This window comes from Synechococcus sp. CC9902 (assembly GCF_000012505.1).
GTDB lineage: Bacteria > Cyanobacteriota > Cyanobacteriia > PCC-6307 > Cyanobiaceae > Parasynechococcus.
Genome location: NC_007513.1, coordinates 1,658,423 through 1,767,537 on the forward strand (window position 1 = coordinate 1,658,423; position 109,115 = coordinate 1,767,537).

Below are 109,115 nucleotides of genomic sequence, written 5' to 3' on the forward strand. Positions count from 1 at the left end.
AGCGGCCAAGCGGATTTGGCGCACCAACGGGGTGACCACGGTTGGGCCTGTGGCCAAAACAATCGCACTGAACACAGCCGCCACCGACCAACTCAGACCCGCTAGCCAATGGGCCGCCAGCAAGCCGCCACCAAGCGAGATCAGCAACCGCAAAACAGCAATGCGCTGAACGGTTGCCTTAATCGTGTCGCCCGGAAGACGGAGGTTCATTCCCCCGTCGAACAGCACAAGGCTGACCAGTAATCCCACGATCGTCCCAAGGCCTGGGCCGAGATCGAGGGGTTCGACAAGCCCCAGTCCAGACCGCCCAATCAAGAGGCCTGAAAGCAACAGCAAAACCACCCCAGGCAATCCGGAAAAGGCCGCCACCAAACGCGCCGCGGCCCCGGAGAACACGGTGATTCCCCACAGCAGACCTAGCCGCTCAGGCGTCATCGACTGCCGAAAACTGTGGTTCTACCTGAACACCAATCACCGCCTGCGGACGTACAACGAGGTATTCCCCATCCAGGTCGGTCATCGGGACATTCACAAAGCCCCCCTGAGTCTCCGCGTTAACAACCCCCTGATGCCACTCCTGAAAAGTTTCTAATTTTGGGAAGAACACTCGTTCGGTCTGCCCTCCCACGAGGTGGAGATGCACGGCATAGCGACGGGGGGTGCGAGGCATCAGCGCAGACGTCAATCCGTAGTAATTGATTCAGGATGGCGGATTGCTCTGGTCTCTGCCCAATGAAAGGGGCTCAGGGTCGATTGCCTTGGGGCATAGAGCGGATGCCGAGGTTCACCCGTTTGCGTCAACGCCAAGCTGAGGGGGCCTTTGGCGTTTGGGCAGTGCACTTGGCGTTGCCGTCTCAACGGTTGAAGCGTATGAAGAACATCGCGGGCACGGGGGCCGCGGCCACCGCTCATGCCCCAGCCACACCACAAATCCATCTGGGGATCACGGGCCCAACGCTCAAAACAGACCTGAAGAACCTTGTCATTTTCGACTCCTACCGGATCACTGGCGCGCTGCAGGGCAGATGGATGGGGAGAAATTCGCGCAAACAAATTGACCACCAGTAACTCTTGATATCCCCACGACTTCGCGAATGCCTGAAGTCTCCTCAGGGTGGGGTCGTCCCGCTCTCCGTCAGCTCGGGAAGGATTCAATCCAATAAACAACAGAAGTCCCAAGCCAAACGTCCACTGACGATGCAACCACCAGCGGTACTGACGGTTGTCACTGAAGCTGGCGTTAGACGCCGAGATGACGTCTGCAGAGGTCGAGGATGCGCGCACTTGCCTGCCCATCTCCAAAAGGGTTGACCGCTCGGGACATCGATTCATAGGCCTCCGAATCCCCCAAAAGACGGGAGGCTTCCTCCAAGATGTCAGCCGGATCCGTACCCACTAACCGTGCCGTACCGGCATCCACCGCTTCTGGGCGCTCGGTGGTTCGACGCAGCACCAGCACTGGTTTACCGAGGGCCGGCGCTTCTTCTTGAAGTCCACCGGAGTCGGTGAGTAAGAGCGTGCACCCCTTCATGGCCGCCACGAGGCGGTCGTAATCAAGCGGCTCGGTTAAGACAACCCTCGGATGATCCCCCAACAAGGCTTTCAAGGGGTCTCGCACCGTGGGATTGCGATGCAATGGGAGCAGGAGAGCGGTGTCAGGGAAACGATCCAAGACCAGTCGAATACCCGATGCGATGTCTCCCAAACGATCTCCCCAATTTTCACGTCGGTGAACCGTGGCCAAAATCACGCGCTGGGATGTCCAATCGAGCCCCTCAAAATGCACCTCAGGAGCTTTTTCCGCCATCAACAGCAGCGCATCAATCACGGTGTTTCCTGTCACCGAAAGGTCTCCGACAACCCCTGAGGCACGGAGATTCTGCTCAGCCTTGAGGGTCGGAGCAAAATGCAATGTGGCGATCTGAGATAACAAGCGTCGATTGGCTTCCTCGGGGAACGGATCCAAGAGGTTGTCGGTGCGCAAACCCGCCTCCACATGACCCACCGGAATTTGCTCATAAAACGCCGCCAAACCGGCCGCAAACGCCGTAGTCGTGTCCCCTTGAACCAGAACAATCTGTGGGGGGAAATCATGAAAATCATCCCGCAAACCTTGCAACGCAGCGCAGGTGACGTGAGTCAATGTTTGGCGTGGTGCCATCAAGTTGAGATCCCTGTCGGCTTGCAATCCGAAAAGATCCATCACCTGGGTGACCATTTCACGGTGCTGACCCGTCAACACAACTCGGGTCGTTATGGCCTCACACGCTTGAAACGTGCGGATCACGGGAGCGAGTTTGATCGCCTCAGGACGCGTCCCTAAAACGATGGTGACGCGGGGCTGATCGGCCATGAAGTCCGCACGTATAGACGGATCCTACGGGCGTTCAGGAATCGAAGACCTCCATCAATCACTTGCCAGCAGACACATCGGAACGATCCTGGAATTACATCGTCTCGATGATCGTTGGATCAGCCGGTCTTTCCCCCCAGCTTTCCGCCGCGCACAGCCGGCACCTCAGCCAGTACCCCATCTCCAACAACGCCCTCACCGGAGGTGCGGGGGGGAACAGGCTCCCTATCCCTGGAAGCCATCCTGCGCACCGCCCATGACGCAGGACATTCGGATGTCCATCTTGGTGTGGGGGAGCGTCCACGCTTTCGCGCGCGTGGCGAGATTCAAACCACCGATTGGCCCGCCACCGATGACAGGGTGTTTCAAGGATGGCTCCGTGAAATTCTCTCTCCGCAGCAAATCGATTCGTTTTATCGCGACAAAGAACTCGACAGCGCCTTTGCCTTTCCCTTCGTGCGCGTGCGGATCAATTTGCTCGACTCATTGCGTGGCCCAGCGATGGTGCTGAGGCTCATCCCTCAAACCATCCTCAGCTTGGAGCAGCTCAACCTTCCAGAGGTTCTCAAGGATCTGGCAGCCCGCCCCAAAGGACTCGTTCTAATTACAGGGCCGACTGGGTCTGGGAAAAGCACAACCTTGGCCGCGATGATCGATTGGATCAACCGCAATAAAACCTGCCACATCCTCACCATCGAAGATCCGGTGGAATTTGTGCATGAAAGTCAAAAGTCCCTGATTCGTCACCGCGAAGTGGGTTTAAACACCCTGAAGTTCCATCACGCCTTACGAGCAGCCCTGCGGGAAGATCCAGATGTGATCTTGGTGGGAGAAATCCGAGACCAGGAGACCCTCTCAACAGCGCTTGAAGCAGCTCAAACCGGTCACCTGGTATTCGGAACGTTGCACACCAATTCGGCGGTCAAAACCGTCGAACGGGTGCTCGGAATGTATGCACCTGACGAACAACCCAGCGTCCGCCGATCACTCTCTGAATCCTTATTAGGTGTCATTTCTCAGGGGTTGATTCGCACCAACGACGAGAAGCGCGCTGCTTATCAAAAATCCTCGTCAACACAGATGCCTGCCGGGATTACATCCAGCGAGGCTCCCTGGACGAGGTCGAGGAAATCATGGCGCGTAGCAGCTTCGATGGAATGGTCACATCGAATCAATCGCTTCAAGCGCTTGTCGAAACGGGACGGGTCGAATCAGAACAGGCAATTGCCGTGAGCTTGAGGCCCAGTGAGCTGGCCCAAGCCCTACGCGGCAGAGATTAATCAGCCGGCGTTGAACACTCTCGAGACCAGCACCACGGCCAGTCCTGCCGACAAACCGATCATGGCGAGACGACCATTCCAAATCTCCGCCTGAGGGGTGAAGCCACGCTTCCACTCGTTGAGTTCAGCCGATCCCACGGGTTCAGGGGTCTGAATTGCTGTTTTTTGCCCGGACTGGTCTGCCATGCCTCCCCTTTTTTGTGTGCCACCTTACGGGCATTTTTCAAAAGGCAGGTGAAGCGTCGTAAAGCGCATCAGCCCGTTCCAACGGCCAACGAGCTGCAACTCCTGTTTCATCGCTTGACGACAGCACCCCTCGGCTCAAACGGTTGAGCGCTGCCGCTCCAATCATGGCGGCGTTATCGGTGCAATAAGCAAGAGGAGCAATCGATATGGCAACACCATGCTGCTTGCCCTGTTTCGCCATCAGCAGTCGTAGGCGCTGATTCGCAGCGACACCACCCACCATCACAAGCTGCGTGAGGTTGTGATCAAGGGCACAACGGATGGCGCGTTCCACCAAAACATCTGCCACCACCTGCTCAAAACTGGCCGCAAGATCAGCCAGAGGCAGATCACCCCCAGAGCTTTGGCATGACTCAACAGTGCGCAGCATGGCTGTCTTCAAGCCACTGAACGAAAAGTCATACGGATGAAACCCGCCGCCGCGCAGTGAGATCCGTCCTTTCGGGAGTGAAAAACGCTTGGCATTCCCCGAAACAGCGATGGCCTGGATTGCGGGACCACCCGGATAGCCAAGACCCAGCAATCGAGCCACCTTGTCAAATGCTTCACCAGCGGCGTCGTCATGGCTTCGGCCGAGTCGTTCCATTTCCCCATTCAGACCAACACGAATCAGCTCGGTGTGGCCACCACTCACCAACAGAACCAAATAAGGAGGAGCGGGTGCTTGCTCACCCAGCGCGGCTGATGCCAAATGCCCCTCGAGGTGATGAATTCCCAGAAAAGGCACCTGATGCAAGGCCGCAAGGGTGCGACCTGTCACCGAGGCCACCATCAAGGCGCCTGCAAGGCCAGGCGCAACGGTCGCTGCGACCGCATTCAATTCAGAAATCGAAAGCGCAGATTCCCGCAAAACCTCCTGCACTAATGCGGGCAAGGCCTCTACATGCCGACGCGAGGCAATCTCTGGAACAACCCCACCCCAGAGGGCATGTTCCTCCACTTGTGACGCAATTCGAGACGCCAAAACCTCAACGCTGCCATCGGCTTTGTGTCGCACAACGGCAGCGGCTGACTCGTCACAACTTGTTTCGAGGGCGAGCACTGTTTGCATTGTGGTCAAGGCCCTCCCGTAATGTCCGCAAGAGACATCCTGCCTTTCACCGGGCAGTTAAAAACAGGAATCGTCCGATGCGTCGTCTTTTAGCCGTTGTGCTTTCGACCCTCCTGGTGTTCGGCTTCGCCCCCGTCGCAAAGGCGGATGTGGCCGGCTTAACCCCGTGCGCTGAAAGCGCACGCTTCCAGCAACGCGCTTCTGCTGCCTCAACACCCCAGGCGATAGCCCGGTTTGAGATGTACAGCCAAGCGGTTTGCGGAGAAGATGGTTTGCCCCATCTCATCGTTGATGGCCGCTGGAGCCACGCCGGTGACTTCGTCCTTCCCGGGATCATGTTCCTCTACATCAATGGATGTATCGGCTGGGCTGGTCGCGAATATCTCAAAGCTACCCGCGGTAAGAACGCAGCTATGAATGAGATCCAAATCGATCTCAGCATCGCGTTTAAAAGCCTTTTGGCAGCCGCTAGCTGGCCCCTGGCAGCCTTCGGCGAATTGACCAGCGGAAAACTGACGGAAGACGACGCCAAAGTGACCGTCTCCCCGCGCTGATCCACTGCCCACTCACCATCGTCGGTACCCATGAAAAAATTTCTCACCACCGCACCAGTTGTTGCAGCGATTTGGTTCACAGCCACAGCTGGAATCCTGATCGAATGGAACCGCTTTTTCCCTGATCTTCTCTTCCACCCGATGTAATGCGTTCTGAACGCATCACAACCGCCTAAATGCCCCCTCTTCAGAAGGGGGCTTTTTTTGTGGCTGAGGCCTCGAAACGTTGATTAAGGAGCCTGCAGTTGCATGTGCGTCTCGAGCTGTTTCAACGCCTGATCAAGATCGTCGTTGACCACTACCGCATCAAATTCGTTCTGGGCATTGAGCTCCTCACGGGCTCGGGCAAGTCGACGCTGAATCGCATCCTCCGTGTCGGTCCCCCGACCTCGAATCCGCCGCTCTAATTCCGCAAAGCTGGGGGGAGCAAGAAATACTTGAAACGCATCAGGAAAGCTGGTGCGCACCTGTCGGGCACCCTCCAACTCAATTTCTAAAAGCACAGGCCGACCAGCCGCGAGATGCTCCTCCACAGGATCGCGAGGTGTGCCATAGCAATTGCTGGCGAACTCAGCCCATTCGAGCAATCCTCCCGCCGCTACAAGCGCATCAAAGGTGTCGCGAGGGTGAAAGAAATAACTCACCCCCTCTTCTTCCCCCGCGCGCGGCTGCCGGGTTGTTGCTGAAACAGAGAGCCAAATTTCAGGATGTTGATCCAGCAATCGCTTCACCAACGTTCCCTTGCCCACGCCGCTCGGTCCTGTAAGCACGGTGAGCCTGCCGTTGTGTGCCATCCGGAGAACTACGTGAGCAAGCAGAGTAGGAAGCATCCCACTGCCACTTGGTGATAGCGACGGCCAGCCTTCAACCGATGGATCTCACAACCCTGCGGGCGGTGCTGTGGGATCTGCGCGGCCGTGTTCTTCCCAGTCGTTTCGAGAAAGCACAACAACCCAGCCCAGGCACCATTCAGTTGGGCTTTCGCAGCCTTGAAGGCATGGTGTGGCTTGAACTGAGTTGGCAAGCAGACTCACCCCGCCTCACAGAAGTCAATCCCCCACCTAGAGAAGGTTCGGGCAGCACCTTGGCGCAACAACTCCAACACAGCTTGCGCCAGTTAGCCCTTGTGAAGCTCCACCAAGAAGGGTTCGAGCGCGTGGTGGAATTTCAGTTCGCACCCCGACCGGGAGAGCCCATTCAACGGGTGCTGGTTTTGGAACTCATGGGTCGCCACAGCAATTTGCTGTTGCTGGATGAGCAAAGACGCGTTGTCGCTCCCGGACGACAGGTGCGCGACCATCAATCCAGGGTTCGTCCGATCAGCACAGGCGACGCTTACTGCCCACCGCCGCCGCTTCAGGGACATCGACCGGACAAAACGGAGCGATTCGAGCGTTGGAAAGAGCGACTGAGCTTGATTCCGATCCCGCTCAAGAAAGCTCTTCAACAGACTTATCAAGGGATTAGTCCCGCATTGGCCACTCAACTGGCCGGAAGTTGGCTGGCAACCTCTGTGGATCAGCTGGAGGATGAACAATGGCAAACCCTTCATCGCCGCTGGTGTCGATGGCTGGAGCAGCTGGAGAGCGAAACGTTTGATCTCCAAACCAATCCCAATGGGAGCTATCGCGTATGGGGAGAGGGTCCAGCAGCGTCAACGCATGATTCGCTAGCCCTTGGCCTAGGCAAGCTTTATCAAGAACGGCTCGGGCAACGCGTCTTAGCCAAAGCCCAAGAGGAACTACGTCAAAAAATCGAGCGCTGGCGCTCAAAAGAAGAATCTGAGTTGAACGATCAACAGCAGCGACTCAAGGCCACCGAAAACCATGCCGAGATTCAGCAACAAGCTGATGCCCTTCTCTGTCTGCAGCACCCCAACCGAGATCAGATCAGCGAGGCACAAAAGCTCTACAAACGCGCCCGCAAATTGCGACGATCCGTCGCAATCCTGAATGAACGAATCGATCACCACCAACAACGCCTCGCTCTCATTCACGGCAGCGAAGGCTTCATCGAGGAACAACTCGAAGCGATGTGGCAAGACGACCTGGCTCGAAAAATCGGTTTACAGGAACTTCAACGGGAACTCGACGACCTCCTCTCGCCAGGGGAGCATCCCCAATCGAAACGTCGACAAAAACAGAACCAGCCCCAACCCCTGGAGCTCACAAGCCCCAGTGGCATTTTGGTTCAAGTGGGACGCAATCATCGACAGAACGACTGGATCAGCTTGCGTCAGGCTCGCAGCGGCGACCTTTGGTTCCATGCCCAGGAATGTCCGGGAAGTCATGTCGTACTTAAAAGCTCCAACGCTCTGGCGGATGAGGACGACCTTCAACTCGCGACGGATCTGGCGGCCTACTTCAGTCGAGCACGGGGGAACTCCATCGCTTCGGTGGTGATGGTTCCAACCGATCAGCTGCAGAGGATTGCTGGTGCCGGACCCGGCACCGTTCGCCATGGATCCGGCGAAATTCGCTGGGGACATCCGCAACGCATAAAGCAACGCCTCTTTCCCCCTAGCTTGGTTTGAAAGACGGGCTGACTTGAACCTTCGCCCCTCCCGCGTCCGTGCCTGAACGCCTCGACGGTCCCCCAGCCCTTCAACCCCCTCCGCCGATCCGCATTGGTCGAGGGCCAGACGATGCCGACCTACCCCATGAGGTGGAAATGCCTCTCATGGAGCATTTGGAAGAACTGCGCGGACGGGTTCTCAAGAGTTTGCTGGCCGTGGTCATCGGAGCAGCGCTTTGTCTAGTCGGTGTGAAACCCCTGGTTCGCCTGCTGGAAGCACCAGCAAAGGGAATTCACTTCCTGCAACTCGCGCCTGGGGAGTTCCTGTTCGTCTCGTTGAAAGTGGCTGGCTATGCCGGCCTCACCCTGGCCTTGCCCTACGTGCTGTTCCAGTTATTGGCATTTGTGCTGCCAGGTCTCACTGTGCGGGAACGGCGCTTAATCGCTCCGGCCGTTGCTGGCTCAGCCGTGTTGTTTTTAGTTGGTCTCACCTTTGCCTGGTGGGCCCTGGTTCCAGCGGCACTGAACTTCTTGGTGAGCTACGGGGCTGACGTGGTGGAACCGCTTTGGTCGATTGAGCGTTACCTGGATTTCGTTTTACTGCTGATGTTGGCCACAGGACTGGCCTTTCAACTGCCAGTGCTGCAGCTCCTTCTTGGCGTTCTTGGACTCGTCCGCTGGCGTTCGATGCTCGGGGCTTGGCGCTGGGTCGTACTGGGTTCAGCACTGGCGGGAGCGGTGCTCACCCCATCCACCGACCCGATCACCATGTTGCTGTTGGCCAGTGCAATCACGGGACTTTTTGTTGTGGGAGTCGGGCTTGTCGCCTTGACCGAACAACTCAAACCAGAAACTCCTTGAGCAAACTCTCCGCCTCAGGCCCTTCGACCTGCAATTGAAGGCTTAAAGCTTTGCCAAGACGTGGTTTATCGCGCGTTGTTAGGAGCCAATTGCGCACTTCACCCGCCAAACCAAGACGATTCACAACATCCAGTACTTCTGCCAAGTGGTCTCGATAGCTGTTTTCGTCCATTGGGAAGGACTGTTGCTCCAAATACGCCCACATCACGTGCAGGTAGAGACGGCCACGGCGAACCACTAGCTGAAGGTCGTAAGTCGCCCGCCAGCGCTGGCGAAGACAGCCAATCACCTCCTCCACTCCGAGGGGTTCAGCAGCGGAAGAAGGGCGCAGATCAAGCACAAAAGCCTTGCCGGAGAACGGTAGGGGAGGCCAGTCGTTGCAAAGCGTGACAAGCCATTCTGCGTCCATAATGATCGCCAACCCGTGCTGGATGAACGTCCGCCATGACCCAAATTCCCTCGAGCGATGTGCCCGGAATGGGTCGTCGTCAGTTCATGAATCTCCTGACGTTCGGATCCGTGACTGGTGTCGCCCTGGGAGCTCTCTACCCAGTGGCTCGATACTTTATTCCGCCTAAAGCCGCTGGTAGCGGTGGCGGCACAACAGCCAAAGACGAGCTGGGCAATGTCGTAACAGCTACTGGCTGGCTCTCCACCCATCCAGAAGGCGATCGCAGCCTGGTTCAAGGCCTCAAAGGTGATCCCACCTACCTGATCGTTGAAGGTGCTGACGCCATCGGCAGCTACGGCATCAATGCCATCTGCACCCACCTGGGTTGTGTGGTGCCTTGGAACAGTGGCGCCAACAAGTTCATGTGTCCTTGCCATGGCAGTCAGTACGACGCCACCGGCAAGGTTGTTCGCGGCCCTGCCCCGCTCTCCCTCGCACTGGCCAATGTCAGCGTTGAAGACGACAACGTCTTCGTCAGTGAGTGGTCTGAGACCGACTTCCGCACCGGCGACAAGCCCTGGTGGGCCTGATCTCCTCCCTCCACCGCCTGCACTCTCCCCTCCCCGTTCCATGCGTCGCCATCTCTCCCTTGTTCTCGGTTCGCTGGTTATCGGCCTAGCCCTGCTAATTGCCCCAGGCGCAAGCTGGGCTTATCCGTTCTGGGCCCAGCAGAACTACGACAGTCCCAGAGAAGCCACTGGCAAAATTGTTTGCGCGAACTGCCACATCGCCAAAAAGCTCACCCAAGCTGAAGTACCTCAGTCGGTGCTCCCGGACAGCGTTTTTACCGCAAGCGTGAAAGTTCCCTACGAAGAGGGAATCAAGGAAATTGGTGCGGATGGCAGCGAAGTCCAACTTCAAGTTGGTGCCGTCGTGATGCTTCCCGATGGCTTCACCTTGGCCCCTCAAGACCGCTGGACGGATGAAATTAAGGAGGAAACCGAAGGGGTTTATTTCACTCAGTACAGCGACGAACAGCCCAACATCCTTCTGGTGGGTCCCATCCCTGGCGATCAAAACCAAGAAATCGTTTTCCCTGTTCTCTCGCCTGATCCCGCCACCGACAGCAACATCCACTTTGGTAAATACCAAATCCATGTGGGTGGAAACCGTGGCCGCGGCCAGGTTTATCCAACCGGTGAAAAGAGCAACAACACCGTCTTCACAGCTCCTGCCGAAGGCAAAGTTGCGTCAATCGATGCCGGTGACAACGGCGCCAGTGTCGTCACCATCCAGGCTGCTGATGGCACCAGTACAAGCGAAACCATCCCAGTTGGTCCCCAGCTGCTGGTGAATGTGGGCGACAGCGTGGCAGCTGGTGATGCCATCACCAACGATCCAAACGTGGGTGGATTCGGCCAGGTGGACGCTGAGATTGTTCTCCAGAATCCTGTTCGCATCTACGGCTTACTCGCCTTCTTCGCCGCGGTTGCCATCGCACAAATCATGCTGGTGCTGAAGAAGCGGCAAATTGAAAAAGTGCAAGCCGCTGAAGGCAACTTCTAAGCCAAATGTTTGCTTCTCCTGGGCCCGAGCTGTTTCAGTTCGGGCCTTTTGTTTTGCGTTGGTATGGGCTGCTGATTGCAGCAGCTGTCTTGATTGGGCTCAACCTCTCAAGCTCACTCGCACAACAGCGCAAGCTTGAAAACGGGCTAATCAGCGATCTACTCCCATTACTTGTTCTGTTCTCCGTGATTGGAGCACGGATCTATTACGTTGCCTTTGAGTGGCATAACTATGCAGCCACGCCCCTAAAGGCGCTCGCAATTTGGGAAGGTGGCATCGCAATTCACGGCGCCTTAATTGCTGGAACTCTCACGCTGATTCTGTTCTGCCGATGGCGTCAACAATCCTTTTGGGATGTGCTTGATGTTCTTGTTCCCTCCGTGGCCCTCGGACAATCCATTGGGCGCTGGGGCAACTTTTTCAACTCAGAGGCCTTCGGAATCCCAACAGACCTACCGTGGAAACTCTTCATTCCAGAACAAAATAGACCAATAATTTATGTCAATCAAGAATTTTTTCACCCAACCTTCTTATACGAATCGCTCTGGAATCTTGCCCTATTTATTATCTTAATCCTTCTTTTTCGCTGGGGATCTAAGCATCTCAACAAGCTTCCTGCCGGTGCAATGAGCTGTATTTACTTGATGGGGTACAGCCTGGGACGGGTTTGGATTGAAGGCCTACGCATCGACTCGCTTTGCATTGGAGCTCTTCCACCAGCTTGTGAAGGCGGTCTCCGCATCGCTCAACTCATGAGTGGAGTCATGGCTCTTGCAGGAAGCCTTGGCCTTTGGTGGCTCTATGGCCGGAAGAAACCCTTACCAGATCCAGGCTTTCGACCCAACTGAAGCCAAGCTCATAGCTTGCATCCATCATCCCCATGCATCCCGTCAGTTTCGTTGGAGCCGGCCCAGGAGCTTCGGATCTTTTGACCCTGCGGGCAGCAGATCGCTTGCGGTCTGCTGATGTTTTGATCTGGACGGATTCGCTCGTTTGCCCTGGGATCCCCAAACTTGCCCCGGACGGATGCGAAAAGATCCGAACCAGCACGATGACCTTGGAGGACGTAATCCCGCTTCTCGTTGAAAGACACAAGAGCGGGAAACGGGTCGTCCGACTTCATGACGGCGATACAGCCCTCTACAGCGCAATCAATGAACAGATTTGCGCCCTGACAGACCACAACATCCCGGTGGAGGTGGTGCCTGGCATCAGCGCTTATCAAGCAGCAGCCGCAGGCCTAGCGAGCGAACTCACGATTCCAGGAATCGTGCAAACCATCGTTCTGGGGAGAGCCGGTGGGCGCACCGGTGTTCCAGACAGCGAAGAGTTGGATCGACTTGCCGCCCTAAAGGCCAGCCTTTGCCTTTATCTCAGCGCTCGCCACGTGGACGAGGTACAAACCACGCTGCTGAAACACTATCCAGCAGACACCCCTGTGGCGGTGGGGCATCGCGTGAGCTGGCCTGATGAATTGCTGTCTGTCATCTCCCTTGAGGAGATGGCAGCATTCACTCAAGAACATGCGTTGATACGTACAACGCTGTACTTGGTGAGCCCGGCACTGGCTCGAGGCCCCCAACGTTCACGCCTCTATTCACCCGACCACGATCATCTGTTTAGGCCGAGTTCCTAACTACGCAGTGGTTTAAGATTCGATCGTGCGGGCGATTAGCACAGTGGTAGCGCACTTCCTTCACACGGAAGGGGTCACTGGTTCGAATCCAGTATCGCCCATATTTCATGGACGCTTCTTTCTGTGTCTAACTAAAAAACGCGTGTCATTTTAGAAAAAATTAGTAAAATAATTTTATTGATTGATGCAATTACTGCATGGACGTTTCGACGCCCAATAACAATCAAGAGTCAAACTCAGGTTTACTCTTTGTTGGACAACAGCTTTCTGAACGTCGTCTTGCCAAAGGGCTGAGTCAAGAGCAACTAGCTGATCGAATGCACTTGGGCATCGAACAACTAGCCGCGCTGGAATCTGGTGATCGGGACAAACTTCCTGAGCTTGTCTTTATCAAAGCCATGGTGAGGCGGCTCAGTACTCATTTAGAGCTTGATGCTGATGCCCTCGTCGCCTCACTCGGATCTCTTTCGGACAGCGGCGGGGCAAAGGAGCGAGTGTCGCCCGCAAAAAGACCGAATTCTCTTCCCCCTCAACCACCCTCTCGACCTGAGAGCGAGGTCATTTGGACTTGGCTTGTCCTGGTTGGGGCCGCAGCGCTCGGGGCTTTGGCATGGGTCCAACGGCCGGCGCTACTTGAGCTCATCCAGCAACCCCAATCCAATTCAGTCATCGCCCCCGCCAAGACAGCGACCAGCCCGGAACAGAGCCTCACCACACTCACAACTGCGCCCAAAGACGCTCCTGTTCCTTCAAGTATCAGCGAAGAAGAACTCCCCAACTCAGGTCCGATCACGCTCAGCAGCAAAGAGCCCAGCTGGATCGCACTACGCCGTCAGGGAACAATCGAGTTTGAGGGAATCTTGGAAGGCGAACGAATGATCGAAGGTCCTGACGAGGTTGAGATCTATGCAGGACGTCCTGACTTAGTGATGGTGTCGGTTGCCAATGGTGACTCAAGGGTTCTGGGAACCATCAGCGAGATCCAGTGGATGCCCCTTAACCCTGAACGCTCACGCTGAGATCAACACCCGAGGCTTCCTGCACTGTTTCAGCACAACTTTCCAAACTCCACTGTTCCAAACTCAAATCTCGATTGGAGCGATCAGGAACGAGCTCGATCCGAAGCTGATGTTGAGATGCCTCCACACTTAGGGACATCACGACTGGTTCGGGACGACGATCAATCGCCGATGCAAGTCTCAACAACAACGACATCTCACCAACACATTTTCGATTTTCTCGGGTTATCAAGGCCTGCCATGACTCATGGCGTTTTTTAGGCAAGCTGCGCCGGTGGTAGCGCGCAATGGCGGCCACCATCAAATGTTCGGCTTCGGAATAACCCAGTAGCTCTCCGTGGCGAATGAGGTACCAAGAATGCTTGTGATAGGCGCTGAGATTGATGTGCTGACCACAGGTATGCAGCATCGACGCTGCCCACAACAGCTCCCGACCTTGGCCATCATCTTGATGGATCACGCCTTTCGTCTTGTCATAAAGGGTGAGGGCATGGGAGGCGACCTTCTCAGCCCGTTCTTGATTGACAGCAAACCGCTGCACCTGATGAATCACCGTCCGTTGACGGATGCTGCTCTGGAAACTGAACCGGTCTTCCAGCAGACCCTGGCGCAACATCCAATCCACAATCAGACCCTCGCGCAGGGCCCTCTCGCTGAGCACAAGGCCGTCGACGGCCAACATCTTCATCGTGGTTTGCAAAATCAATGCACCCGGAACAATGATTTCGGCGCGGCGATCATTAATGGCAGAGATCTCCCGCCGCTGCGCCGGAGTCATGACGACCAACCGTTCGACAACCCGGTCCAGACGAGAGCGAGACACCTTGTAACCGTGGAATTTGAGCGGCGGACGGTCGTCCTCACCAGCAGCGAGGGCACCAATCGCCATCGCCGTCCCGCTGGTGGCCACCAAAACAGGTTTTTCGCCAGATTTGATGCGACGAAGAACCTTGTCGACGGCAGGTTCTAGGGAACCCTGAATGAACGCTTGCAGAAAGGAGCGTCGCTGCGGAGACAACGGCTCCTCCTTGATGAAATCCCGTTGGAGGCGCACCGCACCCACCCGGGTACTGGTCAACGCACGGGCATCTCGGCTATCCGCCAAGATCAGTTCCGTAGAGCCACCGCCGATGTCCAGGAGTAGGTGCGGCCTGTCTCCGAACGACATCCCCGAGAGCACGCCGAGATAGATCAATCGAGCTTCCTCGGGCCCACTGACCAGATCCACTTCTATTCCCAACTCATCCTTGATGCTCTGAAGGAAATCGCGCCCATTAGGGGCTTCCCTTACAGCACTTGTGGCGGCCGTGACTACCTGTTCAACTTGATGACTGTTGGCTAAATCAAGGAAGCGACGCAGCGTTTTAAAGCCACGTTCCATCGCAGCCGCCGACAATTCTCCCGTCTCTGGGTCGCGCTCTCCTAGACGAGTCGTGGACTTTTCCGCCTGAATGATGCTGAAGGTGCCAAGGGCTGGATCAACGGAGGCCACCAACAAATGCGTCGAATTGGTGCCGATATCAATCGCACCAACCCGCCTCAGTCCTCCAGACTTGAGCCCACGGGACAACGTCAATCCCTGAACGTCTCCAGATGTCAGATCAGCGGTCTCAGCTTCCGACATCAACGACGCTGGCCTGACATGGCTCCACTTTGGCACTGGTTCCAAAGGCCATCAGTCCATGACTCGCGTTTTTAAATCTCTTTCACTGTGAATAGCAGCATCCCCAGCCTCCGCCCCTGGATCGAATTACTCCGCTGGAACAAACCATCGGGGCGACTCATTTTGTTGATCCCTGCTGGGTGGTCTCTCTGGCTCACGCCGTCTGCTCCCCCCAGTGCCTCATTGGTTGGAGTGATTTTGGTGGGAGGGCTTGCGGTGAGTGGAGCAGGCTGCATCGCCAACGATCTTTGGGACCAAGGGTTCGATCGTCAGGTGGAACGAACCCAAGGTCGACCGCTTGCACGTGGAGCCCTGCAACGACCCCAGGCGTTATGTCTTTTACTTGTGCTGCTTCTCGTCAGCCTGGGGGTGGTCCTGAGCCTGTCCGATGAGAGTCGGGGCCTGTGCTTGGGCTTGGCGGTCGCCGCCTTACCGCCCATTCTTTTGTACCCGTCTGCCAAACGCTGGTTTGCCTTCCCCCAGGCCGTTCTTGCCCTGTGCTGGGGATTTGCAGTGCTGATCCCATGGGCTGCTGCAGAAGGGCAACTGAGCTGGAATCCAGCGCTGATCAGTTGCTGGATCGCAACCCTGCTATGGACCTTTGGATTCGACACGGTTTATGCCATGGCGGATCGAAGAGATGATGCCCAAATCGGCCTACGCAGCAGCGCCCTGAGCCTTGGGGAGTCCGCGACGTCAGTCGTTCGGATTTGTTATGCGCTCACCTGTTTTTCCATGGCCATCGCAGCCACAACGGCCCAAGTCGCCGCTCCGTTTTGGCCCTTTTGGCTCATGGCCACGGTCTTGATGCAAGTCAGTTGCTCACCCCTAACGCGAGAAAAAGCATCGATGGTGCTATTTGCCCGTCATTTCAGTCGGCAGGTCCAAGTGGGAAGTTTGTTATTGATCGGGCTGTGCCTGGCAAGGGCTTGGACCTGATGGCCAATCTCCAGCCGGCATCACCGTTGAGACCTGGCGATGCTGTGTCTTGCGTGGCGGCCAGTTCTGCCTTGAGCGGCGATGGGCGGTTGAACGAGGGGATCCAAATCCTCGAAAGCTGGGGCCTAAGCGTGCATCCACAAGCTTTAAGCGAACGCCGCTGGGGTTACCTCGCAGGAAATGATCAAGAGCGACGGGCCGATTTAGAACCGAAAGCGCAGACGGCCTTGTTGGCCTGTGCCCGCGGTGGATGGGGGGCGGCACGGTTGCTCGAAGAGAAGATTGCATGGAAACCGGGATGGCTGCTGGGCTTCTCGGACGTCACGGCACTACTCCTAGCGAGGTTGGCCGCTGGCTTCGCAGGAGGCGTCCACGGTCCACTACTCACCACGCTTGCGGCGGAACCGAAATGGAGTCAAGAACGCTTACGGAGACTTCTATTCGGCGAAGCCATCCCTGATCTTCATGGCCGGGCCACAGGGGGCGCACAAGCGTCAGGGCCCTTAATTGTGGCGAATCTCACGGTGGCGACGCACCTTTTAGGCAGCACACATTTCCCAAACCTTCACAACGCCATTCTGATTTTTGAAGACGTTGGCGAAGCGCCATATCGCATCGATCGCATGTTGACCCAATGGCGGTTATGCGGGGCCTTGGATGAAATTGCAGGACTGGGCTTTGGACATTTTGAAGGCTGCGACGACGACGCAACCAACGATCCAGACGACCAAGCACCGCCTCGGCGTTTCAGCCTGAATCAAGTGCTGGACGAACGCACAGCCGACCTCGGCATTCCAAGGGTTTTTGATCTCCCCGTGGGCCACCGATGCGGCAATGCAGCTCTTCCCTTAGGTGCTGAAGCTCACCTGGATGGCGAGGCAGGGCGACTCAGGGTGTCGTCCTTGAACTGAGAACTGCTTCAGCCACCGTGAGATCAAAGGGGGTGGTCACCTTGATGTTCGAAGGGCCAGCATCCAGCACCTGCACCGACCAGCCCAAACGCTCAAAGAGCGATGCATCGTCCGTCACGCTCCACCCCTCCGCTTGAGCTCTCACATGACCCTGACGAAGCTGCTCCACCTCAAACCCTTGCGGAGTTTGTGCAGCCCAAAGCTCAGCACGATCAGGCGTGTCACGGATCATGCCGTGTTCATCCACCCGCTTAATGGTGTCGGTCACTGGGGTTGCAGCAATCAATGCCGCCCCAGCCTCCACAGCCACGGCACACCGATCAAAAAGGTCTGGTTGAACCAAACACCTGGCACCGTCATGAATCAGCACATGGCGTGCCCCCTCTGGCAGTCCGGCCAGACCCCGCAGCACGGATTCCTGGCGGGTCGCCCCCCCTTGAATCCAAACCAAAGGTTTCTTCACTGAGCCAAGAGCATCCAGGATCTCGGCTCGATCGATGTCCTGGCCAACGATTCCAATCCAACTAATTTCAGTGGCCGTCAACGCTGCATCCACTGTCCAAGCGATCAAAGGCCGCCCCAAAAGAGGCAACAGCAGCTTGTTTCGATCCGCACCCATGCGGCGACCACTCCCCGCCGCAGCAATTAACAGATGCACAAGCGACTCCTGCCGCAAGCAGGCGGAAACGTTCTCCATACAATCAGCTCGCACCCTGGATCGCGGCGCATCGATGCGAGTTCTTGCTCTCAGCCCTGGCTCGTCCCAAGACCAACTGGATCGTCTACCCGCCCTCGAGAGCCTCTGCCAGCAACTCGGCGCGTCCCTATTTGTGGCCTGTGACCCGGGAGTCAGCGCCGCCTGGCAGCTGCTGCCCTGCGTCGAAAAGGTATTCCCCTTCAGCTTCGAAGCCGGCCCCAGCCTCGCTGACTGGGCCAATTTGCTCGGCAATGTGCGAGAGCCAGATTTTCAAGTCTGCGTCAATTTCGCCGAGGGACAGCAGGTCAACCTGATGCTGTCGATGAGCCACATCCCGAGTCGAATCGGGACATCAGGATTTGCATGCACTGAGCAAGTTCAAGCCGGGGATGGCTTTGCAGCCCAACGGCTTTCGACCTACCTCTCTCCGCTCGGCTGCAGCCTCGACGCCGATGCATTTCGCCTAGCCCTGCCAAGCCAAGAGCTCGAGGAAGCTCGCTCGAGCCAGCCCCCAGGGGATGGGCCGATGCTGATTCTTGCTCCATCCTCAGAGGATCAGGACTGGCCCCCAGAACGGTGGTTAGCACTTCCGAAGAGCATCTCCACCCGTCTTGCGACCCTGCGATCAAGCACCTTGGATCCGGGCCTACCGATGCGTCGACGGGCCGCTGCCGTGGCCTGCGCTGATGTGATTCTCAGCAGCTGTGCCATGACACAGCGCTTAGCTGTCTACTGCGGAATCCCCCTCGTGGCGTTGGGAGCAACCCCAACCGACTTCCCACCGCGCGGCGACATTCGCTGTTTAGGGGTGAGATCCGATCTGGCTTCACTTACTGAGCAGGAGGTGTTGGATGCCCTCGGCTTTTAAACGAGCACCGGCATGAGCCGCAGAAGCCGAGCCAGGGCACAACTGAAATTATTAACCGCCCCCTGGAGAGGACCGTTCACTGCTCTTGCCACGCTGATTCTTGCTGGAGCAAGCGGCTACCGCCTCACGGAGGGCTGGGATTGGGGGGATTGCCTCTGGATGGTGTTGATCACCGTCAGCACCATTGGATACGGAGAAGTCGAAACGCTGTCCCCGCAGGGACGCTTGGTCACTGTCCTGATCGTGGTAGGCGGACTTGTTGTCGTTCAGCTGGCCATTCAACGCGTCCTGGGCCTCAAGGAATCTGGCTACTTCCGACGGGTGAAAGAATTTCGTTTCCATCGCATGCTGGAGCGCATGCATGATCACGTCATCCTCTGCGGCTACGGACGCATCGGCCAAGAGATCGCAGCCCAACTGTTGCGAGACAACATTCCCCTGGTGGTGATTGAAACGGATTCCTTTCGACGTGACGTCGCCGAATCAAAGGGACTCAAGGTGCTTCAAGCGGATGCAACCCTCGACGAAACACTGCTCGATGCCGGCTTAGACCGCTGCCAAAGCCTCGTAGCAGCCCTGCCAGGGGACGCGTCCAACCTGTACGTCATTCTCAGCGCCAGGGATCTTCGACCGGACTGCCGGCTCATTGCTCGGGCCAGCAGTGATGAAGCCACGGCGAAGCTCCGACTTGCTGGAGCTTCCGTCGTTGTGAGTCCCTATGTCGCAGGAGGGCGCGTGATGGCTGCATCAGCACTTCGCCCCCTTGCCCTTGATTTCATGGAGCTTTTAGCGGGCTCCAATTTTGAAATTGAAGAATTTCAGCTCAGCAACAACCCTCAATATCTCTCTGCAATCCAAGGCCGCAGCCTTGCTGAATTGGAACTTGGACGCCGTAGCGGAGCTTTAGTACTCGCCATCCGTGATCAGGGTCAATTGATCGCAAACCCAGGCGGAGACATGGAATTGGCTCCTGGTCAGCTGCTGATTGTGCTGGGCAGCAAGCTCCAACTCTCACGATTTCAGCAACTGCTTGGAGAGGCTGTCGACAGCATTGAAACCATGCCGGGTTGAGAGAAACGGCCTCGGATCCCTACGATCCTTCGATCTTCAGCTCTGCGATGTCCCCCACCACCTCCCTTGCTGGTCAGACCGCTCTGGTAACGGGGGGGGGTCGAGGCATCGGCAAAGCAATTGCCCTCGCACTCGGCGAAGCTGGCGCGGAAGTTGTTGTGAACTACTCCAGTTCAGCCGCTGCAGCCGATGAAGTGGTGGCCGCCATCGAGGCTCTTGGCGGAAAGGCTTATGCCCTCCAGGCAAACGTGTCGCTTGAGAGCGACGTGGATGGATTAATCAAAACCGTCTTGGAACGCAGTGGCCGCATCGATGTGCTGGTGAACAACGCAGGGATCACGCGGGATGGCCTGTTAATGCGAATGAAAACAGACGACTGGCAATCGGTGATCGACCTCAACCTCACGGGAGTCTTTCTTTGCTGCCGAGCCATCGCTCGGCCAATGCTGAAGCAAAAAAGTGGCCGCATCATCAACATCACCTCCGTGGTGGGATTGATGGGAAATGCTGGTCAGGCCAATTACGCCGCAGCAAAGGCTGGCGTGATCGGTCTCACCCGCAGCACTGCCAAAGAGCTGGCGAGCCGCGGAATCACCGTGAATGCCGTAGCTCCGGGGTTCATTGCTACTGATATGACAAAAGATCTAGATGCCACAGCCATCTTGAAAGACATCCCCTTAGGCACATTTGGGACGCAGGAGCAGGTGGCCGGTGCGGTGCGATTTCTCGCAGCAGATCCAGCCGCGGCTTACATCACCGGGCAAGTGCTCCAAGTGGACGGCGGCATGGTGATGGCTTGAGCCATCAAGAGTCGAGGGAGAGGGGCTGAGCCAGCTCGTCGCGGAGTCGACGGATCTGCTGAAGCAAGCGGAGACGGCGCAACCGTGCTGTCGCCGTCAAGAAAATGCGCAACGGCACATAAACAAGAGCCATCGTGGCGGCCAAACCCGCCAGAAGGACAAACAACAGGGCTCCTGAATCGGCCATGCCAGAACCCTAATGAAACTGGCGCGAGAAGGCAGTTCAAATCGGCAAGGGATTCGGCTATCCCCACCAGGGTGCAGGTCTAAAAAGGCTGATGCTCTATGGGACAGTGACGAACGGCTGAGTTGCCATCATGGCCAAACTTCTTTCTTTCTCCGACGAATCACGCAGTTCCCTTGAGCGTGGTGTGAACGCCCTTGCCAATGCTGTCCGAGTCACCATCGGACCCAAGGGTCGGAATGTCGTTCTCGAGAAGAAATTTGGCGCCCCAGACATCGTTAATGACGGCGATACCATTGCCCGCGATATCGAGCTGGAAGATCCTTTTGAAAATCTCGGCGCCAAGCTGATTCAACAGGTGGCATCCAGAACTAAAGACAAAGCTGGAGACGGCACCACCACGGCCACGGTTTTAGCTCAGGCCATGGTTCGCGAAGGACTCCGCAACACAGCAGCAGGAGCTAGCCCTGTAGAGCTTCGTCGTGGGATGGAGAAAGCGGCAGCACAGGTGGTTGCCGGTTTGGCGAGCCGAAGTCAGGCCGTCGAAGGTGATTCCATCCAACAGGTGGCCACGGTGAGTTCCAGTGGCGATGAAGAAGTGGGTCGGATGATCGCTGAAGCGATGGATCGGGTCAGCGTGGACGGCGTCATCACCGTTGAAGAATCCAAATCGCTCGCCACCGAAATGGAGGTGACTGAAGGCATGGCATTCGATCGCGGATACAGCTCGCCCTATTTCGTCACGGATGCTGATCGTCAGGTTTGTGAATTCGAAAATCCATTGATCCTGCTGACCGATCGAAAGATCAGCACCGTCATCGATTTAGTGCCCGTTCTTGAAGCGGTTCAAAAAAGTGGCTCGCCGCTTTTAATCCTCTCGGAAGAGGTGGAGGGGGAAGCCCTGGCCACCTTGGTGATGAACAAGAGCCGTGGCGTCCTCCAAGTGGCAGCAGTGCGTGCTCCTTCCTTCGGAGACCGTCGCAAAGCAGCCTTGGCTGATATCGCCATCCTCACGGGGGGCACCTTAATCAGCGAAGACCAAGCGATGACTCTCGACAAGGTGACGCTCGAGGATCTCGGTCACGCCCGTCGGGTGACGATCAGCAAAGAGAGCACCACCATCGTTGCGAATGACAATCACAGTGAAGCGGTGAGCAATCGTGTTGCCGCAATCAAGCGAGAGCTCGACGCGACAGAGTCGGATTACGACCGCGAAAAGCTGAATGAGCGGATTGCCAAACTGGCCGGTGGTGTTGCCGTCATCAAGGTGGGTGCTGCAACAGAAACCGAACTGAAAAACCGCAAACTGCGAATTGAAGACGCCCTGAATGCCACCCGTGCCGCTGTGGAAGAAGGAATCGTGGCTGGAGGCGGAAGCACGTTGCTTCAGCTCGCTGAAGACCTCAACGCCCTAGCGGCACAACTGGACGGCGATCAACGCACCGGCGTAGAAATTGTGCAGCGATCACTCACCGCACCCGTCCACCAGATCGCAACCAATGCAGGACATAACGGTGACGTGGTGATCGAAACGATGCGCCAAAGCGGTCAGGGATTCAATGCCCTAACGGGTGTGTACGAAGACTTGATGGCGACAGGCATCGTTGATGCCACCAAAGTTGTTCGACTTGCAGTACAGGACGCGGTGTCGATTGCATCCCTGCTGGTCACAACTGAGGTAGTGATTGCTGACAAACCAGAACCAGAACCTCCTGCTGGAGCTGGAGGTGAAGATCCCATGGGTGGAATGGGCGGCATGGGTGGCATGGGCGGTATGGGTATGCCTGGCATGGGCGGCATGGGCATGCCTGGAATGATGTGATCTCGATTTAAGATTGCAAGCCATCAAATGATGACCCAACGGAAGCATTGCCTAAAGCAGCAAATGCTTTCGTTGGCCAGACATCCTGGATATCTTGAACAAAATTGAGCCGTAAAAAACTTTGAATCATCTTGAGAACACATCTCTCAAAAATGATTCAGCATTTGTTGTGGAAGACCATTCTTTCAAAAAAGACAACAATGATCTAACCCATGCAGAGATTAAATAGCTAAAGGTTTGGGTCTTAAGCAGATATCTAGCGACAACAGTATTCGATATTTAACTTGAGTTGGCTAAGCGATTAGCCCTCGGCAGTAGGCGGAAACTTGTAGGTCAATCCCTGTAATTGCGGTACCTACAACAACATTGTCTGCACCAGCATCAAGAGCTGATCTGGCTGCTCCTGGAGAGGCAATCCCCCCTTCGCAAATTAAACGCACCAATGGATCGAGCCCACGACGTAGATCCGGCAACAGTTCCAAACCTGGTGGCGTGCGATTCGATGTGGTCTCGGTATACCCATAAAGCGTGGTTCCAATCCAATCACAGCCCAAAGCGGCTGCTGTCAATCCGTTTTGAACGCTATCCACATCAGCCATCAATGGGGCCCTTAACTCCTGGCGAGCTCTCTGAATCAGATCTGCCAGCAATTGCCCCCCCGGGCGAACGCGCTCGGTGGCGTCCAAAGCGATCACATCAGCACCAGCCGACCACACCTCCTGGATCTCACGCCAGCCCGGCGTGATGTAAACGCTGCTATCGGGAAACGTGCATTTCCACAAGCCAATAATCAAAGCCTCTGGGCAGCGGCGGCGTACGGCACCAATGTGTTCCGGACTTTCCAAGCGAACACCAACAGCGCCATTGCGGAGGGATGCTTCCGCCATCGATGCGATCACATCTGGATCACGCATGGGAGAGCCCAAAGGAGCCTGAACAGAAACGATGAGCCCGTTGCTTAAAGCGTCAGCAGTCGGAATCATGCTGAATCAAGACGCCTGCGGGAAGCTCTGATCGGCACGGGGCAACCAGCGACGCAAGGAGCGAGGTGTGCTGATCGGTGGAGGCACCATGGCAACCAAAACGTTCTGGTCTTTTGCAGGCTCCACGGGAGTCTTAATGAACCCCTCTTCCGATAACAACTCTTGGACAATCGAGTCTTCGGAGACCGTTGTTACTTCAGCCTCAGATTCAGCTAAGTCTTCTGAGGTTTGATTGATTGCCATAACCGCAGGGGTATCCCAGCTCTCCTCCGTTGGAGGCTCCAGCTCTTGGCCCCCTAAGTCGAGAGAGACCTCGAGTCCTTTTGTTTCAACCAGTTCTTCAGAAGGTTCGGCAACGTTTAAAACCGCATCGGACTGGAGCTGTTCAAACGACTCAGCTGAGGCTTCAGAAGACGTTGCATAAGTGACTGGCAACGAATCGATGCCAAAACGATGCACCCACTGACCCATCAACAGAACCAGCTGTCGCTCATCACCGACATGCTGCGCATCCTGAATCTGTGATGCCAGAACGTTCTGACGGGGTGACGGCTGCTGAAACGGGGAAGAAAGCACGAATTCAGGAAAGCTTGCGGTTAAGGAGCGGGCGGATCAAAAGAAACAACCCAATAGTGAGAACCAACAAAACCAAAAGGCATGTTTTACCTGTGAGATTCCCGTAGGGAGCCTCGAGTAAAACTGCCGAAAGATCGAGGGGGCCGCTGTAAGCAGCACGTATGGGCTCTATTGCGAAGGTAAGGGGATTTAGGGCTGCTAGCCAGCCCAACCAGGCAGGCATAAACGACAAGGGAGCTAAAGCCGTGCTTGCAAACAACAAAGGAAGATTCGCGACAAAGATCACCGCGATCAGTTCAATGTGTCCTGGAAGAGCGAATGCCAGGCCAAGACTCAACGCTGTTACGGCAAATACAAGGAGCAACAGTGTGGCCATCACCAGCACCAAACCAGCCGCACCAGGCCAGCCATACCCAAGCAGTGAGGCGGTAATCATGATCGCCAAACTCTGCACCAAACTCAATGCCGTGATGTAAATCACCGACGACAAAACAATGGAACTTCGACTGCGTAATGGCGCCACGAGCAGTCGATTCAAAAAACCAAACTCCCGATCAAACATCACAGGGAGCCCAGCATTGAGTGCACCACTAAAAGCGGTAAAGACGATCACTCCCGCACCAAGAAAACGTCCGTAGCTCATCCCACCCGGGAGTAGGCCCTCTGGAGCATTCGCAAACAAAGCTCCAAACAAAATCAACCAGATCAATGGCTGCAAAACACCAGCCACCAAGGTGGATGGACGACGAACAAGTTGAAGAAACAGCCGGCGCGTTAGGGCAAGGGTTTCTTGGGTGAGCTCTGCCAGTGCGCCAGGAGAATTGGCTGACGGAGGCATCGGGGGGAGAGGGGATGTCATCGAATCAGCCTTATCGCATGGATTGACGCTTTTCCTGCTTGATGTCCCGCTGACCAGCAATGGCCAGCTCGGCATCCATCAGGGTGCGACCGGTGGCTTGAAGGTAAACGTCATCGAGGCTTGGCCGACTTTGTGCGAGTGCAAACACGGGAAGGCCAGCCCCTTCCAGCGAATGACGAAGACGCTCAATCACCGGCTCACCTTCGATCACCAAATTGAGCGAGAAACCCTGCGCTCGATTAATCACCACCTGTCGAACCCCTTCAACCGGTTCCAACACAGATCGCACCAGGGCAGCCTCTTTGGCATCACTGAACTCGCGAACGCGCAACGTCACACGATCTCCACCCAAGCGTTCCTTGAGATCTGTTGGGGTTCCCTCTGCGATCACCGCCCCTGCATCGATGATCGCCATCCGATCGGCCAGAGCCTCGATCTCCTCGAGGTAATGACTGCTGAGCAACACGCTTGTGCCAGCTTCAACCAGTTGGTTCAACAACTGCCAAATCGCACTTCGACTTTCAATGTCCAAACCCACCGTGGGTTCATCCAAAACCAGAAGTCGAGGACGATGCAATAGCCCAGCGGCCAAATCCAGTCGGCGGCGCATCCCACCGGAATAGGTGCCGCAGCGTCGATCGATCCACGGCTCCATTCCGAGACGATCAATCAAATCGTCAATTCGATAATCACGATCGGCCCGATTCAAGTGATAAAGGTCTCCTTGGAGCTGAAGAAGCTCACGACCGCTGAGGATCTTGTCGATCGCCACTTCCTGAGCGACGTAACCCAGCAAGCGCCGAACCTCCCTGGGATGCTTCAACGCATCAACACCGTCCACCTGAACAGAACCACGATCGGGCGCCAGGAGAGTGGCCAGAATCCTCAATGTCGTGGTCTTTCCAGCGCCATTGGGACCCAGCAATCCGTAGAGACAACCCTCAGGAACGCTCAGATCAAGATTGCTGAGGGCGGTGACCGCTCCATAGGCCTTGGACAGCTGCCTCAGTTCAATCATCGCCATCGGGCAACGTCGGGGTCATGGACCTACATCAAATAGAAATCTAGGAAGAATTCAGGCAACACTCAGCTGCATCAACATCGCGATCATCTGCTGATCCAGGTGAGCCGCCAAAGCTGAACGACTCAAGATCAGAAGAAGACAGATGCCGAATAAGTAGAGAATCGACCAACGGAACAGGCTTTTAGCGTTCGTGAGGCTGTCGGGATCAGCAGCAAGACGATGCACAAGTTGCAGCAATCGATTGTTGTAGGGGAGCAACATCAGGCCATAAAACAAGCCACCGGTTGGCAGCGCCAAAATCCCGAATCCACTTAGGAGCACCGTGGCCCACCCATAGCGGCTGATAGCCCGTGCGGTGACAACCGGACCTTTCACTACAGGCAACATCGGAATACCGACGGCGCGGTAATCCTCTCGAAGCAACAAGGCCAAAGCCCAAAAGTGAGCCGGAGTCCACACCATCACCAACGCGAACAACCACCACCCCCCCAAGCCGATGTGCCCCGTCGCAGCCGCAGCTCCAACCAAAGGAGGGATCGCGCCAGCAACACCACCAACCACGATGTTCTGGGTGGTGCGTGGCTTAAGCAGAGCGGTATAGAGCAGCACGTAACTGCACAAACCCAACAGAGACAGACCTGCGGCGAGACAGTTCACACCACTCACCAGCAGCATTGCCGCCACCAATGTGCAGGCAATTGCACCAATAAATGCCGTGGTCGGCGACAGCCGCCCGGATGGAAGAGCACGGCCGCTTGTGCGGTTCATCCGACCGTCCAAGTCCTGCTCCCAAAGGCAATTGAGCACACCCGCCGCAGCTGAAGCCAAGGCCCCTCCTCCAAGGGTGCAGATCAATCTTGGAGATGAGAGAGGCCACCCCTCAGTGAGAGCCATCCCACCAAGGGTGGTCGCCAACAGCAGTGGAATGAGTCGCGGTTTCGCGACCTCAAGCCAAGCCGGTAATTTGACGCGCTTACGAGACGGAACAACATCCGCCCGAGTGAGAGCAACAGTCGCGGTGACTTCAGCCATGACAGGTCTCCAGGGTGGTTCCGTCAACAACGACGGGAGAATGGGCGGGGGATTGATCGGGACATCGAGCGGCAAGCGCCGCAAGAACTGCCACCAGCAAGGCCGCTAAAAGCTGGTGGGAAATGGTGACGTAGGGCTGGGATAAACCCAGTCGGAATGTGGTGACCCCAAGGGCGACTTGTCCGAGAACAAGAGCTGCAACGAAGCCCAACAGGGGCCACTGCCGACGAGCCCAGCCGCCAGCCAGAAGCGCCACAACCACAAACAGGAGCACAACTCCCGCAACTGGCATGGCTGTAGTGCGGTGCAACGAGACCCATTGGCAGTCACCTCCGCCACTCAGGCAACGTTGAGCAGACCAAGTGGTGGCCATCCGGGCACCGAGCAAGCTTTGGCCAATCACCGCAGCCAAAGCGAGCAGCGACAGGCCACGCCACCAAAACGGAGCCGATACACCAGACGATTGCTGGAGTCGCTGGGTTAAGCCACTTAGGAGAGCAACCAGGGTGAGTGCCAAGACCAAATGAGCCGTGACAATTCCGGATGGAAGCAGCTGGAGCACGGTGAGAGCACCCAAACCGCCCTGCAGCGCAACCATGCCCACGAGAGCCAGGCTCAACCAGGGCATCCATCGAGGAAGGAGCCGTCTCCATAGGACGGAAACGATGGCCTGAACAAGCAGAGCCATGCCCACGATGAAAGCGTCCAGCCGGTGGAACCACTCGAGAAAAACCTGAGCATTCATTTGCTTGCCAGGCAAAAGCGTTCCGTAACAGAGCGGCCAGTCAGGACAGGCCAAACCGGCTTCCATGACCCGTGTCGCCCCACCGATCACAACGAGTGCAACAACGGCCACAACCAGGTGGGCCGAAAGTTGAATCAAGCGTCGCCGAACAATTGGTAGAGAAAGAGATGTCATCGACCAGCTCCCGCCGGTGGGCTCGCAAGGGACCTGATTGGACCGTAGCGATGACATCCCAGGCGTCACCTTCTATGGACGAGTACGACATCTTTCAGCCGCCAATGGTGCACTTTTGCTGACAAGAGCGACGGCTTAACAATCACTTCATGGAGATGGCTTGGCTGCTCCATACGCTGTTGGAAGTAAGGGATTTAATCCGTGCAGATCCCGTCCGCGATTCTCACGCTTGTGCTGGGGATGGCCTTAGTCCTTGGGGGACTGTGGATCGGACAAACGATCAATCTTCTGCCGATCGACGCCAGCATCAACGCTCCGATTTACGACGAACTTTTCAAGGTTCTGTTCACAATTGGAACCATTCTGTTCGTTGGCATCACAGGTCTTCTGATTTTTAGCTTGATTCGTTTTCGACGACGAAGCGATCAAATCGGTGATGGAGTTGCCATTGAGGGCAACCTTCCTCTTGAAATTTTTTGGACGGCAGTCCCTGCCATCGTTGTGCTCTTCGTAGGTCTCTACAGCTACGACATCTATGACCGCATGGGAGGAATGGTTCCTTTGGCCCATGACCACATGGGAGGCATGCACGAGGAAAGAATTTGGGGAGGAATCAGCTCAGGCTCTGTCGGTTCAGAGATGGTCCCCGATGTCTTACCCATCGAAGTGACAGCCATGCAATTTGCCTTCTTATTCCACTATCCAGACGGAGATATCACCGCAGGCGAACTTCATGTTCCCGCCGATCGTCCAATCACACTCCGCATGGAATCGAAGGATGTCATTCATGCTTTCTGGGTTCCTGAATTCCGCTTAAAGCAAGACATCATTCCTGGCCAACCCACTCAATTGAGTTTCACCGCAACGCGACCGGGGCGTTATCCGATCGTCTGCGCAGAACTTTGTGGGCCCTACCACGGGGGCATGCGCTCCACCGTTGTGGTGGATGAAGCCGATGAATGGCAAACCTGGTTCAGCAGTAACGCCAAACCGACACCTACGACCGACGCAACAGTCGCCAACACTTGAGATGACTGTCACACTTCCTCCCAACAGCACGGCCCCAGCCCCAAAACTTCAGCCCACGGGCTGGTTGCGGTACTTCAGTTTCAGCGTTGATCACAAAGTGATTGGCCTGCAATATCTCGTCTGCGGGTTTGTTTTTTACCTGATCGGTGGAGCTCTCGCTGGAGCCATCCGCACAGAACTGGCCAGCCCCGTCGCCGACTTCATGGCTCGGGACGTCTACAACCAAGTGCTCACCTTGCATGGCACGGTGATGATTTTTCTTTGGATCGTTCCTGTGGTGAACGGCGCCTTTGGAAACTATTTGATCCCGTTTTATGTGGGTGCTCGGGACATGGCTTTCCCACGGCTGAATGCCGTTGCTTTTTGGCTGATTCCACCTGCTGGCCTGATGTTGGTGGCCAGCTATTTCATCACTGGAGCTGCCCAATCAGGCTGGACTGCTTATCCACCCCTCAGCATTACAACACCTGCTACTGGGCAAATCATATGGATCGTCAGTGTTCTTTTGTTAGGCGGCAGTTCAATTTTCGGTGGCATTAATTTCATCGCCACAATTCTGAAATTGCGTCGCCCAGGGCTCAAGTTGATGCAGATGCCGATGTACTGCTGGGCGATGCTTGGGACCAGCATCCTGGTTGTCGCATCAACCCCTGTTCTTGCCGGAACATTAGTTCTTTTAAGTTTTGATATTGTTGCGCATACCGGATTTTTCAATCCATCACTTGGCGGGAATGTTGTTGTTTATCAACACTTGTTCTGGTTCTATTCACACCCAGCCGTTTACATCATGGTTTTACCAGCTTTTGGGCTGGTTAGTGAAATCCTTCCGATTCATGCTCGCAAGCCACTATTTGGCTATGTGACGATGGTCTACTCAATCATGGCCATCGTTGTTCTCGGCTTGATTGTTTGGGCACACCACATGTTCACCAGTGGAACACCACCCTGGATGCGCTTATTTTTTACAATTGCCACGGCATTTATTGCTGTTCCAACAGGAATCAAATTTTTTAATTGGCTCGCCACCTTGTGGGGCGGCAAAATCAGCTTGAACAGCGCGGTTCTCTTCTCCTGCGGATTCATCGTGAATTTCGTGCTCGGAGGTATCACTGGAGTTGCCTTAGCGCAGGTGCCTTTCGATATTCATGTGCATGACACTTACTTCGTCGTAGCCCACTTCCATTACATCGTTTTTGGAGGATCTGTTTTTGTCATTTTCGCCTCGATCTATCACTGGTATCCCAAGTTCACAGGGCGCATGCTGAATGAAGATTTGGGACGCTTCCACTGCGCTCTCACGTTCATTGGCTTCAACTTTTGTTTTGGACCTCAGCACTGGCTTGGTCTCAATGGAATGCCAAGACGGGTTGCGGAATACGACCCTCAGTTCACTTTGATCAATCAGATCAGCTCCGTGGGCGCGTTGCTGATGGCCATCAGCACCCTGCCCTTCCTGTGGAACGTGATTCACAGTGCTTTTTATGGAAAGGTCGCTGGAGATAATCCATGGAATGCACTCACGCCGGAATGGCTGACCAGTTCCCCCCCTCCAGTGGAGAACTGGGTGGGAGAAGCACCTCTGGTGAAAGAGCCCTATGCCTATGGCGTCCCCGTCGATGAAATCGACTTGTCCGCTACGAGCGGGCGTGATCTTTGGAGCAGTGGCAAATGACTAGCACCCTTCCCGTTCAGCCCGACAGCACTGACAGCTCCGAAATCGAGAGCACTGAAAACCACGGCCATGCCGTTGAAGAGCATGGGGACTTCCGAATGTTCGGGTTAGCCACATTCCTCGTGGCTGACGCGATGACGTTCGCCGGTTTCTTTGCGGCCTATCTCACCTTCAAAGCGGTTAATCCCCTACCGAGCGGAGCCATTTATGAGCTCGAGCTTCCACTTCCCATCCTCAACACCGTGTTACTGCTTGTGAGCAGCGCCACTTTTCATAAGGCGGGGCAAGCCATTCGCAACAGCGACCATGCGCGGTGTCGGAGATGGCTTCTGATCACTGCATCCTTGGGGATCGCCTTTTTGATCAGCCAGATGGTGGAATATTTCACGCTGCCATTTGGACTCACCGACAACCTTTACGCCAGCACTTTCTTTGCGGTGACTGGCTTTCATGGTCTACACGTCACCCTTGGGGCCGTCATGACCCTCATCGTGTGGTGGCAAGCTCGCGAATCCGGTGGACGCGTCACCGCTGAAAATCATTTCCCTCTTGAAGCGGCTGAGCTGTATTGGCATTTTGTTGATGGCATTTGGGTTGTTCTTTTTGTGATTCTTTATTTGCTCTGATCCCTTGCCGGCATTGAACGTTCAAGCCAAAATTGATATGAATTGATTTCCAAAATGCTGGTCGGCAAAGAGCTGCTTGACAAAGCCAGATCGCTCAGCAATCGGCCGGAAGACGATATTGCCCGCGGTTGTGGATACGTCGGCCCCAGTGGGCGACTGCTCAAAAAAAGTTTTTATCGGGCTCTCGTCGAAGCCAAAGCGAAAGCGCAAGGCTGGCAATTGCCCAAGAGCAGCACGTCATCCTCGTCAGGAACACGGGGGCGCCAAGCGGAGTTTCGAACCCGGGTTCATGGCAATGGAAATTTGCTTATTGGTCACGCCTACACGCGTCAACTCGGCCTAATTCCGGGTCAAGAGTTTCGAATTGAGCTCCAAAAAGAGTCTGGGGTCATCGTTTTGGTGCAAATCGATCAAGACCAGCCATTGGAGGCCAACCAATCCACCGACAAGTCCGAAACAGGCTTGGCGTAAGTCTGCTTCGGAGAATCGATCAACAATCGCTCGGCATAACGCGCCAGTTGATCCACCTCAAGATTCACACGATCGCCTACGGCCAATCCCCGCAGGGTGGTTTCTTGCCAAGTGTGCGGAATCACCGCCAATGAAAACGTCACCCCTTCTGGGCAACAGTCCGCGACGGTGAGACTGATGCCATCCACGGCGATACTCGCTTTCTCACAGACATAACGACCGAATCGCGGCTCCAGCCAACGCATTTCCAAGAGCCAAGACTGAGGCAAAGCCTCCAAGCGAATCACCTCACCTGGAGCATCAACGTGACCACTCACCAAATGACCGCCAAGGCGATCACTGAGACGGAGCGCAGGTTCCAAATTGACGGATCCGCCTTGTTCCGACTTGCGGCCAAGGGTGGTTCGGCGCAGTGTCTCTTCACTGACATCAGCACGAAAGCCGTCGGCCACTAACTCAGCAACCGTGAGGCACACCCCATCCACCGCAACACTGTCGCCTAATACAAGGGGCGCAAATGGCGAACAACCCGACACCACCACAGCCCCTGAACGACGCTGAATGGTTCCAACCGACTGCACAAGGCCAGTAAACATCGCCTGCGCGATTCGCTTTAGCCATAATCGGACAACGTCGAGGCGTCGCCATGGTTGAGATGAGCGTCGCTGGTATCGCTCTCGATGCCGCTAGCCGAAGCCCCATCGTCCTGCTCCGTGATCCAAGTGGACGACGTCAAGTACCGATTTGGATCGATCAAGCGCAAGCCCACAACATCATGGCGGGCCTCCAAGACACCCCTGCTCCTCGCCCCCTGAGCCACGACCTCATGGCAGCCCTGTTGGTGGCAGGTGGTCTGGAATTGGATCGGGTCATCGTGCATGCCATTGAAGACAGCACCTTTCATGCCGTGCTCAAACTTCGACCCGACTTGGACGACGACGAACTCGAGGACGAAGACGACATGGAGTTCATCGAAGTCGATTCCAGACCCAGCGACGCCATTGCTCTTGCAGTACGCACCGGGAGTGGGATATGGATGCTGGAAGAGGTGGTCGCTGAAGCGTCAATCGCAGTCGATGCTGAAGCCGACGCCGAAGATCAAAACGCTTTTAGCCGATTTGTCGATGAGCTCAGCCCTGCGGCCCTTGTGCGTCATTTGAACAAACGAAGTGATACGGATGAGCCCTCCACAGACACCAACTCTCCGCCAGTCCCGTGAAACGGCGGTCCTTTGGAACTGGGCGGCCCGTCAGCCTGTTCACCCTTGGAACCATGCGGGCTATCGGTTCTGTAGACCAGATGGCCTCAGTTCTTGAAGCCGCGGCCAAGATCGGCATCAATCACTTAGAAACTGCACCCGCCTACGGACCGGCGGAGCAGTTTCTCGGAGAAGCACTCCAACACTGTTCCACCCTCCCCGAAGGTGGATGGGTGACGACCAGCAAGCTCTTGCCGGGTTTGAGCCTGGTCGAAGGTCAGCAGCAACTCGACGAAATCCTCCACCGGCTGGGCCTCAACACACTCGACAACCTCGCGGTCCACGGCATCAACCGAAAGGAGCATTTGGAGTGGGCCCTGAGCGGTGACGGTGCCCAACTCCTGGAGTGGGCCGTGTCCAGCGGCCGAGTGATGCAGCTCGGCTTCAGCAGCCACGGAACGAATGCATTGATCGAACAGGCACTCCGGAGCCAGCGATTCGACTTTTGCAGTCTCCACCTTCACCTGTTCGACCCTCAACGCTTACCACTGGCGCACTGGGCTTTGGAGAACGGGATTGGGGTCATGGCCATTTCTCCAGCCGACAAGGGGGGGCGGCTACAAGCACCAAGCCCAACGCTCAAAGACGATTGCCAACCCATCGACCCACTCGTCCTCGCCTATCGCTTCCTAATAGCCCAAGGCGTATCGACGCTCACCCTCGGAGCAGCCTCCAGCGAAGATCTCACCACTGCTGCTCATTTAGCTGAAGCAGATGGGCCCCTCCAACAGGAGGAAACCGATGTACTGCATCAACTGGAGCAACGCCGACGGGAGCGCTTAGGCAACGATCTCTGCGGTCAGTGCCGTGCTTGCTTGCCATGCCCCAATCAGGTCCCAATTCCAAGTCTCCTCCGACTGCGCAATCTGACCCTTGGTCATGACCTCATCGAATACAGCCAAGAGCGATACAACCTGATCGGTCGAGCCGGTCATTGGTGGGACACCATTGATGCCTCCGCTTGTGGGAGTTGTGGCGATTGCCTGCCGCGCTGTCCCCATGGTCTGAACATTCCCCAACTCTTAGCGGACACCCATGCCCGACTGGTCGCGGCACCGCGCAGACGGTTATGGAGCTGATGCCAGCCAACGTTGTTCCAAACTGATGCGCTGCTCAGGGCTCAAAGGCGGCAGCGACCAACAGCGGTTCCAAAGGTGGTCTGGCGGAAGCACCAAGGACCGCCAACGTTCTGGCAGCTGCAAACGGTCAGCATCGAGAACTGCCGTTGGCAGAGGAGCTCGCCACCCCTCCTGGAGAAGTCGCCGGCGCATCGGTTCACGCCATGCCAGCTCAACCCATGGTTGAGGGAGAGGCTCCTTCGTGTCCTTCGGCCTGGCGAGCAGGGTCCAATGCAACGGCGCTCCTTGATTGGGCAGGATCACGTCCATTCGGGGATCTCGCCTCAGCAAGGACAAACAGCGTTGCAACGGCAAAACCACCACCTTGGCTGCCCCCTTCAGCAACCAATTCACCGCCTGACGATCATCAAAGGTGAGCGCTTGGCGACGCAAACGCTGCAACGCATCCGGTTGATCAAGGCGATCGGCCAAGTCGATCACCAGCCTCGGACTGGCAGGAAACACAATTTGGCCCTGCAGTTGAGGGTCGAGCAACATCTGCCACCCCAACCGCTTGTTCCCATCGGCAACAGAATCCCGTCGGATTAGCAGAACCCAAGGACTCACACCAACAGGCAGCACTTGGGACGCCAATGGACCCAGCGTTTTCAAAAACTGCTGCGCCAATGGATCGAGCTGCTGCCGCAGTGGAGCAGCCTCAATCGGCTGCAAAGCAACGGCGGAAAGGGTGCCGAGCCAACCATCGGTGCAGGCCAACAAATCCGCCTGAGCAGCATCCGCCTGGGTCCACTGGTCAAGGGCCTTGGCAGACGACAGCTGCCAAGGGTCAGGCAACTCCATCGTCCAAGTTTTGGGCAAAACACCTGCGGGAGCGAACAGGCGAGGTTTCACACCGCTAGCGCGACACCCAACCAAGCTGATCAAACCAGCTCCACCAATCATCTTCAGGAGATGACGGCGACGAATTCCGCTAGACGGATCGAAAGGCATCGTCATGGAATCGACGTTACGGGGCGACTTATGAGTTGGTCCATCGCTTGGTCGCAGTCATCCACTAACCCACGCCGACTAACCCCCTTCAGCTGAGCCAGGAGCAACAACCCACCAGCTCCGACCCCTTCCTTGACATATCCGAGCTCGTAGTCACGCAGGGCCTGATGGGCACTGGCATGGAAATGAACACCTGAGGCGAAGACGGCAAGCGATGCACCAAATCGTGCGCCGATGGAATCGACCAGACGATCCAGTGGGGAGATGCCACCGTTGCTAGCGCCTTCATCAGCAAGCCAAGCCGTTGTGCCGACGAGAACCTGACGCAACAAGGATGCACCAGCCGTTTTTGGCAGGGCATGCAAAGCCAACGCCAAAACGGCCAACATTTGACTGCCGCCCCCTAACAGCAACGGTTGCTGCGATTGAACAGCACCCACCAGTAAGCCCGCTGCCACCACCTGAAACGGATCCCCAACCGCCGCCAACACAGCTTCTGCACCGCAGCCTCTGAGTAGGCCGGCCTTCCGCAATCCCTGGGCGACCAACGCGGATTTCAGGCGATGGGGCGGTTGGCGCGCACTGCCGCTAATCAAGTCGCCAACCTCAAACCCCAAAGCGGTGAGAACGGCCTGGGCGGTGGTCGTTCCCCCTGGGACACATTCCGCCAAAACAAGGGGCCGCTGCAGTCCGGCACCCAGTTGTTCTCCTTGACGCCAGAGATAATTCACCCGCTCCAGTGGCATCGCAGCACCAGACGACAAGCATTCAGCCGGTCCGAGGTCGGGAGACTCAAGTCGCACATGGTCGAAATCTGGCTGGCACATCAACCCCACGGCCGCCACCTGAGGTTGCAAGCCCAAACGCGCCACCACAGCGTGACTCAGCAAAGCCGGGGAAACACCTGCTGGAAGCATCGGCAACGGCCAACGTGGAGCCACCGATGGACCCTTCAACAACAACTCGGCATCGGCCACAGCCGTTGTCCGGCGTGCGGCAGCGGTCGCACCTGCCGCAGAAATCCCCTCCTGTTCTGCCGTTCGCGTCGCAGCCAAAACCAGCAACACATCTGGAAGCACGGCCTGATCTAGCCAGGGCGCCATCGCGGCGATTGAAGCAGCGGCATCCCCCTGCGGACCCACACGCCGGCACCCTTCGGGCCATGCCAGCCCTTCAGAGGGGGTCAAGGGCAACAAGGGCATGCAACAACGGAGGTGGCTCAGGAATGGGTGAGCGCAATCGCGGGAAAATCCAATAGGCCAGTGCATGGAGAGACAGCACATAAATCACCTCCTGCACAATCACCAACAAGAAAGCCATCACTTGAACCTGCGTTAAATCAGGGGTGATGGGGAGATGCAGCACAGCGATCAGTCGATCCAATAATCCAGCCCCCGCACGCGTAATCACAACCCAAAGGTTTTCTCCCACCAGAAGGGACAAGACCACCACCCGAACTAAAAAACCGAAGGTCCCCAGGACCACTCCCACGCCCCAACTCAACCACCAGCTCCATCCGCGACACCAACTCCAACCGAGCCATAACGCCAACAGTCCATAGGGAAACAGCAAGAGAGGTCCACGAACTGGACCCATGAGCGCCGTCAGAAGAAGAACGGCCAGAAGAAGACCCTCAGCCCCAGATCTGCCCCCACGACGCAACTGGAGAAGGGTGAGAGGGAGTGGGAGCGCCAATCGAAACAGCGCTCCGCCAACAGGGAGGTAATACAAGGCCAACCAGATCAAGCCGGTTGTTGCCGCGAGATAAGCCCCCTCCACTAACCGCAAAGCTTGCTGACGGCTCAGGGGTTGTGGATCCAAGCTCATGGTTGGATCCGCTCGATGCGTTCCACGGCAAAACTCACATCAGCATTCCGCAACACACGCGTAACGGCCTCCGCAGGAGCAGCCGGGTCAGCACCGGAGAGTCGAATCGTGATCCGATAAGGCTCCTGGGGCTGATTCGAGCGAGGGGGATTGGGTTGTATTGAATTAGCGGCTGTTGGATTGAGGGGCGACTCCTCTGAAGGGGTGGATGTTTCAAGGGCGACGGATGGTTCAGATGCTGTGGATGTCGCAGTCCCCTCCTTCAACACCCCATCGGGATTACTCAGATCAGGCCGGACTGCTGCAGGGCTCGCAGAATCCTTAATTTTTAAACCGGTAGTAGTTACGAGGTCCGATCGAGCCGGTTGCGTCTCAACACCTGTTTCCGCTGCTCCAAAACTCGTCTCCAACCGTTCGGCCAACGGAGTCCCGGCACACCCCTGGAGCAAAACCAAAGGGACCAACCACGTCAGGCGCTGCACCATTAGCTATTTCCCGGCTTAATCACCCGCACGGCACTCGCCCGAAGCCGACCCGTTTTTGTTGTGGCTGGGGCCTTTTTCGCTGCAGGTTTCTTGGCTGCAGGCTTCTTCGCCGCCGGTTTCTTCGCCGTTGATTTACGGCTGGCCTTCTTGGCTGAGGCCTTCGCTGCCAACAATTCGACGGCTTCTTCAAGGGTGACGTCTTCAGCGCCCTTGCCTTCCGGCAGCGACGCATTCACCTTGCCCTGCTTGACATACAAGCCGTAGGGACCGTCATAGACCTGGATGGTCTCCTCACTTCCCTCTGGCTTGCCCAAGTCTTTCAGGGCCGTCCTTCCGCCGCGGCCACGTTTGGGCATCGCCAAGAGCTCCAAAGCCCTGGAAAGCCCAACCATCAGCACGTCGTCTTCCCCCTTTAAGGAGCGGTAATCCTTCTCGCTTTTGCCCTTATCCCAAACGACGTAGGGGCCAAAACGACCGAGGCCAGCCTGGATACGACCACCATCGGGATGCTCTCCCAAAAGCCGCGGTAACCGCAACAGACCCAAAGCGTCGTCGAGCTTGAGATCTTCAGGCTTGACGCCTTTTGGCAGCGAGGCGCGCTTGGGCTTGGGATTTTCATCACTGACCTGCCCACGCTGGACGTAGGGGCCGTATTGGCCGAAGAGCAGGTAAACCAAGTCGCCCGTTTCCGGATCTTCCCCTAAGGCCTCAGGTCCATCCGCTTTCTGTTTGAGGATTAATTCAGCTTGATCTTGATCCAGATCCGCTGGGGTGATTTCGCGGGGAAGTGTTGCCTTGATCAACTCCTCCTCACCGTCGTCACTCACCCGCTTCGATTCGAGGTAAGCGCCAAACCGACCAATGCGAACAACGCAGGTCAGTCCCTCCAGATCAATCGTTCGGGAGGCGCCTGGATCAATGTCCCCCTCCCGCTGTTGCACTTGGGTTTCAAGGCCTTCTTCGCCCTTGTAGAAGCCTTCGAGATAAGGGAGCCACTGCACCTTGCCGTGGGAGATCTCATCGAGGGTGTTCTCCATCCGAGCCGTGAAGCTGGTGTCCACCAGGTCGGGGAAATGCTCCTCCAACAGGGCTGTTACAGCAAAAGCGGTAAAGCTCGGGGTCAAGGCATTGCCTTGAATCGTTGCGTAGCCACGATCAACGATGGTGCCAATGATCGAGGCATAGGTGGATGGTCGTCCAATGCCTTCTTTTTCCAACATTTTCACCAACGACGCCTCGCTAAATCGAGCGGGCGGCTGGGTTTGATGTCCCAAGGCATCCACATCTTTTGGCTGAGGCTTATCCCCGATCGCGAGGGACGGCAGCAACACCTCTTGCCCTTCTAAAGCGGCGTCGGGATCATCACTTCCCTCGACATAAGCCCGGAAAAACCCAGGAAAATCGATGCGCTTGCCATTGGCTCGGAAACTCGCGTCAGCTGAGCTCAAATCCACTGAGAGCATCGTGAGCCTCGCCTCAGCCATCTGACTGGCGACGGTTCGCTTCCAAATCAACTCATACAACGCCAGATCACGACCATCGAGACCGGTGTCTCCAGGGGTACGAAAGCTTTCTCCCGCAGGACGAATCGCCTCATGTGCTTCTTGGGCATTGCGTGCCTTCGTGCTGAATTGACGTGGTCCGGGGCTCAAATAATCCTTGCCATAAAGGCTTTGGACGCAGCTCCTTGATGCACTAATGGCCTGGTCGGAGAGATGAACGGAATCCGTCCGCATGTAGGTGATGAAGCCGCGCTCATACAGGCCTTGAGCGCAACGCATGGTTTCCCGAGCCGAGAGGCGCAACTTGCGGTTGGACTCCTGCTGAAGCGTGCTGGTCGTGAAAGGAGGAACCGGCTTGCGCACGGTCGGCTTTTCTTCCACCGCATCCACCGTCCAAGGACTCTGCTGAACTTTGTCGGCCAAAGCCCTGGCCTCACTTTCCTGAAGCAATTGCACATTGGCTCCAGATTTCAAGCCGCCGGTGCTCTCGTCAAAGTCACTACCGCTGGCAATCCGCCGTCCAGCAACGTGGGTGAGCTTCGCTTCAAATCCCCGACCACCCTGCTCCAACTTGGCTTTTAGATCCCAATAGCTGCCACTGCAGAAAGCCCGTCGAGCCCGTTCACGCTGCACGAGAAGACGCACCGAAACGGATTGAACCCGTCCGGCAGAGAGGCCCCAGGCCACTTTTTTCCAAAGCAGCGGTGACAGCGTGTAACCGACGAGGCGGTCGAGAATCCGACGGGTTTCCTGAGCGTGCACCAGCTCCATGTCGAGGTCCCTGGTCTGATCCAGCGCCTTGCCAATGGCCTCTTTGGTGATCTCGTGAAACACCATGCGCTTCACGGGCACCTTGGGGGCCAAAAGCTGAAGCAGGTGCCAGCTGATGCTTTCTCCCTCCCGGTCTTCATCCGTGGCCAGGAGCAACTGATCGGCGCCTTTCAGAGCATCTTTTAATTCTCGGACAATTTTCTTTTTGTCCTTCGGAACCACGTACAGCGGCTCAAATTCAGCCTCGGTGTTCACCCCGAGGTTGGCCCATTTTTGGCCCTTTGCTGCAGCAGGAATTTCGCTGGCGTTGTTAGGCAAATCCCGGACATGGCCCATGGATGCCTCGACCTTGAATCCCTTTGGAAGGAAGCCGCGAATGGTGCGGGCCTTCGTAGGGCTTTCAACGATGACGAGGGTGTGCGCCACAGGCGGCCAATAAACCGATCACCTTCTTTATCGCACCGCGGAACGTTCTGCACATCCAATCGGGCTGGATGGGCGCCGCTACAGTCGACCCAGCGCAACGAAATTCAGGCCGTCATGCCCGAGATGGGTGCTCTTCTCCTCGCCACCCAGGCCATGGCCGCCCCTGGTGAGTTGCTGAATCTTTCCTTGAACGCCTCGGCAGTCCTGCCGGAAGGGGCCGTTCTGCTGGCGATGATCGCCACGCTGTTGGTGGATCTCGCCGGCGAAAAGGTAGCTGCACGCTGGGTTCCGCCGATTTGCTACATCGGGCTAGGCAGCGCTCTCGTCCTACTGGCACTCCAATGGAATGCCCCCCTGGAACCTTCTTTCCTCGGGGCGTTTTTAGCGGACAACCTCGCCGTTGCTTTCCGCGCAGTCATTGCCACATCAACGCTGCTGTCACTACTGATCAGTTGGCGATATGCCGAAAAGAGCGGAACGCCTGTCGGCGAATACGCCGCGATTCTTTTAGCCGCGACTCTCGGGGCGATGCTCCTTTGCGGGGCAACGGATCTGGTCAGCATCTTTATCTCGCTGGAGACCCTCTCTGTCGCGAGTTACCTGCTGTCGGGATACATGAAACGCGATGCCCGCAGCTCTGAAGCGGCGCTCAAATATCTCTTGGTGGGCTCAGCAGCAGCAGCAGTATTTCTTTACGGAGCCTCGCTGCTGTACGGCCTCAGCGGCAGCACCAGCCTCGAAGTGATTGGCGTCGCCTTACAAACCAGCACCACGCCGATAGCGGCTTTGTCTTTGGTTTTTGTGCTGGCGACCGTGGCCTTCAAAATCGCAGCCGTCCCGTTTCACCAATGGACTCCCGACGTCTACGAAGGGTCACCCACTCCAGTGGTGGCCTTTCTATCGGTGGGCTCGAAAGCCGCAGGATTCGCACTGGCCTTGCGCATTTTGGTGGGCTGTTTTGGAGCCTTCGACGACCAGTGGAAGTTGCTGTTCACGGTCCTCGCCGTGCTGAGCATGACTTTGGGCAACGTCGTCGCGCTTGCACAGACGTCGATGAAGCGAATGCTGGCTTACAGCTCGATTGGCCAAGCCGGGTTCGTCATGATCGGAATGGTGTGCGGAACCGAAGATGGTTTCGCTGCCATGGTTTTGTATATGGCCGCTTATTTATTCATGAACCTTGGTGCATTTGCATGCATCATCCTGTTCTCGATTCGTACTGGTAGCGATCGAATTTCTGATTATGCAGGCCTCTATCAAAAAGATCCTCTCATTACACTTGGCCTGAGTCTTTGCTTGCTATCACTGGGAGGAATCCCTCCGATGCTGGGATTCTTTGGAAAAATCTATCTCTTCTTTGCCGGCTGGGCTAATCACGAATACTTGCTCGTAGTTGTCGGGTTGATTACATCAGTTATCTCCATTTACTACTACATCTCTGTGATCAAGATGATGGTTGTGAAGGAGCCCCATGAAGCATCTGATGTTGTCAAAAACTATCCAGATGTCGATTGGTCCCTCATGGGAATGCAGCCTCTCCGCGTTGCTCTGATCGGTTGTGTTGGCGTTACCGCCATTGGTGGAATCCTCTCCAATCCACTTTTTCAATGGGCAAACGAAGCTGTCGCTGAAACACCGTTGCTCCAACAAGCCATCGCCCTAGTCGGAGAGAGAGGTCTTGGTTGAGGCTGATCCCAAACCGATTGCTGAACTAAGCGGTGTCAGCAAAATTTATGGATCTGGCGACTTAGCCGTTAAAGCGCTTGATCAGCTCGACCTTGTTATTCGAGAAGGTGACTACCTGGCCGTAATGGGTGCCAGTGGATCCGGAAAGAGCACGGCGATGAATATTCTCGGCTGCCTCGACCGACCCACTCAAGGGAGTTATCGCCTTAATGACATGGCGATTGATCAACTGGATGACGATGCTTTAGCTGAAGTTCGAAACCGGTCATTGGGTTTTGTTTTTCAGCAGTTCCATCTCCTTCCCAATGCAACGGCCATGGACAACGTGATGTTGCCGATGATCTACGCCGGAATCGAACCGGAAGAGCGACGGGCAAGGGCACGATCCGCACTCGAGAGGGTTGGACTAGGGCAACGCTTAGACAACCGGCCAAACCAACTTTCGGGAGGCCAGCAGCAACGGGTAGCTATCGCACGGGCGATTATTAATCAGCCAAGCTTGCTCTTGGCCGATGAGCCAACGGGCGCCCTTGATTCCCAAACCACAAGAGAAGTTCTGGAATTATTCGACGAGCTGCATCAACAGGGAATCACCCTTGTACTCGTCACCCACGAAGACGACGTAGCTGCCCGAGCACGACAAATCGCTCGCTTTCAGGATGGTCGCATCCTTGAAATCAACCAATCCGATGGAGGTTTAGATCACTCCGAGGTCGATCAATCCGCGGGGGCAATCTGAACAGCAAACAAGCTCGATAGATGGATGAAGCCATGCAGAAATCGAATGGTGTACTTGCCGTAGCGATCGTTGAAGACGATCCCCGTATTCAACAACTGTTGCTTGCCGAAATCCAAGACGAAGGACACAACGGGGTGATCTTCAACTCAGCCGAAGAATTTCTAGAGAACTCCAGTGCTCAATCGTTTGATCTTGTTTTGCTTGATTTGATGCTCCCTGGCATCGATGGACTGGCTTGCTTAACAAGAATTCAAGACAAAGCCGTTCATGCATCACCGCCTCGCGTGGTGATCATGACAGCTCTCAATGACGCGACAAAAAAGCAGGAAGCTCTAATGAACGGCGCCGAAGATTACGTCATCAAACCTGATCTTTTTGAGCGTTTACCGGAACTTCTCCATCCCGCGCAGCGGGGCTAATGGGCAACGTCAGCAACGCTGTGGTGAGGGAGCCATCCATCACAGCGCTTTGCTCAAGGATCAACGTGCCCTCCCAAGCCATCACGAGTTCACGGGCTAACGCCAATCCAAGACCAGCTCCCTCAACCTGACGGCCATCGCGGCGAAGCCTTCCCCGAATAAACGGATTCAGCCAACTCTTCAGGATCGATTCCGAGACGGGAACACCGGCTCCATGGTTTGTGATCGAAATCTGAACACAGCTCTGTTGGTCCAATCGGCGCAACTGAAGCTGAATTGGATTGGTCCCATCTCCATAACGCAGGGCGTTGTCCAACAAAAGATCCAAAACCAGCAGCAGAGCATTGGGATCCAAACCCACCATGCATGGAGTGATCTCCAATTGCTCCAACCCATCGAGACCGATGGCAGGCTCCTCCAACGCCTCAGTCCAACGCTTTATGAGCGAGAGCAGATCATGCTCGCCAAATGCAAGCAGTGCTGGATCCACTTTGAGGCGAGTTAACAGCGAAAGATGCTCGATCAAACGACGAATGCGATCCACCTCCTCACCCGCCATCGCCAAGCGAGATCGTGCCGCTGAAGGCAGACCCTTGAATCGTGACAACCGCTGCAGATTGCCATTCACTATCGCGAGCGGCGTTCGTAGTTCATGGGTGAGATCAGTCATAAATCTCTGCTGCTGAATCAACGCCTGCTCATCAGGACTGAGATCACGAAACGTGAGCAGTAAAAATTGGGCCTGAATTAATTCGACCGGTCGCCAGCGCAGCAAAAGCGAAGCAGATTGTTTACCGCCGTTGAGCGCAATACGGCATCGACCTTCCCCAGACGCGTTCGGTAGGGGATGGCGACGATCCAGCAAGACCGCCATGGCTTTGGCATCAACTTGCTCAGGTTTCAGGGCCATGAGGTCGTCCAGCTTGCGATTGGCAAGCTGGATCGGGACGCCACCAAGCAGCAACTCAGCCGCGGCCTGATTGGCCCAGTGAACCTGACGTTCTGCGTCGACGATCAACATGGCTTCTGTTGCAGCATCGAACGCCACTTGAAGCATTCCAAGGGACTGACGAAGCTGCTGGATTAATGCGTTGTCGCTTGAATTTGCGGACTGACTCACATCGGCGGCCTGATCAAGTTGTGAAAGTGAGTGGACGCAATGTGGCCGCGAATGACCAACTCCCATCCTCTTTTTTTTCAGCCACGATGAAATGTTCGCTGTCGATGGCTCGACCATCACTGCAATACGTCGCCAGTTTTAAAGGGTGATTTAAGACCTTAGAAACTTCCGTCAGCTGGAACCGAGCAAATCCTGCGTGATGAGAATCTCGAAAACTCGGAGGAAGGATAAGTCCCAAAGACTCACCAATCAGCTCGTCATCCCTCCAGCCATAGACCTCGTGGAAGCGATGATTGATTTCTTGAACAATTCCGGCGGAGTCGGCCCGAACAAAAGGCAAATTCTCTTGCTCTCGTAAAACTTGAATCCGCTCTTCCGTCCAAACCTCTTGGCTCGACATCACCCACTTGCAATGCCACTAAATCTAGGGGAAATGTCGACCCAGACCCCTTCTCGGGTCTAGTGTCAACTCTCATTCCTGGGTTCGGATGTCGTTGGAAACAAAACCTCGACTCCGCGTCCTCGTTGTTGATGACGAGCAGAAGCTGACGGACTTGCTTCGCCTTGAGCTCGACGTTGAGGGCTATGACGTCCAAGTTGCTGGCGACGGGGCCAGTGGTCTAATCCAAAGCCAGACCAATCCAACTCCAGACCTGATCATCCTCGACTGGAATCTTCCGGACTTCAGTGGAATCGATATTTGTCAACGCATCCGTGCCCACGGTGTGACCACACCCATCTTGATGCTCACCGGACATGACGAGGTTACTGATCGCGTAAAGGCGCTCGATGCAGGGGTTGATGATTACCTGATCAAGCCATTTTCTATTGATGAATTGATGGCACGTTTACGCGCCATGCATCGAAGAATGGCAACCTTCGCAAGCCCATCTAATGATGGATCGGTACAAACAGAACTTCTTCAAGTAGCCGATTTGAGTATGAACACACGCACCCGCGACGTGCGACGTGGGGATAAATCTATCCATCTATCTGTCAAAGAGTACGACCTTTTGAACTTTATAATGCGTCGTTCGGGTCGGGTTCTCGAGCGCCAAGAAATCATGCGCGGCGTTTGGGGGGAAAACTTTTTTGGAGACGACAATCTGCTTGATGTGTATATCCGCTACCTAAGACAAAAAATTGAAATCGACAGCAATCTCACCTTAATTCACACGATCCGCGGTGTTGGATTTATTTTGCGAGCTCAAGAAGCCAACTAACGCCTAATCATGGCGCTTGAGGCTCTCCAGAAGTTGAGACATTAAAAGTGACACTGGATCCTCGCCAGGTGACATCAATCCCGCCAAATCAAAGTCTCCGGGATCCACGGCATACCAAGACTTTGCTGTCGGCAGGCGAAGTTCAAAGTGCAAATGCGGACCTGTGCTCAAACCGGTGCTCCCGACTCGTCCAATCACGTCGCCCTGTTGCACCGTTTGACCAGCCTTCACATAGAGCTCTGAGAGGTGGCCGTACAAGGTTCGACGCCTCGGCTCGCGATGATCCAACTCAATGGCAATGCCATAGCCACCGGCCAAACCACTGCTTAAGACGGTGCCGGAGAGTGCCGCCACCACTGGGGCACCCTCGGGGGCTGCAAAATCGCGACCGGCGTGCATTAACCAGCTCCCCAGTAAGGGATGAAGCCGCCAACCAAACCCACTGCTTGTGAACGCCTGTCCAATAATTGGAAATAGCAAGGCTCGATTGCCATTCCCTTGCACGGGCAAAGGCCTCGGCGTCACGGCAAAAACAGACTCCAAACGGAAGCCTCCCCTTCCTCCGGCCAGCAATGCCGATACCGGAACCCGAACGGGTTGAGAGCGGGAGCGCTGGAACGTCACCCGCGGGGGCCCCGATCGTGTGACTACGCCCGACGCACACTCCTCTCGGGACAGCGCTCCATCACGACAAGCCTTCGATCGATAGTTGGATCGAATCGGAACACCCACACGACCGGTTTCCAAGCCCAGCCTCTCCTGCGGTGTGATCACCCGTTGCCGCTCCAATCCCTCGAGAGACTGATCAAAACCCAAGGGTGGTTGCGGAAGCGGGGCAGGAACATTGAGCAACCAAATCAGCGAAAACCAGTGCAGCACTTGAACTGGCATGGGCAACAGCCCCTGAAGTGTATGGAGCAGTGGCTCATGAAGACCAGCGACGCCACTCCTCGGTTCGGGTCCCATGGTGTAGCTGAAGCGCTCCATCGGAGGCCACTCCAGAAATCATCCAGATCCGACCATCTCTGGGATGCCGAATTTGCTTTGCCCAAAGCAGCCTTTTCAAGGCTGGCAGGCACCAGCTGCCATCACCTCCGATCCGATGGCAACGATCGAGGGCTAGGAGAACCTCGGCAGTCCAATGGGCTGGATCAAGGGAACCAACTCGTTCGAGCTGATCAAGAGCAATGCCTTCGACCGGCACTGGATTGCAGATATTGAGGCCAAAGCCAATACGGAGCAGGCGCACCCTCGATCCACGCTGAACGACGCTGGGCAGTAACCCCGCCAACTTTCTGCCGTACAAAACAAGATCATTGGGCCATTTGATCCGGACAGGGAGGCCATGGCGCTCCAAGCGTTCGGCGAAGGCCACAGCAACGGCTAACCCCAAGAGGCCAGCACGGCCTGATCCCTCCCCCTGCCAAGGAAGAGCGGCACTGAGCCAAACACCACCCCGCGGTGATGACCAGCGTCGTCCCCACTGACCCGTGCCCCAACGTTGGTGAGCCGCCACCACGGCACAGGGCTGATCGAACTCAACCGGCCCTTTCAACCAACGATGCAGGAGCACTTCCGTGCTGCTGCACACCGGAACTGAACGCAGCAACCAGGGCTGAGCAGCAGCCCCAGCCATACGGCGGTAATTCCACATCACTCGACCACCCCGGCGGCCTGGTCGACAGAGCTCACTCATCCAAAGCATCCATCAGTCGCTGGGCCGCCAGTTCGAGTTCCTCAACGGGTCGCACCAATGCCATCCGCAACCAATCGCGACCCGCGGTGCCAAAACCAGACCCTGGAGTTAGGGCAACACCACTGCGCTGCAGTAATTCCGACGCAGTTTGTTCATCAGACCAACCGCGGGCCAGGGCCGCAGCAGGCAAAGGCATCCAGAGATACATGGCCATATCTGGAGTGGCGACGTTCCAACCCCGATTGGAGAGCGAATCCACAACACGATCCCGACGCTCCCGAAAAATTGGATGCAACTGTGCTGGCCAATGCGCAAACTCTTGCAAAGCCTGAATTCCTCCCTGCTGCAAGGCGAGCGACTGATTGAAATCAATGACGGCCTTTGTTTGCCGTAACGCTGCAATGAGCGGTGCCGCTCCGACGGCAAAACCGAGACGAAAACCGCCGAGGCACCACCCCTTCGACAAGGAGAAGAATTCAATGCCCCAGTCCCTCCATCCGCTGGCCTGCAACAAGGTCGGAGCCACGCCGTCGAGGGCAAGATCCACATAGGGATTGTCGTGAGCAATCACGAGCTGATGCCGCGTCCCCAACCCCATGATTCGATTCAAATCCTCTTGATCGCCCACGCGAGCGGTTGGATTGTGGGGATAACCAAGCACAAACAACTTCAACTGATCCCACTGCGACGCTCGAATGCGTTGCAAATCTGGTCGCCAGTTGTGTTCCTGTGAGAGAGGAAGCTTCTGAACCGCCGCACCCGCCAGGTGAAGTCCCCCTGAATGCGATGGATAACAGGGATCAAGATGCAGGGCCGCATCTCCATGGTCCAGAACGGCAAGAGGAAGATGAGCCGTGCCTTCCTGAGAACCCACGAGGAGTTGAACTTCTCTGTCGGGGTCGACGACAACTCCAAAACGCTGCCGGCACCAATCAGCAACAGCTCGATGAAAGGGCTTGACCCCTGCCTGCAGGCAGTAACTCGTACTGGAGGGCTGAAGAACAGCTGTGGCTATCGACTGCAGTACCTCTTTTGGTGGAGCGAGATCGGAAGATCCAATGGAAAGATCAACCAGAGCTGGGCCGCCCCTCTGTGAGGTTGTCTCTCTGTACGTCTGCTTGGCAGCATCGCTTCGAGCGAAGACACCACTGCCAAGTGCACTTAACCGTTTAGAGATTGGCATCCAGGAAGGCTTGAAGTTGGGGCTTAGCGATCGCCCCTTCGTGCCGCGCCACCAGCTCCCCATCACGGAACAGAATCAACGTGGGAATCCCCTGAACCTGGTACGCATCTCGCGTTGAGGGATTTCCATCAACCTCGATCTTTCCCACCCTCAGCTGGTCGCCATAGGTTTCCGCCGCCCAAGTCATCAAGGGAGCGATCAGACGACAAGGGCCACACCAGGGGGCCCAAAAATCCACCAACACGGTGCCGGAAGCTTTCAACACCTCCGTTTCAAAACCGGCATCCGTGAAATCAACAACTGAGGGCGCCAAGACAATTCAGTGACTCAACCAATGTTATGGAGCTCCCCAGAAAAAACCGTGCAAATCAAAGCTTGTCGATGGAACGCTTCAGATCCTCGAGGTCAGCGTCGACTTCTTCCACTTGCACCGGCTTGACCTGGTCTGAAGCCTCCGCCGCTGGGAGTGCTACCGCCTCCGGACCACCTTTGAGTTGGTTTCGCAGAGCTTCCAGATCGTCATCCACATCATTGCCACCCTCTAAGGCTGCGAATTGACTCTCGAGATCCGTTCCCGCCAACTCGGCGGCAGCTTGCCCTGTGGCCTCCATTGCCTCGACTTTTTCCTCCATCCGCTCAAAGGCAGCCATGGCTGAATTGGTGCCGATGCTTCCAACTGCACTTTGAAGTTGCTGCTGGGCCTGAGCCGCCTGAGCACGAGCCTTGAGCATGTCTTTTTTGGTCTTGGCCTCGGCAATTTTTCCCTCCAAAGCCACCAGACTTTTTTTGAGCGTGTCCACTTGACCCACTTGGGACTGGACTTGGGCTCCCAGGGATGTCGCCGTTTCTTGGAACGTCTTACGGCGGGTTAGCGCCTCACGCGCTAGGTCTTCTTCACCTTTTTTCAAGGCAAGCTCAGCCCGCTCGTACCACGTTTTCGCTTGGGCTTCAGCCTGTTCCGATTGGTTACTGAGACGCTTCTGGCTCGCGATCGCCAACGCAACCGCTTGGCGCAATTTGACCAAATCGGACTGCATGTCCGCGACCGACTGATCCAGGATCTTGACCGGATCCTCCATGCCACTGACAGCAGCGTTGGCATTGGCACGAACCAGTCGGCTCAGCCGATTGAAGAAACCCATTGCGAGAAGAAGGATCCGGCTGGAGATTAGCGAGATCTGAAGCATTTCTCTGCCTAAGGTCTTGGGATGGCAGTGGCTCCCGATTCCCAGCGTCGACGTCTTCCTGGCCTGGAGTTGCTCCAGGCGCCCCAGAGAAAGAGCCCTGAGCAACTCAAAAATTGCCTTGGTTCACTGCAGCGGGACTGGCGTCGTGATGACCATCTAGCGGCCCTTTGGCAAGACTGGCCATCGATTGCTGGAGAGCGCCTCGCACCCCATTGCAGGCCCCTGGCACTCCAGCGCGGCATCCTCACCGTCGGCGCCAGTCATCCTCAATGGCGACAGGCTCTTCTCTACAACCGCCCCCAGCTCCTGAGCGCACTCACCAGAGCTGGCCATGCCATTCGGGACTTGCGTATCCAACAACATCACGCCATCGCTTCGCCTCAACTTGAAGACGAAGCCACCATTTGGGCGCGACACCCGAGCCGAATCGATGTCCACGGAATGGGGACATGCCCCAGTTGCCAGAGACCGGCTCCGAATGGAGAAATCAAGTTATGGGAGCACTGCGGGTTTTGCCACCGTCAAAAGCTCGCTGAGCAACTCTCAGAGCCCCTGGATCCCGATCAAAATCGCTCGGGTCTGGGCTGACGCCAGTCCGGCCTAACTCCATTGACTTTCAACGCATCAGCTCGCTGTTCCAAACGCTTCCGATCAACCCGCCAGAGGTTGTAGATCCCAAAACGACCGAGATCAATCGGGCTAAGACCAAGCCAATGGTCTTGAGAAGACGTCCCTCGATCGATAGCAATCAAAACGGTGTCGGAGGCCTCCTTCGTTCCAAGGGGATGCCCAACCCAGCCACGGCGTTGTTCATTGGCCAATCGATCCGCCAGGTTCACCAAGGCCCCGTCGGAACGCCCCTCAAAAACAATCACTTGGCCTGTATAAAAATGCAGTGATGGCTTCATGGCACCAACCATCGCCAAGGGTTCGCCTGGACGGTGTTGCGTCTTCATCTGGTCCGCAACTTGCCTCACCGGAACCTGACGAAGTTGATCCGCCAGTTCCGCGATCGGAATTAAAGCGCTGATATGAAACAACAGCAAAGGAATTTGCATACTGAGCAAGCCGATCGCTGCCGATTTGCGCTGGATCAACACCACAGCGCTCAACACCGCCGCGACACTGAACCAGAACGCTGCTCGCCAAACCAAACCGCTGCCCAAGAGGTCGGAAGCAAGGCTGGGCATCTCGGGATCACGAATCCAAACAACCCACACCGGTGACAACCAAAAAATGACGGCCAAGCAAGCCACCAATCCAATCGAGGCGCCCCAAGCCCAACGTTGCAGACGGTCTCGACGTGTTGTCGCCAGTGCGATCAGAAGCGCCGCTGCTGGAGTTGCCGGCAACCAGTAACTCGGAAGTTTGGTGGCTGCTGCCGTAAACAACAACAAAACGGACACCAACCAACAGGACGCAAATTGCTGAAGTGAATGTTCAGAAGGCACACGCCATCGCGGCACTCGAGCCAACCCAAGCAACAGCAAGGGAGTAAAAGGCAACGCCGCCACCACCATCACCGGCCCGAAAAACCACCACGGCTGGAGATGGTCATTCACAACCGAGGTAAAGCGCTGGAGGTTGTGATATCCAAAAAAGCTGTCCCAGAAGGCTTGTCCCTCGACCCAAAGTTCAAGCGCGTACCAAGGAAGACTGATCAGGGCTGTGATCAACAAACCTGGCAGCGGACGCAAGCGCCTCCAAGGAGTTTGCAGATCGCGTCGTAAAGCACTGAACAAAAGCAACGCCAAACCAGACAACACAACGGCCACAGGTCCTTTCACCAGCACGGCGAGCCCAAGAACAATCCATGCAGGCCACCAGGACTCATGGATTGGATCGGCAAACCGTCTCCACTGCAACAGCAAGCTGATCCCCAGCAATCCACACAACAACGAATCACTAACGGCCGTCCGACTCCACACCAAGACAAGGGGGGACAACCCGAAGGCAAGGGCTGAGATCACAGCTGTTGCCCTTGGCCGCTCATCATCTGGCTGAGGCCAACGCAGCAGGGTGTCCGCAAGGGTGACCATCAGCGCGATCGAAGCCAGGGCCGATGGCAACCGCGCAGCCCAACTCCCCAGCGGATCCCAGACATCACGCATTGGCAAGGAATAGCCAAGCCCCATCAGCCAATACACAAGAGGCGGCTTGTCGTATCGCGGCAAACCATTCACTCGTGGGGTCAGCCAATCACCCGTTTCAGCCATGGCACGTCCAGCCGCAGCAAACAAAGGCGGCGTCTCGTCCATCACCCCAGTCGCACCAAGGCCCCACAGGGTGATCAACACCCCAAGAGCAAGCACGAGCGCAAGGACCTGTCGTCGCTGGCGGCAGGACACAGTCACCGGCAAGGCCCTTCCATGCATCTAACTGATGCTGACATCTGCCTCCAATCCATCACGAATCCAGGCGTCCACCCGAGCGCTGAAGACCTCGCATGTGGCATTCCTTTCCGCCCACGCTCGACATTGAAAACGGTCAATTTGATCGACATGACGCAACGCTGTCACGAGCGCTTGCACGTCGTCTGGCGGCACTAGCCAACCGGTTTCACCAGAGATGACGAGCTCCCCAGGTCCGCCGCGGTCATAGGCCACCACTGGGACTCCACAGGCCAAAGCCTCCACCACCACATTCCCGTATGCCTCGTTCCACTTGGGTGTATTGATTAGGGCACGGCAGGAACCCAACTGCTGCTGCAACGCATGGGTGGGCTGAAATCCCCTCCACTGGATCGTTCCAGACGGAACCATCGCTTCTACAGCAGCGGCGTAGGCAGGGTCTTCGCGCAAGCCCCACACCAGCAGCGACTCGCCAAGAGCAGCGGCGGCGCGAGCCGCATCCTCCAATCCTTTTTCTGGAGCGATGCGCCCGGCCCAGCCCAAGGGGCCATCACAGGACGGTTGCAAGGAGTAACGGCTGAGATCAAACCCATTCCCTACCACTCTTGCGGTTCCAGGAAGCTGAAAATCTGCAGCTTGACGGTGGGTATGAAAGGCCAATCGTTGGGGGTGACTGGAGGCCACAGATTCAATGGCCTCACGCATCACGTGGGCCACATCCCCCATGCTGATCAAATGAAAAAGGCGGGGTTGAACCCAAGGCGTGAGCCAAAGCGGAAGCCAGTCGTAACCGCAGTTGATCACTGCATCCGCACTCGTCCCATGGTGTAAAGCCGCCTCCCACAACGCTGGCAACAACCCATTCCTTGGAATCGAAACCGGAGCATCGGGATCAGCGTGCTGCCAGCTGGGTTGATCAACACCCTCCACCTCCACCAGGGTCGCGCCGGTGCATCCGGAAGGGAGCGTCGATCCCTTGGCTGAAACGAGGGTTACACGATGGTTTTGACGCACCAATCCCTGGATCAGCGAGGCAAGAGTGAGTTCCACGCCCCCTCCGCGGCCACTCCCAAGAGCACCGATGGGGGTATTCACCAGCACAAGCTGAAGGGAACGCACAGGCATCGAAACCGTTTAAGAGGAAAGTTCGGGAGTGGGTTCCCACAGCCGGCGACGCTGACTCACGCAGATCACCGACAACAAGACCAACATCACGCCGACCCACTGCAATGGATCCAAACGCTCGTCCAACAGCCAGCCGCCCGTCGCCAAGGCAAAAACCGGCGTCAAGAATCCCAAGCTGCTGAAGCTTGTGAGGTCTCGGCGATTGGCAAACCAAAAAAAGAGCCCATAGGCCAAAGCACTGCCCAACAAACTTGCAAATCCCATCCGGCCCCAGTCGGCAACAGACCATCCGATGGGCTCTACACCATTTTCAAAGCCGAATAAAAGGAGCAAAGGAATCCCTCCCAAGACCATGTGCCAAGCGGTTACGGCGACGGGATCACTGTGACGCGATGCGAAGCGTATGAGAACAGTCCCGATGGCCATGGCGAGAGAGGCAAGCAACATCCAAACTTCGCCAGGCTGCAACAACTGCTGAACGGCTGGGGGATCAGCCAACAACCACCAATGGTTGAGAAATTCGCCAGGAACCCCGAGACAAAAAATTCCAGCTAAGCCAAGACCCAGGCCAACCCAGCCGACAGGGTTGATCAACTCAGCAAATAACCCTCGCGCCAAGAGAGCCACAAGCAACGGCTGCGAATCGATCAAGACCGACCCGAGGCCAGCACCGGTTCCATCCAGACCAATGGCCAAAAGGCCTTGAAACAAGCAGGCATCCACCACAGTGAATAGGGCAAACCAGCCCCAATCGCGGCCATCAATCCAGACGGATCGTCCCGTCCAAGCAACCCACAACAGAAGAACCAAGCCCGCAGGGAAAAGCCGTAATCCCGCAACAAGCCATGGCCCACCTGTCGCCAAAAGCGGTGCCATCGCTGTCATGGCGGTGCCCCATAGAGCGAAGGGCAACACCATCAGCAACCAGAGCCAAATGGACGGCATGAAGAACGCTCGAAGGCCCCTTTTTAAGATCATGGTGTCTAGACCTGCGCGACATGATCTGGCCCCTCCGCCGAAAATCACACCGCCGAATGGCGCGCATTGTTGTGGAGGGACCGATTAACGGCGCCACACGACAGCGCGTTCTCAAGGCTCTACTGGAGGTGAAGCGGCGTGAATTCCCCGCACTTCTTCTACGAATTGACAGTCCTGGTGGCACGGTTGGCGATAGCCAGGAAATCCATGCGGCGCTGCTGAGACTGAGGGAAAAGGGCTGTCGCGTGGTGGCCAGCTTCGGCAATATTTCCGCTTCTGGCGGGGTCTACATCGGTGTGGGCGCGGAAAAAATTGTGTCAAATCCAGGCACGATTACCGGCTCGATTGGCGTGATCTTGCGGGGCAATGATCTGTCCCGCGTGTTTGAACGCATCGGCATTCGCTTTGACACCGTGAAGAGCGGGAAATTTAAAGACATCTTGTCCCCCGATCGAGCACTGAATCCTGAGGAACGCGCCCTCCTTCAAGGCTTAATCGACAGCAGCTACAGCCAATTTGTGGGCGTTGTAGCGAAAGGGCGAAACCTCACCGAGGAGACGGTGAAAACCTTTGCAGACGGAAGAGTTTTCAGTGGAGAACAGGCGTTATCGCTTGGTCTAGTGGATGAACTAGGTGACGAAGACCATGCACTCCGTTTAGCCGCCCAGCTGGCAGACCTGGATCAAGACGACATTCGACCGATCACCCTGGGGAAACCTCGCCGCAAAGTGAGCAACTTGCTACCGGGCTCTCAGCTGTTCAGCCAACTTCAGCAATGGCTAACGATGGAGCTCATGGGGAGTGGTCAGGTGCTTTGGCTGTATCGCCCATGAGCGACACCACACTGAAATTGGTCGGCCTTCGAGGAGCAACAACAAGCGCTGCCAACACCACAGCAGCCATTCAATCCGCCGTTCGCGACCTGATTGACGCCCTCGTCGAAGAGAACGACTTATCCCCTGAACAAATCGTTTCAGTGACGTTTTCAGTCACAGCCGATCTCGACGCCTGTTTCCCTGCAGCCATAGCCCGTCAACGTCCTGGCTGGGACGGCGTTGCCCTGTTGGATTGCCAGCAAATGGCCGTTCAAGGAGACCTTGAACGCTGCATCCGAGTCCTGGCTCACGCCTGGATGCCACCCACACGAGAGCCTAGACACCCCTATCGGAGCGAGGCTCAACGCTTACGCCCGGACAGATCTCGTTACAACTGACAGATGAGACGCCGACCCCTAAAGGCGTCGCCCTGTGGCTGGACTCAGGAGAATTAGAGAAATACAAAGCGTTACCCCATGCCCCGTTCGCTTCTGCAACGCCTCATGCCATGCGCAGCGACCGCGAGTGCACTGCTGGTTGGAGCATGCCTGAGCAGCACCGCACCAACTCCATCAACCGCTCAAGGCACGTCGGGCCTTATGGAGTTTCGGTGGGATAACAACGATGGTTACAAGAAGCTGTACTACTACCAAACCTCTGCGCTTCAGGACGACCGCGCCGATTGGTATCTCACCCTCCGAGAAAAAGATCGCAAGACAGCCATGCTCAAGTTGACGGTGACGGTGCCTGACTTTTTCGACGCCAAACTCAAACCAGAACGCATGTCCCTCTGCCGCACATCTCGGGGCAGCATGATGAGTCGCTCAAAGTGCCTTGAAGAGGTTCCCGCCACCATCGAGGTGAATGAGGATCAAACAGCTATCGAAGTGTTCCCCGACCAGCCCGTGCCCATGGAGGGGGACTACTCGCTCCGCATCAAGCTGTTCAACCCCAAAGGGAAGCGGATGTATCAACTCAACGCCTTGATCCAAGCTCCTGGCGACGTCCCAATGTCTGGTTACGTCGGCAGTTGGCTGATCGACATGGACTGACTGATAAAATCGTTAGCTCAGATCGGCCGGACGCCAAACAACCCATATGACAAAGCGCACTCTCGGTGGAACAAGCCGTAAAAGAAAGCGGGTTTCAGGATTTCGTGTTCGCATGCGGTCCCATACCGGACGTCGGGTGATTCGCACCCGGCGGAAACGGGGACGGACTCGTCTAGCCGTTTAATCCCAGCGACTGCCTGAGGGTTGATGAGGTGTATGCGATGACTTCGCCTCATTCGAATGAGCTTTATCCATAGTTGGCTAGTTGGCTGATGGTGCTTCCAGCTTCCATGCGTTTGCGTGGACATCGATGCTTCAGCCGTTTACACCGTTCTCAACGTCGTCACCACGGCAAATGGATGGTGCTTCGCCAAATCAAGCGAGATCGGACTTTGCTTCGATCGGAGCTTCGCAGTCAACACGACACAACTTGCCGCTGTGCCTTGGTGATCAGTAACAAAGTGAGCAAGCGAGCTGTGCGTCGCAACCGCCTCAGACGCTTGCTGCATAACCACCTTCGACAACGCCTCGAACAGCGCACCGATTTGGCGGGGACATGGTTGTTATTCAGCCTCCGACCCGATGCCGCGGAAGCCGAACCCGCGCAATTGCTCGAAGAATGCGACAGTCTCTTGAAAATTGCAGGTCTGGAACGATGACCACGATCCAGGAAGACGTTCACTACGAGGGCGGTCCAGCGAAGGGAGATCTCATCCTGAATGTGCTGCTGGGCTTCACCTTGATTGGCTTGCCGTTCACGATTGGAGCCATTGTTCGAGCCGTTTGGCTTCGCTTTCGGATTACAAGCCGGCGCATCTCAGTTTGCGGTGGATGGATGGGGAACGACAAAACTCAAGTGGTGTATTCCCAAATCAGCGAAGTAAGAACCGTCCCGAGGGGCTTTGGTGCCTGGGGCGACATGGTGCTCGTTCTGAACGACGGTGCGCGACTGGAGATGCGCTCCTTGCCCCGATTCAGGGAAGTGGAGGCCTACATCCTTGAACGCATCAACAAGCGTTCATCCACATCAACTGACAAGTCGGTCGAAGGCTTCGCCGTCTAACCACCTGTTCGTGCACACTGGCGTCAGAACGTCACCAACCCCGGGTTTCTCAACGTGATCGGATACATCTCCGACAACCTTCTCATTCCAATCCTGGATTTTTTCTACGGATTGGTTCCCAGCTACGGCTTAGCCATCGTGGCTTTGACGCTGGTGATTCGAGTGGCGCTTTATCCCCTAAGTGCTGGATCGATTCGTAGCGCTCGACGGATGCGGATCGCGCAACCCGTGATGCAAAAGCGGCAAGCCGATATCAAAGCCCGTTACGCGAGCAATCCACAGAAGCAACAGGAGGAACTCGGCAAAGTCATGAAGGAGTTCGGCAGCCCCCTCGCAGGTTGCTTGCCACTGCTGGTGCAGATGCCGATCCTCTTCGCATTGTTCGCAACCCTCCGGGGATCACCCTTTGCGGATGTGCCCTACACGCTGAACATGAAGGTGCTTCCGGCTGATCAAATCGCAGCCGTTGAACCTAAACCCTTCAACAGTGCCAGTCACTCAATTTTTATCGGTGAAACCGATCACGTCCCCGTAATAGCAAGCCTGCCCAGGGGCACCAAAATTGGCGTCGGGGAGTCAGCCAGCGTCAATTTGCACACCAAAGACGGGAGAGCCTTTTCCGACGTTCTCACGGAACTTGAGAACCCTGGGAAATTCTCCCCAGCCTGGTCCGTCACGAAGGGTGATGACATCGTCCGTGTCACGGAAGACGGAACCATCACAGCGATCGCTGCCGGTGACGCCACTGTCGAAGCCAAAATTCCTGGATTAGCAGCCCGCAGCGGCTTCTTATTCATCAAAGCCCTCGGACAGGTGGGCTTCTATGCCGACGGAGCCGTCAACTGGGATATCGCAATTCTGGTGGGTGGATTCGGCTTAACGCTGTTCCTTTCTCAGTTGCTATCCGGCATGGGAATGCCAGCGAACCCCCAACAGGCCACCGCCAATAAAATCACCCCGGTGATGATTACGGGAATGTTCCTGTTTTTCCCACTACCAGCTGGAGTGTTGCTCTACATGGTGATCGCCAATATTTTCCAAGCCCTACAAACGTTCATCCTCACGAAAGAAGCCTTGCCTGAGAACTTGCAAAAGATTCTTGATCAGCAGGCGTCTCAACAAACAGTGACGGCAACGGCAACAGCTGGTGGCTCGAGTGACTCACGACTGCCCTTCGAACCCAAAGGCGGCAAATGATCCCAGAGCTGGAGCCAGTTGCTCTTCAAGAGCTACGGGCCCTTGGCAGTCCAAAAACATGGGAGTTTGAGGGTCATCTCGATGCTCTTCCGTCGTTAACACCCGTGCGCGGTGAGATCCAGGCTGAACATCGCGGCAATGTGCTTGCTGTGGAAGCAGAGCTCAGCACAATCGTGACTCTTAGCTGTGACCGTTGCCTTGGACAGTTCAATCATCAGTTGTCGTCCTCCCCTTCTGAGCTGATCTGGTTGGGCGACCAACCACCAACAGAAGACCAATTGCAGTTATCCGAGGAGATCTCCGAACTGGAGGGACTCGTCGAGACCCTCGACCCACGCGGTAATTTCGATCCCCAGCAATGGGCTTTCGAGCAACTGAATTTGCAGCTACCCGTTGTGAACGACTGCGGTGAGTCGTGCCCTGGAGCGCCAACATTTAATCAAGAGATTGTCGCCAACCTCGAGCCACCGACAGATCCACGTTGGGAAGCGCTGAGGCGCCTTAGTGACCCATGAGCAGTACGGACTGGAGTCATCAACTTGATCTTCTGATTCGAGCGCGAACACCGCTGATCTGGATTCGAAGTAGCGAAGAGGTTCGGGTTGAAACCCTGTTATGCCAGGCCGCAGTCCGTTTACAGAGTCAGCTGACCAGTTGGAACTTCATCGATGGCCTGAGCGGCACGTTGAACGCAGAGGGAGTCGGTAGTCGTCAACCAATGGCCATGTTGCAGTGGTTGCAGAATCTCGATCCAAGTCGTCCCACCCTGCTTCTGGCGAAGGACTTTCACAGATTCTGTGATGACCCTGGCGTGGCGAGGATGCTGCGGAACCTCGAAACGTCACTACGCAGCACTCCCCATAACTTGATTCTCTGCTCCGGGCAGTGGACGCCCCCAGCGGATCTCGACGAAGCGCTGACGTTGCTGGACCTTCCGCTACCAGATGCCGATGACCTCCGTCAGCTCATCAGCAGCATCGGTTTAAACAGCGGAAGTTCCCTCGAGCCTGCTGTTCTTGATGAGCTCACCCAGGCCTGTAGTGGTCTTAGTGAGATGCGTGTTCGTCAGGTCGCAGCGCGTGCCCTTGCTCGACGCGGCAGCATCGGCGCAGAGGATCTTGCGGAGGTTCTGGAGGAAAAACGTCAGGCCATCGCCCGAAGTGAGGTATTGGAGTTCTGCCGCAGCGATTCAGGCACCGAAGCCATCGGCGGCCACGATTCTCTCAAGAGCTGGCTTCAACAGCGACATCGCGCCTTCTCTGAGGAGGCACGACGCTTTGGACTTCCTCTGCCGAGAGGAGTCCTTTTGGTTGGCCCTCAGGGAACCGGAAAATCCCTCACTGCAAAGGCCATCGCCCGCAGCTGGTCGATGCCTTTACTGCGTCTCGACGTCGGGCGGCTCTTTGCTGGATTGGTTGGTGCGAGTGAAGCGCGCACCCGAGACATGATCCAGCTCGCCGAAGCCATGGCACCTTGTGTCCTGTGGATCGATGAAATTGAAAAGGGCTTTGGCGGCGATGGCCGAAGCGACGGCGGCACGAGTCAACGGGTGCTGGCCAATGTGCTCACATGGATGGCCGAAAAACGCTCTCCTGTTTTCGTTGTTGCCACCGCCAATGGGGTGGATCAACTTCCACCAGAACTGCTGCGCAAAGGGCGTTTCGATGAAATCTTTCTGCTGGATTTACCAAGCGAAAGCGAACGAAACAGCATCCTTGAGCTCCACTTAAAACAACGTCGTCCAGGCGTGACTCTTCCACTGGAAACCGTTGTGAGTCGCTGTGAAGGGTTTTCTGGAGCCGAACTCGAGCAAACGGTGATTGAAGCCATGCATTTGGCCTTCGCCGAACACCGTGAACTCAGCGAGACAGATTTAATTCGAGCAGCATCTCAACTGATCCCCCTCTCCCGCACCGCCAGCGAATCACTGGAGCGCCTCAAAGAATGGGCCGCTGGAGGCCGAGCACGACAGGCTTCTATTGCTGGACGTAACGAAGCCTGACGGGGCGTAAAGATGCGGTTCATGAAGCAAGCATCACTGAGCAGTGCTCCCTACGGTCCGTCCATCTGATGGTTAATTCATGGAGCGTCAAAACGACATCGTCATGCAGCTTTGCGTGGCTTGCCTTGGCGCCGGCGTGATTACCACGGTGGCCGTTGCCCAAGGCCAAAATCCCCTGACAGCTCTTGGCATCACTGTGTTCTCAGCCGTTGCCGCCGTGATGGTTGGCCAGGTGCTCTGAACGGGCTGCCATAGGCTGCCGGCGCTGCTGTTCCAGGAACCGTGATCGACCAGCGCCTTGTGCGTGACAACCCCGAAGTCATCGCTCAACAACTAAAGCGTCGGGGTAAATCCATTGATCTCACTGGCCTTCAGCTGATTGCGAGGCAGCAGCGAGGTTTAGAAGAAGAACGCAGCACCCTGCAAGCCGATGGCAATCGCGTCGGCAAAGAGGTGGGCTTAAAAATCAAAGGTGGAGCAGATCCCAACGGAGAGGAGGTTGCCGCTCTCCGACAACAGGGCAATGCCATCAAACAAAAGGTGGCGGTGTTCGAAGAGGAGGAGAAAGCTCTTTCCAGCCAACTCCGCGACCAACTGCTCAGCCTTCCGAATCTTCCTTCGCCACTCTGTCCAGATGGGAAGAGCGAGGACGACAACGTCGAGGTGCGTCGCTGGGGGACGCCTCGCATCGAGGAAGGATTGGAGGAGCACTGGCAAATCGCTCAACGGCTGAACCTGTTCGACACCGAACGGTCGGTTCGCATTGCCCAGAGCCGCTTTGTCACCCTGATGGGCCAAGGAGCCCGCTTGGAGCGAGCTCTGATCAATTTCATGCTGGATCTCCACACCAGCAAGGGTTACAGGGAGGTGATGCCACCGGTTTTGGTCAACACCGCCAGCCTCACTGGCTCAGGCCAGTTGCCGAAATTCGCCGAAGAAAGCTTCCGCTGCGCAGACGACGACCTCTGGCTTACGCCGACGGCGGAAGTTCCCGTGACATCGCTGCATCGCGACGAAATCATTCCAGCCGATCAACTTCCTCTCCGCTATTCGGCCTACAGCCCTTGTTTCCGTCGAGAGGCGGGGAGTTACGGACGGGATACGCGCGGCCTCATCCGTCTCCACCAATTCAACAAAGTGGAGTTGTACTGGTTTGTGCACCCCGACCAATCCGAAGAGGCACACCAACAAATCACCGCCGATGCCGAAGCGGTGCTGCAGGCCCTCGACCTGCCTTACAGGGTTTTGGATCTATGCACGGGTGATTTGGGCTTCTCGGCGCAGCGCACCTACGACTTGGAAGTGTGGCTACCAGGGGCTGGAGCCTTTCGTGAAATCTCGAGCTGCAGCGTTTGCGGCGATTTCCAGGCCCGCCGATCTGCCATCAGAACCAAAGACGGCAAACAAACCAAGCTGGTTCACACCCTGAATGGGTCGGGTCTCGCCGTAGGGCGCACCATGGCTGCTTTGTTGGAGACGGGGCAGCAACCAGACGGAAGCATTCTCCTTCCCAAACCATTGGTGCCATACGTCGGGTTTGAACGGCTCCAGCCAGAATGAGCTGACTGAGCAGCATTCGGCTGGATGAACGTATTTGCGGCCCTCTTGGTGCTTGCTCTCTTGATCGTGGTGCATGAAGCAGGTCATTTTCTTGCCGCCACGCTTCAAGGCATCCGCGTTAGTGGCTTCTCCATTGGCTTCGGACCCGCGTTGATTAAACGTCAACGCAAAGGGGTCACCTACGCCCTGAGACTCCTCCCCCTGGGTGGTTTTGTGGCCTTCCCCGATGACGACGAAGACAGCACGATCCCTCTAGACGATCCCGACCTACTGCGCAATCGTCCGATTCCTCAGCGCGCTCTGGTGATCGCCGCCGGAATTCTTGCCAACCTTGCGTTGGCGTTGGTTATTTTGCTCGGCCAGGCAGCGATTGTTGGGCTTCCAGCCGATCCAGATCCAGGGGTTCTTGTGGTGAATGTGCAGCCCGATGGCGCAGCTGCTCGTGCTGGCTTCAGGGCTGGAGATCAAATCCTCTCAATCAACTCCAACAAACTTGGTGCCGGACAAGCCGGCGTTGAGTCGATGGTGAAGCTGGTGAAGGCAGCACCCAGCACAACCCTCTCCGTTGAACGGGTTCGCCAGAGCCAACTTGAGCAAATTGAACTCAAACCATCAAATGTCGATGGACAGGGGCGAATCGGAGCGCAGCTGCAAGCCAATCTCAATGGCGCCAGCCGGCCCGTCAACGGTCTTGGTGAACTGGTCCAACACACCGGAGGCCAGTTCGTGCGTCTGGTGGGACAAACAGCGGCTGGCTATGGCGGGCTGATTACCAACTTCAAAGCCACAGCTGGACAGGTAAGCGGCCCAGTCAAAATTGTGGAGATGGGTGCCCAGCTGAGTCGTCAGGGCGGAAGCGGTTTGGTGTTGTTCATGGCGTTGATCTCGATCAACTTGGCCGTCCTCAACGCGTTGCCCTTGCCACTACTAGATGGCGGCCAAATGGCGCTTCTTCTTATTGAAGGGGTCCGAGGCAAACCCGTCCCGGAACGCTTTCAACTGGCGTTCGCCCAATCCGGATTTCTTCTCCTCGTGGGATTAACAGTGGTCCTGGTCATTCGCGACACCAGCCAGTTGACCTTCGTTCAGCAGTTGCTTGGGCGCTAATGGTTTAAGGGCCTTGGAATGTAGAATTCACCATCTGTTGAAACGCTGCCCTCAGCTGCATGGCTAAAAAGTCGATGATTGCCCGCGACGTGAAGCGCAAAAAGATGGCAGAGCGCTACGCAGCCAAGCGCTCTGCACTAATGGCAGCATTTAATTCGGCAGCCGATCCGATGTCTCGGCTCGAGATTCATCGCAAAATTCAGGCCCTGCCACGCAACAGTGCCCCAACTCGGATCCGCAACCGTTGCTGGGCCACTGGCAAACCCCGTGGTGTGTATCGCGACTTTGGACTTTGCCGTAACCAACTGCGCGAACGGGCCCACAAGGGAGAACTGCCAGGCGTTGTGAAGTCCAGCTGGTAAGAAGACTGATCCTTCGACATTGATCGACAAGAAAGGGGAGGCGAAAGCCTCCCCTTTCTTGTCGATGGAAACCATGAAATGTCAAAATAACAATTGACAAAAGGACATAAGCCGTCGTGCAAGGAAAAACACAGTCGATCTCGTTTGACGGACGCGAGATAAGACTGACCACAGGGCGTTTTGCTCCCCAAGCGGGTGGTTCCGTCTTGGTCGAATGCGGCGACACAGCCGTACTTGTTACAGCAACACGATCAAAGGGACGCGATGGAATCGATTTCCTCCCACTGATCTGCGATTACGAGGAGCGCCTTTATGCCGCGGGACGGATTCCTGGTAGCTACATGCGTCGGGAAGCTCGTCCCCCCGAACGCGCAACACTGACCTGTCGCTTGATCGACAGGCCCATGCGGCCGTTATTCCCCAGTTGGATGCGCGACGACTTGCAAGTTGTTGCCACATGCCTATCGCTCGACGAACGCGTCCCTTCCGATGTCCTGGCAGTGACAGGCGCATCCATCGCAACGCTTCTGGCCGGCATTCCCTTCAATGGGCCCATGGCTGCTGTGCGTGTCGGCCTGCTTGGAGACGACTTCGTTCTCAACCCCAGCTACAGGGAGATTGAACGCGGAGATTTAGACCTCGTCGTCGCTGGCACAGCGGATGGTGTGGTGATGGTTGAGGCAGGCGCCAACCAACTCCCCGAAGGAGACGTCATTGAGGCGATTGATTTCGGCTATGAGGCGATCCAGGAGCTGATCAAAGCCCAGGAAACGCTGCTGAAAGACCTCGGCATTAAGCAGGTCAAGCCGGAAGCGCCCAAAGAAGACACCACAGTTCCTGCTTACCTTGAAAAGCAGTGCACAAAAGCGATCAGCGCTGTGCTCAGCAAATTTGAGCAAAGCAAAGAAGATCGCGATAACGGTCTCGAAGCCGTGAAAGCGGATGCAGCAGAGGCCATCGCAGCGCTGAAGGAAGACGACGCCGTTCGTCAGGCCGTCTCCAGCAGTTCGAAATTGCTTGGCAACAGCTTCAAGGCGCTGACCAAGAAACTGATGCGTCAGCAGATCTTGAAGGATGGCAAACGCGTCGATGGACGTGGCTTGGATGAAGTCCGTCAAATCAGCGCAATGGCAGGGGTTCTTCCCCGTCGCGTCCATGGCTCAGGCCTCTTCCAGCGGGGATTAACGCAGGTTCTGTCCACGGCGACCTTGGGAACCCCCAGCGATGCCCAAGAAATGGATGACCTCCATCCCAACACCGAGAAGCTGTATCTCCATCACTACAACTTCCCCCCCTACTCCGTTGGCGAAACCCGTCCAATGCGATCCCCCGGCCGTCGCGAAATCGGCCATGGCGCTTTGGCGGAGCGAGCCATCCTTCCCGTCTTGCCCGAGAAAGACACCTTCCCTTATGTCGTACGGGTCGTGAGCGAAGTGCTGAGCTCCAATGGCTCCACGTCCATGGGCTCCGTTTGCGGCAGCACGTTGGCTCTCATGGATGCCGGTGTGCCCTTAAAAGCCCCTGTGAGTGGCGCCGCGATGGGTCTGATCAAAGAGGGTAAGGACATCAAAATCCTCACCGATATTCAGGGCATTGAAGACTTCCTTGGCGACATGGATTTCAAGGTGGCTGGTAGTGAGAAAGGCATCACAGCTCTTCAAATGGACATGAAAATCACTGGTTTACCAGTGAAGGTTATGGCTGAAGCTGTGAATCAAGCCCGTCCAGCTCGCCTGCATATCCTCGAGAAAATGCTCGAGGCGATTGACAAGCCCCGTGAAACGCTGTCGCCCCATGCACCGCGCCTGCTGAGCTTCCGTATCGATCCTGAATTGATTGGAACAGTGATCGGTCCTGGTGGTCGCACCATCAAGGGCATCACCGAACGCACCAACACCAAGATCGATATCGAAGACAGTGGAATTGTCACCATTGCCTCCCACGATGGTGCGGCTGCAGAGGAAGCACAAAAGATCATTGAAGGCCTCACCCGCAAGGTGAACGAGGGCGAAATGTTCTCAGGCTCAATCACGCGGATTATTCCGATCGGCGCCTTCGTGGAGATTCTTCCTGGCAAGGAAGGAATGATCCACATTTCTCAGCTCTCCGAAGCTCGGGTTGAAAAGGTTGAAGATGTCGTCAAAGTCGGCGATGAAGTCACCGTGCGCGTTCGCGAAATCGATAACCGCGGTCGGATCAACCTCACCCTGCGTGGCGTTCCTCAAAGCGGCGAATCCACCGAGGTGGAACCACAGCCCACCCCAGTTGCGCCCCTCAGCTGATTACACCTGAAAGCCGGGATCAATCTCGGCCATCGCCCGCGTCGCACGCTCTCCGAGCGCGACGTGGGCTTTTCCATGGCTGGCAATCAAACAGCCAGCCTGACGAACATCGCCCGTGTTGTAGGTGAGGTCGCCGAGATCAGCGTGGGTAAATCGTCCACCAGCCGCCAACAAAACAGCCTCCGGTGCAGCCATATCCCAATCCTTTGGAGCACTACGGCCCGAGAGAGAGATGTAGAGATCGGTTTCTCCACGAAGAATCGTGGCCACCTTGCAGCCCACACTGCCAACCGCCTTCGACCCACCGAGTTGCAGTTCACCGATCAATTTCTCAAGCCGGTCATCGCGATGACTACGGCTCGCCACTAGTAGCAGGTCGGACAATTCCTCGCGTTGGCTGAAGCGAACGGGTGAACGCGTTCCTTCACGGTCTTCACACCAGGCGCCATCACCCACTAAGCCAATCCATAGCTCATCGGCTTCGGGTAACAACACCACCCCTAAAACAGGCCGATTCCCCCGCACCAAAGCGAGGTGCACCGCATATTCCCCAGTCCCTTGGAGAAAATCCTTGGTGCCATCAAGCGGATCAAGGATCCACAACCATTCGGCGGGCAGAGGCTCACCTTCGGTGAGCTGTTCTTTGGCGGTTTCCTCACTAAGCAGAGTCCAACCAGCATCGGGGAAAGCCCCCGATAAACCCTCGAGAAGCCATTGGTTCACGGCCAGATCAGCCGCGGAAACAGGCCCCTCTCCACCGTTATCGACACTCAAGGCTTTCTGAAAGCCATGGGGAGGCTGTTCGCCACGGGCATACGCACGAAGAATGTCGGCTGCCCCCCAACTCAATCGTCTCAACTCGGTCAACAAAGCTTCTTTGCTGACACCAGCAGGGAGAATGGCGGAGTTGGACATCATGATTAAGAGGGGCGCTGGCCATTGTGATGCAGCGGGATGAACCAGCCGCCGGAAGTCTTTACCTCGTCGGCACTCCGATCGGTCATATGGGAGACCTCTCCCCTCGGGCCAGCCATCTTCTAACAACGGTGGATGTCATCGCATGTGAAGACACACGCCATAGCGGACAGTTGCTGAGCAATCTCCAGGCCCGCGGTCGCAGAGTCTCCTTTCATCAGCACAACATTCGTACGCGATTGCCCCAGCTTTTAGAGCTTCTGGCAGAAGGCCAAAGCCTTGCTGTGATCAGTGATGCGGGCCTGCCAGGCATCAGCGACCCCGGCGAAGAGCTGGCCACTGCTGCACGCCAGGCGGGGTATCCCGTGCTGTGTATTCCTGGTCCTTGTGCGGCCACAACAGCTCTGGTGAGCAGTGGACTGCCCAGTGGACGCTTTTGTTTTGAAGGGTTTTTACCCACGAAAGGGAAAGAACGACGACAGCGTTTGGAACAGCTTTCGAGCGAACATCGGACCACCGTGCTTTATGAAGCGCCACATCGATTACTCACGTTGCTGGGCGAACTTTCCAGTTGTTGCGGCCCCGATCGTCCGATCCAAGTAGCGCGAGAACTCACCAAACGCCATGAAGAGCAGGTGGGGCCCACGGTGGAAGCAGCGCTCGCTCATTTTCAACAAACCCGCCCCCAGGGGGAATTCACCCTGGTTTTAGGAGGTGCCACACCCATTGCACAGCCAGCCCCCAATGACGCCGAACTCACAGAGCAGCTGCAACAGCTGATGGCGGAGGGAGTCAGTGCCAGCGATGCTGCAAGACAACTCGCCGCAACAACCGGACTCTCCCGGCGAAGGCTCTACGCATTGCTGCACCAAGACGAGTCAGACTGAAAAAAATAATGGATTCTTTGCTGCCTCGCTTACGACTACTGCTCTGGAGTTTTGGAGGGGGTGCCCTGCTGATGCTTCTGCTTTGCCTTGGCGCACAAAACTTGCAACAGCGTCATCAACTCCAAATCGGGTCGGTTCGTCTTGTGCCACTTCCAACGGGATTTCTCGTTGGCATTTCTCTGGTACTGGGCGTGATTAGTGGAGGGAGTGTGGCCGCGGTTTTGATGCCAGAGCAACAAGAAACCAACCTCGATCCTTAATCAGGCATCGAGGGCAACCACCGTGCCTTCCATCACCAGCCGTGTGATGCCGCGTTTCAACAAGTAAGAACTCGTTCGCTCAAAAACAGTGGTGTCAGGCACCTTGATCACACGCTGGCTGCGACCACATTGGCGTTTCGCGGCCCGAGGGTTGGCAAACAAAAACAAGCCCTGACGATCCTGATCAACGGTGTCCAACGGACCCAATTCAGGAAAATCCCTCAAAGGGCGAGCATCCAACTCCACAACTTTGTCGACCAACATATAAACGCTGTCTGGAAGAACACCGGGGCTGAGGGGCTGCGTTTCCATCGGTGCGGTGCCACTTAGTCCCGCAACACCAATCAAGGGCACTAACTCCGTGAACACGTCCATGGGGACAAACTCCTCCAACGCTGAGCCCTGATCGTCCGACGCCTCTGCAAAATCAGCGGCATCATCAAGCGCAAGGCTGGTCGATTCATCCTCAGAGAGCTCCTCAGCCGAAGACTCTGGTGTGGCGGTTTCGGCCGATGCCGCATCCACGCTTGAAGGCACGTCCAACGGTGGACTCTCAAGCAAGGGTTGCGCCGCGACGGCAGCCGTTCCGCCCTTCTGCCGGCTGGCTTTCAATGCGGCGTAAGCCTCTGGCGGCAACAGAGCTTTAACCGTACGGCTCACCGTATTTGGGCTACAGCCAAATGACTCAGCCAGCGCTGCAGTGGATTCACCTGCCTTGTAACGGCCAACAAGATCTTGCTTCTCGCTATCGCTAAGACGACGCGCTGCCATCCAATGCTGTTACACAGTGACCAAGTTTAGAAGCCAATGGCCAGGATTCATCCCGACCTCTTAGCCCGTGCTGTCAAAATGAGATTGTGCTCCCTTAGCTCAGCTGGATAGAGCAACTGCCTTCTAAGCAGTCGGTCGTGTGTTCGAATCACACAGGGGGCGTTCATCCAACCCAGTAACAAAAAGCGTTCTGGGACAGCTCTTTGCACATAAAAGATCAGTCAGTAAGTGGTGACTTGAGCTGTAGATCAATTGAGCACTAGCTAACAAAGGATTGACCTTGCCTTCAGCCAACCATGCAGATGTATCTTGCGGACTGCATCTTTCCAGATATCGAGGGTCAACTCGCTGCATACAAGAGTTTTTGCGAGTTGTGGGATTCAGGTGAGATGGCAAAAGCAGATAATTTCCCTGGATTTGAAATGCTATTTCGCGTCCATGCACCAGGAGCTGGTCGTGTGACGTGTTTGTTCAAAGCCGAAAGCGATGCACAGATTTTTGAACATTTCGCTCCTTGGCGCGCTCAATACGGCATTGAAATGGACTTCACCCCAGTCATCGGCTGCCAAGACGTTGTAGACCATCACAAAAAACTGTTCGCAAAGATGGCCTAGACGCTTCTGTCATGCAACCGGCCGCCATCACAGCCGTAGCAGCTCAATCGTGCCGGTGCATCCACTCTCTACAGCGCCAACGATGCTGGAGCATGTATCTCAGCTGGCTGATCAGACAGGGATCTCGGCTTCGATTTCCCAGCCCTCCTCAATGAGCTCGCTAGCAACCTGAGAGGCGTTTTGAGAGGCAACATCCACGAGTAGAAACTCCTCTTGGTGGTTGCAATAAATCCTGGTTAGTCCGATCACGGCGGGGGCTCCCGGGCGTCGATACCGCCATGATTACTCGGCTCAGCGGATCAAGCAATCAACGTCATGCCATTCATGCCGTTATTCGCATAGGAATAATGCGGTGGGATCAACCTGGCTATGCCTCAACAGCAAAAAATGTTCGGCGCCCACATCTCCGAATGACTGGAAACCTTCACGGCGATGCCGAAACGCTTCATAAGACTGTGATTACGTACCAATTAGGCAATTAAATAATCAAACAAGTCAATAAACATATTGCAAAATTTCAACAAGAGCAGCAAATAAGTATTGTCAATTGGACCTGAACTAATTCATAGCCCCCTAAGGAATCTAAACATCAGAACGATGAGTTTTGCGATTTAGAAATCATGATTTCCCAACAACTACTAATTTTATAATCGTTTACTTCAGCAGCTGTTCCGACATTGGATGCAATACAAAACGCTGACCACAAAACTAAGCAACTGCGTGCAATCTTAAGTCTTTTACTTTAACTAACCCTGTGGCGCACGATTCATTTTGTATATATTCAGGGCGAAACATGCAGTCCCGAAACTGACAAGCAGAACCAGAAGGTCTTGAGTAGTCATTGTTTGAACCTCAAATAATGGGGAAAAGGTTGATCAACCTTGGGTTTTCTTGATAACAGGCAGATCTGTCGGCTGAGCCAGCACAAAGACAACTGCGGCCGTGAGCACGGAGGTGATTGCAATGAGGGCGAAGATGGCGCCTGAATAATCAGTCATCTGTGCCAAGCTATGAAGTTCTGTAACGAATACTAGGCGAGTTGTAACAGGTTGTAAACACCTCTCAGCTTCTAGGTGCTCGGTGGGCGGTTTCGGGCGACCCCATCCAGGCCAAAGGGCGCGGGAGCAGGCATGGCTAAAAGCTCGTGAGTTTCTACGGATGCGCATCTATTGCTCAAAACGCAGAATGCAATGAGCGGAACGGATCGCAATGAAATCACTTGCACTCAAAACATCTGCCTTCCTTGAGAATTTTTTAATTCAGACCTTACTTTATTTAGTTTTACTCCCCCTTAAATTTATTTATCGCGCGCCACAACCCACCTGGAATGCCTGGTTTGCAAATCAAAGGCTCTGCCAGATCGATGGTCGTTATTGCTGAAATTCACCAGTCGACCAATCCACAATTTCCACCTCATCACAACGAAGGATTGACATGGCTCCATCAGCTCCGCAAACCACAGCTCATAACAACTCCTCTGAGCTACTGGAACACCTGATGGCCGAGGAGATCTCCCTTCAAGTTCAAAAGATTGCTGAGGGTCTCCAGCGAGAAGGTTGGCCTATGGCATTGGTTAAACGCTTCATGCACGTTGCTGTTGAGGATTTACCCGAGTGATCGCTGTCGAAAGCACCATTGACCATTAAGGGCCTGCAGTCCTTGAAGGCGCTACAGGTCTTTTGACTGGTTACTGGGTCGGAGGGATCATGCCCTAGGCATCTTTCATTCGATCTCAGTGAGCCCCACTCGGACAGCGATCACAGTTTGAAGCTTCGCGAAGTGTCTAAAGTTTTTGCAGCAGGTCTTACAGCAACCATCCAGAAGATGTGCAAGGTTTATTGAATGAGTCCTATTTTTCGCTGCCTGGGTTGCGGCCAGTACATCGAGAGGTCTTTAGCGACCTATAAAAAACACAAGGGGAAAATTTTTTGCTCAACCTGCAATGATCGCAAAAGAGTTGAGTCAGCTTCTGATTCGACAAAGACGTAGCACTCGGTCAGCAATAACCCTTTCAAGCACTTTGAATGTGTTGTCCAACATCTCGCAAAGCGTATTGATCGCGCGGGATCAACGATTGGATTCAGTGCATCAAAAGCCAAGCAAGAAGGCCACCAACACCCACACCCTTGGAGAACTGAACCCAAGTCAACCCATAGGTATCAAGTTGAAGTGTTCTCATCATCAAATTCAAAACCTCCTTGTGCTTCCGCACAAAAAGCGAACTATCAGCCGTATTGAGCTGTTGAATCTGCTTGAGCTTGATCTCACCGAGCTTGGCCATTTGCCTCGCGCTTACTAAGTGACTGTAGTCCCAAACAAATCGCCTAGCTGATCAATCGATCAAGAAGGCCCGAGACTTGCGTGGAAATAAGACAGGTTTAACAATCATGAAAGCAACAGACGAAATCATGCAGACTAACGTCAATACAAATACTGACATAGCCGATATAAAGAGAAGCAAACACTAAAGATGCGATACAGACAAGAAAAATAAATTCACACGAAGAAAAATATGTTTGAGTGATCAGTAGCCATCTGCCATCACAATCCATAGTCAAAATGTTTTTCAATACCATTAAAAAAGCCACTAGGGCTCAGCATCATTCCCCCATAGCGGTGGCGTCGGAGCCCATCCCTTACGAACAAGCTCTAGCCAAAGTTTTCTGGCTTCTGCATCCCGGAGATATCGACGCGACTTCAGCAACGCCGGCTCACCATTGGGCATCTCGCGGCCTTGATCCACAAAGACACGAGGGTCCTGCGCCCAAGACCGGGCATCACGATGGAAGCGACATGCCCAGTACCGCTCGCTGTCCGTCAACCAACCCTCCCCCATGCCTCGCCTTCACTACAAGTACATCTGTACTAGCAGTGGAAGTGAGGTTCGTCAAGCGGCCTTGAGATGATTGATTGAGAAGCGTGCACCCATTGACCGATCACCCATAAAACGAGCGCTTAATCTTCTTAAAGCGTGGCTCCACTGGGGCAAGGATGATGGGTCTTCAACTCCACTCAGCGGATTTTCTCCATGACGATGGGGTCACCTATTGCATTAAGCGTGAGTCTCTTGATCAAGACTTCACCATTTATGAGAAACGAGATTGTCAATGGATTGATAGCGGTCTTGATCAAGCAGTGAAAGACCTCAACTTCGCTGAATTCAAACGACTAGGACTTTTGATCAAGACGATCATGGATGCCGACCAATGGATCGCATAACAAGGGATCGCATAACACCGTCTGACCTCAACCATTAAAAATGTCAAACAAAATCGTCATATCAATCGTGGCTTGCTGGCTAGAGCAAAGCAGCCATGCCCTAATCTCTAGCTTAAGGGATTCAATTAGAACCTGAAGCCGTCAAACCTATCCCTGCAACTAGCAAAAATATACTTCCATTCTTCAACCAAAGCGATTCTCATTTAACACCAACAGAATGCATCAAAATCCAGCGACAGGGGTTGATGAAAAATCATGCGAGAGGCTCCAGCAACACCGAACACATACCCAAAGGTTTTATCAACTTTGCTCTTGGTGCCATCAGCAGCCTCGACATGAACACGCCCCATGGCGTTCGCTGCATTGCCAAAAGCTTGGATCACCGCGATCTCTGGACTGCAAGATCACCCAAGAAATCCGATTGGCGCCAATGTTCCGATAGCGAAGCCAATCAATCCAACCCCAATGGGCCCTAGGCTCGCCCCCATTATTGAAAAGAAAACCGATCAGCGCAGGGCTGGCAATCATCGCTAACATAGAAAAGATCACCACAAAGCAATAGATGAATGGGAAGATACTTGTTGGTGGCATCGTAATCTTTTTTATTTTATTCTTTGTTTACGAGAGCTGGCTCATGAGAGGCCTGCCACACTAATCACCATTGTGAGACAGTTCTATCAGGCTGGCGACATATTCAAGGCTAATCACCCGAACACAGGCGACTTAATCCATCAACTTCAATGGATACAAAACAAACACCAGAGAGCAAAACTCTCAGCACAAAAAAAATCACCTCCAGCGCATGGAAAAGATTTCTGGATCGAATCAGACGACGCATCGCTTTTGTTCCATCCGTTGATGACACCGTCAAATCGCTAAAGGACGTGGGGATTGAATTAAAAGACAATCAACCCTGAACACTTTCCCCAAGCATCTTACATCGATTATCGCGATTCAGCTGACGAATAAAATACAATCAGTTATGCAATGCGGGGCTGCAGTGGTTAGAAGCAGTGCGGATAAACAATAACCATACATCCATAATAAAAGTAACAGCTCCACCTATCGCTCATTCTTTTATCGGAAATCAAAAGCGCTTAGAACTCATAGAGTCACAGATGATGGCGAAGCAAGTCATCTGCATTCAAGATCACCTTTCACCTCTGAAAAAGAAGAGCACAACCACAGCCCGGCATAAATTAATTACATAAACGCCTTAGAAAACCTGGAGTTCTCGCCTTCTGAAACGTTATCTCTGAGATCATATTATTGATCTTATTGATAACATGAACTTCAATCTTAGTAACGACACTATACATTTTCCATAGCCCTACCTGGTTCTCTGATCTGGCATAAGTGACTTGCCAGGAATCCCCAACAGGGGTAACAGTAATTTGCGTCCAAAAAACTTTATTGCCATCCCCAGGGAAGAGGAAGTACTTAATAGAACCATCTTCTTTTTTTTCTTTGTCGAATCCAAGATCCTTCAGTTGACGGTCGAGGTCTTGCATAGCAACGGATCTACTTGAATCACTCTGGCGATGAACGGATGATCCGCATGCCATTAATGCCAAATCAAACAATTTGCTCTTGGAGCCCTTGGAGTGGCAGCGCACCGCCAACCCACAGCAGACCACGCCGTTGTTATTCCAAAAGTCGATAGTCAGCCATCATTCGACGAGAGTTACACCACTGCAAAGCTTCTCAGTGTTGGATCATTTCAAACCTGCTTATCAAATCACCAAAAATGTCTACAAGCTCTAAGGAGCAAAAAATATTCCTCAAGAAATACTCAGAAGAGTTTAATCATTGACGAGAATTTATATCTATAAATTATTGACAACAAGAGGTATGCATACAACGCAATCTAACTCTTTGCAACTCGAAGAGTAAGGGTGACTAGCTCGAGGCCACAGCATCCGCATGGATTCCTTGCATCGTATTTTCTAGTTGGGCAACATCCTGCAGACCATTGGCATCGAACCATGGTGCTGTAGCCCAATCAAAACCCTCACCAAAGGTGTTGTCCGGTGCCACAACGTACCAATGACAACTGACGTCGGGGACATCAACAGCGCATTTCGACCAATCGGCTTTCCACTGGGGTACTTGAACCCACATGACAGCCGCAAAAACCAGTGAAAAGAGGCTTCGCAGCATGAAACTCATTAGATCGATGCCGGACCTTAGTCGAAATCCCTGATATGGGAAAGCCTGAACAACGACTAAAAACACCGGAGTTCAGTCCGCTTGAGATTGATGGGACAGCAAGATTCGCTAAGCCATCGCACATATCCATCGCTCAATCTATTTCTTAGGCGGTGGCTTGATCAACTCGCCCGTTTGCAGCGACACCACACCGAAACTGACCACAAACACCAATGCAACTAAACCAAGAAAACCAGCGGTGAGATTACTAATTTCCAACTCACCCAGCATGAATCCAAAAAACTGCATAGCTGTCCTGAAAGATCCCTTTAAAGCGAACTAGCGACGAATTAAACGCACCACCACCACAGCTGCCAAAGCCGCAAGAGGCCAGATCAGCCAACTGAGTGGCGGAAAGGCAATCGCCAGAACAAGTCCCGCAGCGAAAAAAAGTAAAAATCGTCCAAGGGTCATAGACAGGATTTAATTCGTCGAAACAAAGCCTACGCAGCTGCTTCGGAAAAGGCTATTGAGCAATTCCACTCGCTTGACAGCACCGTTCGCCAGGCTTTTGATCGGCATATTCTCCAGTCTCAAAGCCGCTATCACAGGATGAACGAAACCACATTCGACGTAATCCCCACTCAGGACGAATCTGGTTATTGGGTCAGGATTTGTTCCAATGATCATTGCTGTGATGCATTTGTTTCCTCGATGCATCTCACTGAGGACAAAAAGCCCCAGCTCATGAAATGCATTCGTAAAAGCTGAGATGCCCCATGTATCGATTAGTCCTCAAACAACGTAATTCCACTCGCCTGCTCCTCGAGATGCTCTGCCCTGTCTAAAACGGCTTTCAGTACATCTTCCGGACCAGGAAGAATAGAAAGCTGTTCCAACATGTACGCCACATCCCTAGTTGCCGTAAGAACCGCGGGTGAAACCTGCTCTAAAGGGATCGATCGAGATTTTTGACGCTTGTGCTGGGACTCCACTTTGGGTTTAACGCGCTTCGTCATTTCTGCGATGATTTTTTCTATTCTGATAGCCCAACCGGTCGATCAGTGAAATCGCGCCATAACTGGGACGAAAGATGGAATAACTCCTTATTGATCACCATAGAAACGGCAGTAGCTCAACATTTCTAGATTCGAAATTCCTGTCCATCGCTCCGCTTGAACCAAGGCGTTGGACTCTTCAGCACTGCCATCTGGTGCTCCCCAATACACAGCACAAAGCGAGCGCATTCGATCGTTATGAGCATCACGAGCGTCCATTCGCACTGCAACAATCGTCACCAACGCTACGCAAACCGCAACTGTGACGTGAAAAACGGATTTGATCTCATTGCGTAAAGAGCCCATCGCAGCAAATTGGAAGGAATGATGTCGGTTTCGATGTGAGTTCGCTGAAACGACACGTTCTCATCAACAAATCCGACATCATTAAAGTATCGAACTGGTGGTAATGCAGACCCCAAGACCCGTCAACGACCCCGCGAACACAGTGATTGTGCTTGTAGCCATCGTGCTCAGCGCTCTCTTACTTGTCGGTCAAGCTCTATTTATTGTCCCGGCAGGCAAAGTTGCCGTGGTGACCACGTTAGGGAAAGTGAGTGGAGGGTCTCGCCTCCCTGGACTCAATCTCAAAATTCCGCTGATCCAGTCCGTCAATCCTTTCGACGTTCGCACCCAAGTGCGACCTGAAGAATTCTCAACTCTTACGAAAGATCTTCAGGTGATTGAGGCCACTGCAACAGTGAAATACGCGGTTCGATCGGAAGAAGCTGGCAGAATTTACAGAACTATCGCAAGCAACGATCGTGATATCTATCCACGAATTATTCAACCTTCACTTCTCAAAGCTCTTAAATCAGTTTTCTCCCAATACGAACTCATTACGATTGCAACTGAGTGGAATGATATCTCTGCAATCGTTGAACGTACTGTCGCGGAAGAATTGAACAAGTTTGATTATGTAGAGGTTAGAAGTCTTGACCTCACCGGACTACAAATCGCCAAAGAATATCGTGCGGCGATCGAACAAAAGCAGATTGCAGAGCAGCAACTTCTTCGCGCCCAAACTGAGGTGAAGATTGCAGAACAAGAAGCGATCCGTTACGACACCCTCAATCGCAGCCTTGATGATCAAGTGTTGTTCAAGCTTTTTATCGACAAGTGGGATGGCAGAACAGAGGTTGTACCGGCACTGCCTGGGAGCGCCGGCGGCACCCCTCCAGTCATTGTTGGGCGTCGAAATTAAGCCGGTAAATCTTTGATAGCGAATCAAGAGCAGCTTCTTGAGGAGGGTGACCGCCTCGACAAGCTGCGCCGCAGTTACGACGGAGATGATGCTGTCGATGAGTCGTATGTGGTTTTAACGATTGGCGCCAGCCTGATCGCAACCCTTGGACTCCTCGCCAACAACGCTGCAGTCGTAATCGGTGCAATGGTTGTCGCCCCGTGGATTCTTCCCTTGCGAGCCCTGGTGTTCGGAAGCTTGATCGGCGATAGAAAACTGTTATTACGCGCGGTGGCCACCCTTGCCATCGGAGTGGCGATTACCACGTTGTTGTCGATGGGGCTCGGCCTGATCGCCGGCAACATGGACCTACTAAGGGTTGTTCCAAAAGAAATCACTGCTCGCCTGCAACCCAATCTTTTGGATCTCGGCATTGCTCTCGCCGCGGGAGCCATCGCCACTTACGCCAAGGTGAACCCTGGGGCGGTGAGTTCCATGGCCGGCACAGCCATTGCGGTTGCCCTCGTACCTCCAGTCTGCGTGATGGGAATCATGCTCGCGGCTGGTGAATTAGACGACGCCCAAGGAGCGGGTTTGTTGTTTTCTGCCAACTTATTGGGAATTTTAATCGGCGGAATCATTGTTCTTGCAACCCGCGAGCCCTACTTCCGGGAAAAACTTCGAACGCAAAACCGTTCACGCTTGCCATTGCTGATTGCACTCGTCTTAGCTATTTCCGTAGGTGAAAAGCTTTACGGACGCCTGAAACGACACGTGTATGCAGTGAAAATCGAAGATGCGAAGGTACGCATTGAAGGTGGCATCCGATCCTATTTAAAACGACAAACGACTACTTTTGGAAATAACAAATCATTGGATGTTGCCAGTATTTCTTTCGACTGGCCAGATTATTGGGAACGACATCGTTCTCCTCAGCTGCAAGTTGTTGTGCGAGTCACAGACCCAACAACGCCGAGCTACAAGCAAGTGCAATACATCCAGGATCGTATCAACGAAAAAATGGGAAAAAACTTCCCTAATCTTAAACTTCAGATGAAAGTTCTACGAATCAATATGACAGTTGTGTCGGGGAAAGACGTCACTCCTGAGTCTACAAAATTCAATCTTCAACGAATCTTGGGACAAGACACGATTCAAGACATATCACTACCAGAAACTGACATTGAAGGAGAACACAAAGGCAAACTTGAATCTCCCACAACAAAGCTCCAATGATTTGAGGCAGAGGTCTTCTGTAAATCAAGATGTTCTTCCAGACCGACTTAACTCCTCCGATCTTCTCTTGCGAATTCGAAGATTTTAGCAGGAGCGAACAACCAAGCTCCGCACCCTCCATAATCAAGCCATCTCCAAACAAATTAGAGATGTTTAAATCTATTTACGCGTCAGAATAATGAACAAAGCATGAATCACGGCTGCTGGCCACATCCCGAACAGCACAGGGAAGCCAAATCCACCGACTGCAAACAAATAGATCAGTAGATTGATCCAAAAATCTCTCCCCAGCCCAACTTGGGTAAACACACCCAGCGGCGGAATAAACAGCGCAATGATGATGCGAAAAATGTCGCCGAACGTCATTAGTCCTGCTCAAGGGTTCCCATTGATCAATAGCAATGCTTCAAACAAAACGACAACACACGTCTGAGCTTCACTCATAGGGCCCAAAACGAGTTGCACATGCAGCGCCAAGCTGACATCCCAGCTCAATGGCTCTCTCTAACGGCCACTGGGCCGCAAGACCAGCAAAGACACCCGCGGCAAAACTATCGCCGCACCCATAGGTTTCGATCAACGGGCCCGGCAGGGCACTGGCGCTGTAGCGATCACCGGTACTGATCATCCCCCCCGCTTCACCTTCCGTGGAAATCTGAATCGCTGGGAGAGGCGACAACGCTCCTGGTTCCACGATCTCTGCTGGATCCAGTCCGCTCCCAATTAAGGCATCGATTTGGACGCCAGCGGATCTCAACACCGCCAAACCAACCCGCGGCGTTGCTGCCAGTACGGGCACGGTCCTAGCGATCTGCACCAAAGCGGCATCGGCCGCCGTGACGAACGCACCATCACATTCACGCAAAACATCCCAAGGCAAGGGATCGCTCGAAACAGGAGTCAGACGATCACCAATCACCGTGATTCCTCGATCTCCTCCTTCATCCACCAAGCTGATGCCACGACGGGTGGGAGCGTCGCGCCACGCCACATGGACTTCAACACCTCTCTCCTGAAGACGCTGAACACAGGCTTCTCCAACGGAATCACGTCCCAGGGCCGTGAAGAAATGCACAGGCCGATCCACAAGTTGTGCCAACTGAACAGCAATCACGGCTCCAGCACCTGCCGGCTCCTCAAGCCGCTGTTGGGCATGACTAATCAAGCCCGGTTGAGGCCAATGATCCACGGCAAGAAAATCAACCCATTCGATATGACCAACAACGGCTAAACAAAGCTGTTGGAGCTTCGGAGGCGACTCAAGTTCCAAAGGCTGATTCAAAACAACAGGAGCTGGGTGAGTGCAAGCTTCGTATCCAACTCCAGTGCCCGTCTTGATGAGACCAAAGGCCGTAGATGGATTCATCTAGCTGCCAACAAAAAGCCCCCGCTGTGAGGCGGGGGCTTTGCGATTCAGTTGATCTGAATCGTTTTTGCTGTTCCAGAAGGAACAGGTTGATTCCAGATCAACCGATTGCAGGTGCTTGCAGTGCCACAGGTGTGGACTCAGCAGCTGCCAGGTCGAGGGGGAAGTTGTGAGCGTTGCGCTCGTGCATGACTTCCATGCCGAGGCCTGCACGGTTCAACACGTCGGCCCAGGTGTTCAGGACGCGGCCCTGACCATCAAGGATGGACTGGTTGAAGTTGAAGCCGTTCAGGTTGAAGGCCATGGTTGACACGCCAAGGGCGGTGAACCAGATGCCGACAACGGGCCAGGCAGCCAGGAAGAAGTGGAGGCTACGGCTGTTGTTGAAGGAGGCGTATTGGAAGATCAGGCGACCGAAGTAGCCGTGAGCAGCCACGATGTTGTACGTCTCTTCTTCTTGGCCGAATTTGTAGCCGTAGTTCTGGGACTCGCTTTCGGTGGTTTCACGCACCAAGGAGGAGGTCACCAGTGAGCCGTGCATGGCGGAGAACAAGCTGCCGCCGAAGACGCCTGCAACACCCAGCATGTGGAAGGGGTGCATCAGGATGTTGTGCTCAGCCTGGAACACCAACATGTAGTTGAAGGTTCCAGAGATGCCCAGGGGCATTGCATCAGAGAACGAACCCTGACCGAAGGGGTAGACGAGGAAGACTGCAGATGCAGCAGCGACAGGTGCGCTGTATGCAACACAGATCCAAGGGCGCATGCCCAAGCGGTAAGAGAGTTCCCACTCACGACCCATGTAGGCGTAGATGCCGATGAGGAAGTGGAAGACGACGAGCTGGAAAGGACCGCCGTTGTACAGCCACTCGTCGAGTGAAGCTGCTTCCCAGATGGGATAGAAGTGCAAGCCAATGGCGTTGCTGGAAGGAACAACAGCACCAGAGATGATGTTGTTGCCGTACATCAAGGAGCCAGCGACAGGCTCGCGGATGCCATCGATGTCAACCGGAGGAGCGGCGACGAATGCGATGACGAAGCAGATGGTGGCAGCCAACAGAGTTGGGATCATCAGCACACCGAACCAACCGACATACAGACGGTTGTTGGTGGAGGTGACCCACTCGCAGAAGGACTGCCAGCTAGAAGCGCCGGAGCGCTGCTGGATGGTGGTGGTCATGAGAACGGAAAACAGCCTATGGGTCGAAACCCGGCGGCAAATAAGAAAGGTCGGCTAACCGACAGACGGAATGTAAAGGAAGTTTGCGAAGTCGTCACCGATCGGCCGCTGAGCTTTCCTGATCGCTCCTATGAGCTCCGCTAATCACCGCCTCGACCACTACAGACCGCTCTTGCTAAGGAGGGTGCCGTCAGCACGATGGCCATCGACTCGGTGCCGACGGTGTGCATACCCCCAAAGGGGCGGGTTGGATGAATACGTTCCCCCTATAAAGACCACATCAAAGAAATAAAGAGATTGCGATGACAACCCGCATTGGCATCAATGGGTTTGGACGCATCGGTCGATTGGCATTTCGACAAGCAGTGTCGTTGCCGGATATTGAGGTGGTGGCTGTCAACGATCTGCTCGATATCGACTACATGGCTTATTTATTGCGTTATGACTCAACACATCGGCGTTTTCCTGGAAGCGTTGAGGTAGAAAATGGAAACTTAATTGTTAATGGAAAAAAAATCCGTATCAGTGCTCAACGAGATCCAAAAGACCTCGCTTGGGGAGACGTAGGCGCTGATTACATCCTCGAAAGTACAGGATTTTTTCTGACAGACGAAACAGCACGGTGCCACATCGAAGCAGGCGCCAAACGCGTTGTAATGAGTGCCCCATCAAAGGATGAAACACCGATGTTCGTCATGGGCGTTAATCATAAAAGCTACAACGATCAAGATATTGTTTCGAATGCAAGTTGCACCACAAACTGTTTAGCACCAATTGCAAAAGTTGTTCACGACAGGTTTGGGATTCTGAGTGGATTAATGACCACTGTTCATGCAACAACAGCAACCCAAAAGCCAGTTGATAGTCCTTCGCTTCGGGATTGGCGAGGCGGCCGAGGTGCAGGCCAAAGCATTATTCCCAGCTCTACTGGTGCCGCCAAAGCTGTTGGAAAGGTCATCCCTGAGCTCAACGGAAAACTAACTGGCATGGCATTCCGCGTCCCAACGCCTGATGTTTCCGTCGTTGATCTGACGGTCAACCTGGCTCAGTCGACGACCTATGAGGCAGTAAAAAATGCGATGAAAGAAGCTTCTGAGAATGAATTATCAGGCATTCTTGGCTACACAGAAGATCAAATTGTTTCGAACGATTTGCTTGGGGAAAGCTGTACCTCGGTGTTTGATGCTGGGGCAGGAATGGCATTAAACGACACTTTCATGAAGCTAGTTGCTTGGTACGACAACGAATGGGCATACAGCTGTAAGTGCATTGATTTAATTCAGCATATGGATTCTTCTGGCGAAAAGAAAGATTCCTAAGGGTGATTGCATGCCTGAACTGATCATTCGACCTGCTCGGGCTTCTGATATTCCAGAAATTGTTCGCTGGGCAAGAAGCGAAGAGTTTGCACCTGGGTTTGGCGATGTTGATATCTATAGGAATACAGACAAGCAAGGTGTTTGGGTGGGCTGGGTTGATTCGACGCCGGTTGGATGCATTGCTGGCATTAAATACAACAATATTTATGGATTCATAGGTCTATATATCGTTCGACCCGAATACAGAGGGCAAGGCTATGGACATAGGCTCTGGGAACAAGCCCTACTTCATCTTCAAGGCGTGAAGTGTGTGGGCTTAGAAGCGGCATCCCACTTAATTACTAATTATGCGGAATGGGGGTTCAAGACATCGTCTCAAACCGTTCGTTGGCAGTTATTTAACGCTGAAGATGGGCCAAGTGCGCAAGCCGCGTTGAATCCGCAAGATCTAAATACTGTAAGCGGTCCTGAAATTCCTTTGGAAGCAATTAAAAAATATGATTCCGAGCGAGAATTTACCGCGAGACCACACTTTTTATCTCAGTGGCTAGAGCATCCGAGTGGAAAGGTAATTGCTTTGATCGACAAATACAACCATTGTCATGGCTTCGCTCGTATACGACCATGCCTTCTACCTGCCGGCGAAGGCTGGCGAATCGGACCAATACTGGCTGACTCACCAGTATTGGCGAAGGTTTTGATTTTGAATTTGTTAACTGAGCACAAGGGTGTGATTTTGATTGATTCTCCTGAGCGCAATGACAATGCACAGTCACTTTTATCTTCACTTGGTTTTCATGAGATTTCAGCAACAACGCGGATGTATAAGGGTTCCCATAAAGCAGTTCTCACAAAAGATGTTTATGGATTGGCTTGTCTTGAACTCGGCTAACTGAAGACACAGCTAAAGAGCGATGACAACTGCACGCAAGTGTTGTTTGTCAAATGCTTTTTAGTAAGTGTTGCTGTAGAGGCAGCAACAAAAAGCCCCCGCTGTGAGGCGGGGGCTTTGCGATTCAGTTGATCTGAATCGTTTTTGCTGTTCCAGAAGGAACAGGTTGATTCCAGATCAACCGATTGCAGGTGCTTGCAGTGCCACAGGTGTGGACTCAGCAGCTGCCAGGTCGAGGGGGAAGTTGTGAGCGTTGCGCTCGTGCATGACTTCCATGCCGAGGCCTGCACGGTTCAACACGTCGGCCCAGGTGTTCAGGACGCGGCCCTGACCATCAAGGATGGACTGGTTGAAGTTGAAGCCGTTCAGGTTGAAGGCCATGGTTGACACGCCAAGGGCGGTGAACCAGATGCCGACAACGGGCCAGGCAGCCAGGAAGAAGTGGAGGCTACGGCTGTTGTTGAAGGAGGCGTATTGGAAGATCAGGCGACCGAAGTAGCCGTGAGCAGCCACGATGTTGTACGTCTCTTCTTCTTGGCCGAATTTGTAGCCGTAGTTCTGGGACTCGCTTTCGGTGGTTTCACGCACCAAGGAGGAGGTCACCAGTGAGCCGTGCATGGCGGAGAACAAGCTGCCGCCGAAGACGCCTGCAACACCCAGCATGTGGAAGGGGTGCATCAGGATGTTGTGCTCAGCCTGGAACACCAACATGTAGTTGAAGGTTCCAGAGATGCCCAGGGGCATTGCATCAGAGAACGAACCCTGACCGAAGGGGTAGACGAGGAAGACTGCAGATGCAGCAGCGACAGGTGCGCTGTATGCAACACAGATCCAAGGGCGCATGCCCAAGCGGTAAGAGAGTTCCCACTCACGACCCATGTAGGCGTAGATGCCGATGAGGAAGTGGAAGACGACGAGCTGGAAAGGACCGCCGTTGTACAGCCACTCGTCGAGTGAAGCTGCTTCCCAGATGGGATAGAAGTGCAAGCCAATGGCGTTGCTGGAAGGAACAACAGCACCAGAGATGATGTTGTTGCCGTACATCAAGGAGCCAGCGACAGGCTCGCGGATGCCATCGATGTCAACCGGAGGAGCGGCGACGAATGCGATGACGAAGCAGATGGTGGCAGCCAACAGAGTTGGGATCATCAGCACACCGAACCAACCGACATACAGACGGTTGTTGGTGGAGGTGACCCACTCGCAGAAGGACTGCCAGCTAGAAGCGCCGGAGCGCTGCTGGATGGTGGTGGTCATGAGAACGGAAAGAAATGCCCCCGAGGGGACGGTTTATGGAAGGGACAGGAATCCCTGCCTCCCACCAATGTAAAGCAATATTGCGCTTTGTGTTCGGAGATTGCGCCAACCAATGTTCGGACCAGCCGCTACTGCTGGGGCGCACAGAAAGATTTAAGATTTCAGAAACGAACTTTTATTTTGGTTCTAATCCGCTGGCTCCTTGCAGGACAACGCCTCGAAGAGACGGTTCCTCTGGCCTCGGCGCGTCATCGCCGGAATCAACTTGAGGCGGAAGGAGCCACGGTGTATTGGAGTGAACGGCTCGTCAACGGCTGACCTCCCTTGAAAAGCTGGAATCAATACTGAACATTGCCATGGGTCGGCCCTCACATCTCAACTGGCTATTAGCTGCATCCATTCTTCTGGCGGGATGCTCGTCATCAGCGTTGAAATCAGAAAGCGATCAGGATTCAAGGGCAGCCATTGAGCGCCTGGAGTTGCGGCTGAACCAGCTCGAGCAGCAGCTCAATGACGTCAATGGCACAGCACCCCCCTCTGACAGCAAGACCCCAGCCGGACCGATTCGCTCCCTAACGCTGCGACTGGGTACGGACGACGATCGACTGCGGATGTACTGGGGTGATGGACAAACCAGTGACCTGGCCTGCAGCCAGGAAGGCAAGGGAACTTGGGCTTGCGGGTAAGTCAGGCATCAATCTCAGCTCAGAAGTTCTGAAAGATGGTCCAACCATTGGGGCTCCATCGTCCAAACCTCCCTGCGCGTTAGCGAAAAGGCAATGTGCTTTTCGGCATAGGCCGCTTCATTGATGAAAACGGGAATGGACTGATGCTCCATTTGGGGAGTCTCCACCGTGGATCCATCAGCTGCCTCGAAAATCGCATCCAATGGCTTGAAAGGAACCCAGTCCCTTCCCTGAAGACGTTGATGCACGAGTGCTTGGGGCTGATCGGACTCCCCTCGTGGCACATCACAGCTACCGAGATGGCGATGCACCACCACCTGTCGGGGAAGGCGCACGACTCCTGATCGAACTGATGCAAGCGCCTCGAAGCAGGCCTCTATCGCAAGGCGTGTCTGACGCACAATTCGCGCTTCAAGCACTCCCTGGGGTACTGGGCCCACTTCAACGACCAATCCACAGGGCCACCGCTCAACCAAAAACCCGGTTTGAGCCGAATCTGATTCATGCAAATAAATCGGTAGTCCCAAGGCACTTTGAACAAGGGCCGCCAGGGCCAAATCGGCAGGTCTCCGCCCATAAAGCACCAAAGAACACCCCATCGCAGCGGTGGTGCTGTGCAAATCGAGCACCACAGAGCAGGGCTCGTCTCCCCTTGGCCCATACCTCCCGAGCAGTTCACGCGCCCGACGCATTTCAAGGTCCCCACCCGACTGCTCCAGTAGATCCACCCTGAAACTTCGGTTGAGATCACGGTCGACATAACGACGCATCGCAGCTTTGGCCTGGGGATTGCCCACCAACCGTTGAATGGAAAGCCCCGCGGAATTGATCAGATCAGGCTGACGATTCCATTGCTCCAACAACCAAGGGGCGTTGAGCTCATTGCCGTGGGTTCCTGCCACAACCAGGACATCGCTGGCAGCCATGAACTCAAACAGATCTTGTGTGACTGAAGCATGGAGCCAAGATGGCTGAGGTCGTCACGACCTCAGCCATTGCGCCGGCAAAAGCCATGTCGATTCCACCCATCGTTGTGATGGCAGCCAAAGCAGGCTGGCGTTGGCAATGGCAACGGCTAATGGGTGGTCTGGGACCCGCCGATGCTGCCGGGAACTACTGCAGACCAAAGAGCGACCACCTTGAGGCGGAAGTCCCCAATCCTCTGGACTTGCAATCCCGACAACCGGACCAACGCCCCCACTTAATCGTGGGTCGTAGTTGTCCATGGGCCCATCGCACCTGGCTAGTTCATCAATTGCGAGGGCTTGATCAGAGTCTCAACCTGTTGACAGCCCATGCAGATCACAAGGCTGGACGGTGGCAACTCGATCCTCCCTGGCTGGGATGCAGCAGCTTGCTAGCGCTCTATCAACGCTGTGGCGCGCCTCCCTCCCATCGCGCCACTGTTCCAGTCCTGATCGATCCCAGCCAACCCAAAATTCTTGGCAACGAAAGTGCCCAGCTCGTCGAGGTTTTAAACCGCTGGCCAAGCCACAACGACGCTCCAGATCTGGCTCCACCAGACCTACAGAACAGCATTCATCGTTGGCAAGAACTCCTCCAACCCAACGTGAATGATGGGGTCTACCGTTGCGGCTTTGCCCGTAATCAAGCGGCCTACAACCGTGCCGTAACAGCACTGTTTGCAGCACTCGATCAAGTGGAGTCGAGCCTGAAACATTCGGGCCCCTGGCTTTGCGGAGAGCAAATCACCTTGGCAGATGTGCGTTTATTTCCCACCTTGATTCGATGGGAAATGGTCTACGCACCCCTGTTTGGTTGTAGTGAGCGTCCCCTCTGGCAATTCCCGAAACTTTGGGATTGGCGACGACGGCTCTACGGTCAGCCCGGTGTCCAAACAAGCTGTGACGCGAAAGCTTGGCGACATGACTACTTCGGCGCGCTATTTCCGCTGAATCCTGGTGGAATCGTCCCTACGGGACCAGATCTGACCACACTTGTGGATAGTGGTTTTTCGAACGAATGACGACGGGTGATCCGCAGTTTGAAGGCGTTTATGGCCCCTACACGATCACCTCAATCGATCGGCTTGAGGTACAGCGCTACCGCATCTCCCTGCTTGTAGCCGGACTCGCGATGACAGCAGGGCTAGTGCATTGGTGGCAATTTGGGGATCGCTGGGCCTGGGTTTGGCTTGTGCCATTGATGGCCGGACTCGGCTTGGCACTGCACTGGATCCACATTTATCTACGACCACTCCACAACGCGTTGAGGTTGTTTTGGTTGATGGGTTGCTTGGGCTGGGGGCTACTGCTGATGCGGGCTGGCCCCAATGAAGCCCTCGCAATGCTTGTGGAACAACCGTTGTGGATCCTGGCGATCGGTCCACTGTTTGCGGCATTAGCAGGCATTGGCTTCAAGGAATTTTTCTGCTTCCGCAGACCCGAAGCGATTGGGCTCACCTTGCTCTTACCCATCGCCCTCCTCGGCCGTTTGGTGGGGATTATTAGTACGAGCTTGTGCGCTGCTTGTCTTCTGATCGCTGGCCTGCTGATGGTGTTGCTCGCACTCCGTAAATTCGGGATGGAGGCCGCTGCAGATGTGGGCGATAAGAGTGTGTTTGCATACCTAGACAGCCAACGCCCTGCCAGCACACCGTGAGTTTGATCAGCTTGGTGGGTGCTTCGAAAGACTTCGGCATCCGAACTCTGTTTGCCGATCTGAATCTCCATATCGGCGACAAAGAGCGCCTTGGGTTGATCGGTCCGAACGGCGCCGGGAAATCCACCTTGCTCAAGGTTCTCGCCGGAAGCGAACCACTGGGGAACGGTGAACGCCGCTGCTCACCACGTTTACGGGTTGAACTTGTTGGCCAGGACAGTCGAATCACCCCCGGGCTCACCGTTCTCGAACAAGTTTTGGAAGGGTGCGGCGCCAAACGCGATCTGCTGTTGCGCTTCAACGCTCTCAGCGATGCGGTCGCCGCGGCACCGGAGAACACAACGTTGTTGTCAGAGCTGGGAGAGCTCAGCCAAACAATGGATGAGGAGGAGGCCTGGAGCCTCGAGCAGCAATGCCGCGAAGTCCTTCAGAAACTTGGAATTGGCGACTTGCAACGTCCCGTTGAGGACCTGTCTGGCGGCTATCGCAAACGGGTTGGCCTGGCCTCTGCCCTGGTGGCTTGTCCAGATGTGTTGCTTTTGGATGAACCCACAAACCATCTCGATGCTGCTGCCATTGAGTGGCTTCAAAGCTGGTTGGATCGCTACCCAGGGGCCCTTGTTTTGGTCACCCATGACCGGTACGTCCTCGATCGCGTCACCCGTCGAATGGTGGAAGTAGATCAGGGGCGAGCGAGAACGTATCAGGGCAACTACAGCACTTTTTTGCAGCACAAAGCCGAAGAAGAGGCTTCGGAAGCAGCCTCAGCTGCCAAGTTTCGTGGCGTTCTTCGACGCGAACTGGCTTGGCTTCGTCAGGGGCCCAAAGCTCGCAGCACCAAGCAGCGAGCACGGCTTCAACGCATTGAGGCGATGCGCGAAGACAAACCAAGCCAAGCCAAGGGCAAGCTCGAAATGGCGAGCGTGAGCCGCCGCATTGGCAAACAAGTCATCGAAGCTGAAGCCCTCGGCGTAACGGCGAATGGACAACCTGATGGTCAACGCCTACTCGACGACTTCAGCTACAGCTTCAGTCCTGAAGACCGGGTGGGAATTTTGGGACCCAATGGCAGCGGCAAGTCCACCCTGCTGGACTTGATTGCAGGACGGCGTCAGGCCACAGAAGGAACCTTGCGGCTTGGCGACACCATCCATATCGGTTATTTGGATCAACACACCGATGCCTTTGACCAAGGGAAAGGTCTGGATAGAAAAGTGATCGAATTTGTCGAAGAAGCCGCCAGCCGGATCGATTTAGGCGGAGAACAGGTCACTGCCTCGCAACTTCTCGAGCGCTTCCTTTTCCCTCCCGCACAACAACACAGCCCACTGAGCAAGCTTTCGGGAGGAGAGCGGCGGCGACTCACCTTGTGCCGAATGTTGGTTCAAGCTCCCAACGTGCTGCTGCTTGATGAGCCCACCAATGACCTTGACGTGCAAACACTCAGCGTTCTGGAGGACTTTTTGGAAGACTTCCGAGGCTGCGTCATCGTCGTTTCCCACGATCGCTACTTTCTGGATCGAACGGTGGATCGCCTGTTTTGCTTCGACAACGGCCGACTCAAACGTTTTGAGGGGAATTACAGCGAATTCCTTGAGCAGGAGAAACAATTCGAGCGGACGCAAACCATCGCGCCAACGCCCACCAAAAAACGTCAACCCAACAAGCCCATATCGGAGGAGCTACGCCGTCGCAGCTTCAAGGAAACGAAGGAGCTCGAAAAGCTCGATTCAACATTGCCGCAACTTGAAAAGCAGCGGTCTGCTTTAGAGGCACAAATCTCAGGCCACTGTGACGACATGACCGCTCGAAGCCTCGAACTTGCAGACCTGATCAGCACCATCGAACAAGCGGAAGAACGCTGGCTCGAGCTGAGCGAGCTTGCTCCTTAAGAGGTTGGCTTCAACGATGAGGCAGGTGATCGAAACCAGCCTTTTGTTAAAACGTCATGGCTTCAAGAAAGCGCAGCAACAAAACCGGTAAGCCGGTTTAAACTTGCACAAGCGAGGACTGAAACCATGAAATCCATCGACGATCACATTCAGAAGGATCAGTCTGAACTCGAAGCAGCGAAAGCCACTGGAGACCAAGCCAAGCTTCGCCACCTCACAGAAGAGCTGAAGTCTCTTGAGGAATACAAGGAGCACAACCCTCAGGACAAGCACGACCCCACTTCCCTCGAGCTGTATTGCGACGCGAATCCCGATGCAGACGAGTGCCGCGTTTACGACGATTGATTGTTGACCGAAGCTCAACCTATTTCGTGCCAATTTCAAAAAGCTGGTCAGAAAACTGACCAGCTTTTTTATTGATTTTATTTGATCTAAGTTACCTCTCGCAAGGCAAAATTAATCCAGAAACTCAATAAATAGGCACATCATTTCAAGCAACATCGCCTTGAAGTATTTCTTACAATATATCGTAAAACATAAAAATTATCGATTCAAACAATCATATTTAAAGCAGAAAAAATATTCATTACTACACTCCAAGCTCATTCCATACATTTTCAAGTAGCTCGTTGAGATTCGTTCCCATAGCCGCAGATATGCAGGAAACATCTCGTCCACTGGCATTTTCCAAGTCAGCCAATACTCCCGGCAAATCAGACTCTTGAACCAGCTCTTTCTTATTCAGCACCAAGAGTCTTGGGCGGTCGACCAATCCATGGCCATAGGCTTTGAGCTCCTGCTCCACTACACGCAAGTCCTCAACCGGATCATCAGATCCAGCATCTACAAGATGAATGAGAAGGCGCGTTCTTTCGATATGGCGTAAAAAATCATGGCCAAGGCCAGCGCCTTGGGCTGCACCAGCAATTAGGCCGGGAATATCAGCAAAAACAGTGCCATCACCACTGGGGCGCCGTACCACTCCCAGGTTGGGAATCAAAGTGGTGAACGGGTAGTCGGCAATCTTGGGACGAGCTGCCGAAAGCACCGCAATCAAGGTGCTTTTACCAGCATTGGGTAAGCCAATAATTCCAACCTCCGCAAGCAGCTTCAACTCCAACTGCAGCGGCCACTCCTCCCCATCACGACCTTCCGTGAATTTCTCGGGTGCACGATTGCGATTGCTCAAATAATGGGCATTTCCCAAGCCCCCACGGCCCCCAAATGCCGCCACCAACCTTGTTCCGGGCTCAATGAGATCGCCCAAAAGAATGCCTGTGGTGAGGTGCCGAACCTCCGTTCCACAGGGGACTTTGATCACCAATTCACGCCCTGAAACGCCCGTGCGTTTATTCGGACCACCGCGTTTTCCATCGTCTGCAGCGAACAATCGTTTGTATTTGAAATCCAACAACGTCTGCAGGTTGCTGTCGGCTTCCAACACCACATGTCCCCCATGGCCACCATCACCACCTGAGGGGCCACCAGCTGGCACGTACTTTTCTCTACGGAATGCAGCGATACCGTCACCGCCGCGGCCACCGCGTGTGGAGATCCGCGCCTGATCGATGAACTGCACGGCAGCGTTGTTTGGATCCAATCCACAACCTTAGGATCAGACCGATGCAGCAATCGATTGTCAGGCGTCCGTTTCGAAGCTCTCAGTAAGACCTACCCCGGACGACGCGGCGAAACACCAGTTGAGGTGTTGCGACAACTCGATCTAACAATCAAAGATGGTGAATTCCTCGTTCTTGTTGGGCCATCAGGTTGTGGCAAGAGCACACTTCTGCGCTTACTGGCTGGTTTAGATCGCCCCACCTCCGGTGAAATCCTGATTGGTGATCGACCGGTCAGCCGCATCCGACCCGCGCAGCGCGACGTGGCCATGGTGTTCCAGAGCTATGCGCTTTATCCCCACCTCAGCGTGCGAGACAACCTGAGTTTTGGATTACGCCGAAGCCAAACACGCTCGCCCTGGCAGCAACTGCACGACCAATTCAGTCGAGCATCGCGACGCTTGCCGCAAGCACTCAGAATCCAATCCACCAGGGAACAACAGATCGCTGAGCAAATTCAAACGGTGGCCAAGGCTCTCGAGTTGGAACCACTCTTGGATCGGCTACCGAAAGAATTATCAGGCGGCCAAAAACAACGCGTCGCCTTGGGCCGCGCCATGGCTCGGAAACCTGCGGTGTTCCTAATGGATGAGCCGCTCAGCAACCTCGACGCAAAGCTCCGGAACAGCACGCGTACCCGCATTGTTGATCTCCAACGGACCTTGGGCACCACCACGGTGTACGTCACCCACGATCAAGTGGAAGCGATGACGATGGGCCACCGAATTGCAGTTTTGAACGCAGGAAAGCTCCAACAATTGGGAACCCCGATGGAGCTCTACAACTGGCCGTCCAATTTGTTTGTCGCGCAGTTCATCGGAAGTCCACCGATGGCGCTTCTGCCTGTATGCGTAGGGCCGAACGCAACCCTCCTGCTCGGGGATCGACGGCTTGCGATTGAGGGACCTTTGGTTCAGGCTCTCGCCAGCCTTGAAGGACAGCAGCTCACTGCAGGGCTGAGGCCAGAGGGATGGATCATGGCTCCGGCCACAAACCGGAATTTGGCCGCAGAAGTCAGCCATTGCGAAGTGCTGGGCAATGAGCAGGTGCTCACCTGTCGATTGCTGGACGGAGATCACTTAATCCAAGTGCGCACGCCACCAGAGCCCCTCTATCAGCCAAAACAAATGGTGTATCTCGCACCAGACCCGCGCGGTTGGAGGTTGTTTGATGAACTCGGCAACGCTGTTGCCATGCCAGACACGAACTAATCAGGGGCATCAACGCACCCAAACAACGCTGCAACCTGGCCCCCCATCGCCCTGCTCCGCATCAACGACCCTCTCCACGTAGGGAACCGTATCCAGCCACGCTCTCAGGCCGCGCTTCAGCTTGCCTGTGCCGATTCCATGGATCACCCACAGCGGTCCATTGGCATTGCGGAGCTGCTCTTCAACGGTGGATTCAGCTTCGTGCACACGCATCCCTCGAATATCCAAAGTGTTGCGGCTCGTACGTACTTGAGCGCCTGCTCCCAAGCCAGAGCGCGCTTGCACTTTCACAACAGGAACCGGAGGTGGTTCAGCCTTCCGTCCATCCAAGCTTTCAACAGCATTGAGATCCACGGTGGTGCGCATCACACCGCAACGCACCGTGAGCTGCAGACCGTCATCTGAGATTGCCAACACTTCTGCGGCCTTTCCCAAGGCCAGCAACCGAACGCGTTCTCCCACCTCAGGACGCCAGCCGGGTTTCGGTGCGCGCTTCTCCTTTGTTGGACGGTGATGGTCTTCCAACTTGCGAAGGCGTTGTCCAGCCTTACGCGCCGTTTCACCGTCGGCGCGGCCGTCCCGCAACCGGCGGATCAAGGAACGCACCTCTTTCTGTCCTTCACGGATGGACTGTTCCAATCGCTGACGTCCTTGTTCTTGATGCAATGCCGTCTGCTGCTTTTGCTTTTGCCAGCGCAACAGCAACTCTTCATGCAACAGCTCTGTTCGCGCCAAGAGCGCTGCGGCATCTTCAGCCGCAGCTTGCTGTCGCTGCCGTTGCTCCTCAAGACCTTGAATCACCGTGTTCACCTCCCCCTCCGCCGCCAGAGCCAAAAGGGCTTGCGCTTGATCCAACACCCCCGCATCAAGGCCTAAACGCGTCGCAATGGCTAGGGCATTGCTACGCCCAGGGATCCCCCAGAGAAGTTCATAAGTCGGAGACAAAGTTTCGGCATTGAAAGCCACCGAAGCGTTTTCAAATCGGTCGTCGGTGTATTTGAGCGCCTTGAGCTCGCCAAAGTGCGTTGTCGCGATCGTGAGTCGTGCCCGATCCGCAAGCGCCTTCAGTAGAGCAGTTGCGAGAGCCGTGCCTTCACTTGGATCTGTCCCTGCCCCCACTTCATCCAACAGAACTAAGGCGGGAACTGGACCGGATTCAAGCGCCTGCAGAATCCTGCCGATACGTTTGATATGTCCACTAAATGTGGACAAGCTTTGTTGAAGAGATTGCTCATCGCCGATATCGGCCAACACTTGGGCACACCAGGGCAAGGACGGCCGGCCAGAGCAAGGAATCAGCATTCCGGCGCGAGCCATGAGGGCCACTAAACCAAGGCTCTTCAAGCTCACCGTTTTGCCGCCGGTGTTGGGTCCGGTGATCGCGACTACACGGAGTTGTGCAGACACATCCACGCTGATCGGCACCACCGGAGAGCCGCTGGAACGTTTGTGTTGCCAAATAAGCAATGGATGTCGCAGGTCCCTGAGCAAGAAGGGAGCCTCAGGATCTTCCAACAAATGGGGTGGAACAGCCCCGAGCCATCGGCCGTAACGGCCGCGGGCCAAAGCCAAATCCAGGGCTAACAAAATCTCAACAAGTGAATTGAGAACTCGCTCGTCCTGGGCAACCAGATCGCTCAACTCGGCAAGAACGCGCTGCTCCTCTTTTCGAATTCGAGCCTCGATATCGACAAGCTTGTTGCCCATCGTGAGCACCGAGCGGGGCTCAATAAAAACGGTGTTCCCAGACGCTGAACTGTCGTGGACTTGACCCGACACCTGACCCACAGCGCCTGCTTTGACGGCGAGGACAGGGCGTCCATGCCGTTGTGCGATGACTGAGTCTTGGAGAAAGGACGCGTAACGACGCGTGAGCTCCTGAAGTTTGTCGCGTCGCTCCTGGCGCACGCCATTCCATTGCTGTCGAAGGCCCGCCAAGGGTGGGCTCGCCCGATCCGCAACACGACCACCTTCTTCCAGGGAAAACTTCAAGCGTTGCTCTAGATCAGGCAGGGTGACCATCGTTTCGATCAGAGCTGTACAGACGGGACGCAGCTCCTGATCGTCGATTTGACGACGCAATTTTCGTGCCGCAGCGAGGGTTCCAGCCACGGCAAGCAACTCCTCTCCGGAGGCCACACCACCCTTGAGGCATCGCAGCAGAACTGGCCGAAGGTCATTCACACCTCGGAAACTCAACCCTCCCTCAGTGAGATCGTCCAAAACCGCCATTTCAACGGTTTCGGCCTGTCGCTGAAGCGTCTCCGCCAGCGACTGGGGCAACTGCGTTGCCCGAGCCGATTCGAGCCCCATGCGCGTGCTGGCAAACGTAGCCAGGTGCTCGCACACCACAGGCCACTCCAAAAGCTCAAGCGTTTCACTCAAGGCCTGATGGTGACTGGGGTGGGTCACGGTCTCAGTCGCAGTTGGAAGGGATACCACCGGGAGGTTCATAAAGCATTTCGAGCCAATTGCCTTCGGGATCCTTCAAATAAAAGGAGGCGGTACCGTCGCGATGGTCATGCACGGCACCCACGTGGACTCCTTGCGACTTGAGTCGGCCGTGAATGGCGTCCACTTCAGCCCGATCGCGGAAATGAAAGGCGAAATGCGGACCTGCCGCCTTGTAGCCCGGTCCGAGTAAGGCCAAGCCATCCCGAGTGTCCCCTGCCTCGAGATAACACCAATCGTCAGCCTGCCAAACCAGACGCATGCCCAACCCCTTGTAAAAGGTGACGGCACGTTCCACGTCATCAACGCGGATAGCGACGTGACCGAGCCGATCAACCGTTGACATTCGAGAGATCGATTGAAGACCACCATTGTGGAGCAGATCAACTCCAAGTAGCGAGCATTCGCGCCAACCCATTCGTTCAACTCTCAACTTCGTGTCTTAAATATTGAAAACAGAAATTCAGCTCAAAAGACCTTTCACGCAAAGCGATCAAACGAGCAACGCTTCAATCTCAACAAGAATCACTAAATAAAAACATTCATAATCATACTTGACAGATTTATAAATATTTATTGAAGCTCTAACTAACAAGCAGAGTTCTCACTTGAATTGAAAATATTTAATCGATGGGCCTAGCTATCTTGGAGCCAGCCAGCAGCATCGCAGGCATGATAAGTGAGAATTAAATCAGCGCCAGCTCTTTTAAAGCTCAACAGGGTTTCCAAAACAACAGCCTTTTCATCGATCCAGCCTCGTTCTGCAGCCGCCTTCACCATTGAATATTCTCCGCTGACGTTGTAGGCCGCGATGGGAAGTTCTGATTCCTCACGAAGGCGATGAATAATATCTAAATAAGCCAAACCAGGCTTCACCATCATGATGTCGGCGCCTTCTTGTTCATCCAGCTGAGCCTCAGTAATCGCCTCCCGCGCGTTGGCTGGGTCCATTTGGTAGGTATCTTTATTTTTCGGAATCGGCTTTGACCCGTCAGATCGGGGCGCGGAATCAAGAGCCTCTCGAAATGGGCCGTAATAAGCCGAAGAATATTTAGCGGTATAGCTGATGATGCCGACATGTTCGAATCCCTCATCATCGAGGGCTTCGCGGATCGCCCCAACGCGGCCATCCATCATGTCGCTCGGACCAATGAGGTCTGCACCAGCACGGGCCTGAACCACCGCCTGCTTACAAAGCTGTTCGATCGTCTCGTCATTCAGCACAACCCCTTCCTCACTCACAATCCCGTCATGCCCATCACAGGAATAGGGATCCAAAGCAACATCCGTCATGATTGCCATCTGAGGGATAGCTGCTTTGATTTGGCGAATCGCACGGGGAATTAACCCGTTTTCGTTAAAACACTCCGCCCCGTCTTCGGTTTTGAGTTCCTCAGACACCTTGGGGAACAAAACGATGCAGCGAACCCCCAGATCCCATGCGCGTTGCACCTCACCCATCAGCGCAGACAAGCTCCACCGACTCGCTCCAGGCATGGCAGCGATGGGTTCCACTCCATCACCCTCATGCACAAAGAGGGGATAAATAAAGTCTGCGGCTGAGAGGCTGTGCTCTCGCACCATGGCGCGTAGGGCCGGAGTACGACGCAAACGACGAGGGCGGTAAGTGAGCTCCATCAGACCGGGGGAGGTATCAGCGATCGTACGGTCCGCCGTTCAAAGCGCGGCACTTCGTAACCAGTCGTGGCGGGGATTCGAAGAACGCTGAACACGAAGTTGTTCGAGCAACTGCTGCTCCTCTGAACTCCAGGACGCAGGCAGCTCCAGGGTGAGGGTCAGCAGAAGATCGCCGCGGCCAGCTTTCAAAGGCCAACCCTTATTTTTGAGTCGAAGACTGCGTCCTGGCGGAGTACCAGGCGGAATCGACACTTGAGCTTCGCCATCAGGGGTCATCACGGTGACCATCCCGCCCAAGGCCAACTCATCAAAACTGACGGGAAGGTCGGCACGCAGTTGATCACCATCAAGACGCCAGATCGCGTGGGGTTTGATCGAAAGATTCAGATAAAGATCACCGCGACGACCCGTTCCAGGCTGCAAATTCCCCTTCCCCTTGAGACGAAGACGCGATCCGTTTTTGACCCCAGCGGGGATACGAACCTGAACCCTCTCGTTGTTCACCGACAACGTTCGTTCTCCACCCCGATAGGCCTCCGTAAACGACACCCCAACGGACGCTTCCGCATCAAGATTTACGGGTGAACGCGACGCCTGAGCTCCCCTTGAAAATCCTCCGCCGGGGAAACCGCCCCCCTGGAATCCAGGGGAACCGCCAGGTCCGCCAAAGCGTCCGAGCAAGTCGTTGATGAAATCGTCGAAATTTCCATAGCGGCCGAAATCAACATCCATGCCGGGAGCGCCACCTCCCATCCCCCCTGCCTGGTTCCAGTACTGACCAAACTGCTCGTATCGCCTGCGCTTGTCGGCATCAGACAGCACTTCATAGGCCTCACTAATTTCCTTAAAACGCGCCTCAGCCGATGCATCCCCAGGATTGACGTCGGGGTGATATTGACGGGCCAACTTTCTGAAAGCGCGCTTAATTCCATCAGCATCGACGGATCGATCCACACCGAGAACCTGGAAATAATCCTTGTATCCGCTACCAGCCATGGTTCCCATTTCCTAATTCCACTTTCTCAACGGTGGCTCGTTTGGTGAGGGTTCGAGATGGAGGGAAGCCCGAACGGTGCCATCCGCCCTAACTTCGATTTGTCGCGCTTGGCCTGCATGAAGAGAATCGGTGGAATCGTTTTCACGGGTTGGGCCTTGGGCGCCGCCATCTGGGCTCTGCCCGCTTCAGCTGAGGAGAAGTGGAAGGGAACGATTGGAGAGCCCCTTCGGGCATCGAGCGATCAGGCCATCGAGCTCGCTAATCATCTAAGTGCCATCGGGGCTCGCTTTTATGGCTCCTGGAGTTGTCCGGCTTGCTTTCGCCAAATGAACCTGTTTGGTCAACAAGCGGGGAGCAGCGTTCCCTATGTGGAGTGTCGACAACCCAAAAAACGTCCCCAACAAGCCGCCGATTGTGAATCTGCAGCCATTCGCGCTTACCCCACCTGGGTCATGCCTGATGGACGTCGACGAGAAGGGTTGCAATCGCTCGACGCACTGAGCATCTGGAGTGGGCTGCCTTAATGGGCTTTATTCACGGCCTCCATCGCCGCAATCTGAAAGGCGACCTCCTCGGTGGACTGACCGCTGCTGTTGTGGCCCTGCCTCTCGCACTGGCGTTTGGCAACGCAGCTCTGGGCCCAGGCGGAGCAATTTATGGGCTCTACGGGGCGATTATCACTGGATTCTTAGCCGCTCTGCTGGGCGGAACCCCCGCCCAGGTGAGCGGTCCGACAGGACCCATGAGCGTGACCGTGGCGGGGGTCGTCTCCAGCCTCGCCGCCGTTGGCGTGAATCAAGACCTAAGCGCAGGCGAAATCCTGCCGATGGTGATGGCTGCAGTGGTCATCGGCGGCGTTTGCGAAGTTCTGCTTGGAGTGCTGCGCCTGGGCCGTTTCATCACACTCGTTCCCTACTCCGTGGTGTCGGGGTTCATGTCGGGAATTGGCTTCATCATTCTCGTTTTGCAGCTTGGGCCATTTGTGGGGGTTACCACCCGAGGTGGCGTGGTGGATTCGCTGCAAACACTGGCCAACAGCCCTGGCCTCAATCCCGCAGCTTTGGCGGTGGGTGTGATGACACTGGCTGTCGTTTTCCTTTCACCATTGCGGCTGCGCCAGTGGATCCCCTCACCACTCCTGGCACTGGTGATTGTGACGCCACTGTCGTTGCTGTTCTTCAACGACGACCGTTTAAACGCCCTCGGACTGGAACCACTGGCTCGGATCGGAGCCATACCCGAAGGGGGACTTCAGTTGGTGATGCCCAACTTCAGTGAGCACCTCCCAGAGCTGGTGAAGGCTGGTCTGGTCCTCGCCCTATTGGGAGCGATCGACTCACTCCTCACCTCACTCGTCGCCGACAACATCACCCAAACAAGCCACAACTCCAACCGTGAGCTGATCGGGCAAGGAATGGCCAACACCGCTGCTGGCTTCTTGTCTGGCCTGCCAGGGGCTGGCGCCACGATGCGCACAGTCATCAACATCAAATCCGGCGGCGCCACACCGCTCTCCGGGATGAGCCATTCATTCGTTCTGCTGGTTGTTTTGCTGGGGGCAGGTCCGCTTGCCGCACAAATTCCCACAGCACTGCTAGCTGGAATTTTGATCAAAGTGGGGCTCGACATCATCGACTGGGGCTTTCTTCTTCGTGCCCACCGTCTCTCCGGGAAAACGGCCGTATTGATGTACTCCGTCCTCTTGATGACGGTGTTTTGGGACTTGATTTGGGGCGTCTTGGTTGGGATGTTCGTCGCCAACTTGCTCACCGTTGACTCCATCACCCAAACGCAGCTGGAGGGGATGGATGCCGATAACCCACCCGATGCCGCTGAAGTCCGTCTCCACGACCTCACTACAGAGGAAAAGAGCTTGGTTGATCAGTGCGGTAACGCTCTGATGCTGTTCCGACTACGCGGACCACTCAGCTTTGGTGCTGCCAAGGGAATTAGTGCCCGAATGGGCCTGATCCAGAACTACAAGGTTTTGATTCTGGACATCACAGAGGTTCCCAGAATTGGAATCTCTGCCTCGCTCGCCATCGAGCGGATGGTGCAAGAGGCCCAAACATCCGGACGAACCATCTTGATCGCTGGAGCTAACTCAAAACTGCAACAGAGGCTCCGCCAATTCGGTGTTCACGCAGAACTGGTGAACTCTCGGCGCGAGGCATTGCATATAGCAGCCCAAGACATATCGGCGTAGCTCAGATGGGAGACACCCCACAAGAGTGCATCCGCACATCGTCTGGAGACTCAAGGACACCTTGCAAAGCCTCCACTTCAGCAAGGGCCAAGGTTTGCAAGCGTTCCACCAACACAGCTCTCGTAAATCTCTCCTCCACCAAAACCCAATACAAACCAAAATGTCGTGCTTCGCTTGCCAAGAGATCGCCATAGAGCGAGCGCAATTCAGGATCTGGGCTGTGCTCGGCCAAGAGAGCCATCCGTTCATGGCTCCGCGCTTCGATTAAGCCAGCCACAAGAAAGGAGTCCAGCATCCGCTGGGGCTCACCCTTACGGATATGACGCGCCAAGTTGGCGGCATATCCAGGCGAAGGAAGTGGCTCGAGATAGCGGCCGCGCGACTTGATCAAGGCAAGAACCTGCTCAAAATGCTCCAGCTCCTCCCGCGCCAAAGGGCTCAGCGCCTCCCCAAGTCCTGGCTCACACAGGTATCGGAACATCATCTGCACAGCAGATCCTGCAGCTTTCCGCTCGCAATGGGCATGGTCGATCAACACCGCCATCGGCCGCGCATTGGCCTGTTCAACCCAAGTCCAACTCGTGGGTGCCGCAAGCCAACGAATCGAAGCTGTGGACTTCTCCGGAGTGGCCTTCTGCGGAAATGAAACGGTCATCCGCCCTGTCGCAAGTGATGGACCAATCCGCTCAGAGCCAATGAATAACTCTTGGCGCCGAATCCACTCACCACTCCAACGGCACGGCCTGCAAGGTACGACTGATGGCGAAAAGGCTCGCGAGCATGGGTGTTGCTGAGGTGTAACTCCACATAGGGAATGGCCACACCGGTTAAGGCATCCCGAATCGCAATCGATGAATGGGTGTAAGCACCGGCATTAATCAAAATCCCCTGGCTCTCTCCCATGGCCTGATGGATGCGCTCAATCAAAGCTCCTTCGAAGTTGCTTTGAAAGCACACCAACTCAACACCATCAGCTTTGGCCTCTCGAGTGAGCTCCGTTTCAATCGTCGCCAAGGTGTCGCAGCCATAAATCCCAGGCTCCCGCTGCCCAAGCAAATTGAGATTTGGACCATTAAGGAGCAGAACGTGCATGGCCAAAAGGCCGTTTCAGCTGGATTAATCGTATCGATACGGCAAGGAATGACGCATCGGCTGGTAAATTCTCCGGGTGTGGTTCGGGTCGGTGCCCGAGTGGTTAATGGGGGTGGACTGTAAATCCACTGGCTCTGCCTACGTTGGTTCAAATCCAACCCGGCCCACCTTCCACACGCCCTTGTAGCTCAGCGGTAGAGCACTCCCTTGGTAAGGGAGAGGTCTCGAGTTCAAGTCTCGACAAGGGCTTTCATTTCACTCCTTGGCACTGGGGGTGAAAATGATCACGGCACTTTGGGGGTGCAATCTCCCGTTGATCAAACTGCCGCAGATCACCTCCTCAACTACGTCTGAGTTGGAGCAACACAGCTCAGAATGTCGGCTGCGATTGATCCATAGCTGCCAATTGGGTGTGGATGCCATCAACCCATCCGGTCCCAAAGCGCTCCAGCTGATCAAAGGCTGGCCAAGGTTGAGCCAACGATCGCGGAATGCTTTTAAAAGCGAAACGTAGCTGCAAAGATCAGCCGTCCAGGGTTGTTCCCAGGGGAAGGCCTCACGACAGGCCGGTTCCGGACCACTAGAAACGTCGTCATCCGGGCCACCAGCCAGCCCAGCCTCGGTGCCGTAATAAATACACGGCGCTCCTGGCTGGAGAAAAAGCAACAGCAACGACAACTTCAAGGCCGCCACATCACCCTTCAGCGTGTGCAGCGCCCTTGGCACATCGTGGCTATCGAGCAAATTCATCTGGGCGCGGTTCACTTCAGCGCGATACCAACTCGCCGTCGTGGTCCAAATATCAATCAACTCCTGCGTCGTTAAAGGATTCAAGGGGTATTCGGGATTGCGATAGCTCTGACGAAGCTGATCACCGGCCACCCAGCACAAGCTGCTCCAGCCAATCCGGTAATTCATCACGCCATCAAAATGCTCGCCTTGCAGCCAGCGGCGTGCATCTCCCCACACCTCACCAACAATCCAAGCCTCTGGGTTGACCCTTCGCACCTCCTGTCGAAAAGACACCCAAAAATCTTCGGGAACCTCTGCAGGCACATCGAGTCGCCAGCCATCAATGCCACGCTCTAGCCAGTAACGGGCCACCGCCAGCAAGTGCTCACGCACCCCAGCATCGGCGTGGTTGAACTTTGGCAGAGCTGGCAAAGCCCACCAGCAGTCGTATCCACAATCTTCATCCTTGGCTGGGTATGGCCGAATCGGCCATTGACGGATGTGAAACCAATGGCGATAGGGCGATGACTCCCCGTTCTCGGCGAGATGGTGGAAGGCCCAAAAGCCGCGGCCGCAATGGTTAAAAACACCATCTAGCACCAGTCGCATGCCGCGTTGGTGCAGCGCAGCGATCAACGCATCGAGAGCAGCATTTCCCCCTAACAGAGGATCAACTTCGAAGTAGTCGTAGGCGTGATAGCGATGGTTCGCCGCTGAAGAAAAAATCGGTGTGAGATACAGGCAGTTAATGCCCATGGCTTGAAGGTGATCCAAACCATCGATCACTCCATACAGATCACCGCCTTGAAACCCTTCCTCTGTGGGATCAGCCCCCCAGGGCTTGAACTGCAAATGCTGCTGCGCCTCCACCCTGGCGCTCCGACGAAAACGATCAGGAAAAACTTGGTAGATGACCGCCTCAGTCACCCAAGCCGGCGGGTCGGAAAACAATGTGGGCACGCCCATAACCTTTCCAGGTGGCGATCCTCTCGCTAGCAGGAAAGAAACAGCACTGCCATGGCGCATCAGCCTCTCCTGTTGGCCCTGGACCAGGGCACGAGCAGCTCCCGAGCTGTGGTCTTCAATCCGGCGGGTGATCTGGTCGCCAGCGCTAGCGCCCCACTACCGATCCAGTACCCCGCCGATGGTTGGGTCGAGCAGGATCCACTGGAGATCTGGGCGAGCCAACGGCAAGCCCTCATCGACCTTCAGCGGAAGCTGAGGGACGACCAACGCCAAGCAGTGGTGAGCTGTGGCATCACCAACCAACGGGAAACAACCGTGCTTTGGCGACGCAGCACCGGTGTTCCTTGCGGGCCAGCGCTGGTCTGGCAAGACGGGCGGACCGCATCCATCTGCGCAGACTGGAAACGCCAGGGATTGGAACAGGACTGGCGGCGACGCACAGGGCTCTTGCTCGATCCCTATTTCAGTGCCAGCAAGATCCGCTGGATGCTGGAGCACTACGGAGAGGCAGCTGCCGCGGCTGCCGCGGATGACCTCTGCTTTGGCACTGTGGAATCGTGGCTCCTTTGGCAGCTCACCGAAGGACAACATCACGGAAGCGATCTGAGCAACGCCAGCCGCACACTGCTGCTGGATCTGGAGCAACGCCAGTGGGTGGATGACTTCCGCATCCATACCGGATTGCCAGCCAATGCCTTGCCCGAGCTGCTGCCCTGCCGAGGGGACATCGCCCAAATTGCTGCAGGCTTGCCCTTTGAAGGGCTACCGATTCAGGCCATGCTCGGGGATCAACAGGCCGCCACCCTCGGACAACTCTGCTTGCAACCCGGTGAAAGCAAATGCACCTACGGAACAGGAGCGTTCCTCGTGATCAACACCGGCAACGAGATTCGTCGATCCGAAGCCGGGCTACTCAGCACCCTGGGGTGGACCGACGCTGATGGCGTGCCCACCTATTGCCTTGAAGGCAGCCTTTTCAATGCCGGCACTGTGATCCAGTGGCTGCGGGATGGCCTCCAAATCATCGAGCGAGCAGAGCAGGTGAACGACCTCGCCAATCAAGTTGCTGATTCCGGCGGCGTGATGTTGGTGCCAGCTTTCACGGGCTGGGGCACCCCCCACTGGAACCCCGAAGCACGGGGGATCCTGGTGGGGCTAACCCGCGATAGCAACCGCTGCCACATTGCAAGGGCCGCCCTGGAAGGAATCGCCCTCTCTGTATCCACCCTGGTGGATCTCGCGGAACAAGCCCTCGGGCATGGGCTGGGAGAACTTGCAGTGGATGGAGGTGCCGCCGCCTCGGATCCGCTCCTGCAGGCCCAAGCAGACAGCACAGGACTCACGGTGCGACGACCCGCCAGTCTGGAAAGCACGGCACGAGGCGTGGCGTTGTTTGCAGGTTTGCAAGCTGGAGTGGTCAACGATCTGAACAACCTTGCCCTCCACCGACGGGATGGAGCCCAACTCTTCCAACCGCAGTGCGATGCGGCTGAGCGCAAGGCTTGGCGAACCCGTTGGGATAACGCCGTAACCCGCAGCTTGAACTGGCATGAGTGACCACAACGTTGATTTGGTTGTGATTGGCGCGGGGGCCAGTGGCGCCAGCGTGGCCTACGAGGCAGTTCGTCGCGGCCTTTCCGTTGCCCTCTTAGAGGCAGGGGATATCGGCGGTGGCACCAGTAGCCGCAGCACGAAGTTGCTGCATGGCGGGGTGCGATATCTCGAACTGGCTTTTAAAACCCTCGATCTTGCGCAGCTCAATCTTGTCCGGGAGGCACTGCTGGAGCGGGGCCATTGGCTGGAACAGGCCCCGTTTTTGGCCCGACGCCTCGAGTTAGCACTTCCCACCAAGACACTCTGCGGCCAGGCCTACTACCGCATCGGACTCGGCGTTTATGACGCCCTCGCAGGGCGACAAGGCATTGGCTCCAGTCGATTGCTGTCAAGCCACCAATTGGACGAAGCCCTGCCCCAGTTGAAAAGCTGCCAAGGAGCTGTGGCCTACAAAGATGGGCAATTTGATGACGCACGCCTCAACTTGCTTCTGGCCTTGACCGCCCAACGGGCCGGAGCACAGCTGCGGACCCGCTGCAAGGTGGTTGGACTCGAACGCAATGGCGCCGGACGACTTGTGGCCGCCATCAGCGAAACCGGAGATGGAACGCAAGAACGCTGGACAGCCCGCGTCGTTGTCAACGCAACAGGACTCGGTGCCGATGCCCTTCGTCAAATGGCAGACCCAGAAGCCCCCGCTCGGATGCTCACAAGCCGTGGCAGCCACATCGTGTTGAAGCAGAACCTCTGTCCGCAGGGTCTGGGACTGCTCGTTCCCTCTACAGCCGACGGCCGGGTGCTATTCATGCTTCCCTTCTTTGGACGCACATTGGTGGGAACCACCGATGAAGCCTGCGATCCGAGTCTGGCCTCGTCCTGTACCGCTGAAGAAGAAAGCTACCTACTGAATTACGTGCGTGAGTGGTTCCCAGGCTGTGCGGAGCCGCAGGTCACCAGCCGTTGGGCCGGAGGGAGACCTCTCCTCAAGCCGCCTGGTGAAGGATTGAACAGCAGCAGAGTGGTGCGCGAGCACGAGGTGGAAACCCTTCCCTGTGGATTGGTGAGTGTGATGGGCGGCAAATGGACCACCTGTCGACCGATGGCCCTCGACACCCTGACGGCTGTCGAGCGTCAGCTAGGCCAGCCACTTCCATCCCCCAAACCCCTAGTGCTACTAGGGAGTGGAGCCACGCCAACAGCCACCAGAGACGAACTCGCAGCGCAAAAAAAACAACTGGAAAATCTTCTGCCCAACACCTCCCAACGCTCTGCCCAGATCGAGCATCTGCAAGGCAGCCACGGGCTTCAAGCGGTGCCACTGATCGCAGCCGCCGCTCCTGAGAAGCGAGCCCCCCTCAGCGACGTCATTCCCCTCTGTGAGGCAGAAATCTCCCATGCCATTCAGGCAGAACAAGCCCGCAGCAGCACCGACGTTCTGGCCCGTCGGTGCCGTTTAGCGATGGTGGATTTTGCTGAAGCGCAACGGCTGGAACCTCTCACTGAGACGTACCTCGCTCAATCCGGCCTTGTATCAGCCTCCACGGCCACTTCCACCTCACCAATGAGCCACCAGTTGAATCCGTAGGGCGGCAAATTCACAAACCACTCCTCGTTGGCGGTGGGGAATTCACACCCCCACATCACTTCACGCGTGCGTTGTCCTTTCCACGCCGATAAATCCAAGCTCAATGACGCTCCCGCAGCGGTCACATTCGCCGCCACCAAAACAGACATCTCGTCTGTGGATCGCAAATACACCAAAACACCTGGATGACTGCTGGGGAGCAGGGTGAAATCGCCATGCTGCAGTGCTGGCAGCAACCGACGGGAGGTCAGCATCCGCCGATGCCAATTCAGCAATGAACCCGGCAACTGCTTTTGCACTTCCACATTCACCACGCGGTAGTCGTAGCCAGCCGCCGTGATGGGAGGCAGCACCAGCAATGGATCTGGGGCCATGGAAAAACCTCCATTACGGGCTGGGGTCCAAGCCATCGGAGTTCGGTTGGGATCACGGTCCCTCAAGCCAGGCCAATCCCCCATTCCCAGCTCATCGCCGTAATACAGGCAAGGCATCCCGGGCAAGCTGTACAGCAAACCGTGCAGAAGGCGGTTGGAGCGGGGATCACCGTTGAGCAACGGAGCCAGTCGACGGTTAATTCCCCAGTTCAACCAATGGCCCTGGCCCTGGGGTAAACCAAACCGCACCGCTTGAATCACCTCATCGTCAATGAGGTGTCCATCACCAAGCCAAAGCTCATCGTGATTGCGCAACGGCAGCGCCCATCGAGGGCCTTCCACGGCCTGCTCCGCTTCCAGTAAACACTCGCCCAACTTTTGGGCCGTGCCACTGGCGATTGCTGCAAACAGATGGGCTGTCAACACAAAATTGAAGGCGCCCTGAAGCTCATCGTCCGCGAGATAAGGCGCCGCCTCATCAACGGGTTGAATCGCCTCACCGAGCAGCAACACATCGCGGCCATGGGCATCAACGCGCTTCCGCAAGCGCTTGAGGAACGCATGGGTTTCTGGCAGCCCTTCGCAACGGGTTCCTTCTGCTTCGAACAAAAACGGAACGGCGTCGAGGCGAAAGCCATCCACCCCCCTCTCCAGCCAGAAATCGACGACGTCCAACATCGCCTCCTGGACCCAGGGATTTTCGTAGTTGAGATCAGGCTGATGACGGAGAAAGCGATGCAGGTAGTACTGCTCCGCAACGGAATCCCATTCCCAGTTCGATGATTCGAAGTGTCGAAACAGCACAGGCGCATCGCTGTACTGCTTGGGGTCATCACTCCAGACGTAAACACCACGCTCCGGACTTCCTTTTGGAGCCCATCGGGCCCGCTGGAACCAAGGGTGCAAGTCACTGGTGTGGTTCAAAACCAAGTCGAGAATCACCCGCATGCCCTGGCTGTGGGCTGCTGTCAAAAAGCGATGAAACGAAGCCAGATCGCCAAGATCTGGATGAATCCCTTTGAAATCAGTGATGTCATATCCGCCATCCCGCAGTGGGGATGGATAGATAGGCGTCAGCCATAGGGTTTTCACCCCAAGCCATCGCAGGTAAGGCAAACGCGCTGCCAAACCTTTGAAATCACCGATGCCATCACCGTTCCCGTCGGAGTAGCTGCGAACGATCAGTTGATAAACAACCGTTCCTGACCACCATGGCCGCCCTGTGGTCATCCCCCGGATGCAGATGCACCACTGCTAGACCCATCTGGCCAGAACGTCAGCCCCGTGATCCTCTCCATCCAACAATTGACCCGGATGCAAGAGAGCGTTGGCTCGGGGGTTACCCGACCCTTGGCCTGGCGAAAAGAGCAGTTGGGACGGCTGATGACGCTGATCGAACAGCATGAGCAGGACGTCCTAAAGGCCCTACAAACTGATCTCGGCAAACCCGCAACTGAAGCTTTCTTTGAGATTGTCGCCTTGCGACAAGAGTTGAAATTCACACGTCGCCATTTGCGTCGTTGGATGCGTGCCAAACGGGTGCCTGTTCCCGTTGCCCTCAGCCCGGGGCAAGCCCAGGTCATTCCGGAACCCTTGGGCTGCGTCCTCGTGATCGGTCCTTGGAATTACCCCTTCCAGCTCACCCTGCGTCCACTCATTAGTGCCCTTGCGGCTGGCAATACAGCGGTGTTGAAGCCCTCGGAGCATGCGCCAGCAGTTGCAGGCTTAATCGCCAAGCTGGTCGCCGACCATTTTGAGCCAGAGGTCGTGAGGGTCGAACAAGGCGATGGTGCCGTAGCCGCACAACTGGTGGCCATGCCGTTTGACCACATCTTTTTTACCGGTGGAGGGCAGATCGGCCGCAAAGTCCTGGCTGGAGCTGCCGCAAACCTCACACCGGTCACCCTTGAGTTGGGAGGGAAAAGCCCTGCCCTCGTGCTTCAAGGCGCCAACCTTGGCGTGAGTGCCCGCCGGTTGATCTGGGGTAAAGGCATCAATGCTGGGCAAACCTGTATTGCCCCAGACCACCTTTTGGTGGAGTCCGATCTCTACGCAGACCTCCTGAATGCGCTGCGCAACGAACGGTTGGCGATGTACGGGGAAGATCCACTGGCATCCGATCAACTCGGGAAGATCATCAATGAACAGCAGTTCCAACGACTGGAACGATTGCTGGAAACAGCAAGGGCAAAAGGTCGAATCTTGATTGGCGGCGAAATCAGTCGAGAGCAACGTCGCATCGCCCCAACCGTGATTGCAGTGGATGATCGTCAGGATCCACTCATGGGCGAGGAACTCTTCGGACCGCTGCTGCCCGTGCTGCGCCTTGGCAACCTCAGCGAGGCTCTTCAGGCAATCCGTCAACAAGGCAAACCACTTGCCCTTTACCTGTTTGGCGGAAACGAAGCTCAACAGCAAGAGGTGTTGAGCACCACCAGCTCAGGCGGTGTCTGCTTGAACGACGTGGTGATGCAAGCCGGTATTCCAGAACTCCCCTTCGGAGGCGTCGGGGCTAGTGGGATGGGGAGTTATCACGGTCACAACGGTTTTCAGACCTTCAGCCACTACAAGGCCGTGCTGAAACGGGGGTTCCGATTTGATTTCAAACTTCGGTACCCGCCGTACTCCGTGGATCTCAACGTACTGAGACGAATCGCAGGATGAGCTGGAGTGAGACATCCCTTCTGCAGCAGTCGCTCTGGGGGCTGGCGCTTTGCTTCAGGCACCGTATGGTTCGGGAAATTAAAGGAGTCGAATGCGCCGCTCTGGTTTCGCCGTCCTTGCCCTGACGGCTCTAATCCTTCCCCTCTCGGCAACCGCCGCCACCATCACGGTGCGACCTGGAGAAACGCTCACAGACATTGCCTACCGATCAGGCGTGAGCGTGGGCACTTTGATGCGGCTCAACAACATGAGCAATGCCAACTACTTGGAAGCGGGCAGCCAGCTTCAAGTTCCAGGGCCAAGGGTGAGCGCCGGTAACGGACGACATCGGGTAAAAGGGGGAGAAACCCTCAGCAGAATCGCAACCCAATACAAGGTGAGCAGCCGAGATCTGATGGCCGTCAATGGCCTCCGCAACGCCAACCACGTGGAAGTGGGCCAAACCCTGAAATTACCCAGCAACGCTGTTCTGCCAAAACCTGGCTTCAAACCCGTTGCCGTAACCCCTATCCCTGGAGCCACTGAACACACCGTGGCTAAGGGGCAAACCCTCACCCAAATTGCCAAGGCCTACAAGCTGCCAATCTCCACGCTGATCAGCATCAACGACCTCACCAACCCCAACAAAGTGGAGGTGGGCACACGGCTCTATCTCACGCAACCCACCACCGTCTTGGCAACCCAAAGCCAGAGCAAACCGGCCGTAACCAAGCCCGTTCAAACCAAAGTCAGCACAGCACAACCTGCCAAGAAGGTCGTGCCTGCCTCGACAACGACCAAAACGCAACTCGCAAAGTCGACGGATTGGAGAACCTACGGTCCGCTGCAAGTGGACTGGGCCAATTGGCAACCAATGGGGGGCAGTCAAGTGGTCCCAACGCTGAATTCCCAAGGCCAAGGGTTGTACCTGGCGGTGAATTGCTCAGCCAACAAAATCAATGCAACGGGAGCTGATGGCAGCTGGAAACTCTGGGCCGCTCCCCAAAGCCGCTTCGAGAAAGACTTGGTTAAAGATCGCTGTCAGGCCAAGGCATAGCGATATCTATGCCGCGTAATCCAGTGGCCATGGAGTTTTAAGGAAACTGCGACCGCTCTCCCGGAGGTACAGCCGTTGAGCACCATCGTTGCTCTCACGGATTAATTCCTCCTGCACAAGTCGCCGTGCCAACCAAGTCCAACGGTCTCCACGACCAGGCTCATGCAGGGCAAGGTGCTCACCCAAACGTCGAAGATCCATCCCCTCCTGGTCGGCAAGGTGCGTTAGCAGTGTTTCAACCTGGGTGGACCAATCACGGTGGTTTGGAGCGGTCTTACAGCGGTCGCAATGTCCACAGGGGCTAACAAGCTCCCCTACCGCCAGCAGCAAAGCCTGCTCACGACACATCTCGCCTTCAGCGACAGCTTCCATCCGTCGCAGCT

The 109,115-nt window shown here is 55.4% G+C and carries 123 protein-coding genes, 4 tRNA genes and 1 pseudogene (2 of these 128 running past the window's edge); 69 read left to right on the forward strand and 59 right to left on the reverse strand.

Features of this window, described 5'->3' with window-relative positions; all coding sequences use genetic code 11:
- The 4 genes in view from SYNCC9902_RS08690 to wecB are tightly spaced (at most 11 nt apart) and all read right to left on the reverse strand, a layout consistent with a single transcriptional unit that may run on beyond the window.
- Nucleotides 1-435: the 5' portion of a cation:proton antiporter gene (locus SYNCC9902_RS08690; RefSeq protein WP_011360486.1), read on the reverse strand. The gene continues 810 nt to the left of window position 1, outside the view; 435 of the gene's 1,245 nt are visible here — the first part of the coding sequence; its start codon is at nt 433-435; its stop codon lies beyond the left edge, outside the window.
- Nucleotides 425-670: a hypothetical protein gene (locus SYNCC9902_RS08695; protein ID WP_041425508.1), complete on the reverse strand. Its 246-nt coding sequence runs from the start codon at nt 668-670 to the stop codon at nt 425-427. Before SYNCC9902_RS08695 ends, SYNCC9902_RS08690 begins: the two co-directional genes overlap by 11 nt.
- Nucleotides 671-681: 11 nt before the next feature.
- Nucleotides 682-1,284: a DUF1643 domain-containing protein gene (locus SYNCC9902_RS08700; protein ID WP_232179209.1), complete on the reverse strand. Its 603-nt coding sequence runs from the start codon at nt 1,282-1,284 to the stop codon at nt 682-684.
- On the reverse strand, nt 1,241-2,353 hold the full coding sequence (wecB, locus tag SYNCC9902_RS08705; protein ID WP_011360489.1) for a non-hydrolyzing UDP-N-acetylglucosamine 2-epimerase: 1,113 nt from the start codon (nt 2,351-2,353) through the stop codon (nt 1,241-1,243). The genes SYNCC9902_RS08700 and wecB overlap by 44 nt, the downstream gene beginning before the upstream one ends.
- Before the next feature lie 114 nt (nt 2,354-2,467).
- Between wecB and SYNCC9902_RS08710 the strand changes: the two are divergent.
- Nucleotides 2,468-3,633, forward strand: a pseudogene (locus SYNCC9902_RS08710) (type IV pilus twitching motility protein PilT).
- On the opposite strand, the gene SYNCC9902_RS08715 reads toward SYNCC9902_RS08710, so the two are convergent.
- Both SYNCC9902_RS08715 and tsaD read right to left on the reverse strand, forming a co-directional pair.
- On the reverse strand, nt 3,634-3,819 hold the full coding sequence (locus SYNCC9902_RS08715; protein WP_011360491.1) for a chlorophyll a/b-binding protein: 186 nt from the start codon (nt 3,817-3,819) through the stop codon (nt 3,634-3,636).
- A gap of 37 nt (nt 3,820-3,856) precedes the next feature.
- Nucleotides 3,857-4,930: a tRNA (adenosine(37)-N6)-threonylcarbamoyltransferase complex transferase subunit TsaD gene (gene tsaD / locus SYNCC9902_RS08720; RefSeq protein WP_011360492.1), complete on the reverse strand. Its 1,074-nt coding sequence runs from the start codon at nt 4,928-4,930 to the stop codon at nt 3,857-3,859.
- A 77-nt stretch (nt 4,931-5,007) separates the two neighbouring features.
- Here tsaD and SYNCC9902_RS08725 point away from each other — a divergent pair, with 77 nt between their 5' ends.
- Nucleotides 5,008-5,484 (forward strand): photosystem I reaction center subunit III, encoded by a 477-nt coding sequence (locus tag SYNCC9902_RS08725; RefSeq protein ID WP_011360493.1) that lies wholly within the window; start codon nt 5,008-5,010, stop codon nt 5,482-5,484.
- Between the two features lie 30 nt (nt 5,485-5,514).
- A complete protein-coding gene (gene psaJ, locus SYNCC9902_RS08730) occupies nt 5,515-5,631 on the forward strand; it encodes a photosystem I reaction center subunit IX (RefSeq protein ID WP_009789189.1) in 117 nt (38 codons plus the stop codon).
- A gap of 83 nt (nt 5,632-5,714) precedes the next feature.
- Here the strand turns inward: psaJ and gmk are convergent, their stop codons facing one another.
- Nucleotides 5,715-6,278 (reverse strand): guanylate kinase, encoded by a 564-nt coding sequence (gmk, locus tag SYNCC9902_RS08735; RefSeq protein WP_041425511.1) that lies wholly within the window; start codon nt 6,276-6,278, stop codon nt 5,715-5,717.
- Nucleotides 6,279-6,355: 77 nt separating this feature from the next.
- Between gmk and SYNCC9902_RS08740 the strand changes: the two genes are divergently transcribed.
- Nucleotides 6,356-8,017, forward strand: a complete 1,662-nt coding sequence (locus tag SYNCC9902_RS08740) for an Rqc2 family fibronectin-binding protein (RefSeq protein ID WP_041425161.1) — start codon at nt 6,356-6,358, stop codon at nt 8,015-8,017.
- Nucleotides 8,018-8,148: 131 nt separating this feature from the next.
- Nucleotides 8,149-8,859 carry a twin-arginine translocase subunit TatC gene (gene tatC / locus SYNCC9902_RS08745; RefSeq protein WP_041425513.1) on the forward strand — a complete coding sequence of 237 codons (711 nt, stop codon included), beginning with the start codon at nt 8,149-8,151 and terminating at the stop codon, nt 8,857-8,859.
- Here tatC and SYNCC9902_RS08750 read toward each other — a convergent pair.
- Complete coding sequence (locus tag SYNCC9902_RS08750) at nt 8,840-9,199, reverse strand: DUF3067 family protein (protein WP_011360497.1); 360 nt, start codon at nt 9,197-9,199, stop codon at nt 8,840-8,842. The genes tatC and SYNCC9902_RS08750 overlap by 20 nt on opposite strands.
- A 104-nt stretch (nt 9,200-9,303) precedes the next feature.
- Between SYNCC9902_RS08750 and petC the strand changes: the two genes are divergently transcribed.
- The 6 genes from petC to SYNCC9902_RS08780 all read left to right on the forward strand — a co-directional run bounded on the left by petC (nt 9,304) and on the right by SYNCC9902_RS08780 (nt 13,471).
- The gene (gene petC, locus SYNCC9902_RS08755; protein ID WP_011360498.1) at nt 9,304-9,840 is read left to right on the forward strand and encodes a cytochrome b6-f complex iron-sulfur subunit; all 537 of its coding nucleotides are present in this window, start codon (nt 9,304-9,306) and stop codon (nt 9,838-9,840) included.
- Nucleotides 9,841-9,880: 40 nt separating this feature from the next.
- Nucleotides 9,881-10,816 (forward strand): cytochrome f, encoded by a 936-nt coding sequence (gene petA / locus SYNCC9902_RS08760; RefSeq protein WP_011360499.1) that lies wholly within the window; start codon nt 9,881-9,883, stop codon nt 10,814-10,816.
- A gap of 5 nt (nt 10,817-10,821) precedes the next feature.
- On the forward strand, nt 10,822-11,664 hold the full coding sequence (gene lgt, locus SYNCC9902_RS08765) for a prolipoprotein diacylglyceryl transferase (RefSeq protein WP_011360500.1): 843 nt from the start codon (nt 10,822-10,824) through the stop codon (nt 11,662-11,664).
- Between the two features lie 32 nt (nt 11,665-11,696).
- Nucleotides 11,697-12,452, forward strand: coding sequence for a precorrin-4 C(11)-methyltransferase (gene cobM, locus SYNCC9902_RS08770; RefSeq protein ID WP_011360501.1), 756 nt, complete (start codon nt 11,697-11,699; stop codon nt 12,450-12,452).
- 29 nt (nt 12,453-12,481) lie between these two features.
- A tRNA-Val gene (locus SYNCC9902_RS08775) sits at nt 12,482-12,553 on the forward strand.
- Between the two features lie 96 nt (nt 12,554-12,649).
- Nucleotides 12,650-13,471 (forward strand): helix-turn-helix domain-containing protein, encoded by an 822-nt coding sequence (locus SYNCC9902_RS08780; RefSeq protein WP_011360502.1) that lies wholly within the window; start codon nt 12,650-12,652, stop codon nt 13,469-13,471.
- On the opposite strand, the gene SYNCC9902_RS08785 is transcribed toward SYNCC9902_RS08780, so the two are convergent.
- The gene (locus SYNCC9902_RS08785; protein ID WP_041425166.1) at nt 13,449-15,095 is read right to left on the reverse strand and encodes a Ppx/GppA phosphatase family protein; all 1,647 of its coding nucleotides are present in this window, start codon (nt 15,093-15,095) and stop codon (nt 13,449-13,451) included. The two genes, SYNCC9902_RS08780 and SYNCC9902_RS08785, sit on opposite strands and share 23 nt — an antisense overlap.
- An 87-nt stretch (nt 15,096-15,182) precedes the next feature.
- Here SYNCC9902_RS08785 and SYNCC9902_RS08790 point away from each other — a divergent pair, with 87 nt between their 5' ends.
- Together SYNCC9902_RS08790 and SYNCC9902_RS08795 are read left to right on the forward strand one after the other, a co-directional pair.
- On the forward strand, nt 15,183-16,073 hold the full coding sequence (locus SYNCC9902_RS08790) for a 4-hydroxybenzoate polyprenyltransferase (protein WP_011360504.1): 891 nt from the start codon (nt 15,183-15,185) through the stop codon (nt 16,071-16,073).
- Nucleotides 16,073-16,984 carry a S66 peptidase family protein gene (locus tag SYNCC9902_RS08795; protein WP_011360505.1) on the forward strand — a complete coding sequence of 304 codons (912 nt, stop codon included), beginning with the start codon at nt 16,073-16,075 and terminating at the stop codon, nt 16,982-16,984. Before SYNCC9902_RS08790 ends, SYNCC9902_RS08795 begins: the two co-directional genes overlap by 1 nt.
- Here the strand turns inward: SYNCC9902_RS08795 and ispD are convergent.
- Nucleotides 16,962-17,642, reverse strand: a complete 681-nt coding sequence (gene ispD, locus SYNCC9902_RS08800) for a 2-C-methyl-D-erythritol 4-phosphate cytidylyltransferase (protein WP_011360506.1) — start codon at nt 17,640-17,642, stop codon at nt 16,962-16,964. The genes SYNCC9902_RS08795 and ispD overlap by 23 nt on opposite strands.
- A 73-nt stretch (nt 17,643-17,715) precedes the next feature.
- On the opposite strand from ispD, the gene SYNCC9902_RS08805 reads away from it, so the two are divergent.
- Genes SYNCC9902_RS08805 through fabG form a run of 3 tightly spaced genes read left to right on the forward strand, consistent with a single transcriptional unit; the run spans nt 17,716 to nt 20,420 of the window.
- Nucleotides 17,716-18,549 carry a glycosyltransferase family 9 protein gene (locus tag SYNCC9902_RS08805; RefSeq protein WP_011360507.1) on the forward strand — a complete coding sequence of 278 codons (834 nt, stop codon included), beginning with the start codon at nt 17,716-17,718 and terminating at the stop codon, nt 18,547-18,549.
- A gap of 12 nt (nt 18,550-18,561) precedes the next feature.
- Entirely contained in the window at nt 18,562-19,620 is a 1,059-nt protein-coding gene (locus tag SYNCC9902_RS08810) for a potassium channel family protein (RefSeq protein WP_011360508.1), read from the forward strand.
- 47 nt (nt 19,621-19,667) lie between these two features.
- On the forward strand, nt 19,668-20,420 hold the full coding sequence (gene fabG, locus SYNCC9902_RS08815; protein WP_011360509.1) for a 3-oxoacyl-[acyl-carrier-protein] reductase: 753 nt from the start codon (nt 19,668-19,670) through the stop codon (nt 20,418-20,420).
- 4 nt (nt 20,421-20,424) lie between these two features.
- Here the strand turns inward: fabG and SYNCC9902_RS08820 are convergent, their stop codons facing one another.
- The gene (locus SYNCC9902_RS08820; protein WP_011360510.1) at nt 20,425-20,607 is read right to left on the reverse strand and encodes a hypothetical protein; all 183 of its coding nucleotides are present in this window, start codon (nt 20,605-20,607) and stop codon (nt 20,425-20,427) included.
- 130 nt (nt 20,608-20,737) lie between these two features.
- Between SYNCC9902_RS08820 and groL the strand changes: the two genes are divergently transcribed.
- Entirely contained in the window at nt 20,738-22,426 is a 1,689-nt protein-coding gene (gene groL / locus SYNCC9902_RS08825; RefSeq protein ID WP_011360511.1) for a chaperonin GroEL, read from the forward strand.
- A gap of 293 nt (nt 22,427-22,719) precedes the next feature.
- Here groL and SYNCC9902_RS08830 read toward each other — a convergent pair whose 3' ends face one another.
- The 6 genes from SYNCC9902_RS08830 to SYNCC9902_RS08855 are packed head-to-tail and all read right to left on the reverse strand — an operon-like array spanning nt 22,720 to nt 27,819.
- Complete coding sequence (locus SYNCC9902_RS08830) at nt 22,720-23,409, reverse strand: N-acetylmannosamine-6-phosphate 2-epimerase (protein ID WP_011360512.1); 690 nt, start codon at nt 23,407-23,409, stop codon at nt 22,720-22,722.
- Between the two features lie 6 nt (nt 23,410-23,415).
- Nucleotides 23,416-23,985 carry a hypothetical protein gene (locus SYNCC9902_RS08835; RefSeq protein ID WP_011360513.1) on the reverse strand — a complete coding sequence of 190 codons (570 nt, stop codon included), beginning with the start codon at nt 23,983-23,985 and terminating at the stop codon, nt 23,416-23,418.
- Nucleotides 23,986-23,989: 4 nt separating this feature from the next.
- On the reverse strand, nt 23,990-24,823 hold the full coding sequence (locus SYNCC9902_RS08840) for an ABC transporter permease (protein WP_011360514.1): 834 nt from the start codon (nt 24,821-24,823) through the stop codon (nt 23,990-23,992).
- 31 nt (nt 24,824-24,854) lie between these two features.
- Complete coding sequence (locus tag SYNCC9902_RS08845) at nt 24,855-25,868, reverse strand: ABC transporter ATP-binding protein (RefSeq protein WP_011360515.1); 1,014 nt, start codon at nt 25,866-25,868, stop codon at nt 24,855-24,857.
- Nucleotides 25,869-25,919: 51 nt separating this feature from the next.
- Complete coding sequence (locus SYNCC9902_RS08850; RefSeq protein WP_011360516.1) at nt 25,920-26,900, reverse strand: heme o synthase; 981 nt, start codon at nt 26,898-26,900, stop codon at nt 25,920-25,922.
- Nucleotides 26,893-27,819 carry a COX15/CtaA family protein gene (locus tag SYNCC9902_RS08855; RefSeq protein ID WP_041425170.1) on the reverse strand — a complete coding sequence of 309 codons (927 nt, stop codon included), beginning with the start codon at nt 27,817-27,819 and terminating at the stop codon, nt 26,893-26,895. Before SYNCC9902_RS08855 ends, SYNCC9902_RS08850 begins: the two co-directional genes overlap by 8 nt.
- Nucleotides 27,820-28,020: 201 nt before the next feature.
- Here SYNCC9902_RS08855 and coxB point away from each other — a divergent pair, with 201 nt between their 5' ends.
- Genes coxB through SYNCC9902_RS08875 form a run of 4 tightly spaced genes read left to right on the forward strand, consistent with a single transcriptional unit; the run spans nt 28,021 to nt 31,617 of the window.
- Nucleotides 28,021-28,848 (forward strand): cytochrome c oxidase subunit II, encoded by an 828-nt coding sequence (gene coxB / locus SYNCC9902_RS08860; protein ID WP_011360518.1) that lies wholly within the window; start codon nt 28,021-28,023, stop codon nt 28,846-28,848.
- A 1-nt stretch (nt 28,849) separates the two neighbouring features.
- Nucleotides 28,850-30,520: a cytochrome c oxidase subunit I gene (gene ctaD / locus SYNCC9902_RS08865; RefSeq protein WP_011360519.1), complete on the forward strand. Its 1,671-nt coding sequence runs from the start codon at nt 28,850-28,852 to the stop codon at nt 30,518-30,520.
- Complete coding sequence (locus tag SYNCC9902_RS08870; RefSeq protein WP_011360520.1) at nt 30,517-31,146, forward strand: cytochrome c oxidase subunit 3; 630 nt, start codon at nt 30,517-30,519, stop codon at nt 31,144-31,146. The genes ctaD and SYNCC9902_RS08870 overlap by 4 nt, the downstream gene beginning before the upstream one ends.
- A 54-nt stretch (nt 31,147-31,200) precedes the next feature.
- Nucleotides 31,201-31,617: an AbrB-like transcriptional regulator gene (locus SYNCC9902_RS08875; protein ID WP_011360521.1), complete on the forward strand. Its 417-nt coding sequence runs from the start codon at nt 31,201-31,203 to the stop codon at nt 31,615-31,617.
- On the opposite strand, the gene SYNCC9902_RS08880 is transcribed toward SYNCC9902_RS08875, so the two are convergent.
- Entirely contained in the window at nt 31,557-32,213 is a 657-nt protein-coding gene (locus SYNCC9902_RS08880) for a riboflavin synthase (protein WP_011360522.1), read from the reverse strand. The two genes, SYNCC9902_RS08875 and SYNCC9902_RS08880, sit on opposite strands and share 61 nt — an antisense overlap.
- Before the next feature lie 50 nt (nt 32,214-32,263).
- Here SYNCC9902_RS08880 and SYNCC9902_RS08885 point away from each other — a divergent pair, with 50 nt between their 5' ends.
- Entirely contained in the window at nt 32,264-32,836 is a 573-nt protein-coding gene (locus SYNCC9902_RS08885) for a bifunctional nuclease family protein (RefSeq protein ID WP_011360523.1), read from the forward strand.
- Entirely contained in the window at nt 32,833-33,954 is a 1,122-nt protein-coding gene (locus SYNCC9902_RS08890) for an aldo/keto reductase (protein WP_011360524.1), read from the forward strand. Before SYNCC9902_RS08885 ends, SYNCC9902_RS08890 begins: the two co-directional genes overlap by 4 nt.
- On the opposite strand, the gene SYNCC9902_RS08895 is transcribed toward SYNCC9902_RS08890, so the two are convergent.
- From SYNCC9902_RS08895 to topA, 5 genes are read right to left on the reverse strand one after another with little or no spacing between them, the layout of a single operon-like run.
- Entirely contained in the window at nt 33,943-34,950 is a 1,008-nt protein-coding gene (locus SYNCC9902_RS08895; protein WP_011360525.1) for an ABC transporter substrate-binding protein, read from the reverse strand. The genes SYNCC9902_RS08890 and SYNCC9902_RS08895 overlap by 12 nt on opposite strands.
- A complete protein-coding gene (locus tag SYNCC9902_RS08900) occupies nt 34,947-36,146 on the reverse strand; it encodes a nicotinate-nucleotide--dimethylbenzimidazole phosphoribosyltransferase (RefSeq protein ID WP_041425171.1) in 1,200 nt (399 codons plus the stop codon). Before SYNCC9902_RS08900 ends, SYNCC9902_RS08895 begins: the two co-directional genes overlap by 4 nt.
- On the reverse strand, nt 36,118-36,771 hold the full coding sequence (locus tag SYNCC9902_RS08905) for a DUF2232 domain-containing protein (RefSeq protein ID WP_011360527.1): 654 nt from the start codon (nt 36,769-36,771) through the stop codon (nt 36,118-36,120). Before SYNCC9902_RS08905 ends, SYNCC9902_RS08900 begins: the two co-directional genes overlap by 29 nt.
- Nucleotides 36,768-37,256, reverse strand: a complete 489-nt coding sequence (locus SYNCC9902_RS08910; protein WP_011360528.1) for a hypothetical protein — start codon at nt 37,254-37,256, stop codon at nt 36,768-36,770. The genes SYNCC9902_RS08905 and SYNCC9902_RS08910 overlap by 4 nt, the downstream gene beginning before the upstream one ends.
- The gene (gene topA / locus SYNCC9902_RS08915; protein ID WP_011360529.1) at nt 37,256-39,955 is read right to left on the reverse strand and encodes a type I DNA topoisomerase; all 2,700 of its coding nucleotides are present in this window, start codon (nt 39,953-39,955) and stop codon (nt 37,256-37,258) included. Before topA ends, SYNCC9902_RS08910 begins: the two co-directional genes overlap by 1 nt.
- Before the next feature lie 114 nt (nt 39,956-40,069).
- Here topA and SYNCC9902_RS08920 point away from each other — a divergent pair, with 114 nt between their 5' ends.
- Genes SYNCC9902_RS08920 through SYNCC9902_RS08930 form a run of 3 tightly spaced genes read left to right on the forward strand, consistent with a single transcriptional unit; the run spans nt 40,070 to nt 42,799 of the window.
- Nucleotides 40,070-41,641 carry an NAD(P)H-quinone oxidoreductase subunit N gene (locus SYNCC9902_RS08920; protein WP_011360530.1) on the forward strand — a complete coding sequence of 524 codons (1,572 nt, stop codon included), beginning with the start codon at nt 40,070-40,072 and terminating at the stop codon, nt 41,639-41,641.
- A complete protein-coding gene (locus SYNCC9902_RS08925; RefSeq protein WP_011360531.1) occupies nt 41,634-42,380 on the forward strand; it encodes an ABC transporter ATP-binding protein in 747 nt (248 codons plus the stop codon). The genes SYNCC9902_RS08920 and SYNCC9902_RS08925 overlap by 8 nt, the downstream gene beginning before the upstream one ends.
- A gap of 32 nt (nt 42,381-42,412) precedes the next feature.
- Nucleotides 42,413-42,799 (forward strand): response regulator transcription factor, encoded by a 387-nt coding sequence (locus SYNCC9902_RS08930; RefSeq protein WP_156771115.1) that lies wholly within the window; start codon nt 42,413-42,415, stop codon nt 42,797-42,799.
- Here SYNCC9902_RS08930 and SYNCC9902_RS08935 read toward each other — a convergent pair.
- Together SYNCC9902_RS08935 and SYNCC9902_RS08940 are read right to left on the reverse strand one after the other, a co-directional pair.
- Nucleotides 42,741-43,919, reverse strand: coding sequence for an ATP-binding protein (locus tag SYNCC9902_RS08935; protein WP_041425172.1), 1,179 nt, complete (start codon nt 43,917-43,919; stop codon nt 42,741-42,743). The two genes, SYNCC9902_RS08930 and SYNCC9902_RS08935, sit on opposite strands and share 59 nt — an antisense overlap.
- A gap of 13 nt (nt 43,920-43,932) precedes the next feature.
- Entirely contained in the window at nt 43,933-44,319 is a 387-nt protein-coding gene (locus SYNCC9902_RS08940) for a PAS domain-containing protein (protein ID WP_011360534.1), read from the reverse strand.
- An 88-nt stretch (nt 44,320-44,407) separates the two neighbouring features.
- Here SYNCC9902_RS08940 and SYNCC9902_RS08945 point away from each other — a divergent pair, with 88 nt between their 5' ends.
- Entirely contained in the window at nt 44,408-45,142 is a 735-nt protein-coding gene (locus SYNCC9902_RS08945) for a response regulator transcription factor (RefSeq protein ID WP_011360535.1), read from the forward strand.
- A gap of 3 nt (nt 45,143-45,145) precedes the next feature.
- Here the strand turns inward: SYNCC9902_RS08945 and SYNCC9902_RS08950 are convergent, their stop codons facing one another.
- Genes SYNCC9902_RS08950 through SYNCC9902_RS08970 form a run of 5 tightly spaced genes read right to left on the reverse strand, consistent with a single transcriptional unit; the run spans nt 45,146 to nt 49,163 of the window.
- Nucleotides 45,146-46,033 carry a M23 family metallopeptidase gene (locus SYNCC9902_RS08950; protein WP_041425173.1) on the reverse strand — a complete coding sequence of 296 codons (888 nt, stop codon included), beginning with the start codon at nt 46,031-46,033 and terminating at the stop codon, nt 45,146-45,148.
- 34 nt (nt 46,034-46,067) lie between these two features.
- The gene (locus SYNCC9902_RS08955; RefSeq protein ID WP_041425517.1) at nt 46,068-46,838 is read right to left on the reverse strand and encodes a biotin--[acetyl-CoA-carboxylase] ligase; all 771 of its coding nucleotides are present in this window, start codon (nt 46,836-46,838) and stop codon (nt 46,068-46,070) included.
- Nucleotides 46,831-48,021: an aminotransferase class I/II-fold pyridoxal phosphate-dependent enzyme gene (locus tag SYNCC9902_RS08960; RefSeq protein ID WP_011360538.1), complete on the reverse strand. Its 1,191-nt coding sequence runs from the start codon at nt 48,019-48,021 to the stop codon at nt 46,831-46,833. The genes SYNCC9902_RS08955 and SYNCC9902_RS08960 overlap by 8 nt, the downstream gene beginning before the upstream one ends.
- Complete coding sequence (trxA, locus tag SYNCC9902_RS08965; RefSeq protein ID WP_041425174.1) at nt 48,008-48,334, reverse strand: thioredoxin; 327 nt, start codon at nt 48,332-48,334, stop codon at nt 48,008-48,010. Before trxA ends, SYNCC9902_RS08960 begins: the two co-directional genes overlap by 14 nt.
- A 55-nt stretch (nt 48,335-48,389) precedes the next feature.
- Nucleotides 48,390-49,163, reverse strand: coding sequence for a PspA/IM30 family protein (locus tag SYNCC9902_RS08970; protein ID WP_011360540.1), 774 nt, complete (start codon nt 49,161-49,163; stop codon nt 48,390-48,392).
- Nucleotides 49,164-49,229: 66 nt separating this feature from the next.
- On the opposite strand from SYNCC9902_RS08970, the gene SYNCC9902_RS08975 reads away from it, so the two are divergent.
- Complete coding sequence (locus SYNCC9902_RS08975) at nt 49,230-49,796, forward strand: DUF721 domain-containing protein (protein ID WP_011360541.1); 567 nt, start codon at nt 49,230-49,232, stop codon at nt 49,794-49,796.
- Here SYNCC9902_RS08975 and SYNCC9902_RS08980 read toward each other — a convergent pair.
- Genes SYNCC9902_RS08980 through SYNCC9902_RS08990 form a run of 3 tightly spaced genes read right to left on the reverse strand, consistent with a single transcriptional unit; the run spans nt 49,772 to nt 53,629 of the window.
- Nucleotides 49,772-51,583: an ArnT family glycosyltransferase gene (locus SYNCC9902_RS08980; RefSeq protein ID WP_041425175.1), complete on the reverse strand. Its 1,812-nt coding sequence runs from the start codon at nt 51,581-51,583 to the stop codon at nt 49,772-49,774. The genes SYNCC9902_RS08975 and SYNCC9902_RS08980 overlap by 25 nt on opposite strands.
- On the reverse strand, nt 51,584-52,684 hold the full coding sequence (locus SYNCC9902_RS08985) for a glycosyltransferase (RefSeq protein ID WP_011360543.1): 1,101 nt from the start codon (nt 52,682-52,684) through the stop codon (nt 51,584-51,586).
- A 9-nt stretch (nt 52,685-52,693) separates the two neighbouring features.
- On the reverse strand, nt 52,694-53,629 hold the full coding sequence (locus SYNCC9902_RS08990; protein WP_041425176.1) for a DMT family transporter: 936 nt from the start codon (nt 53,627-53,629) through the stop codon (nt 52,694-52,696).
- A 53-nt stretch (nt 53,630-53,682) separates the two neighbouring features.
- Here SYNCC9902_RS08990 and sppA point away from each other — a divergent pair, with 53 nt between their 5' ends.
- The 14 genes from sppA (at nt 53,683) to SYNCC9902_RS09050 (ending at nt 65,102) form a co-directional block, all read left to right on the forward strand.
- Nucleotides 53,683-54,495 (forward strand): signal peptide peptidase SppA, encoded by an 813-nt coding sequence (gene sppA, locus SYNCC9902_RS08995; RefSeq protein ID WP_011360545.1) that lies wholly within the window; start codon nt 53,683-53,685, stop codon nt 54,493-54,495.
- Nucleotides 54,492-54,875 carry a chorismate mutase gene (gene aroH, locus SYNCC9902_RS09000; RefSeq protein WP_011360546.1) on the forward strand — a complete coding sequence of 128 codons (384 nt, stop codon included), beginning with the start codon at nt 54,492-54,494 and terminating at the stop codon, nt 54,873-54,875. The genes sppA and aroH overlap by 4 nt, the downstream gene beginning before the upstream one ends.
- Nucleotides 54,876-54,953: 78 nt before the next feature.
- Nucleotides 54,954-55,529, forward strand: coding sequence for a DUF2808 domain-containing protein (locus SYNCC9902_RS09005; RefSeq protein ID WP_011360547.1), 576 nt, complete (start codon nt 54,954-54,956; stop codon nt 55,527-55,529).
- Nucleotides 55,530-55,575: 46 nt separating this feature from the next.
- The gene (rpmH, locus tag SYNCC9902_RS12160) at nt 55,576-55,713 is read left to right on the forward strand and encodes a 50S ribosomal protein L34 (RefSeq protein ID WP_011360548.1); all 138 of its coding nucleotides are present in this window, start codon (nt 55,576-55,578) and stop codon (nt 55,711-55,713) included.
- A gap of 88 nt (nt 55,714-55,801) precedes the next feature.
- Nucleotides 55,802-56,188, forward strand: a complete 387-nt coding sequence (locus SYNCC9902_RS09010) for a ribonuclease P protein component (RefSeq protein ID WP_011360549.1) — start codon at nt 55,802-55,804, stop codon at nt 56,186-56,188.
- A complete protein-coding gene (locus SYNCC9902_RS09015) occupies nt 56,185-56,592 on the forward strand; it encodes a PH domain-containing protein (protein ID WP_009789136.1) in 408 nt (135 codons plus the stop codon). The genes SYNCC9902_RS09010 and SYNCC9902_RS09015 overlap by 4 nt, the downstream gene beginning before the upstream one ends.
- 54 nt (nt 56,593-56,646) lie before the next feature.
- The gene (yidC, locus tag SYNCC9902_RS09020; protein ID WP_011360550.1) at nt 56,647-57,789 is read left to right on the forward strand and encodes a membrane protein insertase YidC; all 1,143 of its coding nucleotides are present in this window, start codon (nt 56,647-56,649) and stop codon (nt 57,787-57,789) included.
- On the forward strand, nt 57,786-58,304 hold the full coding sequence (locus SYNCC9902_RS09025; protein ID WP_011360551.1) for a YceD family protein: 519 nt from the start codon (nt 57,786-57,788) through the stop codon (nt 58,302-58,304). The genes yidC and SYNCC9902_RS09025 overlap by 4 nt, the downstream gene beginning before the upstream one ends.
- A complete protein-coding gene (locus SYNCC9902_RS09030; RefSeq protein WP_011360552.1) occupies nt 58,301-59,791 on the forward strand; it encodes an AAA family ATPase in 1,491 nt (496 codons plus the stop codon). Before SYNCC9902_RS09025 ends, SYNCC9902_RS09030 begins: the two co-directional genes overlap by 4 nt.
- A gap of 79 nt (nt 59,792-59,870) precedes the next feature.
- A complete protein-coding gene (locus SYNCC9902_RS12770) occupies nt 59,871-60,032 on the forward strand; it encodes a hypothetical protein (RefSeq protein ID WP_011360553.1) in 162 nt (53 codons plus the stop codon).
- 41 nt (nt 60,033-60,073) lie between these two features.
- On the forward strand, nt 60,074-61,351 hold the full coding sequence (gene serS, locus SYNCC9902_RS09035; RefSeq protein ID WP_011360554.1) for a serine--tRNA ligase: 1,278 nt from the start codon (nt 60,074-60,076) through the stop codon (nt 61,349-61,351).
- 24 nt (nt 61,352-61,375) lie between these two features.
- Nucleotides 61,376-62,458 (forward strand): RIP metalloprotease RseP, encoded by a 1,083-nt coding sequence (gene rseP, locus SYNCC9902_RS09040; RefSeq protein ID WP_011360555.1) that lies wholly within the window; start codon nt 61,376-61,378, stop codon nt 62,456-62,458.
- Nucleotides 62,459-62,517: 59 nt separating this feature from the next.
- On the forward strand, nt 62,518-62,820 hold the full coding sequence (gene rpsN, locus SYNCC9902_RS09045; RefSeq protein WP_011360556.1) for a 30S ribosomal protein S14: 303 nt from the start codon (nt 62,518-62,520) through the stop codon (nt 62,818-62,820).
- 116 nt (nt 62,821-62,936) lie between these two features.
- Complete coding sequence (locus tag SYNCC9902_RS09050; RefSeq protein WP_011360557.1) at nt 62,937-65,102, forward strand: polyribonucleotide nucleotidyltransferase; 2,166 nt, start codon at nt 62,937-62,939, stop codon at nt 65,100-65,102.
- Here the strand turns inward: SYNCC9902_RS09050 and SYNCC9902_RS09055 are convergent, their stop codons facing one another.
- The gene (locus SYNCC9902_RS09055; RefSeq protein WP_011360558.1) at nt 65,103-66,020 is read right to left on the reverse strand and encodes a 3'(2'),5'-bisphosphate nucleotidase CysQ family protein; all 918 of its coding nucleotides are present in this window, start codon (nt 66,018-66,020) and stop codon (nt 65,103-65,105) included.
- A 26-nt stretch (nt 66,021-66,046) separates the two neighbouring features.
- Between SYNCC9902_RS09055 and rsmI the strand changes: the two genes are divergently transcribed.
- Nucleotides 66,047-66,904, forward strand: a complete 858-nt coding sequence (rsmI, locus tag SYNCC9902_RS09060; protein WP_041425177.1) for a 16S rRNA (cytidine(1402)-2'-O)-methyltransferase — start codon at nt 66,047-66,049, stop codon at nt 66,902-66,904.
- Nucleotides 66,905-66,921: 17 nt separating this feature from the next.
- Entirely contained in the window at nt 66,922-67,164 is a 243-nt protein-coding gene (locus tag SYNCC9902_RS09065) for a hypothetical protein (protein ID WP_041425519.1), read from the forward strand.
- Here the strand turns inward: SYNCC9902_RS09065 and SYNCC9902_RS09070 are convergent, their stop codons facing one another.
- Nucleotides 67,165-67,935: a helix-turn-helix domain-containing protein gene (locus SYNCC9902_RS09070; RefSeq protein ID WP_011360561.1), complete on the reverse strand. Its 771-nt coding sequence runs from the start codon at nt 67,933-67,935 to the stop codon at nt 67,165-67,167.
- Between the two features lie 88 nt (nt 67,936-68,023).
- On the opposite strand from SYNCC9902_RS09070, the gene SYNCC9902_RS09075 reads away from it, so the two are divergent.
- Nucleotides 68,024-68,097: transfer RNA gene (locus tag SYNCC9902_RS09075), tRNA-Arg, on the forward strand.
- A gap of 134 nt (nt 68,098-68,231) precedes the next feature.
- Nucleotides 68,232-68,549 carry a DUF3303 domain-containing protein gene (locus SYNCC9902_RS09080; protein WP_011360562.1) on the forward strand — a complete coding sequence of 106 codons (318 nt, stop codon included), beginning with the start codon at nt 68,232-68,234 and terminating at the stop codon, nt 68,547-68,549.
- Between the two features lie 111 nt (nt 68,550-68,660).
- On the opposite strand, the gene SYNCC9902_RS12775 is transcribed toward SYNCC9902_RS09080, so the two are convergent.
- Nucleotides 68,661-68,798: a hypothetical protein gene (locus tag SYNCC9902_RS12775; protein ID WP_198001736.1), complete on the reverse strand. Its 138-nt coding sequence runs from the start codon at nt 68,796-68,798 to the stop codon at nt 68,661-68,663.
- 960 nt (nt 68,799-69,758) lie between these two features.
- On the opposite strand from SYNCC9902_RS12775, the gene SYNCC9902_RS12580 reads away from it, so the two are divergent.
- Together SYNCC9902_RS12580 and SYNCC9902_RS09085 are read left to right on the forward strand one after the other, a co-directional pair.
- Nucleotides 69,759-69,929: a hypothetical protein gene (locus tag SYNCC9902_RS12580; protein ID WP_156771116.1), complete on the forward strand. Its 171-nt coding sequence runs from the start codon at nt 69,759-69,761 to the stop codon at nt 69,927-69,929.
- Between the two features lie 54 nt (nt 69,930-69,983).
- The gene (locus tag SYNCC9902_RS09085) at nt 69,984-70,166 is read left to right on the forward strand and encodes a hypothetical protein (protein WP_011360563.1); all 183 of its coding nucleotides are present in this window, start codon (nt 69,984-69,986) and stop codon (nt 70,164-70,166) included.
- 463 nt (nt 70,167-70,629) lie between these two features.
- On the opposite strand, the gene SYNCC9902_RS09090 is transcribed toward SYNCC9902_RS09085, so the two are convergent.
- On the reverse strand, nt 70,630-70,830 hold the full coding sequence (locus tag SYNCC9902_RS09090; protein WP_041425178.1) for a hypothetical protein: 201 nt from the start codon (nt 70,828-70,830) through the stop codon (nt 70,630-70,632).
- Nucleotides 70,831-71,136: 306 nt separating this feature from the next.
- The gene (locus tag SYNCC9902_RS09095; RefSeq protein WP_011360565.1) at nt 71,137-71,385 is read right to left on the reverse strand and encodes a DUF1651 domain-containing protein; all 249 of its coding nucleotides are present in this window, start codon (nt 71,383-71,385) and stop codon (nt 71,137-71,139) included.
- Between the two features lie 158 nt (nt 71,386-71,543).
- Here SYNCC9902_RS09095 and SYNCC9902_RS09100 point away from each other — a divergent pair, with 158 nt between their 5' ends.
- On the forward strand, nt 71,544-71,768 hold the full coding sequence (locus SYNCC9902_RS09100; RefSeq protein ID WP_041425521.1) for a hypothetical protein: 225 nt from the start codon (nt 71,544-71,546) through the stop codon (nt 71,766-71,768).
- Between the two features lie 245 nt (nt 71,769-72,013).
- Complete coding sequence (locus SYNCC9902_RS12585; RefSeq protein ID WP_156771117.1) at nt 72,014-72,244, forward strand: hypothetical protein; 231 nt, start codon at nt 72,014-72,016, stop codon at nt 72,242-72,244.
- A 723-nt stretch (nt 72,245-72,967) separates the two neighbouring features.
- On the opposite strand, the gene SYNCC9902_RS09110 is transcribed toward SYNCC9902_RS12585, so the two are convergent.
- The 6 genes from SYNCC9902_RS09110 to SYNCC9902_RS09125 all read right to left on the reverse strand — a co-directional run bounded on the left by SYNCC9902_RS09110 (nt 72,968) and on the right by SYNCC9902_RS09125 (nt 75,214).
- Nucleotides 72,968-73,384: a hypothetical protein gene (locus SYNCC9902_RS09110; protein WP_369776185.1), complete on the reverse strand. Its 417-nt coding sequence runs from the start codon at nt 73,382-73,384 to the stop codon at nt 72,968-72,970.
- A 283-nt stretch (nt 73,385-73,667) separates the two neighbouring features.
- On the reverse strand, nt 73,668-73,928 hold the full coding sequence (locus tag SYNCC9902_RS09115) for a hypothetical protein (RefSeq protein WP_041425523.1): 261 nt from the start codon (nt 73,926-73,928) through the stop codon (nt 73,668-73,670).
- A 147-nt stretch (nt 73,929-74,075) separates the two neighbouring features.
- A complete protein-coding gene (locus tag SYNCC9902_RS12780; RefSeq protein WP_011360570.1) occupies nt 74,076-74,225 on the reverse strand; it encodes a hypothetical protein in 150 nt (49 codons plus the stop codon).
- 30 nt (nt 74,226-74,255) lie between these two features.
- On the reverse strand, nt 74,256-74,390 hold the full coding sequence (locus tag SYNCC9902_RS12960; RefSeq protein WP_255346175.1) for a hypothetical protein: 135 nt from the start codon (nt 74,388-74,390) through the stop codon (nt 74,256-74,258).
- A 314-nt stretch (nt 74,391-74,704) separates the two neighbouring features.
- A complete protein-coding gene (locus tag SYNCC9902_RS09120; protein ID WP_011360571.1) occupies nt 74,705-74,935 on the reverse strand; it encodes a hypothetical protein in 231 nt (76 codons plus the stop codon).
- Nucleotides 74,936-75,022: 87 nt separating this feature from the next.
- Entirely contained in the window at nt 75,023-75,214 is a 192-nt protein-coding gene (locus SYNCC9902_RS09125; protein ID WP_232179211.1) for a hypothetical protein, read from the reverse strand.
- A gap of 169 nt (nt 75,215-75,383) precedes the next feature.
- Here SYNCC9902_RS09125 and SYNCC9902_RS09130 point away from each other — a divergent pair, with 169 nt between their 5' ends.
- Both SYNCC9902_RS09130 and SYNCC9902_RS09135 read left to right on the forward strand, forming a co-directional pair.
- A complete protein-coding gene (locus SYNCC9902_RS09130; protein WP_011360573.1) occupies nt 75,384-76,178 on the forward strand; it encodes a prohibitin family protein in 795 nt (264 codons plus the stop codon).
- A gap of 12 nt (nt 76,179-76,190) precedes the next feature.
- Entirely contained in the window at nt 76,191-77,393 is a 1,203-nt protein-coding gene (locus SYNCC9902_RS09135; RefSeq protein ID WP_011360574.1) for a DUF389 domain-containing protein, read from the forward strand.
- Nucleotides 77,394-77,552: 159 nt separating this feature from the next.
- Here SYNCC9902_RS09135 and SYNCC9902_RS09140 read toward each other — a convergent pair whose 3' ends face one another.
- From SYNCC9902_RS09140 to psbA (SYNCC9902_RS09150), 3 genes are all read right to left on the reverse strand, one after another.
- Complete coding sequence (locus SYNCC9902_RS09140) at nt 77,553-77,759, reverse strand: YqaE/Pmp3 family membrane protein (RefSeq protein ID WP_011360575.1); 207 nt, start codon at nt 77,757-77,759, stop codon at nt 77,553-77,555.
- Between the two features lie 70 nt (nt 77,760-77,829).
- The gene (locus SYNCC9902_RS09145) at nt 77,830-78,759 is read right to left on the reverse strand and encodes a PfkB family carbohydrate kinase (protein WP_011360576.1); all 930 of its coding nucleotides are present in this window, start codon (nt 78,757-78,759) and stop codon (nt 77,830-77,832) included.
- A gap of 100 nt (nt 78,760-78,859) precedes the next feature.
- On the reverse strand, nt 78,860-79,939 hold the full coding sequence (psbA, locus tag SYNCC9902_RS09150; RefSeq protein ID WP_009788850.1) for a photosystem II q(b) protein: 1,080 nt from the start codon (nt 79,937-79,939) through the stop codon (nt 78,860-78,862).
- 302 nt (nt 79,940-80,241) lie between these two features.
- Between psbA (SYNCC9902_RS09150) and gap the strand changes: the two genes are divergently transcribed.
- Together gap and SYNCC9902_RS09160 are read left to right on the forward strand one after the other, a co-directional pair.
- Nucleotides 80,242-81,258, forward strand: a complete 1,017-nt coding sequence (gene gap / locus SYNCC9902_RS09155; protein ID WP_011360577.1) for a type I glyceraldehyde-3-phosphate dehydrogenase — start codon at nt 80,242-80,244, stop codon at nt 81,256-81,258.
- 10 nt (nt 81,259-81,268) lie between these two features.
- Complete coding sequence (locus SYNCC9902_RS09160) at nt 81,269-82,150, forward strand: GNAT family N-acetyltransferase (RefSeq protein WP_011360578.1); 882 nt, start codon at nt 81,269-81,271, stop codon at nt 82,148-82,150.
- A gap of 177 nt (nt 82,151-82,327) precedes the next feature.
- Here SYNCC9902_RS09160 and psbA (SYNCC9902_RS09165) read toward each other — a convergent pair whose 3' ends face one another.
- Entirely contained in the window at nt 82,328-83,407 is a 1,080-nt protein-coding gene (gene psbA, locus SYNCC9902_RS09165; RefSeq protein WP_009788850.1) for a photosystem II q(b) protein, read from the reverse strand.
- A gap of 180 nt (nt 83,408-83,587) precedes the next feature.
- Here psbA (SYNCC9902_RS09165) and SYNCC9902_RS12785 point away from each other — a divergent pair, with 180 nt between their 5' ends.
- Together SYNCC9902_RS12785 and SYNCC9902_RS09170 are read left to right on the forward strand one after the other, a co-directional pair.
- Entirely contained in the window at nt 83,588-83,725 is a 138-nt protein-coding gene (locus tag SYNCC9902_RS12785) for a hypothetical protein (RefSeq protein WP_198001737.1), read from the forward strand.
- A gap of 38 nt (nt 83,726-83,763) precedes the next feature.
- Nucleotides 83,764-84,093 (forward strand): hypothetical protein, encoded by a 330-nt coding sequence (locus SYNCC9902_RS09170; protein WP_011360579.1) that lies wholly within the window; start codon nt 83,764-83,766, stop codon nt 84,091-84,093.
- 14 nt (nt 84,094-84,107) lie between these two features.
- On the opposite strand, the gene SYNCC9902_RS09175 is transcribed toward SYNCC9902_RS09170, so the two are convergent.
- Nucleotides 84,108-85,019 carry an aspartoacylase gene (locus SYNCC9902_RS09175; protein WP_011360580.1) on the reverse strand — a complete coding sequence of 304 codons (912 nt, stop codon included), beginning with the start codon at nt 85,017-85,019 and terminating at the stop codon, nt 84,108-84,110.
- An 86-nt stretch (nt 85,020-85,105) separates the two neighbouring features.
- Between SYNCC9902_RS09175 and SYNCC9902_RS09180 the strand changes: the two genes are divergently transcribed.
- The 4 genes from SYNCC9902_RS09180 to SYNCC9902_RS09195 all read left to right on the forward strand — a co-directional run bounded on the left by SYNCC9902_RS09180 (nt 85,106) and on the right by SYNCC9902_RS09195 (nt 88,952).
- The gene (locus tag SYNCC9902_RS09180) at nt 85,106-86,080 is read left to right on the forward strand and encodes a glutathione S-transferase C-terminal domain-containing protein (RefSeq protein WP_041425529.1); all 975 of its coding nucleotides are present in this window, start codon (nt 85,106-85,108) and stop codon (nt 86,078-86,080) included.
- Nucleotides 86,077-86,715, forward strand: a complete 639-nt coding sequence (locus tag SYNCC9902_RS09185; protein ID WP_011360582.1) for a DUF2301 domain-containing membrane protein — start codon at nt 86,077-86,079, stop codon at nt 86,713-86,715. The genes SYNCC9902_RS09180 and SYNCC9902_RS09185 overlap by 4 nt, the downstream gene beginning before the upstream one ends.
- The gene (locus tag SYNCC9902_RS09190; protein ID WP_011360583.1) at nt 86,712-88,607 is read left to right on the forward strand and encodes an ABC-F family ATP-binding cassette domain-containing protein; all 1,896 of its coding nucleotides are present in this window, start codon (nt 86,712-86,714) and stop codon (nt 88,605-88,607) included. The genes SYNCC9902_RS09185 and SYNCC9902_RS09190 overlap by 4 nt, the downstream gene beginning before the upstream one ends.
- A 126-nt stretch (nt 88,608-88,733) precedes the next feature.
- Nucleotides 88,734-88,952, forward strand: coding sequence for a CP12 domain-containing protein (locus SYNCC9902_RS09195; protein ID WP_011360584.1), 219 nt, complete (start codon nt 88,734-88,736; stop codon nt 88,950-88,952).
- Between the two features lie 244 nt (nt 88,953-89,196).
- Here SYNCC9902_RS09195 and cgtA read toward each other — a convergent pair whose 3' ends face one another.
- On the reverse strand, nt 89,197-90,186 hold the full coding sequence (cgtA, locus tag SYNCC9902_RS09200) for an Obg family GTPase CgtA (RefSeq protein WP_011360585.1): 990 nt from the start codon (nt 90,184-90,186) through the stop codon (nt 89,197-89,199).
- Between the two features lie 57 nt (nt 90,187-90,243).
- Between cgtA and SYNCC9902_RS09205 the strand changes: the two genes are divergently transcribed.
- A complete protein-coding gene (locus SYNCC9902_RS09205) occupies nt 90,244-91,437 on the forward strand; it encodes an ABC transporter ATP-binding protein (RefSeq protein ID WP_011360586.1) in 1,194 nt (397 codons plus the stop codon).
- 9 nt (nt 91,438-91,446) lie between these two features.
- Here the strand turns inward: SYNCC9902_RS09205 and SYNCC9902_RS09210 are convergent, their stop codons facing one another.
- From SYNCC9902_RS09210 to SYNCC9902_RS09225, 4 genes are all read right to left on the reverse strand, one after another.
- Nucleotides 91,447-93,891 carry an endonuclease MutS2 gene (locus SYNCC9902_RS09210; RefSeq protein WP_011360587.1) on the reverse strand — a complete coding sequence of 815 codons (2,445 nt, stop codon included), beginning with the start codon at nt 93,889-93,891 and terminating at the stop codon, nt 91,447-91,449.
- Nucleotides 93,854-94,234, reverse strand: a complete 381-nt coding sequence (locus SYNCC9902_RS09215; RefSeq protein ID WP_041425532.1) for a VOC family protein — start codon at nt 94,232-94,234, stop codon at nt 93,854-93,856. Before SYNCC9902_RS09215 ends, SYNCC9902_RS09210 begins: the two co-directional genes overlap by 38 nt.
- Before the next feature lie 290 nt (nt 94,235-94,524).
- Entirely contained in the window at nt 94,525-95,526 is a 1,002-nt protein-coding gene (hemB, locus tag SYNCC9902_RS09220; protein ID WP_011360589.1) for a porphobilinogen synthase, read from the reverse strand.
- 39 nt (nt 95,527-95,565) lie between these two features.
- A complete protein-coding gene (locus tag SYNCC9902_RS09225) occupies nt 95,566-96,522 on the reverse strand; it encodes a DnaJ C-terminal domain-containing protein (RefSeq protein ID WP_011360590.1) in 957 nt (318 codons plus the stop codon).
- Between the two features lie 57 nt (nt 96,523-96,579).
- On the opposite strand from SYNCC9902_RS09225, the gene SYNCC9902_RS09230 reads away from it, so the two are divergent.
- Entirely contained in the window at nt 96,580-97,047 is a 468-nt protein-coding gene (locus SYNCC9902_RS09230) for a hypothetical protein (RefSeq protein ID WP_011360591.1), read from the forward strand.
- Complete coding sequence (locus SYNCC9902_RS09235) at nt 97,047-98,729, forward strand: SulP family inorganic anion transporter (protein WP_011360592.1); 1,683 nt, start codon at nt 97,047-97,049, stop codon at nt 98,727-98,729. Before SYNCC9902_RS09230 ends, SYNCC9902_RS09235 begins: the two co-directional genes overlap by 1 nt.
- 1 nt (nt 98,730) lies before the next feature.
- Here SYNCC9902_RS09235 and SYNCC9902_RS09240 read toward each other — a convergent pair whose 3' ends face one another.
- The gene (locus SYNCC9902_RS09240) at nt 98,731-99,384 is read right to left on the reverse strand and encodes a tRNA-(ms[2]io[6]A)-hydroxylase (RefSeq protein WP_011360593.1); all 654 of its coding nucleotides are present in this window, start codon (nt 99,382-99,384) and stop codon (nt 98,731-98,733) included.
- A complete protein-coding gene (aroQ, locus tag SYNCC9902_RS09245; RefSeq protein WP_011360594.1) occupies nt 99,381-99,821 on the reverse strand; it encodes a type II 3-dehydroquinate dehydratase in 441 nt (146 codons plus the stop codon). Before aroQ ends, SYNCC9902_RS09240 begins: the two co-directional genes overlap by 4 nt.
- 85 nt (nt 99,822-99,906) lie before the next feature.
- On the opposite strand from aroQ, the gene SYNCC9902_RS09250 reads away from it, so the two are divergent.
- Nucleotides 99,907-99,988: transfer RNA gene (locus SYNCC9902_RS09250), tRNA-Tyr, on the forward strand.
- A gap of 10 nt (nt 99,989-99,998) precedes the next feature.
- A tRNA-Thr gene (locus SYNCC9902_RS09255) sits at nt 99,999-100,070 on the forward strand.
- A gap of 6 nt (nt 100,071-100,076) precedes the next feature.
- Here the strand turns inward: SYNCC9902_RS09255 and SYNCC9902_RS09260 are convergent.
- On the reverse strand, nt 100,077-101,519 hold the full coding sequence (locus SYNCC9902_RS09260; protein ID WP_011360595.1) for a glycoside hydrolase family 13 protein: 1,443 nt from the start codon (nt 101,517-101,519) through the stop codon (nt 100,077-100,079).
- A gap of 51 nt (nt 101,520-101,570) precedes the next feature.
- On the opposite strand from SYNCC9902_RS09260, the gene glpK reads away from it, so the two are divergent.
- Nucleotides 101,571-103,076 (forward strand): glycerol kinase GlpK, encoded by a 1,506-nt coding sequence (glpK, locus tag SYNCC9902_RS09265; protein ID WP_011360596.1) that lies wholly within the window; start codon nt 101,571-101,573, stop codon nt 103,074-103,076.
- Nucleotides 103,069-104,658 (forward strand): glycerol-3-phosphate dehydrogenase/oxidase, encoded by a 1,590-nt coding sequence (locus SYNCC9902_RS09270; protein WP_011360597.1) that lies wholly within the window; start codon nt 103,069-103,071, stop codon nt 104,656-104,658. The genes glpK and SYNCC9902_RS09270 overlap by 8 nt, the downstream gene beginning before the upstream one ends.
- Here the strand turns inward: SYNCC9902_RS09270 and SYNCC9902_RS09275 are convergent.
- Nucleotides 104,589-106,262: an alpha-amylase family protein gene (locus SYNCC9902_RS09275; protein ID WP_011360598.1), complete on the reverse strand. Its 1,674-nt coding sequence runs from the start codon at nt 106,260-106,262 to the stop codon at nt 104,589-104,591. The genes SYNCC9902_RS09270 and SYNCC9902_RS09275 overlap by 70 nt on opposite strands.
- Nucleotides 106,263-106,346: 84 nt before the next feature.
- On the opposite strand from SYNCC9902_RS09275, the gene SYNCC9902_RS09280 reads away from it, so the two are divergent.
- Complete coding sequence (locus tag SYNCC9902_RS09280) at nt 106,347-107,696, forward strand: aldehyde dehydrogenase family protein (protein WP_369776186.1); 1,350 nt, start codon at nt 106,347-106,349, stop codon at nt 107,694-107,696.
- A gap of 91 nt (nt 107,697-107,787) precedes the next feature.
- A complete protein-coding gene (locus tag SYNCC9902_RS09285; RefSeq protein ID WP_011360600.1) occupies nt 107,788-108,732 on the forward strand; it encodes a LysM peptidoglycan-binding domain-containing protein in 945 nt (314 codons plus the stop codon).
- Nucleotides 108,733-108,738: 6 nt separating this feature from the next.
- Here the strand turns inward: SYNCC9902_RS09285 and SYNCC9902_RS09290 are convergent, their stop codons facing one another.
- Nucleotides 108,739-109,115: the 3' portion of a RecQ family ATP-dependent DNA helicase gene (locus tag SYNCC9902_RS09290; protein WP_011360601.1), read on the reverse strand. The gene runs 1,084 nt beyond the window's last position; 377 of the gene's 1,461 nt are visible here — the last part of the coding sequence; its start codon lies beyond the right edge, outside the window — the gene reads right to left on this strand; the stop codon is at nt 108,739-108,741.

Bases quoted from the DNA above. Each gene is read 5' to 3' on its own strand.
- SYNCC9902_RS08695 (WP_041425508.1), bottom strand. From the start codon at position 670: ATGCCTCGCACCCCCCGTCGCTATGCCGTGCATCTCCACCTCGTGGGA.
- wecB (WP_011360489.1), bottom strand. From the start codon at position 2,353: ATGGCCGATCAGCCCCGCGTCACCATCGTTTTAGGGACGCGTCCTGAG.
- SYNCC9902_RS08715 (WP_011360491.1), bottom strand. From the start codon at position 3,819: ATGGCAGACCAGTCCGGGCAAAAAACAGCAATTCAGACCCCTGAACCC.
- tsaD (WP_011360492.1), bottom strand. From the start codon at position 4,930: ATGCAAACAGTGCTCGCCCTCGAAACAAGTTGTGACGAGTCAGCCGCT.
- SYNCC9902_RS08725 (WP_011360493.1), top strand. From the start codon at position 5,008: ATGCGTCGTCTTTTAGCCGTTGTGCTTTCGACCCTCCTGGTGTTCGGC.
- psaJ (WP_009789189.1), top strand. From the start codon at position 5,515: ATGAAAAAATTTCTCACCACCGCACCAGTTGTTGCAGCGATTTGGTTC.
- gmk (WP_041425511.1), bottom strand. From the start codon at position 6,278: ATGGCACACAACGGCAGGCTCACCGTGCTTACAGGACCGAGCGGCGTG.
- SYNCC9902_RS08740 (WP_041425161.1), top strand. From the start codon at position 6,356: ATGGATCTCACAACCCTGCGGGCGGTGCTGTGGGATCTGCGCGGCCGT.
- petC (WP_011360498.1), top strand. From the start codon at position 9,304: ATGACCCAAATTCCCTCGAGCGATGTGCCCGGAATGGGTCGTCGTCAG.
- petA (WP_011360499.1), top strand. From the start codon at position 9,881: ATGCGTCGCCATCTCTCCCTTGTTCTCGGTTCGCTGGTTATCGGCCTA.
- lgt (WP_011360500.1), top strand. From the start codon at position 10,822: ATGTTTGCTTCTCCTGGGCCCGAGCTGTTTCAGTTCGGGCCTTTTGTT.
- cobM (WP_011360501.1), top strand. From the start codon at position 11,697: ATGCATCCCGTCAGTTTCGTTGGAGCCGGCCCAGGAGCTTCGGATCTT.
- SYNCC9902_RS08780 (WP_011360502.1), top strand. From the start codon at position 12,650: ATGGACGTTTCGACGCCCAATAACAATCAAGAGTCAAACTCAGGTTTA.
- SYNCC9902_RS08785 (WP_041425166.1), bottom strand. From the start codon at position 15,095: ATGTCGGAAGCTGAGACCGCTGATCTGACATCTGGAGACGTTCAGGGA.
- SYNCC9902_RS08795 (WP_011360505.1), top strand. From the start codon at position 16,073: ATGGCCAATCTCCAGCCGGCATCACCGTTGAGACCTGGCGATGCTGTG.
- SYNCC9902_RS08805 (WP_011360507.1), top strand. From the start codon at position 17,716: ATGCGAGTTCTTGCTCTCAGCCCTGGCTCGTCCCAAGACCAACTGGAT.
- SYNCC9902_RS08810 (WP_011360508.1), top strand. From the start codon at position 18,562: ATGAGCCGCAGAAGCCGAGCCAGGGCACAACTGAAATTATTAACCGCC.
- fabG (WP_011360509.1), top strand. From the start codon at position 19,668: ATGTCCCCCACCACCTCCCTTGCTGGTCAGACCGCTCTGGTAACGGGG.
- SYNCC9902_RS08820 (WP_011360510.1), bottom strand. From the start codon at position 20,607: ATGGCCGATTCAGGAGCCCTGTTGTTTGTCCTTCTGGCGGGTTTGGCC.
- groL (WP_011360511.1), top strand. From the start codon at position 20,738: ATGGCCAAACTTCTTTCTTTCTCCGACGAATCACGCAGTTCCCTTGAG.
- SYNCC9902_RS08830 (WP_011360512.1), bottom strand. From the start codon at position 23,409: ATGATTCCGACTGCTGACGCTTTAAGCAACGGGCTCATCGTTTCTGTT.
- SYNCC9902_RS08840 (WP_011360514.1), bottom strand. From the start codon at position 24,823: ATGCCTCCGTCAGCCAATTCTCCTGGCGCACTGGCAGAGCTCACCCAA.
- SYNCC9902_RS08845 (WP_011360515.1), bottom strand. From the start codon at position 25,868: ATGGCGATGATTGAACTGAGGCAGCTGTCCAAGGCCTATGGAGCGGTC.
- SYNCC9902_RS08850 (WP_011360516.1), bottom strand. From the start codon at position 26,900: ATGGCTGAAGTCACCGCGACTGTTGCTCTCACTCGGGCGGATGTTGTT.
- SYNCC9902_RS08855 (WP_041425170.1), bottom strand. From the start codon at position 27,819: ATGACATCTCTTTCTCTACCAATTGTTCGGCGACGCTTGATTCAACTT.
- ctaD (WP_011360519.1), top strand. From the start codon at position 28,850: ATGACTGTCACACTTCCTCCCAACAGCACGGCCCCAGCCCCAAAACTT.
- SYNCC9902_RS08870 (WP_011360520.1), top strand. From the start codon at position 30,517: ATGACTAGCACCCTTCCCGTTCAGCCCGACAGCACTGACAGCTCCGAA.
- SYNCC9902_RS08875 (WP_011360521.1), top strand. From the start codon at position 31,201: ATGCTGGTCGGCAAAGAGCTGCTTGACAAAGCCAGATCGCTCAGCAAT.
- SYNCC9902_RS08880 (WP_011360522.1), bottom strand. From the start codon at position 32,213: ATGTTTACTGGCCTTGTGCAGTCGGTTGGAACCATTCAGCGTCGTTCA.
- SYNCC9902_RS08885 (WP_011360523.1), top strand. From the start codon at position 32,264: ATGGTTGAGATGAGCGTCGCTGGTATCGCTCTCGATGCCGCTAGCCGA.
- SYNCC9902_RS08895 (WP_011360525.1), bottom strand. From the start codon at position 34,950: ATGACGATGCCTTTCGATCCGTCTAGCGGAATTCGTCGCCGTCATCTC.
- SYNCC9902_RS08900 (WP_041425171.1), bottom strand. From the start codon at position 36,146: ATGCCCTTGTTGCCCTTGACCCCCTCTGAAGGGCTGGCATGGCCCGAA.
- SYNCC9902_RS08905 (WP_011360527.1), bottom strand. From the start codon at position 36,771: ATGAGCTTGGATCCACAACCCCTGAGCCGTCAGCAAGCTTTGCGGTTA.
- SYNCC9902_RS08910 (WP_011360528.1), bottom strand. From the start codon at position 37,256: ATGGTGCAGCGCCTGACGTGGTTGGTCCCTTTGGTTTTGCTCCAGGGG.
- SYNCC9902_RS08920 (WP_011360530.1), top strand. From the start codon at position 40,070: ATGCCCGAGATGGGTGCTCTTCTCCTCGCCACCCAGGCCATGGCCGCC.
- SYNCC9902_RS08930 (WP_156771115.1), top strand. From the start codon at position 42,413: ATGCAGAAATCGAATGGTGTACTTGCCGTAGCGATCGTTGAAGACGAT.
- SYNCC9902_RS08940 (WP_011360534.1), bottom strand. From the start codon at position 44,319: ATGTCGAGCCAAGAGGTTTGGACGGAAGAGCGGATTCAAGTTTTACGA.
- SYNCC9902_RS08945 (WP_011360535.1), top strand. From the start codon at position 44,408: ATGTCGTTGGAAACAAAACCTCGACTCCGCGTCCTCGTTGTTGATGAC.
- SYNCC9902_RS08950 (WP_041425173.1), bottom strand. From the start codon at position 46,033: ATGCCAGTTCAAGTGCTGCACTGGTTTTCGCTGATTTGGTTGCTCAAT.
- SYNCC9902_RS08955 (WP_041425517.1), bottom strand. From the start codon at position 46,838: ATGAGTGAGCTCTGTCGACCAGGCCGCCGGGGTGGTCGAGTGATGTGG.
- SYNCC9902_RS08960 (WP_011360538.1), bottom strand. From the start codon at position 48,021: ATGCCAATCTCTAAACGGTTAAGTGCACTTGGCAGTGGTGTCTTCGCT.
- SYNCC9902_RS08970 (WP_011360540.1), bottom strand. From the start codon at position 49,163: ATGGGTTTCTTCAATCGGCTGAGCCGACTGGTTCGTGCCAATGCCAAC.
- SYNCC9902_RS08975 (WP_011360541.1), top strand. From the start codon at position 49,230: ATGGCAGTGGCTCCCGATTCCCAGCGTCGACGTCTTCCTGGCCTGGAG.
- SYNCC9902_RS08980 (WP_041425175.1), bottom strand. From the start codon at position 51,583: ATGCATGGAAGGGCCTTGCCGGTGACTGTGTCCTGCCGCCAGCGACGA.
- SYNCC9902_RS08985 (WP_011360543.1), bottom strand. From the start codon at position 52,684: ATGCCTGTGCGTTCCCTTCAGCTTGTGCTGGTGAATACCCCCATCGGT.
- SYNCC9902_RS08990 (WP_041425176.1), bottom strand. From the start codon at position 53,629: ATGCCGTCCATTTGGCTCTGGTTGCTGATGGTGTTGCCCTTCGCTCTA.
- sppA (WP_011360545.1), top strand. From the start codon at position 53,683: ATGATCTGGCCCCTCCGCCGAAAATCACACCGCCGAATGGCGCGCATT.
- aroH (WP_011360546.1), top strand. From the start codon at position 54,492: ATGAGCGACACCACACTGAAATTGGTCGGCCTTCGAGGAGCAACAACA.
- SYNCC9902_RS09005 (WP_011360547.1), top strand. From the start codon at position 54,954: ATGCCCCGTTCGCTTCTGCAACGCCTCATGCCATGCGCAGCGACCGCG.
- rpmH (WP_011360548.1), top strand. From the start codon at position 55,576: ATGACAAAGCGCACTCTCGGTGGAACAAGCCGTAAAAGAAAGCGGGTT.
- SYNCC9902_RS09010 (WP_011360549.1), top strand. From the start codon at position 55,802: ATGGTGCTTCCAGCTTCCATGCGTTTGCGTGGACATCGATGCTTCAGC.
- SYNCC9902_RS09015 (WP_009789136.1), top strand. From the start codon at position 56,185: ATGACCACGATCCAGGAAGACGTTCACTACGAGGGCGGTCCAGCGAAG.
- SYNCC9902_RS09025 (WP_011360551.1), top strand. From the start codon at position 57,786: ATGATCCCAGAGCTGGAGCCAGTTGCTCTTCAAGAGCTACGGGCCCTT.
- SYNCC9902_RS09030 (WP_011360552.1), top strand. From the start codon at position 58,301: ATGAGCAGTACGGACTGGAGTCATCAACTTGATCTTCTGATTCGAGCG.
- SYNCC9902_RS12770 (WP_011360553.1), top strand. From the start codon at position 59,871: ATGGAGCGTCAAAACGACATCGTCATGCAGCTTTGCGTGGCTTGCCTT.
- rseP (WP_011360555.1), top strand. From the start codon at position 61,376: ATGAACGTATTTGCGGCCCTCTTGGTGCTTGCTCTCTTGATCGTGGTG.
- rpsN (WP_011360556.1), top strand. From the start codon at position 62,518: ATGGCTAAAAAGTCGATGATTGCCCGCGACGTGAAGCGCAAAAAGATG.
- SYNCC9902_RS09055 (WP_011360558.1), bottom strand. From the start codon at position 66,020: ATGATGTCCAACTCCGCCATTCTCCCTGCTGGTGTCAGCAAAGAAGCT.
- rsmI (WP_041425177.1), top strand. From the start codon at position 66,047: ATGCAGCGGGATGAACCAGCCGCCGGAAGTCTTTACCTCGTCGGCACT.
- SYNCC9902_RS09070 (WP_011360561.1), bottom strand. From the start codon at position 67,935: ATGGCAGCGCGTCGTCTTAGCGATAGCGAGAAGCAAGATCTTGTTGGC.
- SYNCC9902_RS09080 (WP_011360562.1), top strand. From the start codon at position 68,232: ATGCAGATGTATCTTGCGGACTGCATCTTTCCAGATATCGAGGGTCAA.
- SYNCC9902_RS12580 (WP_156771116.1), top strand. From the start codon at position 69,759: ATGAAATCACTTGCACTCAAAACATCTGCCTTCCTTGAGAATTTTTTA.
- SYNCC9902_RS09085 (WP_011360563.1), top strand. From the start codon at position 69,984: ATGGCTCCATCAGCTCCGCAAACCACAGCTCATAACAACTCCTCTGAG.
- SYNCC9902_RS09090 (WP_041425178.1), bottom strand. From the start codon at position 70,830: ATGGCCAAGCTCGGTGAGATCAAGCTCAAGCAGATTCAACAGCTCAAT.
- SYNCC9902_RS09095 (WP_011360565.1), bottom strand. From the start codon at position 71,385: ATGGGGGAGGGTTGGTTGACGGACAGCGAGCGGTACTGGGCATGTCGC.
- SYNCC9902_RS09100 (WP_041425521.1), top strand. From the start codon at position 71,544: ATGGGTCTTCAACTCCACTCAGCGGATTTTCTCCATGACGATGGGGTC.
- SYNCC9902_RS12585 (WP_156771117.1), top strand. From the start codon at position 72,014: ATGAAAAATCATGCGAGAGGCTCCAGCAACACCGAACACATACCCAAA.
- SYNCC9902_RS09115 (WP_041425523.1), bottom strand. From the start codon at position 73,928: ATGCTGCGAAGCCTCTTTTCACTGGTTTTTGCGGCTGTCATGTGGGTT.
- SYNCC9902_RS12780 (WP_011360570.1), bottom strand. From the start codon at position 74,225: ATGCAGTTTTTTGGATTCATGCTGGGTGAGTTGGAAATTAGTAATCTC.
- SYNCC9902_RS12960 (WP_255346175.1), bottom strand. From the start codon at position 74,390: ATGACCCTTGGACGATTTTTACTTTTTTTCGCTGCGGGACTTGTTCTG.
- SYNCC9902_RS09120 (WP_011360571.1), bottom strand. From the start codon at position 74,935: ATGACGAAGCGCGTTAAACCCAAAGTGGAGTCCCAGCACAAGCGTCAA.
- SYNCC9902_RS09130 (WP_011360573.1), top strand. From the start codon at position 75,384: ATGCAGACCCCAAGACCCGTCAACGACCCCGCGAACACAGTGATTGTG.
- SYNCC9902_RS09140 (WP_011360575.1), bottom strand. From the start codon at position 77,759: ATGACGTTCGGCGACATTTTTCGCATCATCATTGCGCTGTTTATTCCG.
- SYNCC9902_RS09145 (WP_011360576.1), bottom strand. From the start codon at position 78,759: ATGAATCCATCTACGGCCTTTGGTCTCATCAAGACGGGCACTGGAGTT.
- psbA (WP_009788850.1), bottom strand. From the start codon at position 79,939: ATGACCACCACCATCCAGCAGCGCTCCGGCGCTTCTAGCTGGCAGTCC.
- gap (WP_011360577.1), top strand. From the start codon at position 80,242: ATGACAACCCGCATTGGCATCAATGGGTTTGGACGCATCGGTCGATTG.
- SYNCC9902_RS09160 (WP_011360578.1), top strand. From the start codon at position 81,269: ATGCCTGAACTGATCATTCGACCTGCTCGGGCTTCTGATATTCCAGAA.
- psbA (WP_009788850.1), bottom strand. From the start codon at position 83,407: ATGACCACCACCATCCAGCAGCGCTCCGGCGCTTCTAGCTGGCAGTCC.
- SYNCC9902_RS09170 (WP_011360579.1), top strand. From the start codon at position 83,764: ATGGGTCGGCCCTCACATCTCAACTGGCTATTAGCTGCATCCATTCTT.
- SYNCC9902_RS09175 (WP_011360580.1), bottom strand. From the start codon at position 85,019: ATGGCTGCCAGCGATGTCCTGGTTGTGGCAGGAACCCACGGCAATGAG.
- SYNCC9902_RS09180 (WP_041425529.1), top strand. From the start codon at position 85,106: ATGTCGATTCCACCCATCGTTGTGATGGCAGCCAAAGCAGGCTGGCGT.
- SYNCC9902_RS09185 (WP_011360582.1), top strand. From the start codon at position 86,077: ATGACGACGGGTGATCCGCAGTTTGAAGGCGTTTATGGCCCCTACACG.
- SYNCC9902_RS09195 (WP_011360584.1), top strand. From the start codon at position 88,734: ATGAAATCCATCGACGATCACATTCAGAAGGATCAGTCTGAACTCGAA.
- SYNCC9902_RS09210 (WP_011360587.1), bottom strand. From the start codon at position 93,891: ATGAACCTCCCGGTGGTATCCCTTCCAACTGCGACTGAGACCGTGACC.
- SYNCC9902_RS09215 (WP_041425532.1), bottom strand. From the start codon at position 94,234: ATGTCAACGGTTGATCGGCTCGGTCACGTCGCTATCCGCGTTGATGAC.
- hemB (WP_011360589.1), bottom strand. From the start codon at position 95,526: ATGGAGCTCACTTACCGCCCTCGTCGTTTGCGTCGTACTCCGGCCCTA.
- SYNCC9902_RS09225 (WP_011360590.1), bottom strand. From the start codon at position 96,522: ATGGCTGGTAGCGGATACAAGGATTATTTCCAGGTTCTCGGTGTGGAT.
- SYNCC9902_RS09230 (WP_011360591.1), top strand. From the start codon at position 96,580: ATGGAGGGAAGCCCGAACGGTGCCATCCGCCCTAACTTCGATTTGTCG.
- SYNCC9902_RS09235 (WP_011360592.1), top strand. From the start codon at position 97,047: ATGGGCTTTATTCACGGCCTCCATCGCCGCAATCTGAAAGGCGACCTC.
- SYNCC9902_RS09240 (WP_011360593.1), bottom strand. From the start codon at position 99,384: ATGACCGTTTCATTTCCGCAGAAGGCCACTCCGGAGAAGTCCACAGCT.
- aroQ (WP_011360594.1), bottom strand. From the start codon at position 99,821: ATGCACGTTCTGCTCCTTAATGGTCCAAATCTCAATTTGCTTGGGCAG.
- SYNCC9902_RS09260 (WP_011360595.1), bottom strand. From the start codon at position 101,519: ATGGGCGTGCCCACATTGTTTTCCGACCCGCCGGCTTGGGTGACTGAG.
- glpK (WP_011360596.1), top strand. From the start codon at position 101,571: ATGGCGCATCAGCCTCTCCTGTTGGCCCTGGACCAGGGCACGAGCAGC.
- SYNCC9902_RS09270 (WP_011360597.1), top strand. From the start codon at position 103,069: ATGAGTGACCACAACGTTGATTTGGTTGTGATTGGCGCGGGGGCCAGT.
- SYNCC9902_RS09275 (WP_011360598.1), bottom strand. From the start codon at position 106,262: ATGACCACAGGGCGGCCATGGTGGTCAGGAACGGTTGTTTATCAACTG.
- SYNCC9902_RS09280 (WP_369776186.1), top strand. From the start codon at position 106,347: ATGCAAGAGAGCGTTGGCTCGGGGGTTACCCGACCCTTGGCCTGGCGA.
- SYNCC9902_RS09285 (WP_011360600.1), top strand. From the start codon at position 107,788: ATGCGCCGCTCTGGTTTCGCCGTCCTTGCCCTGACGGCTCTAATCCTT.